The 115,343-nt window shown below is 31.4% G+C and carries 118 protein-coding genes, 1 other RNA gene and 2 riboswitches (1 of these 121 only partly in view); of the genes, 15 read left to right on the forward strand and 104 right to left on the reverse strand.

Annotated elements, in window-relative coordinates; all coding sequences use genetic code 11:
• From sucB to KA883_RS00975, 19 genes are all read right to left on the reverse strand, one after another.
• Nucleotides 1-617: the 5' portion of a dihydrolipoyllysine-residue succinyltransferase gene (gene sucB / locus KA883_RS00885; RefSeq protein ID WP_046208274.1), read on the reverse strand. It extends 661 nt beyond the left edge of the window; 617 of the gene's 1,278 nt are visible here — the first part of the coding sequence; its start codon is at nucleotides 615-617; its stop codon lies beyond the left edge, outside the window.
• Between the two features lie 13 nt (nucleotides 618-630).
• Nucleotides 631-3,435: a 2-oxoglutarate dehydrogenase E1 component gene (locus KA883_RS00890; RefSeq protein WP_046208273.1), complete on the reverse strand. Its 2,805-nt coding sequence runs from the start codon at nucleotides 3,433-3,435 to the stop codon at nucleotides 631-633.
• Nucleotides 3,436-3,619: 184 nt separating this feature from the next.
• A complete protein-coding gene (locus KA883_RS00895; RefSeq protein ID WP_046208272.1) occupies nucleotides 3,620-4,975 on the reverse strand; it encodes a HAMP domain-containing sensor histidine kinase in 1,356 nt (451 codons plus the stop codon).
• Nucleotides 4,972-5,634: a response regulator transcription factor gene (locus tag KA883_RS00900; RefSeq protein WP_046208271.1), complete on the reverse strand. Its 663-nt coding sequence runs from the start codon at nucleotides 5,632-5,634 to the stop codon at nucleotides 4,972-4,974. Before KA883_RS00900 ends, KA883_RS00895 begins: the two co-directional genes overlap by 4 nt.
• A gap of 448 nt (nucleotides 5,635-6,082) precedes the next feature.
• On the reverse strand, nucleotides 6,083-6,697 hold the full coding sequence (locus tag KA883_RS00905) for a phosphatase PAP2 family protein (RefSeq protein WP_046208270.1): 615 nt from the start codon (nucleotides 6,695-6,697) through the stop codon (nucleotides 6,083-6,085).
• A gap of 18 nt (nucleotides 6,698-6,715) precedes the next feature.
• Entirely contained in the window at nucleotides 6,716-7,789 is a 1,074-nt protein-coding gene (locus tag KA883_RS00910; protein ID WP_046208269.1) for an undecaprenyldiphospho-muramoylpentapeptide beta-N-acetylglucosaminyltransferase, read from the reverse strand.
• Nucleotides 7,790-7,799: 10 nt separating this feature from the next.
• A complete protein-coding gene (locus tag KA883_RS00915) occupies nucleotides 7,800-8,309 on the reverse strand; it encodes a GNAT family N-acetyltransferase (protein ID WP_064208958.1) in 510 nt (169 codons plus the stop codon).
• Nucleotides 8,310-8,324: 15 nt separating this feature from the next.
• Entirely contained in the window at nucleotides 8,325-9,806 is a 1,482-nt protein-coding gene (locus KA883_RS00920) for a S41 family peptidase (RefSeq protein WP_210139817.1), read from the reverse strand.
• Nucleotides 9,807-9,964: 158 nt separating this feature from the next.
• Nucleotides 9,965-10,186, reverse strand: a complete 222-nt coding sequence (locus KA883_RS00925) for a YozE family protein (RefSeq protein WP_046208266.1) — start codon at nucleotides 10,184-10,186, stop codon at nucleotides 9,965-9,967.
• Nucleotides 10,186-10,689 (reverse strand): PTS sugar transporter subunit IIA, encoded by a 504-nt coding sequence (locus KA883_RS00930; RefSeq protein ID WP_046208265.1) that lies wholly within the window; start codon nucleotides 10,687-10,689, stop codon nucleotides 10,186-10,188. The genes KA883_RS00925 and KA883_RS00930 overlap by 1 nt, the downstream gene beginning before the upstream one ends.
• 14 nt (nucleotides 10,690-10,703) lie before the next feature.
• A complete protein-coding gene (msrB, locus tag KA883_RS00935) occupies nucleotides 10,704-11,132 on the reverse strand; it encodes a peptide-methionine (R)-S-oxide reductase MsrB (RefSeq protein ID WP_046208264.1) in 429 nt (142 codons plus the stop codon).
• Nucleotides 11,125-11,652, reverse strand: coding sequence for a peptide-methionine (S)-S-oxide reductase MsrA (gene msrA / locus KA883_RS00940; RefSeq protein WP_046208263.1), 528 nt, complete (start codon nucleotides 11,650-11,652; stop codon nucleotides 11,125-11,127). Before msrA ends, msrB begins: the two co-directional genes overlap by 8 nt.
• Nucleotides 11,653-11,781: 129 nt before the next feature.
• Nucleotides 11,782-12,621, reverse strand: a complete 840-nt coding sequence (locus tag KA883_RS00945) for a DegV family protein (protein ID WP_046208262.1) — start codon at nucleotides 12,619-12,621, stop codon at nucleotides 11,782-11,784.
• Between the two features lie 9 nt (nucleotides 12,622-12,630).
• A complete protein-coding gene (locus KA883_RS00950) occupies nucleotides 12,631-13,116 on the reverse strand; it encodes a dihydrofolate reductase (RefSeq protein WP_046208261.1) in 486 nt (161 codons plus the stop codon).
• Nucleotides 13,117-13,194: 78 nt separating this feature from the next.
• Nucleotides 13,195-14,151, reverse strand: coding sequence for a thymidylate synthase (locus tag KA883_RS00955; RefSeq protein WP_046208260.1), 957 nt, complete (start codon nucleotides 14,149-14,151; stop codon nucleotides 13,195-13,197).
• A 364-nt stretch (nucleotides 14,152-14,515) separates the two neighbouring features.
• On the reverse strand, nucleotides 14,516-14,953 hold the full coding sequence (gene brxA, locus KA883_RS00960; RefSeq protein WP_046208259.1) for a bacilliredoxin BrxA: 438 nt from the start codon (nucleotides 14,951-14,953) through the stop codon (nucleotides 14,516-14,518).
• 35 nt (nucleotides 14,954-14,988) lie between these two features.
• A complete protein-coding gene (locus tag KA883_RS00965; protein ID WP_046208258.1) occupies nucleotides 14,989-16,107 on the reverse strand; it encodes a conserved virulence factor C family protein in 1,119 nt (372 codons plus the stop codon).
• A 19-nt stretch (nucleotides 16,108-16,126) separates the two neighbouring features.
• Nucleotides 16,127-16,384: a NifU N-terminal domain-containing protein gene (locus tag KA883_RS00970; protein WP_046208257.1), complete on the reverse strand. Its 258-nt coding sequence runs from the start codon at nucleotides 16,382-16,384 to the stop codon at nucleotides 16,127-16,129.
• A 16-nt stretch (nucleotides 16,385-16,400) separates the two neighbouring features.
• Complete coding sequence (locus KA883_RS00975) at nucleotides 16,401-16,595, reverse strand: zinc-finger domain-containing protein (protein ID WP_046208256.1); 195 nt, start codon at nucleotides 16,593-16,595, stop codon at nucleotides 16,401-16,403.
• Nucleotides 16,596-16,848: 253 nt separating this feature from the next.
• Between KA883_RS00975 and KA883_RS00980 the strand changes: the two genes are divergently transcribed.
• Complete coding sequence (locus KA883_RS00980) at nucleotides 16,849-17,553, forward strand: queuosine precursor transporter (RefSeq protein WP_046208255.1); 705 nt, start codon at nucleotides 16,849-16,851, stop codon at nucleotides 17,551-17,553.
• Between the two features lie 92 nt (nucleotides 17,554-17,645).
• Here KA883_RS00980 and KA883_RS00985 read toward each other — a convergent pair whose 3' ends face one another.
• Entirely contained in the window at nucleotides 17,646-18,191 is a 546-nt protein-coding gene (locus tag KA883_RS00985) for an RBBP9/YdeN family alpha/beta hydrolase (protein WP_225792173.1), read from the reverse strand.
• Nucleotides 18,192-18,361: 170 nt separating this feature from the next.
• Here KA883_RS00985 and KA883_RS00990 point away from each other — a divergent pair, with 170 nt between their 5' ends.
• A complete protein-coding gene (locus KA883_RS00990; protein ID WP_046208253.1) occupies nucleotides 18,362-18,772 on the forward strand; it encodes a ribonuclease HI family protein in 411 nt (136 codons plus the stop codon).
• 281 nt (nucleotides 18,773-19,053) lie between these two features.
• Here KA883_RS00990 and KA883_RS00995 read toward each other — a convergent pair whose 3' ends face one another.
• From KA883_RS00995 to KA883_RS01035, 9 genes are all read right to left on the reverse strand, one after another.
• A complete protein-coding gene (locus tag KA883_RS00995) occupies nucleotides 19,054-19,935 on the reverse strand; it encodes a 5'-3' exonuclease (RefSeq protein ID WP_046208252.1) in 882 nt (293 codons plus the stop codon).
• 15 nt (nucleotides 19,936-19,950) lie between these two features.
• Nucleotides 19,951-23,397 (reverse strand): dynamin family protein, encoded by a 3,447-nt coding sequence (locus KA883_RS01000; protein WP_046208251.1) that lies wholly within the window; start codon nucleotides 23,395-23,397, stop codon nucleotides 19,951-19,953.
• 231 nt (nucleotides 23,398-23,628) lie between these two features.
• Nucleotides 23,629-24,264, reverse strand: coding sequence for an SDR family oxidoreductase (locus tag KA883_RS01005; RefSeq protein WP_046208250.1), 636 nt, complete (start codon nucleotides 24,262-24,264; stop codon nucleotides 23,629-23,631).
• Between the two features lie 246 nt (nucleotides 24,265-24,510).
• Nucleotides 24,511-25,416 (reverse strand): EamA family transporter RarD, encoded by a 906-nt coding sequence (gene rarD / locus KA883_RS01010; protein ID WP_046208249.1) that lies wholly within the window; start codon nucleotides 25,414-25,416, stop codon nucleotides 24,511-24,513.
• A gap of 32 nt (nucleotides 25,417-25,448) precedes the next feature.
• Entirely contained in the window at nucleotides 25,449-26,582 is a 1,134-nt protein-coding gene (locus KA883_RS01015; protein ID WP_046208248.1) for a THUMP domain-containing class I SAM-dependent RNA methyltransferase, read from the reverse strand.
• Nucleotides 26,583-26,744: 162 nt separating this feature from the next.
• Nucleotides 26,745-27,118: RNase P RNA component class B (rnpB, locus tag KA883_RS01020), an RNA gene on the reverse strand.
• Between the two features lie 136 nt (nucleotides 27,119-27,254).
• Nucleotides 27,255-27,605 carry a cell division regulator GpsB gene (gene gpsB, locus KA883_RS01025; protein ID WP_046208247.1) on the reverse strand — a complete coding sequence of 117 codons (351 nt, stop codon included), beginning with the start codon at nucleotides 27,603-27,605 and terminating at the stop codon, nucleotides 27,255-27,257.
• A 12-nt stretch (nucleotides 27,606-27,617) separates the two neighbouring features.
• Nucleotides 27,618-28,184 (reverse strand): SLOG family protein, encoded by a 567-nt coding sequence (locus tag KA883_RS01030; protein ID WP_046208246.1) that lies wholly within the window; start codon nucleotides 28,182-28,184, stop codon nucleotides 27,618-27,620.
• Nucleotides 28,181-28,519 carry a DUF1798 family protein gene (locus KA883_RS01035; protein ID WP_046208245.1) on the reverse strand — a complete coding sequence of 113 codons (339 nt, stop codon included), beginning with the start codon at nucleotides 28,517-28,519 and terminating at the stop codon, nucleotides 28,181-28,183. Before KA883_RS01035 ends, KA883_RS01030 begins: the two co-directional genes overlap by 4 nt.
• 250 nt (nucleotides 28,520-28,769) lie before the next feature.
• Between KA883_RS01035 and recU the strand changes: the two genes are divergently transcribed.
• Nucleotides 28,770-29,396 carry a Holliday junction resolvase RecU gene (gene recU / locus KA883_RS01040; protein WP_046208244.1) on the forward strand — a complete coding sequence of 209 codons (627 nt, stop codon included), beginning with the start codon at nucleotides 28,770-28,772 and terminating at the stop codon, nucleotides 29,394-29,396.
• Complete coding sequence (locus KA883_RS01045; RefSeq protein WP_046208243.1) at nucleotides 29,393-31,603, forward strand: transglycosylase domain-containing protein; 2,211 nt, start codon at nucleotides 29,393-29,395, stop codon at nucleotides 31,601-31,603. Before recU ends, KA883_RS01045 begins: the two co-directional genes overlap by 4 nt.
• 245 nt (nucleotides 31,604-31,848) lie before the next feature.
• Here the strand turns inward: KA883_RS01045 and KA883_RS01050 are convergent, their stop codons facing one another.
• The 25 genes from KA883_RS01050 to cmk form a co-directional block, all read right to left on the reverse strand.
• Nucleotides 31,849-32,184 carry a YpoC family protein gene (locus tag KA883_RS01050; RefSeq protein WP_046208359.1) on the reverse strand — a complete coding sequence of 112 codons (336 nt, stop codon included), beginning with the start codon at nucleotides 32,182-32,184 and terminating at the stop codon, nucleotides 31,849-31,851.
• A gap of 5 nt (nucleotides 32,185-32,189) precedes the next feature.
• Nucleotides 32,190-32,849, reverse strand: a complete 660-nt coding sequence (nth, locus tag KA883_RS01055; protein ID WP_046208242.1) for an endonuclease III — start codon at nucleotides 32,847-32,849, stop codon at nucleotides 32,190-32,192.
• Entirely contained in the window at nucleotides 32,839-33,513 is a 675-nt protein-coding gene (locus KA883_RS01060; RefSeq protein WP_431011155.1) for a DnaD domain-containing protein, read from the reverse strand. The genes nth and KA883_RS01060 overlap by 11 nt, the downstream gene beginning before the upstream one ends.
• A 105-nt stretch (nucleotides 33,514-33,618) precedes the next feature.
• On the reverse strand, nucleotides 33,619-34,911 hold the full coding sequence (gene asnS / locus KA883_RS01065) for an asparagine--tRNA ligase (protein WP_046208240.1): 1,293 nt from the start codon (nucleotides 34,909-34,911) through the stop codon (nucleotides 33,619-33,621).
• Between the two features lie 74 nt (nucleotides 34,912-34,985).
• On the reverse strand, nucleotides 34,986-37,703 hold the full coding sequence (locus tag KA883_RS01070) for a helicase C-terminal domain-containing protein (RefSeq protein WP_046208239.1): 2,718 nt from the start codon (nucleotides 37,701-37,703) through the stop codon (nucleotides 34,986-34,988).
• A 25-nt stretch (nucleotides 37,704-37,728) separates the two neighbouring features.
• Nucleotides 37,729-38,700 carry a biotin--[acetyl-CoA-carboxylase] ligase gene (locus KA883_RS01075; RefSeq protein ID WP_046208238.1) on the reverse strand — a complete coding sequence of 324 codons (972 nt, stop codon included), beginning with the start codon at nucleotides 38,698-38,700 and terminating at the stop codon, nucleotides 37,729-37,731.
• On the reverse strand, nucleotides 38,684-39,892 hold the full coding sequence (locus KA883_RS01080) for a CCA tRNA nucleotidyltransferase (RefSeq protein ID WP_210139818.1): 1,209 nt from the start codon (nucleotides 39,890-39,892) through the stop codon (nucleotides 38,684-38,686). The genes KA883_RS01075 and KA883_RS01080 overlap by 17 nt, the downstream gene beginning before the upstream one ends.
• On the reverse strand, nucleotides 39,885-41,033 hold the full coding sequence (gene bshA / locus KA883_RS01085; protein ID WP_046208236.1) for an N-acetyl-alpha-D-glucosaminyl L-malate synthase BshA: 1,149 nt from the start codon (nucleotides 41,031-41,033) through the stop codon (nucleotides 39,885-39,887). The genes KA883_RS01080 and bshA overlap by 8 nt, the downstream gene beginning before the upstream one ends.
• A 32-nt stretch (nucleotides 41,034-41,065) precedes the next feature.
• On the reverse strand, nucleotides 41,066-41,383 hold the full coding sequence (locus tag KA883_RS01090; RefSeq protein WP_019468926.1) for a nucleotide pyrophosphohydrolase: 318 nt from the start codon (nucleotides 41,381-41,383) through the stop codon (nucleotides 41,066-41,068).
• Between the two features lie 331 nt (nucleotides 41,384-41,714).
• A complete protein-coding gene (locus tag KA883_RS01095; RefSeq protein ID WP_046208235.1) occupies nucleotides 41,715-42,410 on the reverse strand; it encodes a zinc metallopeptidase in 696 nt (231 codons plus the stop codon).
• 37 nt (nucleotides 42,411-42,447) lie between these two features.
• On the reverse strand, nucleotides 42,448-43,050 hold the full coding sequence (locus KA883_RS01100; protein ID WP_046208234.1) for a DUF1405 domain-containing protein: 603 nt from the start codon (nucleotides 43,048-43,050) through the stop codon (nucleotides 42,448-42,450).
• 4 nt (nucleotides 43,051-43,054) lie between these two features.
• A complete protein-coding gene (locus KA883_RS01105) occupies nucleotides 43,055-43,615 on the reverse strand; it encodes a YpiB family protein (protein WP_046208233.1) in 561 nt (186 codons plus the stop codon).
• 21 nt (nucleotides 43,616-43,636) lie between these two features.
• Nucleotides 43,637-44,884, reverse strand: coding sequence for a tetratricopeptide repeat protein (locus KA883_RS01110; RefSeq protein WP_046208232.1), 1,248 nt, complete (start codon nucleotides 44,882-44,884; stop codon nucleotides 43,637-43,639).
• Nucleotides 44,885-44,887: 3 nt separating this feature from the next.
• On the reverse strand, nucleotides 44,888-46,186 hold the full coding sequence (gene aroA, locus KA883_RS01115) for a 3-phosphoshikimate 1-carboxyvinyltransferase (RefSeq protein WP_046208231.1): 1,299 nt from the start codon (nucleotides 46,184-46,186) through the stop codon (nucleotides 44,888-44,890).
• A gap of 9 nt (nucleotides 46,187-46,195) precedes the next feature.
• Nucleotides 46,196-47,263, reverse strand: a complete 1,068-nt coding sequence (aroB, locus tag KA883_RS01120) for a 3-dehydroquinate synthase (protein ID WP_070038214.1) — start codon at nucleotides 47,261-47,263, stop codon at nucleotides 46,196-46,198.
• A 26-nt stretch (nucleotides 47,264-47,289) separates the two neighbouring features.
• Nucleotides 47,290-48,456 carry a chorismate synthase gene (gene aroC / locus KA883_RS01125; protein ID WP_046208229.1) on the reverse strand — a complete coding sequence of 389 codons (1,167 nt, stop codon included), beginning with the start codon at nucleotides 48,454-48,456 and terminating at the stop codon, nucleotides 47,290-47,292.
• 388 nt (nucleotides 48,457-48,844) lie between these two features.
• Entirely contained in the window at nucleotides 48,845-49,294 is a 450-nt protein-coding gene (gene ndk / locus KA883_RS01130) for a nucleoside-diphosphate kinase (RefSeq protein WP_046208228.1), read from the reverse strand.
• Nucleotides 49,295-49,418: 124 nt separating this feature from the next.
• The gene (locus KA883_RS01135; RefSeq protein ID WP_169926885.1) at nucleotides 49,419-50,372 is read right to left on the reverse strand and encodes a polyprenyl synthetase family protein; all 954 of its coding nucleotides are present in this window, start codon (nucleotides 50,370-50,372) and stop codon (nucleotides 49,419-49,421) included.
• Between the two features lie 26 nt (nucleotides 50,373-50,398).
• Nucleotides 50,399-51,100: a demethylmenaquinone methyltransferase gene (locus tag KA883_RS01140; protein WP_046208358.1), complete on the reverse strand. Its 702-nt coding sequence runs from the start codon at nucleotides 51,098-51,100 to the stop codon at nucleotides 50,399-50,401.
• Between the two features lie 17 nt (nucleotides 51,101-51,117).
• The gene (locus tag KA883_RS01145; RefSeq protein ID WP_046208226.1) at nucleotides 51,118-51,675 is read right to left on the reverse strand and encodes a heptaprenyl pyrophosphate synthase subunit A; all 558 of its coding nucleotides are present in this window, start codon (nucleotides 51,673-51,675) and stop codon (nucleotides 51,118-51,120) included.
• 327 nt (nucleotides 51,676-52,002) lie between these two features.
• Nucleotides 52,003-52,275, reverse strand: a complete 273-nt coding sequence (locus KA883_RS01150; RefSeq protein WP_210139819.1) for an HU family DNA-binding protein — start codon at nucleotides 52,273-52,275, stop codon at nucleotides 52,003-52,005.
• Between the two features lie 169 nt (nucleotides 52,276-52,444).
• The gene (locus tag KA883_RS01155) at nucleotides 52,445-53,443 is read right to left on the reverse strand and encodes an NAD(P)H-dependent glycerol-3-phosphate dehydrogenase (RefSeq protein WP_046208225.1); all 999 of its coding nucleotides are present in this window, start codon (nucleotides 53,441-53,443) and stop codon (nucleotides 52,445-52,447) included.
• Between the two features lie 16 nt (nucleotides 53,444-53,459).
• On the reverse strand, nucleotides 53,460-54,770 hold the full coding sequence (der, locus tag KA883_RS01160) for a ribosome biogenesis GTPase Der (protein WP_046208224.1): 1,311 nt from the start codon (nucleotides 54,768-54,770) through the stop codon (nucleotides 53,460-53,462).
• Nucleotides 54,771-54,966: 196 nt separating this feature from the next.
• Nucleotides 54,967-56,145, reverse strand: coding sequence for a 30S ribosomal protein S1 (rpsA, locus tag KA883_RS01165; protein WP_210139820.1), 1,179 nt, complete (start codon nucleotides 56,143-56,145; stop codon nucleotides 54,967-54,969).
• A gap of 297 nt (nucleotides 56,146-56,442) precedes the next feature.
• Nucleotides 56,443-57,099, reverse strand: a complete 657-nt coding sequence (gene cmk / locus KA883_RS01170) for a (d)CMP kinase (protein ID WP_046208222.1) — start codon at nucleotides 57,097-57,099, stop codon at nucleotides 56,443-56,445.
• A 78-nt stretch (nucleotides 57,100-57,177) separates the two neighbouring features.
• On the opposite strand from cmk, the gene KA883_RS01175 reads away from it, so the two are divergent.
• On the forward strand, nucleotides 57,178-58,152 hold the full coding sequence (locus tag KA883_RS01175) for an asparaginase (protein WP_046208221.1): 975 nt from the start codon (nucleotides 57,178-57,180) through the stop codon (nucleotides 58,150-58,152).
• Nucleotides 58,153-58,238: 86 nt separating this feature from the next.
• On the opposite strand, the gene ypdA is transcribed toward KA883_RS01175, so the two are convergent.
• The 4 genes from ypdA to KA883_RS01195 form a co-directional block, all read right to left on the reverse strand.
• Entirely contained in the window at nucleotides 58,239-59,225 is a 987-nt protein-coding gene (gene ypdA, locus KA883_RS01180) for a bacillithiol disulfide reductase YpdA (RefSeq protein WP_046208220.1), read from the reverse strand.
• A gap of 231 nt (nucleotides 59,226-59,456) precedes the next feature.
• Nucleotides 59,457-60,920 carry a LysM peptidoglycan-binding domain-containing protein gene (locus tag KA883_RS01185; protein WP_080937837.1) on the reverse strand — a complete coding sequence of 488 codons (1,464 nt, stop codon included), beginning with the start codon at nucleotides 60,918-60,920 and terminating at the stop codon, nucleotides 59,457-59,459.
• Nucleotides 60,921-61,067: 147 nt separating this feature from the next.
• Nucleotides 61,068-62,447: a RecQ family ATP-dependent DNA helicase gene (locus KA883_RS01190; RefSeq protein ID WP_210139821.1), complete on the reverse strand. Its 1,380-nt coding sequence runs from the start codon at nucleotides 62,445-62,447 to the stop codon at nucleotides 61,068-61,070.
• A complete protein-coding gene (locus KA883_RS01195) occupies nucleotides 62,434-63,399 on the reverse strand; it encodes a helix-turn-helix domain-containing protein (RefSeq protein ID WP_046208217.1) in 966 nt (321 codons plus the stop codon). Before KA883_RS01195 ends, KA883_RS01190 begins: the two co-directional genes overlap by 14 nt.
• Before the next feature lie 109 nt (nucleotides 63,400-63,508).
• Between KA883_RS01195 and KA883_RS01200 the strand changes: the two genes are divergently transcribed.
• Nucleotides 63,509-63,757 carry a ferredoxin gene (locus KA883_RS01200; protein ID WP_019468351.1) on the forward strand — a complete coding sequence of 83 codons (249 nt, stop codon included), beginning with the start codon at nucleotides 63,509-63,511 and terminating at the stop codon, nucleotides 63,755-63,757.
• A 484-nt stretch (nucleotides 63,758-64,241) separates the two neighbouring features.
• Here KA883_RS01200 and KA883_RS01205 read toward each other — a convergent pair whose 3' ends face one another.
• The 6 genes from KA883_RS01205 to KA883_RS01230 form a co-directional block, all read right to left on the reverse strand.
• On the reverse strand, nucleotides 64,242-64,787 hold the full coding sequence (locus tag KA883_RS01205) for an ECF transporter S component (protein WP_046208216.1): 546 nt from the start codon (nucleotides 64,785-64,787) through the stop codon (nucleotides 64,242-64,244).
• A gap of 64 nt (nucleotides 64,788-64,851) precedes the next feature.
• Nucleotides 64,852-64,988: riboswitch (FMN riboswitch) on the reverse strand.
• A gap of 216 nt (nucleotides 64,989-65,204) precedes the next feature.
• The gene (locus KA883_RS01210) at nucleotides 65,205-66,977 is read right to left on the reverse strand and encodes an ATP-binding protein (RefSeq protein ID WP_046208215.1); all 1,773 of its coding nucleotides are present in this window, start codon (nucleotides 66,975-66,977) and stop codon (nucleotides 65,205-65,207) included.
• Nucleotides 66,961-67,686, reverse strand: a complete 726-nt coding sequence (locus KA883_RS01215; RefSeq protein ID WP_046208214.1) for a response regulator transcription factor — start codon at nucleotides 67,684-67,686, stop codon at nucleotides 66,961-66,963. Before KA883_RS01215 ends, KA883_RS01210 begins: the two co-directional genes overlap by 17 nt.
• Nucleotides 67,687-67,821: 135 nt before the next feature.
• On the reverse strand, nucleotides 67,822-68,559 hold the full coding sequence (locus KA883_RS01220) for a pseudouridine synthase (RefSeq protein ID WP_046208213.1): 738 nt from the start codon (nucleotides 68,557-68,559) through the stop codon (nucleotides 67,822-67,824).
• Complete coding sequence (gene scpB / locus KA883_RS01225; protein ID WP_080937836.1) at nucleotides 68,552-69,100, reverse strand: SMC-Scp complex subunit ScpB; 549 nt, start codon at nucleotides 69,098-69,100, stop codon at nucleotides 68,552-68,554. Before scpB ends, KA883_RS01220 begins: the two co-directional genes overlap by 8 nt.
• On the reverse strand, nucleotides 69,084-69,818 hold the full coding sequence (locus KA883_RS01230; protein WP_046208212.1) for a segregation and condensation protein A: 735 nt from the start codon (nucleotides 69,816-69,818) through the stop codon (nucleotides 69,084-69,086). Before KA883_RS01230 ends, scpB begins: the two co-directional genes overlap by 17 nt.
• Nucleotides 69,819-69,909: 91 nt before the next feature.
• On the opposite strand from KA883_RS01230, the gene KA883_RS01235 reads away from it, so the two are divergent.
• Nucleotides 69,910-70,416: a DUF309 domain-containing protein gene (locus KA883_RS01235; RefSeq protein WP_046208211.1), complete on the forward strand. Its 507-nt coding sequence runs from the start codon at nucleotides 69,910-69,912 to the stop codon at nucleotides 70,414-70,416.
• A 91-nt stretch (nucleotides 70,417-70,507) separates the two neighbouring features.
• Here the strand turns inward: KA883_RS01235 and xerD are convergent, their stop codons facing one another.
• The 3 genes from xerD to KA883_RS01250 all read right to left on the reverse strand — a co-directional run bounded on the left by xerD (nucleotide 70,508) and on the right by KA883_RS01250 (nucleotide 72,525).
• Nucleotides 70,508-71,395 carry a site-specific tyrosine recombinase XerD gene (xerD, locus tag KA883_RS01240; protein ID WP_046208210.1) on the reverse strand — a complete coding sequence of 296 codons (888 nt, stop codon included), beginning with the start codon at nucleotides 71,393-71,395 and terminating at the stop codon, nucleotides 70,508-70,510.
• Nucleotides 71,396-71,431: 36 nt separating this feature from the next.
• A complete protein-coding gene (gene fur / locus KA883_RS01245) occupies nucleotides 71,432-71,878 on the reverse strand; it encodes a ferric iron uptake transcriptional regulator (RefSeq protein ID WP_019468360.1) in 447 nt (148 codons plus the stop codon).
• Nucleotides 71,879-71,982: 104 nt separating this feature from the next.
• On the reverse strand, nucleotides 71,983-72,525 hold the full coding sequence (locus KA883_RS01250) for an NUDIX hydrolase (RefSeq protein ID WP_046208209.1): 543 nt from the start codon (nucleotides 72,523-72,525) through the stop codon (nucleotides 71,983-71,985).
• Between the two features lie 194 nt (nucleotides 72,526-72,719).
• On the opposite strand from KA883_RS01250, the gene KA883_RS01255 reads away from it, so the two are divergent.
• Nucleotides 72,720-73,634, forward strand: a complete 915-nt coding sequence (locus tag KA883_RS01255; RefSeq protein WP_046208208.1) for an aldo/keto reductase — start codon at nucleotides 72,720-72,722, stop codon at nucleotides 73,632-73,634.
• Nucleotides 73,635-73,894: 260 nt separating this feature from the next.
• Here KA883_RS01255 and KA883_RS01260 read toward each other — a convergent pair whose 3' ends face one another.
• Entirely contained in the window at nucleotides 73,895-74,653 is a 759-nt protein-coding gene (locus KA883_RS01260; protein WP_046208207.1) for an SDR family NAD(P)-dependent oxidoreductase, read from the reverse strand.
• Between the two features lie 145 nt (nucleotides 74,654-74,798).
• Between KA883_RS01260 and proC the strand changes: the two genes are divergently transcribed.
• Nucleotides 74,799-75,614, forward strand: coding sequence for a pyrroline-5-carboxylate reductase (gene proC, locus KA883_RS01265; protein ID WP_046208206.1), 816 nt, complete (start codon nucleotides 74,799-74,801; stop codon nucleotides 75,612-75,614).
• Nucleotides 75,615-75,746: 132 nt separating this feature from the next.
• On the opposite strand, the gene rnz is transcribed toward proC, so the two are convergent.
• Entirely contained in the window at nucleotides 75,747-76,667 is a 921-nt protein-coding gene (gene rnz, locus KA883_RS01270) for a ribonuclease Z (RefSeq protein WP_046208205.1), read from the reverse strand.
• A 148-nt stretch (nucleotides 76,668-76,815) separates the two neighbouring features.
• Between rnz and zwf the strand changes: the two genes are divergently transcribed.
• Nucleotides 76,816-78,300 (forward strand): glucose-6-phosphate dehydrogenase, encoded by a 1,485-nt coding sequence (zwf, locus tag KA883_RS01275; protein WP_046208204.1) that lies wholly within the window; start codon nucleotides 76,816-76,818, stop codon nucleotides 78,298-78,300.
• Nucleotides 78,301-78,589: 289 nt separating this feature from the next.
• Complete coding sequence (locus KA883_RS01280) at nucleotides 78,590-79,459, forward strand: AraC family transcriptional regulator (protein WP_210139822.1); 870 nt, start codon at nucleotides 78,590-78,592, stop codon at nucleotides 79,457-79,459.
• Between the two features lie 117 nt (nucleotides 79,460-79,576).
• On the opposite strand, the gene KA883_RS01285 is transcribed toward KA883_RS01280, so the two are convergent.
• The 3 genes from KA883_RS01285 to KA883_RS01295 form a co-directional block, all read right to left on the reverse strand.
• Nucleotides 79,577-81,226 (reverse strand): glycoside hydrolase family 13 protein, encoded by a 1,650-nt coding sequence (locus tag KA883_RS01285; protein ID WP_046208202.1) that lies wholly within the window; start codon nucleotides 81,224-81,226, stop codon nucleotides 79,577-79,579.
• A gap of 554 nt (nucleotides 81,227-81,780) precedes the next feature.
• The gene (gene gndA, locus KA883_RS01290; RefSeq protein ID WP_046208201.1) at nucleotides 81,781-83,190 is read right to left on the reverse strand and encodes an NADP-dependent phosphogluconate dehydrogenase; all 1,410 of its coding nucleotides are present in this window, start codon (nucleotides 83,188-83,190) and stop codon (nucleotides 81,781-81,783) included.
• Nucleotides 83,191-83,258: 68 nt separating this feature from the next.
• Complete coding sequence (locus KA883_RS01295; RefSeq protein WP_046208200.1) at nucleotides 83,259-84,398, reverse strand: M20/M25/M40 family metallo-hydrolase; 1,140 nt, start codon at nucleotides 84,396-84,398, stop codon at nucleotides 83,259-83,261.
• Nucleotides 84,399-84,599: 201 nt separating this feature from the next.
• Here KA883_RS01295 and prli42 point away from each other — a divergent pair, with 201 nt between their 5' ends.
• The gene (gene prli42, locus KA883_RS01300; protein ID WP_150822912.1) at nucleotides 84,600-84,698 is read left to right on the forward strand and encodes a stressosome-associated protein Prli42; all 99 of its coding nucleotides are present in this window, start codon (nucleotides 84,600-84,602) and stop codon (nucleotides 84,696-84,698) included.
• Nucleotides 84,699-84,868: 170 nt separating this feature from the next.
• Here prli42 and KA883_RS01305 read toward each other — a convergent pair whose 3' ends face one another.
• The 18 genes from KA883_RS01305 to KA883_RS01390 all read right to left on the reverse strand — a co-directional run bounded on the left by KA883_RS01305 (nucleotide 84,869) and on the right by KA883_RS01390 (nucleotide 102,251).
• Nucleotides 84,869-85,864, reverse strand: coding sequence for an aromatic acid exporter family protein (locus KA883_RS01305; RefSeq protein WP_046208199.1), 996 nt, complete (start codon nucleotides 85,862-85,864; stop codon nucleotides 84,869-84,871).
• A 12-nt stretch (nucleotides 85,865-85,876) separates the two neighbouring features.
• Nucleotides 85,877-86,314 carry a bacilliredoxin BrxB gene (gene brxB, locus KA883_RS01310; protein WP_046208198.1) on the reverse strand — a complete coding sequence of 146 codons (438 nt, stop codon included), beginning with the start codon at nucleotides 86,312-86,314 and terminating at the stop codon, nucleotides 85,877-85,879.
• Nucleotides 86,315-86,529: 215 nt separating this feature from the next.
• Nucleotides 86,530-87,810: a dihydrolipoamide acetyltransferase family protein gene (locus KA883_RS01315; RefSeq protein ID WP_046208197.1), complete on the reverse strand. Its 1,281-nt coding sequence runs from the start codon at nucleotides 87,808-87,810 to the stop codon at nucleotides 86,530-86,532.
• Between the two features lie 12 nt (nucleotides 87,811-87,822).
• On the reverse strand, nucleotides 87,823-88,806 hold the full coding sequence (locus KA883_RS01320) for an alpha-ketoacid dehydrogenase subunit beta (protein ID WP_046208196.1): 984 nt from the start codon (nucleotides 88,804-88,806) through the stop codon (nucleotides 87,823-87,825).
• The gene (locus tag KA883_RS01325; protein ID WP_046208195.1) at nucleotides 88,799-89,797 is read right to left on the reverse strand and encodes a thiamine pyrophosphate-dependent dehydrogenase E1 component subunit alpha; all 999 of its coding nucleotides are present in this window, start codon (nucleotides 89,795-89,797) and stop codon (nucleotides 88,799-88,801) included. Before KA883_RS01325 ends, KA883_RS01320 begins: the two co-directional genes overlap by 8 nt.
• Before the next feature lie 16 nt (nucleotides 89,798-89,813).
• Nucleotides 89,814-91,235, reverse strand: coding sequence for a dihydrolipoyl dehydrogenase (gene lpdA, locus KA883_RS01330; protein WP_046208194.1), 1,422 nt, complete (start codon nucleotides 91,233-91,235; stop codon nucleotides 89,814-89,816).
• A gap of 493 nt (nucleotides 91,236-91,728) precedes the next feature.
• Nucleotides 91,729-92,637 (reverse strand): phosphate acyltransferase, encoded by a 909-nt coding sequence (locus tag KA883_RS01335; RefSeq protein ID WP_046208193.1) that lies wholly within the window; start codon nucleotides 92,635-92,637, stop codon nucleotides 91,729-91,731.
• Nucleotides 92,638-92,710: 73 nt separating this feature from the next.
• Complete coding sequence (gene recN, locus KA883_RS01340) at nucleotides 92,711-94,390, reverse strand: DNA repair protein RecN (RefSeq protein ID WP_073341972.1); 1,680 nt, start codon at nucleotides 94,388-94,390, stop codon at nucleotides 92,711-92,713.
• A gap of 20 nt (nucleotides 94,391-94,410) precedes the next feature.
• Entirely contained in the window at nucleotides 94,411-94,863 is a 453-nt protein-coding gene (gene ahrC, locus KA883_RS01345; RefSeq protein WP_019468379.1) for a transcriptional regulator AhrC/ArgR, read from the reverse strand.
• A gap of 319 nt (nucleotides 94,864-95,182) precedes the next feature.
• Nucleotides 95,183-96,070 (reverse strand): polyprenyl synthetase family protein, encoded by an 888-nt coding sequence (locus KA883_RS01350; protein WP_046208191.1) that lies wholly within the window; start codon nucleotides 96,068-96,070, stop codon nucleotides 95,183-95,185.
• Entirely contained in the window at nucleotides 96,057-96,302 is a 246-nt protein-coding gene (locus KA883_RS01355; RefSeq protein WP_103161483.1) for an exodeoxyribonuclease VII small subunit, read from the reverse strand. Before KA883_RS01355 ends, KA883_RS01350 begins: the two co-directional genes overlap by 14 nt.
• Complete coding sequence (gene xseA / locus KA883_RS01360) at nucleotides 96,292-97,632, reverse strand: exodeoxyribonuclease VII large subunit (RefSeq protein ID WP_046208189.1); 1,341 nt, start codon at nucleotides 97,630-97,632, stop codon at nucleotides 96,292-96,294. The genes KA883_RS01355 and xseA overlap by 11 nt, the downstream gene beginning before the upstream one ends.
• Nucleotides 97,633-97,646: 14 nt before the next feature.
• A complete protein-coding gene (gene nusB / locus KA883_RS01365; protein ID WP_046208188.1) occupies nucleotides 97,647-98,033 on the reverse strand; it encodes a transcription antitermination factor NusB in 387 nt (128 codons plus the stop codon).
• Nucleotides 98,034-98,145: 112 nt separating this feature from the next.
• Nucleotides 98,146-98,508, reverse strand: coding sequence for an Asp23/Gls24 family envelope stress response protein (locus KA883_RS01370; protein ID WP_046208187.1), 363 nt, complete (start codon nucleotides 98,506-98,508; stop codon nucleotides 98,146-98,148).
• Between the two features lie 21 nt (nucleotides 98,509-98,529).
• Nucleotides 98,530-99,879, reverse strand: coding sequence for an acetyl-CoA carboxylase biotin carboxylase subunit (gene accC / locus KA883_RS01375; protein WP_210139823.1), 1,350 nt, complete (start codon nucleotides 99,877-99,879; stop codon nucleotides 98,530-98,532).
• Nucleotides 99,879-100,352, reverse strand: a complete 474-nt coding sequence (gene accB / locus KA883_RS01380) for an acetyl-CoA carboxylase biotin carboxyl carrier protein (protein ID WP_046208185.1) — start codon at nucleotides 100,350-100,352, stop codon at nucleotides 99,879-99,881. Before accB ends, accC begins: the two co-directional genes overlap by 1 nt.
• 255 nt (nucleotides 100,353-100,607) lie before the next feature.
• Nucleotides 100,608-101,165 carry an elongation factor P gene (gene efp / locus KA883_RS01385; protein WP_046208184.1) on the reverse strand — a complete coding sequence of 186 codons (558 nt, stop codon included), beginning with the start codon at nucleotides 101,163-101,165 and terminating at the stop codon, nucleotides 100,608-100,610.
• A 27-nt stretch (nucleotides 101,166-101,192) separates the two neighbouring features.
• Nucleotides 101,193-102,251 carry a M24 family metallopeptidase gene (locus tag KA883_RS01390; protein WP_046208183.1) on the reverse strand — a complete coding sequence of 353 codons (1,059 nt, stop codon included), beginning with the start codon at nucleotides 102,249-102,251 and terminating at the stop codon, nucleotides 101,193-101,195.
• Nucleotides 102,252-102,354: 103 nt separating this feature from the next.
• Between KA883_RS01390 and KA883_RS01395 the strand changes: the two genes are divergently transcribed.
• On the forward strand, nucleotides 102,355-102,936 hold the full coding sequence (locus KA883_RS01395; protein WP_046208182.1) for a hypothetical protein: 582 nt from the start codon (nucleotides 102,355-102,357) through the stop codon (nucleotides 102,934-102,936).
• A gap of 27 nt (nucleotides 102,937-102,963) precedes the next feature.
• Nucleotides 102,964-103,179 (forward strand): SA1362 family protein, encoded by a 216-nt coding sequence (locus tag KA883_RS01400; protein ID WP_046208181.1) that lies wholly within the window; start codon nucleotides 102,964-102,966, stop codon nucleotides 103,177-103,179.
• Nucleotides 103,180-103,286: 107 nt separating this feature from the next.
• Here the strand turns inward: KA883_RS01400 and KA883_RS01405 are convergent, their stop codons facing one another.
• Nucleotides 103,287-104,117, reverse strand: coding sequence for a lipoate--protein ligase family protein (locus KA883_RS01405; RefSeq protein WP_046208180.1), 831 nt, complete (start codon nucleotides 104,115-104,117; stop codon nucleotides 103,287-103,289).
• A 172-nt stretch (nucleotides 104,118-104,289) separates the two neighbouring features.
• Between KA883_RS01405 and KA883_RS01410 the strand changes: the two genes are divergently transcribed.
• A complete protein-coding gene (locus KA883_RS01410; protein ID WP_046208179.1) occupies nucleotides 104,290-104,676 on the forward strand; it encodes a rhodanese-like domain-containing protein in 387 nt (128 codons plus the stop codon).
• Nucleotides 104,677-105,028: 352 nt separating this feature from the next.
• Here the strand turns inward: KA883_RS01410 and gcvPB are convergent, their stop codons facing one another.
• From gcvPB to KA883_RS01475, 13 genes are all read right to left on the reverse strand, one after another.
• Complete coding sequence (gene gcvPB, locus KA883_RS01415; RefSeq protein WP_046208178.1) at nucleotides 105,029-106,504, reverse strand: aminomethyl-transferring glycine dehydrogenase subunit GcvPB; 1,476 nt, start codon at nucleotides 106,502-106,504, stop codon at nucleotides 105,029-105,031.
• Nucleotides 106,491-107,843 (reverse strand): aminomethyl-transferring glycine dehydrogenase subunit GcvPA, encoded by a 1,353-nt coding sequence (gene gcvPA, locus KA883_RS01420; RefSeq protein WP_046208177.1) that lies wholly within the window; start codon nucleotides 107,841-107,843, stop codon nucleotides 106,491-106,493. The genes gcvPB and gcvPA overlap by 14 nt, the downstream gene beginning before the upstream one ends.
• Nucleotides 107,844-107,860: 17 nt before the next feature.
• The gene (gcvT, locus tag KA883_RS01425; RefSeq protein ID WP_046208176.1) at nucleotides 107,861-108,952 is read right to left on the reverse strand and encodes a glycine cleavage system aminomethyltransferase GcvT; all 1,092 of its coding nucleotides are present in this window, start codon (nucleotides 108,950-108,952) and stop codon (nucleotides 107,861-107,863) included.
• Nucleotides 108,953-109,026: 74 nt separating this feature from the next.
• Nucleotides 109,027-109,123: riboswitch (glycine riboswitch) on the reverse strand.
• The gene (locus KA883_RS01430) at nucleotides 109,110-109,634 is read right to left on the reverse strand and encodes a shikimate kinase (protein WP_046208175.1); all 525 of its coding nucleotides are present in this window, start codon (nucleotides 109,632-109,634) and stop codon (nucleotides 109,110-109,112) included. Its footprint overlaps the riboswitch before it by 14 nt.
• A 164-nt stretch (nucleotides 109,635-109,798) precedes the next feature.
• Nucleotides 109,799-110,254, reverse strand: coding sequence for a competence type IV pilus minor pilin ComGF (locus tag KA883_RS01435; RefSeq protein WP_348634414.1), 456 nt, complete (start codon nucleotides 110,252-110,254; stop codon nucleotides 109,799-109,801).
• Entirely contained in the window at nucleotides 110,220-110,513 is a 294-nt protein-coding gene (locus KA883_RS01440; RefSeq protein ID WP_210139825.1) for a hypothetical protein, read from the reverse strand. Before KA883_RS01440 ends, KA883_RS01435 begins: the two co-directional genes overlap by 35 nt.
• On the reverse strand, nucleotides 110,494-110,934 hold the full coding sequence (gene comGD / locus KA883_RS01445; protein ID WP_052722073.1) for a competence type IV pilus minor pilin ComGD: 441 nt from the start codon (nucleotides 110,932-110,934) through the stop codon (nucleotides 110,494-110,496). Before comGD ends, KA883_RS01440 begins: the two co-directional genes overlap by 20 nt.
• Entirely contained in the window at nucleotides 110,924-111,241 is a 318-nt protein-coding gene (comGC, locus tag KA883_RS01450) for a competence type IV pilus major pilin ComGC (protein ID WP_245337582.1), read from the reverse strand. The genes comGD and comGC overlap by 11 nt, the downstream gene beginning before the upstream one ends.
• A gap of 19 nt (nucleotides 111,242-111,260) precedes the next feature.
• Nucleotides 111,261-112,328, reverse strand: a complete 1,068-nt coding sequence (gene comGB, locus KA883_RS01455; protein WP_070039361.1) for a competence type IV pilus assembly protein ComGB — start codon at nucleotides 112,326-112,328, stop codon at nucleotides 111,261-111,263.
• On the reverse strand, nucleotides 112,300-113,274 hold the full coding sequence (gene comGA, locus KA883_RS01460; protein WP_210139826.1) for a competence type IV pilus ATPase ComGA: 975 nt from the start codon (nucleotides 113,272-113,274) through the stop codon (nucleotides 112,300-112,302). Before comGA ends, comGB begins: the two co-directional genes overlap by 29 nt.
• Nucleotides 113,275-113,333: 59 nt before the next feature.
• Nucleotides 113,334-113,957 (reverse strand): MBL fold metallo-hydrolase, encoded by a 624-nt coding sequence (locus KA883_RS01465; RefSeq protein WP_046208168.1) that lies wholly within the window; start codon nucleotides 113,955-113,957, stop codon nucleotides 113,334-113,336.
• Between the two features lie 2 nt (nucleotides 113,958-113,959).
• Nucleotides 113,960-114,283, reverse strand: a complete 324-nt coding sequence (locus tag KA883_RS01470; RefSeq protein ID WP_046208167.1) for an MTH1187 family thiamine-binding protein — start codon at nucleotides 114,281-114,283, stop codon at nucleotides 113,960-113,962.
• Entirely contained in the window at nucleotides 114,283-115,269 is a 987-nt protein-coding gene (locus tag KA883_RS01475; RefSeq protein WP_070039362.1) for a glucokinase, read from the reverse strand. The genes KA883_RS01470 and KA883_RS01475 overlap by 1 nt, the downstream gene beginning before the upstream one ends.
• Nucleotides 115,270-115,343: the final 74 nt, after the last annotated feature.

Raw genomic sequence — 115,343 nt, forward strand, 5'->3', positions numbered from 1 at the left:
GCTGTTTTCTTACGACGAGACATTTTTTCTCTGATAACTGGTTTTGTTGGGTTTTGTGGAGCTGCTTGTTTTTTAGGTTCTTCTTTTGATGATGATTGTGCAGCTTGTTCATTCTTATTATTTTGTGATTGATCAACATGTTCTTTTCTAACAACATCATTTGATTGCGTTGCTACTTCGGATAAGTCAATGCCTTTTTCACGTGCATATTTACGTGCAGATGGTGTCGCATTAACACGTTGTCCTTTATTTTGTGAATCGTCAGCAGTACTTTCATTATCATTTTGAGCTTCTGATTTTGGTTGCTCTGATTTTTCGTTACTATCAGCTGCTTGTGATTCAGAATTATCTTGTTTAGGTGCTTCTGAATTATTATTGCCACTTCCTTCGCCTACAACAGCGATAGATTGGCCAACTTCTACCGTATCACCTTCATTTGCAAGTAATTCTTGCAATACACCAGCTTCTTCAGAAACTACTTCGACGTTTACTTTATCTGTTTCTAATTCAAGGATAGCTTCACCTTTATCTACACTATCACCGACTTGTTTTAACCATTCTGCAATGGTACCTTCTGTAATGGATTCTGCTAATTCTGGAACTTTTACCTCTGGCATGCTTAACTTCCCCCTAGTTAAATTTTGTGCTTTGTTCGATTATCATATTTTGAACAAGTTTGTGTATTTCTCCATCACCTTCAGCAGGAGCTGAACGTTGAATACGGCCATGATAGCTTAAATCGTATTTATCTGTAGTTAATTCTTTCAGATATGGATAAACAAATGACCAAGCGCCTTGGTTCTTAGGTTCTTCTTGTACCCAAGCTACATTTTCTAAATGAGGTAATTCATTTAGTAATGTTTCAATTTCTTCAGCTGGGAATGGATATAATCTTTCCACGGCAACTAGTAAAATTGAATTATTTGGATTTTTTGCTAAATATTCTTTTAAATCAATAAACATTTTACCTGACGCTAGAATTACTTTTTTAACAGCTTCTTTATCATGTTCTTCTGGTAAAATTGGTTCGAATTTTCCAGATGTAAATTTATCAATTGGGTCAGCAACTGTTTTATTACGTAAGAGACTCTTAGGAGACATTACTACTAGTGGTCTCATTGATTGTGTACCTAAGCTAGCAGCTTGAGCTCTCAGTAAATGGAAGTAGTTACTTGAGCTTGATAAGTTTACTACTGTACTGTTATTTTCCCCAGCTAATTGTAAGAATCTTTCTAAACGTGCAGATGAATGTTCAGGCCCTTGACCTTCAAATGAATGAGGTAAGAATAGCGTTAAACCTGAACGTTCCCCCCATTTAGCTCTAGCACTAAATAAGAAGTTATCGAATATCATTTGAGCCATATTAGAAAAGTCTCCATATTGGGCTTCCCAAATTGTCATACAATCTTTATTTTGCACATTATAACCATATTCAAAACCAACAACCGCTGCTTCTGATAGTGGCGAGTTACGCACTTCAAAAGTTGCTTTTTGTCCTGGAACATTGTGAAGTGGGATATATTCTTCACCTGAATCAGGGTCATGGAGTACGGCGTGACGGTGACTGAATGTACCACGTTCACTATCTTGTCCAGTTAAGCGAATAGGCGTACCTTTTTGAGTGATTGTTGCAAATGCTAATTGTTCTGCTTGAGCCCAATCAACTAATCCATCTTCGCTCTCAAAAGGCTCTCTTCTTTTCTCTAAGACTTTATTCAATTTTTTAAGAACATTAAAGTTAGATGGATATGATAGCATTGCATCATTAATTTCTTTAAGTTGTTCATAACTTACATCCACATCGACACTTTGGAGTGGTTCGGCAAGACTATCTGGTTTTTGCATATCAGGATTATCCATCTTGTCGTTTTTATCTATTTCATCATGAGCGGCACGGAGTTCTTTTTGAACTTCATCAAAGATTTGATTCATTTGATCTTCAGAAATAATATTATCTTGAACTAATTGATGACCATAAAGTACATCAACAGGGTCATGTTTTCGAATATTATGGTATGGTAACGGATTGGTAATGGATGGTTCATCCATCTCATTGTGCCCATATCTACGATAACCAACCAAATCAATGACAACATCTTTATGGAATTCTTTTCTAAACGCCATAGCAATTTCAATTGCTTCAATAGTTGCTTCAACATTATCTGCATTAACATGCATGATAGGTACATCGTAGCCTTTTGCAACATCAGATGAATACGTTGTAGAACGACCATCTTCTGGCTCAGTTGTAAAGCCAATTCTATTATTAGTGATAATATGGAGTGTACCACCTGTTGAATAGCCGTCTAAATTTTCTAAATTCATAGCTTCGAAGTTAATACCTTGTCCTGGGTAAGCAGCATCACCATGAATCAATATCGGCATAGATTTATGGAAATCAGTATGAACTTTTCCAGGTTTGTCGGTATCATCTTGATTTGCACGTGTTTTACCTAATACAACCGGCGCAACAATTTCAAGATGACTTGGATTATTCGCAAGGGAAATGCGCTGCTCACTGCCATAAGAATTTGTAGTTTTTACACCACCGAGATGGTATTTTACATCTCCTGACCAACCTGAAGTTAATTCTAAACTACCATCTTTTGGTAGGAATTTCATTGGATCAGTGTGCATGAATTCAGAAATCATCATTTGATATGGTTTTTCTAACACATGTGTAAGTACATTTAATCTACCACGGTGGGCCATACCTATTTGTATATTTTGAATGCCTTCGTCACTAGCAAGTCTTAATGTTTGTTGTAACATTGGCACTAGTGTGTCTACACCTTCTATTGAGAAACGTTTTGCGCCCACAAAGTTTTTGTGTAAATATTTTTCGAAGCCTTCTACATGTGCTAAGTTTTTAAATAATTCAATCTTTTGATTATCGTTTAATGTTGCTTTGTATGGTGTTTCTATTCTACGTTTTAACCATACACGTTCCCTATTGTTATTGATATGTGTATATTCAAATGCAATAGGTCCTTTATAACGTTTTTCCATACGAACAATAGCTTCATAAGCATTATCGTAAATATCTTTAAAGTGTTCAGATACAATACCTGCTGAAATTGACTCTAGTGTTTCTTTATCCAAATTAAAATCTTCAATATTTAATTTTGGAACATTTTCTCTTTCAGGTTTGTTAACTGGATAAATATCTGCCAATAAATGCCCATATTGACGTATGTTATCTATGAGACGCATAACACGTTTAATCGTGCTATCAGCTTTAGTCGTATTTTGTTGACCATCAGCTGTATTTGTTGTGATGTTTGCTTCACCGTTTTTGATTGTACTAAATAGGACTTGTAAATCTTCAGGGACTGAAGCTGGATCATTCAAATATAAATCATATAGATCTAAAATGTATCCAAGATTTGCCCCGAAATTTACAGGTGCCTGGGTAACCTGACTTTCGTTGCTCATATTACACCCTCCACAAAATAGTTAAAACGCTTACAAATCAATAATAGCATTAAATAAATGCAAATTAAAGTATCAATAACTAGTTATATGAAAAAAGCAGAACCTGATTGTATTTGGCTCTGCTAATTGTATTTTCATTTTATAGCGTAACATATTTTTACTTGAATGAGTAACCTATTAAAAATCAAAATGTGATTTTAAATGTCGTGTATTTTCCTACTTCACTTTCTACATGAATTGTTCCATGATTTAATTCAATGATTTTTTTAGCTATCGATAAACCTAAACCATTGCCGCCTAACTTTCTGGAACGGGATTTATCAACTCTATAGAATCTGTCAAAAATAAAATCTATATCCTCTTTTGGAATACCTACACCATGGTCAGTGATTTCAATTGATATTTGTTTGTTCCTTAGATTTGTTTGAATTTGAATATATTTATTAACTTGATCATATTTCATGGCGTTATCAATGAAGATAATTAGTACTTGTTCAAATTGATAACGGTCTATTTTTATATTAAGCGGTTTTTGATAAGGTACAAATTCAAAAACATAATCTTGATGAAGTTGTTTTAGTGATTTAATTCTGGATGTAATCTCTTGATTAATTTCTACACTTTCGGTTTCATTTTCTTTACTATTGTTGTTATCTTTTGTTAACAATAATAATTCTTCAACTAATTTTGTAATTCTAGTCATTTCTTCTAAGGATATGTCGAGTGACTCTTCAAGAATTGCTGCATCTTTTTTGCCCCACCGCTGTATCAAATTTAAGTGACCCTGAATAATTTGTAATGGAGTTCGTAGCTCATGTGAAGCATCTTCAACAAATTGACGCTGTTGGTTAAACGATTCTTCTAATTGGAACATCATTTCATTAAAAGTGACAATTAAATTATCTGTTTCTTCATAATTAGTAACTAAGTCCACTTTTTCTTGGAAACCATCACGACGAATTTGCTGCATTTTATTAGACATTAAGATTAATGGTTTTGTAATTTGTGCAGAGAAGAAATAACTTACCATTGCAGTTATAAAAGTAGCAATCACTCCAAATATGAGTGCAATAAAATACAATGAATTGACGAGTGCATTATAATTCTCTAAAGAATGAATGATTACGCTATATCCTTTAAAATGGTGCGTATTAATCCGGTTTGTAATAATTAAATAATCGTTGTTATGGTATTTTTTTATTAAAGCCGTATCAATTTCTTTAGGTTTGAAATTAGGTGAATAAACGATATCGTTGTCATTTGAAGTCTCTATTTGTTTTTCACCATTTTTATTATAAAGAATCACTTTTTGAAAATTACCTAACGAAGCATTTAAGTCTAATGGTGTAATATCGTTTAATTGTTTAGATTCGAAAAGTTGAATGATATCCGATGAACTTCTTTCAGCTTCGCTTAGTTCGTTGTGACGTAATGCGTTACTTAGAAAGAATATGATAATTAAACTAAATATAAATATGGTTGAAAATGTAATCGTTGTTGTGATAATCATCCACTTGGTTTTTAATTTACGCTGTTTCATTTTCTAACCACATATCCCACGCCACGTACAGTTTCTATGATTTTATCTTTATTATATGGTTTAAGCTTATTTCTTAAATAGCGGATGTATACATCAACAACGTTAGTTTCAACTTCTGAATCATAACCCCACACATCTGCGATAATTTGTTCTCGCTGTAATACATGATTACGATTTTCAGCTAATAAGGTCAATAAATCATATTCTGTTTTCGTCAAATCTAAAGAATTACCATCTACAGTTACTTTAAAGCCATCTCTATCTATAATAATGCCTTGCATGTCGATGATGTTCTTTTGTGGCTGTCTACGTAACATTGCTCTTATTCTTGCTAATAATTCTTCAATATCAAAGGGTTTTACTATATAATCATCTGCCCCATAATCTAATCCAGCTACTTTATCGTAAGTGTCACTTTTTGCTGTGATAATAATTATAGGAGTGGATTTATTTTGTCTGACTTGTCTACAAATTTCTAAACCATTAATATTAGGTAGCATCAAATCTAACAAAATCAAATCGTAATCATTTGTTAAAGCTTTTTCTAACCCAGGTTTGCCATCATATTCAATATCTACTGCATAGTTTTCGTGCTCTAATTCTAACTCGATGAAACGCGCAAGATTTTGTTCATCTTCAACAATTAAAATTTTTGTCATTGCTTACACCTCAAAATATATAATATATGAAATAACAGTTTATAGAAAGTAACAGGGTATTAAAAATAAAATAAGATATTGAATATAAATAAGTATAACGATGTTGAAATAAAAAATAAGAAAATATTCGAAATCTAATTGACAATTATTCTCAGTGTTGTATAATGTAATTGAAAATGATTATCAATACTACATAGACATTCCCCCCACACATATTTGTTTTAGTAGAATTGATCATTTTCGTAAATATCCCCTTTTATATGCCCGTAAAAGACTAACGTTGTAAATCAACGTATATATAGAAACCGGTTTGCATTATGAAATCGGTTTTTATAATAATTTTTGACACAATTAAATTAAGTTTGAGATATAAGTATCTCAGATGAATTTAAAAAATGGCAATTTCTATATAAAATAGAAATTGCCATTTGTTCTATTTCGTTATTTTTTAAATTTTTAATTTGTGTCTTAATATTAATGTTGATAATACGACACAAAAAGCACCACCAATGATACCGGCAATGATATCAGTTGGATAATGAACACCAAGATATACTCTTGATGATGAAATTAAAATAATAAATAGTGCTGAAAGACCTATCATAATTCCTTTTGTTTTACCTTTCAAGACACGATTAGCAATGTAAATGGTACTGCCAAAGAAAGCGGCTGACCCCATTGCGTGTCCACTTGGAAAACTAAAACCAGAGATATCTATGAGACGTAATAGTGTAGGTCGTTCTCTGTCAAATACGTTTTTTAATAATGGGTTTAAAGTACTTGATAAACTCATTGCTATTGCAAAGAAAAGTGCCTCTATATTTAATTTTTTAAGCATTAAATAGGCGATAAGTAATAATGATAAACAAACCATTGCCCATACTTCCCCGATTTTAGTTACTCCTAAGAAAAATGTAGTAGTTATAAAACTTTCAGAAGAATATATGAATTCATAAACTTCATTGTCTATCCATTTCCCTAATCTTGATTCATGGAAGGATGCAATAATGCCAAAAATTAATGTAAAAATAATGAGTAGACTTATTCTTTTCCAACGACTCATTGCGTATCCTCCCTATTATTAGTTATTTGCATCTTTAATAATTTTATGAAATAAATCTTGGCGTGTAAAACTTTCTTTGTATGTTTGCATCTGAGTTATAATAGATTCACGGTGAGTTTCGATATCTTTTAACTGATCGATGAGTTTATCCTCGGTTAAAGTGTCTTCAGGAATTGTTCTTCCAAAACCTTTAGATTCAAAATTTTTCGCATTGTCAATTTGATCTCCTCTAGATTGGTCAAGGCCTAATGGAATTAAGAGCATTGGAATTCTTAATGCCAAGAATTCATATATAGCGTTTGAGCCAGCACGACTAATAACTGTGTCTGTTATCGCTAATAAATCAGTTAAATCGTCTTTAACAAATTCAAACTGAACGTATCCTTCTTTATTTGTCAAGGATTGATCCAGCAATCCTTTACCAGTTAAATGAATCACTTGATAATTATTTAATAATGCGTCTAAATTATCTCTAATAATATCATTTAACTTTTTACTTCCAAGGCTACCACCCATGATTAATAAAACCTTTTTATTATCTTTAAATTCTGTTAATTGATAGCCTCTATTTTTATCACCACTTTTTAAATCTTCCCGCACTGTAGCACCTACAAAATCCGCTTTTTCACTCGGCAGGTATTGTAATGTATCCTCAAAGGTTGTATAAATCTTTTTAGCAAACTTTAAAGCAATTTTATTTGCTAGTCCGGGTGTTAAATCAGATTCATGTATAATAGTTGGAATTTTTAGGGATTTAGCAGCGATAACTACAGGCACAGATACAAAACCACCTTTTGAGAATAATAGGTCAGGTTTTTCTTTTTTTAATATGCGTCTTGAATCGAAGATACCTTTTAATACTTTAAAAATATCTTTAATATTTTCAAAAGAGATGTATCGTCTTAATTTACCGCTTGAAATTTTATGATATGGGATTTCTGGTAATTGGGATTCAATCATTTCTCGTTCCATACCATTTTTGGAGCCGATATAAAATGCTTCATGTCCTTCTTCTAAAGCTGTTGGAATCAAACTTAGATTAACAGAAACATGTCCAACAGTACCGCCACCAGTAAATGCGATTTTTGTCATATTATTACCTCTATTCTTCTAATTTTTTATAATAGGCATAGAATGGTTCTCCTTTATCGAAAGGAGGATAATCAATATTTACTTCACCTAATTTGATAAAGCCAAATTTTTGGAATAATCCTTGAGCACGTTTATTCAATGCAAAAGTGTCAGTTAACATTACATGTACATTATCTCGTAAAGCAAGGTTAACAGCAAAATCAAATAATTTTGTAGCAGCACCTTTATATTCTGATGAGGCTGCCAATCTATGAATAACGTATGCATTTTTTCTATCAATTGGCCATGCCAGTTCATCATACCACTCAGATTGTTGCTGGTCGACAACTATAAAGGCAAAAATTGTATCTTTTTCTTCTAAAACAAACAATGAATCTTTACTAATATCTTCTTTGAAATGTGATTTTAATGGATATTGTTCATCCCATTGGTTGTTGTTTTCTTGTTGCATTATTGACTTTGCTTCTTCTACAATCGTTAAAATAGTTGGTAAATCTTCTACGGTACCTAATCTTATCATGCGAGGTTCACCTCTTTATTTTAATTTGTTTAATAGGGTTTGTAATACAGTATCTTCTTTATTTGCTTTATTAACTAAAGCTTGTGTGAATTTATCATTGGTTTGTTTGTTGAATTTTCCATTAACTGTTAAATTATTATCTTTTTGGAATGATTTAATAGCATCTTCTAATTCCTTATCAAAGCGTTTAGATTTATTATTAGACTGATAGTTTAATGCAGATAGACCCACTTTAATTGTTTTAACATGTTTGTCTTCATCACCCAACTGGTATGTCTGTGTATTAGGTATGACGCTTAAAGATTGATATTCAGGTTCATTAATTTTTGTATCAGGATTAATGCCTTTCCCATGAATATAACGAGATTTTGGAGTCAACCATTTCATATTCGTAAATTTTAATAGAGAACCATCATCAAATTCATGTGTGGTTTGTACTATACCTTTACCAAAAGTTTTTGAACCGTAAACTTTAGCTTTATTATAATCCATCATAGCACCAGTGAATACTTCTGACGCGCTGGCCGAACCTTTATTCACTAAAATTGAAACATCCATATCCTTAGCTTCTTTGCTTGCATCGTTTGATGTTTTTATTTGTTCTTTTTGATCTCCTTTTTCAAGTTGAACTGCGGTTTTTCCTTTATCCACGAAAATATTTAACATTTTCACAGCTTCATCAAGCAATCCACCAGGATTATTACGTAAATCTAGAACAATTTTTCGAATTCCATCTTTATGAGCTTTAATAATTAAAGATTTTAATTCACCAGAAGTACTACTTTGAAATTTATTTATTGTAAACACACCAGTATTTCCATGTTTTTCATATTCAACACTTTTAACATGTATTTTATCCCTTTTAATAGTGATGTCGTGTTCTTGGTTCGCTCTTTCAATTGTTAATGTAACTTTTGAACCTTGTTTTCCACGCACTTTTTTGACTATAGCTTCAAGTGGTTGACCTTTAATAGATTTACCATTCACCTTAGTCACTACATCTTTAGGTTGAATGCCAGCTTTTTCTGCAGGAGAGTTTTTCATAGGGCTTGTAATTTGAATTTTATCTCCCTTTTTTTGCATTTCTGCACCAATACCCACAAAATCACCTGAGACATCCTCGTTAAACGATTTAGATTCTTTTTTAGTCATATATTCCGAATATGGATCATCTAAATCTTTTACCATTCCCTTAATTGCAGATTCCGATATTTTTTCTGAATCTGTATTTTTATAATATTCCTTATTTAAAATACTATAGACATCTTCAACCTTTTTCATTTCTGTTCTTTGTTTTCCATCTAACCCACTTGTCCAGTTCATGACTGCTATGGTTGCAAAAACTGTTAAAACTGCTGTTATAAGCACAATACTTATGATTGTTAAAATGAAATTTTTCCGTTTAAAGCTCATATTTTTAGTGGAATATTTGTTATTAGCATCGTTATTTTTAGTTTCTTCGTGGTTTTCATTTTGCATGTCTGATCTTTCCGACATTTTATCACTTCCTAAATATATGTATAATTCAAATCGAAATTTTATTGATTTGAAAATAAAAGTAGCTGGGATTGAATCATTAAAGATTAATCCCAGCTCTCTATGATACTTTATTATTTTAATATACTTTACTATATTCTCTCAAATATAAACTAAGACTAAAATTTTAACCATTCAGTATATTCATCATATAAACTATCAAAAACAGACATTGAAACGGTATAACTTCCTTGCATTTCAATGTAATCTGATAGAGCATGAAAATCTTTTTCCTGTCGTGGAAAAGACAAATCATCAAAAATTTCTTCAGCTAATTCGCCTTTTTCGTCTTTTCGACCACGTGCTGTTAATGCAAATTGATAAAATGAATGATCTTTCATTAGTTCATTGTCACATCAATAATTTTAGTTTCACCTTTAGTTACTGATGTTATATCGTCGGCAATTGCCACAGATGACGTGTTATCTGAGTTTGTAACAATTATTGGAGAAATAACTGATTTAGCATTTTCTTTTATATAATCTAAATCAAAACGTAATAATGGGTCTCCCACACTAACAGTATCGCCACTTTCGACTAATACTTCGAAACCTTCTCCGTCAAGTTGTACTGTATCTAAACCAATATGAACAAGTAGTTCAAGTTCATTATCAGCTTGTAAACCAATTGCATGTTTTGTTGGGAAGATATTATCTACTTTACCATTGATTGGAGAAACAACTTCACCATCAGTTGGATTTACTCCAAATCCTTCTCCCATCATTTTTTGCGCAAACACTGGATCTGGGATATCTTCTATTTTCACATATTCTCCAGTAATAGGTGCATATACACTCGTTTCTTTGTCGACTTCTTTACCTTTACCAAATAATTTTTTAAACATGTCTTGTTCGCTCCTTATTTTTCAAAATGTGGTATTAAATCTCCGTAACCTAATTCTTCCAGTTTTTCAAATGGTATAAATTGCACGGCAGCTGAGTTAATACAATATCTTAAACCGCCACTTTCAGTTGGACCATCATTGAAAACATGTCCTAAATGGCTGTTCGCATCTTCAGAGCGTACTTCTGTGCGCACCATACCAAATGTTTTGTCAACGAGCTCTATGATTTCATCATCATCTAAAGCTTTTGAGAAACTAGGCCAACCACAGTCTGATTCAAATTTTTCTTCTGAGGTAAATAAAGGTTTACCAGAAATTTTATCAACATAAACCCCTTTTTCAAAATGATTCCAATATTCATTTTGGAAAGGAGGCTCTGTTCCATCTTCTTGAGTTACCAAGTATTCCATTTCTGTTAAATCATTTTTATTTTTCTTAATCATATTGTTTCCCCCAATGTTTTTCTATAAAACTTTTTCTGCCAGAACCACGTTGATATTGCTCATAATGCAATGGATTCTTTTTATAGTAATCTTGATGATAGGATTCAGCAGGATAAAAGTTTTTGTATGGTTTTATGGGTGTAATTACGGGTTTATTAAATATTGCCTGCTCATTTAACTCTTGAATTTTTGCTTCTGCAGCTTTTTTTTGTGCTTCATTATGATAAAAAATAGCTGGTTGATAATGTTCGCCTCTATCAAAAAATTGACCGCCATTATCAGTTGGATCAAATGTTTTAAAATAAACATCTAAAATGTTCTCGAAGGAAGTAATTTCAGAGTTATATGTGATTTGTACTGCTTCTACATGGCCGGTTTGTCCATGACTAACATCTTCATAAGAAGGGTTTTCAACATGTCCACCACTATAGCCAGAAACAACATTTTCAATGCCCGGATAAGAGGTGAACGGTTTTACCAAACACCAGAAACAACCCCCAGCTAATGTCGCATATGCCATGGTATACCTCCTTTTTTATTATCTTGTCATTAAGTTATCATTATTTTCAGTGATAAGCTATTAAATTGTTTTGAAAATTTAACAAATGAAAGAATAATTAAAACGAACCTTAATTTATTATAAATTAGTTTATGATTTTAAAACAACTAGACCTATTGCGCCTTCTCCAGTGTGTGTTGATATTATAGGTGTTGTAACATTTGTATCATATTCAGTGATATTAAATTCTTCGGTAAAATGCTTTTTAATTTTATCCACAAATTCTAAAATATTAGCGTGTGCGATACCGATAGATTTAATTTTTTTATCTCCTAAAAACGTACTGATTTCTTTTTTTAGAAATTGAATACTACCATTTTGAGTACGAGAATTATGAATGAGTTCAATTTTACCATCGTCAAGCGTCCCAATTGGCTTAATTTTCATCATATTACCAATTAATCCTTTCGTTTTACTGATTCTACCACCTTTGATTAATTGATTTAATTGGCCAATAACAACATATAATTTTATATTACTTTGTAAGTCAGTTATTTTTGAAACAATTTCTTCTGATGAAAAACCTTGGTTATTCCAATCTACAACATGTTGGACTTGATATCCTAATCCAAATGAAATAGATTTTGAATCTATGACAGTTACCGTACTATCTGTCATTTGACTTGCTTGAAGTGCGGTTTGATAAGTACCGCTAAGCCCTGATGTCATGTGGATACTAATGATTTCAGAACCATCTTTGCCTAATTCATCATATAACTCAATAAAATTACCGATAGCTGGTTGACTCGTTTTTACATCAGCATTTTCTTCTAATTTTTTTATATATGCTTCAGAGGAAATGTCGACTTGATCTACATACGACTTACCATCAATAGTTAAATTAAGTGGGATGACATGTATATCATTATCTTTTAAATAAGCATGAGATAAATCTGATGTTGAATCAGTTACAATTTTCATTTTCATTATTCTTTCCTCCTATGTTGTATCTTTACGAACTAAATGTAGAAATGTATGTGGAATCGTATTTTTTTCATCTAATGTTCCCGGAATAGAAGATTCTACTTCCCATTCTTCAAATGTATAAGGTGGAAAGAATGTATCTCCATTATATTTATCTTCAATTACTGTAATATACATATCATCGACTTTATCAATCATTTCTTCAAATAATGTTTGTCCACCAAAAATGAACACATGGCCTGGCAAATTATATATTTCGTCAATTGAATGGATAACATCTACACCGTCATGTGCGAATGATTTATTTCTTGTTAATACTACGTTTTTTCTATTAGGAAGCGGCTTTCCTATAGAATCAAATGTTGCACGGCCCATAACAAGTGTATTGCCAGTGGATAGTTTTTTTACATGCTTTAAATCATTTGGTAAATGCCATGGTAGTTGATTATTTACCCCAATAACACGTTGCTGATCGTGAGCAACAAGTATAGAAAGTGTCATAATTTCCCTCCTAATAGTAATATAATATTATCAGTAAATATATTAAATCATTATTAATACTAATCATTTTTTAAAATTTTATACAGCTATTGGTGCTTTAATTGCTGGATGTGATTCATAATTTACTATTTCTAAATCTTCATAGTTAATGTCGAAAATAGAGTTATCTGAATTTATTTTAAGTTGTGGTGGCGCATAGCTTGTACGAGACAACTGTGTTTCAATAGCTTCCATATGATTTGTATAAATATGAGCATCGCCGAATGTGTGTATAAATTCACCCACCTCTAAACCACATTCTTTAGCAATTAAATGTGTCAGCAAACTGTAACTAGCAATGTTAAATGGTACACCTAAAAAGATATCTGCACTTCTTTGGTATAATTGGCAACTTAATTTCCCATCTTGGACATAAAACTGAAACATTGTGTGACAAGGTGGTAATGCCATAGTATCGATTTCAGTTGGATTCCAAGCTGAGACAATATGGCGTCTTGAATTCGGATGATGTTTAATTTGTTCGATAACAGTTTTTAACTGATCAAAATGATTGCCATTTTTATCTTCCCAATCACGCCATTGTTTGCCATAAACATTTCCTAAATCACCATATTTTTTAGCAAAAGACGCATCATTTAAAATTAGCTCTTTAAATTTACGCATTTCCGCTTTATATTTTTTATTAAATGCCTCATCGGTTTGGGCTCTATGACCAAAGTTTGTCATGTCTGGACCTTTATAATCAACTGAGTTAATATAATTTTCAAACGCCCATTCATTCCATATATTATTATTATATTGGAGTAAATATTTAATATTTGTATCGCCTTTGATAAACCATAGTAATTCAGTTGCAATCAATTTAAATGATACTTTTTTGGTAGTTAGCAATGGAAATCCTTTTGACAAATCAAACCTTAATTGATGTCCGAATTTTGAAATAGTACCTGTATTTGTACGGTCTTCTTTTTGCTTTCCTATTTCTAATATTTCGTTACAAAGATCATGATAGGATTGATCAAATGTATTTAGCATGACGAACACACTCCTTTCAACAGTAAAGTTATTTATAGTTAATCATATTTTAAAATACCAATAATTTAAAGAAATAACCACTAGTAAAGTGAAAATATGAGTGGAATTTGAGAATAAAATATGTATTCAGTTTATGCCTTAATAATATTGGCTGGTTGTTCTAATGATTATGATAAATAATTAGAAGTATTATAAACTTTTTAAATAGTTATAATCAATAAAAGGATGACCTAGAAACTACTCAAAAAACAGTAAAAATATGCTCATTAAATTAATGCATGATAAGTATTAAGGATGTTGTACTTGTTATTAAAGCAATTTAAGGCTGAGACATTTATTTATATCTCAGCCTTGGTCTTATTGATTAATCACAATAATCATCAAATATGTCTTTAATATCCATACAAATATCTTGTATATCTCTACCTTCTATATGTTCTCTTGGCATAAAATGTTTTAATTCTTTTCCTTTAAACAATGCATACGATGGACTGGACGGTACTTGTTGAATAAAAGCGCGCATTTCTTCGGTTGCTTCTTTATCTTGACCGGCAAAAACAGTCACTTTATTTGTTGGTTTTTTTTCATTTTGTTCTGCAACAGTAACTGCAGCAGGTCTTGCCAATCCAGCAGCACAACCACAAGTTGAATTAATCACAACAAAAGTTGTTTCATCTTCAGATACATTATTCATAAAGTTATCAACATCAACAGCAGTTTCTAAACTGTTAAAGTCGTGATTTGTGAGTTCGCTGCGCATTTGTGTTGCGAGTTCATTCATATATGCTTCATAAGCATTCATTTATAACACTCCTATTTCATTTAATGATAGTTTCTTTAGCTATTATTTCGATTTGCAATTTGCTTCCAAACGGAACCTAATGCCTCATCGCCATTTTCAATTCTTGTTATAGCCATTTCGATTTGCAGCTTCACTTCATAGGCTGAATCGTCAGCATGTTCACGAAGTGAATTTAACTGCTCTGGCCCACCTTCATCAAAAATAAACATTGCTGCTCTCCATCTGACTATTTTATGTGGATCGTCTAATGCTTTTTCCATTTCTGGTAATGCTTGTTTGAAACCTAAATCGCTTAAACAATCACCAGCAGTTCTTCTTACTGCAGGGCTTTTATCGTTTAAGCCTTTATAGAGGTATGGGAGTACGATTTCATCTTCAATCATTCCAAGGAGTATAATTGCTTCACGTCTTAATGGTGTTTTCTGTTCATCACTCACGACCTCACCGAGCAACGGTAAATCTTCAATTGTAGGTGTTGGGAATGATTTTAGCATTCTTAATCGTTCTTTCCAACTTTCAGTTGCTTGATATGCTTCCAATGTTACATGTCGGTATTTAGTTTCAGGAATTGTAACGTTGGATGCTAAAGCTTCTTCAACTCGTTTTTGCAATTGATCTTTAGGATAGATTGCCGTTATTTCTTCAACGACGTCTTCCATTACCTCTGAGAGTTCGCCATAGCGTATTCCAAAATCTTCCCATTTACGTTGGAACACAACATTATCATCATCTTTCTGTGCAGCTAACATGCTATCAACATATATTTCAGGTAATTGTTTACGTTGTTCTTCTGAACTTGTCGTTAGTTTAATTTGATAAGGAATACCTTTGAATGTCAAAACCTCTGCTTTTACTTCACCAAAATGTTCATCTGGTTGTGCTTCGGAAGTTATTTCTTGTTCATCATTGAGTGTTGCTGTTACTTTTGGTAAAACATCTTCCCAATCAAATTTTGGTTTTTTATCTACAGCCAAAAAATCCATTACATGAAATATAGATTTAACACCATCAATTGCTAAAACATCATTGATAAAATCAGGTTGCCCTTCTGCGACTGATGAATAAGTATTAGACTGGTTATCTTCTCTTTTTTCACTTAGTACAATTTTCATTGTATTTGGACTTGGTGTAGGTTCAACACGTACTATTTCCATTAAGGCACCCTCCTTATGTTTATATTTCTTCTAGAGCTTTTGTGATGTTTGGTAAAAGTGTATCCCAATCTACTTCTGAATTTTTATCTACAGAAATAAAATTCATTGCTTGAAATATAGATTTAACACCTTCTACATCTAGTACTGCATTGATGAAGTCAGGTTGTCCCTCTTTAACTTTTGTATATGTGTTAGGTTTGTTATCCCCACTATCTATGTTTAAATCAATTTTCATCGTATTTGGATTTGGTGTCGTAGCTATATTTATTATTTCCATAATCGTATGCTCCTTTTTATTGTAATTCATTGCCAATTTGCTTAATTTGTTTTCCGACAGAACATTCATTAATACAAAAATGATGTGCTTGTGTTTTGCCGTTTGTCTTTTTTATATGACGTTTCAATAAACACGCTTTACAATATGTGTTCATTAATTGGTCTATGGCATCAATTGCCTCTTTTTCAGAATAGGTTAGAATACGTTTCACGCTCCTGTACTTCTAAAAATGAATTATAAGTACCCAACTAGTTAATTTATTATAAGATTTGAGACTTGTTGATATTATATCATTTGTAACAACGATTGTTTAATCATTAATATGAAATATAACATTAGTATAAATATTTAAAAAATCAGTTGAAGTTTGAACTTGCTTTTTTAATATTTTCTAGTAAAATAATGTAGTTGTTTATTTTGCGGTTTCTAAACACCCGCATTATCAAAATTTAGGAGGAATAAAATTGTTTAATGAAATATTTGGCGTTATTACTTTTTTAGTAACATTCATATTATTAGTTACTATGTATCGTTTGTTTGGTAAACATGGTTTGATTGCATGGATTGCTATTGGCACCATTATAGCTAATATCCAAGTTATTAAAACAATCGATATTTTTACTATTTCAGCAACCTTGGGAAATGTTATGTTTGCATCTATCTATTTAGCAACTGATATTTTAAATGATATTTACGGACGCAAAATAGCTAAACGTGCAGTTTGGTTAGGTTTTTGTTCGACATTGGTGATGATTATCGTGATGCAATTTTCGCTTCATTTCACGCCTTCCCCGGTAGACAATACACAAAAAGCATTAGAATCTATTTTTAATATTGTTCCAAGGATTGCTTTAGGTTCGGTTATAGCATACATTATTGGACAACATTTAGATGTATTACTTTTCTCATTAATCAAAAAAGTGTTTAGTTCAGATAGAACATTTATTATAAGAGCATATGGTAGTACTATTTTAAGTAATATCGTGGATACGGCGTTATTTGTCATCATTGCTTTTTTAGGTGCAATGCCAAATGAAGCGGTATTTGAAATCTTTATTACAACGTATTTATTAAAAATTGTTTCTACTATCTTTAATGTTCCTTTTGGTTATTGGGCAAAATCAATGTACCGAAAAGGCAAAATACAAAAATTAGATGAAGGTTATTAATGACATGTTTTAATATAACTGACGAAAAGCCCGTAAATGATTAACAGATAAGTTCATTTACGGGCTTATTTATTTCTGGTGATTTAATATAATTATAATATTTCAATTATCTTTTCTTTTAAGAACTTGAATGTGTGATACCCTTCAGTTTCTAAGAAGTGGCCGTTATGATTTATATAATGTGTTTTGACATTTAATTGTTTTGATAATCTATCTGTAGCGTCTATATTCACTACTGGATCATTTAAAGCACCAATTGTAATAATGTGTTGCGCACATAATTTATCGAGTTTTATACGTGTGTTATCTATATATTGATTTAATTCGGGTATGTTCGATAACTTTTCGTTAAAACCTGAAACTAGAAAAAGGCCTTTTATTTTTGAATGAGGCTTAACAGAAGTTAAATAATGTAATATTGATATGACTCCCAAACTATGTGCAACGATAATAGTTTCTGAATTCAATTTACTTTGAATAATATCATCTATTGCTTGACACCATGAATCAAGTTCAGGATGATCAGAATTTGGTAAGTGTATAATTTCAACATTATAACCATATGCCTCTATTTGTGAGGCTAACCATTGAAACCAATGGCTTTTTGTACTAGCTTGATAGCCATGTATAATAAACATATTTTTCAATTAGATCATCCTTTATTAAATTAATGTTGTGCTTTTTTAACGACGGTACTAGCTTACGTTATATTGATGTATTTTTCCAAGAAAAATGCATCTACATGATTATACTTATTTATGTTCTTTTGATAATATAAAATTAACTTATTAAATTTGAAGGTGAATTTATGGCGAAAATATATTTTGATGCTGCTACAGCAGGCAATCCTGGTCAAAGCGCATGTTCTATCGTTATCATTACTGAGCAAGAACGATTGCATTATGACTGTGATTTAGGAATCTTAGACAATCATAGTGCAGAATGGGCAGCTTTCGTATTTGCATTGGAATGTGCAAAACACCACGGGATTACTACAGCACTCGTATACACTGATTCGAAATTAATAGAAGATAGTATGAACAAAGGACAAGTAAAAAATAAGCAGTTTATAAATTACTTGCTCAAAATAAAATCATTAGAGTCATATTTTGATTTATTGTTTGTTAAATGGGTTCCAAGGAATCAAAATAAAGAAGCAAATCATCATGCCAAAAATGCCTTATATAAAATTACTAAAACAAGAGCAAAAAAGCGTTAAATCAAAACAGTATCTTAACAATTCAAAGTCAGTAGGATATTTGAAAACTTATTATGACGAAAATCAGAAATAGTCCCTTTCTATAGTGAGAAACTTTTAATAGATGATTCTAAACACATTTTTTGAATTTAAACCTTTATTTTAAAATATATGAGTGTGACTACAGGATAGAAGGATATCATTTTTATCTCGTTAAACATGTACGATGAAAAGGATTAGACAATAATTATAAAGGACTCGTACGTATTTATTTGAATACGTATGAGCCCTTTATTTTTTATTTAACTAAAATGTGTAGCTAAGTATTTTCCTGATACATAGAGTTCATGTTCTTTACAAATATTTAGTATTTCAGCTAAATCCGTCCCAAACTTCATGTCGTTTAATAAATCAGAAGTATTAATAGGTACTTCTGTATGAATTTTAGCTAGTGATTTAGAAAGTTTCAAATTGTATAAATTATCTTCTATTTTATGTCTTTGACCAGGTGTCAATTCGTTTAAAGCGTCAATCACTGCTTCAACAGAACCATGATTTTGAATAAGTTTTATAGCAGTTTTTTCACCAATTCCTTTAACACCAGGATAACCATCAGCACTATCTCCCATAAATGCTTTAACATCTATTAATTGTAGCGGATTTAATCCATATTCATTTTGAAATCTGTCTAATGTATAGCGGTTGTATAAGTTAAATCCTTTTTTAGTTAACCAAATTTCAACATTAGGATTAATACATTGTAGAATATCTTTGTCACCAGTGATTACAAAAATTTGATTTTGTTGTGAATATTGATGTGCCAAAGTGCCTATTACATCATCTGCTTCATAATTTTGGACACCAATATTTACAAATCCAAATTGGTTTGATATTTCTTTAACATAATCAAATTGTGGTATCAATTCTTCTGGTGGTGCGGGTCGATTTTGTTTATATCCGTCAAACATTTCATTTCGAAATGTAGATTTACCCATATCCCAACACACAGCCACATGTGAAGGTTGTATTTCGTTTATCGCAGTAAATACATGACGAACAAACCCTTGAACACCGTTTGTAGGAATACCTGATGAATTTCTCATGAATTGTTTGTGTAGGCTAGTTGCGTAAAAATGACGAAACAGCAGAGCCATACCGTCTATTAATAATATCTTTTTGGACATCGTAAGTACCTCTTTCTAAATTAACAACTGAGCTTTTAATTCGCTATTTGTTTCTTGGAGTTGTTTTATTAAAGAATGATCCATTTCAAATGCTAAGAGTTGTTTAATTTGTGTGCGTATATCTTTTTCATACTGATTGAATTTTATTTCTGCATCATTATTCAAATTATTCACGATTTCAATTAATGCTTTTCTTAATTCAGCTATACAAGGTTTAAGTTGTACGAGCGTGTTTTGAGTTATTGTGGTTTGAACTTCATTTTGCATTTTTGGCTGCAAGATGTTCTTTTTCGTTAATGATTTAGGCAAAGCGGAAAGCATTTGACTTAAATCAATTTTTAAATAAGGATCGTCTAGTTCTATATTATTCTTATTAAATTCAGGTTCAATGAAAATGTGTAATTGCTCTAATTTTTGTTTTAAAGGAGCAATTTCTTCATGTATTTGTTGAATGAAATACTTTTTAACACGTTCCACTAGTAAGGATTGTTCTAAATACAATCTTTGATGAATTTGATCTAAGTATTGCTTTGTGGAATGACGTTTTGCTTCGTTAAAGTTGTTGCTCTGTGTCATTTGCCCATTATAAATTGATTTAACTTCATCTAACAACTGAATTTTCAAACGTTCATTGAGGTGATAAATTTGATCTTCAACTTCATTTGAAGCACGCTGCACGGCAATTTGTAATATATTATTATTCAGTAATATTTGATTATGATACTGCTCGAGTTTGTTTTTACGTTGCTTAATTTTAGATTGATTATGCTGTGCGTCTTCTATCATTTGGTCAAATGCTTCTGAAATATTGGTTAATTGTTTCGTCATTTGTTGTTGCAATATATCTTTAGACTCAACTTGAGTAAAATAGTTTATACTATTTTTTAGTTTATCAATTCCTAAGTCTCCTGTTTTTAAAGCTTCTCGACTCGAAACTGCAAAAATGTCCGAATTCATATTTACTTGGTTAAGTGCATCACTTACATAATTTATGACTGCATTTAAGTCTTCTTCAGTTTCAGCTAAATCAGTTGCATTTATGACCATTTTAAATGCTTGATTTTCACTTAATTGGTTCATTTCTTTCATATGTTCTATAAAGCGTTTGTCATTATCTGTGAATGAATGATTAAAATAACTTACATAAAGTATTAAATCTGAAGAAGTTAAAATCTTTTCTGTTTCATTTGTATGACGTTGATTATTGGAATGTAACCCAAGTGAATCTACGATAACTTTATCTTTCAACCAATCGATAGGTAATTTCAAATGAACTGTATTTACAAAGGTTGCATATTCGTCTTCTGCACTCCATTTTTTTATTTCATCCCGTGCAATGGTATGTGTTAAACCTTGTTCTAGCATTTCTTGATACATCGCATAATGTTTCTCAATCGCATTGATAAATGCTAATTTGTTTTTTTCTAAAGATGCTGTTAGTTTTTTTGTGTTTTGATTTAAAAATGCCTCAATTGAATCAAAAGTTTTATTTTCCAATTCAAATAATTGGTTTAACTCTTCTAAGATTTGCTCAGGTGATTTAAGTGTAATTTGACTTTCTTCACCGTATGTCAGTTCTGTCATTGCTGCTGTTGTAGGATTTGGTGAACTAACAAGATATGCATCGCCTAGTAGTGCGTTGATTAAACTACTTTTTCCAGCACTGAACGTCCCGAAAACACCTATTTTAATGATTTTATGATCTAGGCGTTTCAGTGTATCGTTGATATCTTGTTTTGTTTGTTCGAATAATGGAATATCTTTTATCAAGTTTAATGAATTTTTTATATCTTGAATTGAAGTATCCGTTGTTTTTGTTTTAGTGGTATTAGAACGATTCTGTTTTTGAACTTCTGAATGCTCTGGTTTAGCTTGATATGTGATTTCTTCTCTATCTATTAATTTATCTAGTGAATCATCAATATGAATGTAGTAGTGTCTATAATTTTGTGTTTCAAGTGATTCTCTTAGATTACGCAACTCCATAAATTTAACATAATCATTGTAATCTTCTACTTCTTCTGTGCCAATGTCGTTTGCTTGAGAATGGCTGATTGCTTTCTCAAATAATGGTTCAGTTTCTTTAATAATAAATTGTTTAATAGATTTCATTAAGTCATCTGAAAATGTTAAAACATATTGATTACTAATAGATATTTGCATTTGATACAAATCATCTATGAGATTTGGAGGCATTTGATAGTGTTGGTTTAAAATCGCATCATTTACTTCGGATGAGTTAATAAATCGCGTTAAAAATGACATATCTTCTCTCAAAGGTTGGCGTATTTCTTGATTTACTTTTTCTTGTAATTGCTCAAGTAATTCTTGAAGTCTAATTTGTTGCGTTTCTAATGTTTTTTTCTTTTTATTGAATATGCCGCCTACTTTAAAGTCTTTAGTTTTGCTCTCTAAATAAGTTCTTATTTTTTCTCTAGTATCGTGCGTCATAACATATGCATTGTCGAGAATCGCTTTACGCTTTTGTTTTAAGAAATCATACAATTGATCAGGGTTATTAAGTAACTTCGCTTCTTCACTTACTTGTTGATGTTGTTGAAAGTTTAAATATGCTTGGTCAAAGTCTTCTTCAAATATATCTAGCTCATTTAGAATCGTTTGAATTTCATGTTGTATAAAAGATAGTTGTTCGTCTGTAATAAAATTCACAGTACGCTCCACATAATCCGCCATTGATTCTCTATGTTGATCTTTATCGATGAGATAATCTGAAAGTGCTTGAATTTGGTTGTGTTCATGTTCAAATTTAGAAACATAAAATATTTGATCTAATTTGATTTCCCATTCAGCAATTGATTTTTCAACGCGTTGTTTAAATGTGTCGAATGGAATTTCCGATTCATGATGTTTATCTATTTGGTTGATAACAAAAACGACCGGAACACCAGCATAGTTCAGCTGTTTCATAAATTGAAAATTCATTGCAGATTGAACATGGTTATAGTCTACTGTGTAAAATAAAACATTACTTGTATACATAAATTCTTCAGTACTAGATTGGTGTGTTGATACATTTGAATCAACGCCTGGTGTATCTTGAAGTGTGAACCCTTTATTAAATTTATCAGAAGGAAATTTAATTTCTACAGATTCAACGTCAATATTTTCACGATTCATTTGTTTAACTTCATCGTAGTTTGTTAATAAAGTATATTTTTGGTTGTTCAAATTAGCTATAATACCTGGTTCATCTGATACAGAGACAATTGCTGTGTTACTGGTTGTGGGCACTGGTGAACTTGGTAGTATGCTTTCTTCTAGTAGCATATTGATAAGTGTGGATTTGCCTGCTGAAAAATGGCCGACAAAAGTAGCAGTATACTGTTCTAAAAATATTTTTTTAATGACTTGATTTATAATATGAATCAATCTATGATTGTTTGATTTTTCAACCTCTTTTTTTAATTTATATAGTATATCGAGTTGCTTCGTTTTAGACATGTTATGTATCCCCTTTATTACTTATATGTAATTAATTTCTATTGTATAACAAATTAATGTGCGTCTAAAGTAAGTTAGCAAAATTAAATTGTATTTAGCAATGTTTTATAAGTAGAAATGTAAAAAGTATTTTCCGCTTATTGAATGTGACTTAATTTAAAATTAAAAATACCACCTTAACTGGTGGTATTCGCAATCATTAATAAATTAGTCGATTTTACAATTTTATTTTTATTTCCATCTTGGTTTATTAAAATCAGTATTAGGTTTGTTAATACCAATGTTTTCTTTTAAATACAGTTCAGGGTTTTTGGCAATTTGGACTGCAACAGCAGCAACACTTTTTCTGGAAACTTCTGTTCCCTTAAATAATTCATTTTTATGAGTAATCTCATAATCAATTTCGTTAATATCTGATAACCATGCAGGTCTTAAAATAGTATAATCGAGGTTTGAACTTTCAATGATATCAGCTGCTTGTTTATAAATAGGTAAGTGATTATGGATTTGTTTATTTACCCATTCACCAAATTTACCTGGTACCTCATTGTAAATACCAAGAGCCGCTACAAATATTAAACGATCAACGTGATTTTGTTCCATAGCTTTAACAATAGTACTTGCTTCTTTATCTAATTCACCAGAAAGGCTAGCAAATACAATATCTACATCTTCCATTGCACTGTTAACATCCTCGAAGTTTGTAGCATCTCCTTCACGTACACGGATGCGATCTGATGCATAATCAGGTAATCTGTTAGCGTCTCTTAAAAATAATCTCAGCGTATATGAGGTGTTTTCTAAAAAAGAATTAATAGCTGCTTTAGAAATAGCTCCATTTGCCCCTAATATTAATACTCTCGTCATATAATCACTCCATTATAATATATGATTAAAAATAATAGTGTATATAATAAATTTTCGATTGGTTCACTTTTTATCTAATTTTACAATACTACAAATGCATAATTTATACTAATGATATATTTGCGACATTGAATATAATAAAATGACCGATTTGATATGTAAACATGTTTTGAACAATTTCAAAACATAATAAAAATCGTAAAGATAACTTATATAAAGTTACCTTTACGGAATTGAAAATATCGTTTAGTGAATAACAGGGTTATTATTCTTTTTAATTTTTACATATTGTGAAATACTATAAATTACAATGCCAACCCAAATAAAAATAAATGTAATAAATTGATCGATGCTAAAAGGTTCTTTGAATAAGAAAATACCTAATACAAACATAATTGTCGGTCCGATATATTGTATAAAACCAGTCAGTGATAGCGGAATTCTACGGGCGCCAGCTGAGAATAGTATAAGTGGAATTGCCGTTACAGCTCCTGAGAAGATTAACCAGAAAGATGAGGTATTATAGCCAAACGTTAAACTACCTTGTTGCCATATGTACCATAGGTATATAATGCCTGCTGGTGCAGTAACAATGCATTCTATTGTAATACTACTGATTGCATCAATCGGTACGATTTTTTTAATCAATCCGTAAATACCAAATGAACATGCTAGTAGTAACGAAATACTAGGGAATACACCGACTCTTATAGTCATATACAAAACACCGATAACTGCAAATCCAATGGCAATCCATTCTAATTTATTAAATCGCTCTTTAAGAAAAATTAACGCTAATAGAATACTTACGAGTGGATTAATGTAGTAGCCTAAACTGGATTGCAATACGTGGCCATTCGTAACAGCCCATATAAAAGTGCCCCAATTAATTGTTATTACATAACCAGCAGCTATGATAGCAATGAGTTGTATAGGATTTGCTATGAGCTGTTGTAAATCACGTTTAAATGGTGCTGTATTGTTAGTGACGACTACCACTATTAACATAAATATCATTGAAAGTATAATTCTAAAAGCTAATATTTCAAAAGCACCAATATCTTCTATTAAATCCCAATATATAGGTAAAATCCCCCATAAAATATATGCACCAAAAGCAAAAAATATGCCTTTTTTAAACTCGTTATTCATTTGTCACACCTCTTTCTGATTGCTCATGCAGTCTATTTTTTAGGATTTTTACTCCCCCAGTACTGATAGTAAGTACACTCTATATAACCATTAAATAACTTTCGTCTTTTGGTTGCTTTTTGATTAACTAAAAATTCAAATTCATTATTACTTGTTAAAATATAAGTTGATAAGTAAGGATGCTCCTGCATTAATTGGCCGATATAACGATACATTTCTTCCACTTCTGCTCTATCGCCAATGCGTTCACCATAAGGTGGATTGCCAATCAATGCAACTGGTTCTGCCGACTCAATTGATAAAGTGTTAACATCTTGAACTTTAAAGTTAATAATGTCTGATAAGCCAACCTCTTCAGCATTTCTACGTGCTATTTCTATCATTTCTGGGTCAATATCTGATGCATATATCTTTAAAGGTCTATCATAATTAGCTTGTTGATCAGCTTCATCTCTCAATTCATCGTATAATCTATCAGGCATAATATCCCATGTTTCTGAAACGAAATCTCGATTAAAACCGGGTGCAATATTTTGAGCAATTAAACATGCCTCAATCGCAATCGTTCCAGAACCACAAAATGGATCAATCAATGGTGTATCACCTGTCCAATTTGCTAATTTAATTAAACTAGCAGCAAGTGTTTCCTTTATAGGTGCTTCACCTTGAGCTAGTCTATAACCACGTTTGTTAAGTCCTGATCCAGAAGTATCTATTGTCAGTAGTGCTTTATCCTTTAATAGAGATACTTCCACTGGATATTTAGCTCCCGATTCATCTAGCCACCCTTTTTCTTTATAAGCAGATTTTAAACGCTCTACTATTGCTTTTTTAACGATTGCTTGGCAATCTGGCACACTATACAAAGTAGATTTTACACTACGACCTTGTACTGGAAAGTTTCCTTCTTTTTCGATGATTGTTTCCCAAGGGAGTTCTTTTGTCTTTTCAAATAATTCATCAAATGTTGTTGCATTAAATTGTCCAACAACAATCTTTATTCTATCAGCAGTTCTTAACCATAAATTACATTTAACTATTGCTGCTTCATCACCTTCGAAAAAGATTTTGCCGTTTTCTACTGTTGTTGTATAACCAAGTTCTTGAATTTCCTTAGAAACAACTGCTTCTAACCCCATTGGGCACACAGCTAATAATTGATACATTGTTTTGCTCCTTTTTTAAGTAGATTTAATTTTATTTTATCAAAAGTTATTTTAAATAGATATGACCTTACTTCTGTTCTGGATTATATTAAGGCTTTATGTTAAATTTAAACATTAAAAAAGCTCTCCTAATTGGGAGAGCTTGGGGTCTAGTAATGATGTTTCTATAAGCCATGTTTTGTACCTTTGTACTGCCAACGTGTACTAGTTACACTCGTACGCTGGTGGTAACCATCTGTCTACATACTTTTAAAGTATGCCTTATTTATACGTTGAATTCCGTTAAATAAGTGCTCCTACCTAATTTGGATTGCTCACTCGAGGGGTTTACCGCGTTCCACCTTTTATATTTCTATAAAAGCTACGTCACTGTGGCACTTTCAAACTATTTTAACCGTATCTAAAGACTTAGGTTATTTCGTTGCCGTCAACTTAATGCCTTGACTTATTGTTTCATCAAGCACGAACACTACAATCATCTCAGATTGTGTGAGCATGGACTTTCCTCTATATCGCTATAGCGATTACCCAAAACACCATCTTTAAGAGTATATCATTTTTCAAAGATCAGAACAAATAAAAATAAGATAAGTTTTGAGAAAAACAAAACTTATCTTTATGTACGCAATTATAACTACTTGGACATCGCATTTGTTATGATTGCTTGTTTTATTATTTACCAAAAACTGCTTTTTCTAAGTTTGAAATTCTTTTTAGTATATCGACGTTGTTATTATTAGTAGCATTGCTTGCAGCATTCCCATTTGCTGAAAAGTTTTTGTTTTCTTGTGGTCTTGAAGTAGCCACACGCAATCTCAATTCTTCTAGTTCTTTTTTTAGTTTATTGTTTTCTTCGGAAAGTTTAACAACTTCATTATCTAAATCTGCCATCTTTTGATAATCTGCTATGATGTCGTCTAAGAAAGCATCCACTTCTTCCCTTCTATAACCACGTGTCATAGTTTTTTCAAAATCTTTTTCATAAATATCTTTAGCTGATAGTTTTAATGAAACATCTGACATATTTTTTCCACCTCATTCGAAACTTTGTTCTTGAGACCACTGTAAATCGTTGATAAATTCTGTTAATTCATCAAACGAAACAATGTCACAAGTATAATTTGTTTTTTCCATAAAATCAACTAACATTTGCTTAAAGTATTTTGGACTAGCTTCTTGTTCTTCATCATATATTAGTAATGTTTGATCTGTATGGTCGAGCATAAATTGATCTGTTTGTTTAAATTGGTGTGGTCCCACATATGATGTATGAAATACACTATCTACAAAATCAGCATGCTGTACAATGTGATTATATTTTGCTTGATTCTGTTCATTCCATCTATCTGTGTGGCCATAAAATGGTGTAACGACACCAAGTTTAAGATCAGGATACGTTTCTTTTAAATCAATTACTACTTCAGCAGTCCATAATTCTATACCCATCTGTCCTTGTATTAATACCCATTCAAGTCCTTCTTCAATCAATGATTTTAATTTATGTGCTATAAATTTTTTTAAATATGAAACTTCAGGTGCGTCATCTTTAAAGATATTAAGTTCAAATGACTTGTAGCCAGTCACATAAATTGTCTTTATCATAATTTAGCATCACTTCTTTGTATATAACTTAAATCGTATTGTACTGCCTTGACTTTTTCAGTAAATAATTTCCGGCTAGTCCTTTTAAAATGACATTCAACGGACAGTGATTCAATATTTGAAATAAGTAAATCAAATTTTTTCTTATTCATATAGGATAATCTTAGTATTTTAGGTTCGAAGGTGCTAAACGTTTCTAACAGATTATCTATGTAACTCGTAAATGGAACAACATCTTTGTAAAAGTCATAATCTATATCTTTCGATTTGACTGTTTCGTATCTATTTTGCATATTTTGTACATCATTTAAGAGTTGGGTAATTAATTGTTGCATGAAGTTTCCTCCTACATATTAAATTTACCATAAATGAATTTGATAGTCATTTGAGAAACAACGAACTTACATTTATGTCATATTATAGGCTTATTTATAGGGAAATATTGTTTAATTGAGAAAAGCACGTTAAAATAAATATTGATGTATGTACAGATACATTGCTTTATATTTCATAGTTTGGAAAAAATGACTGTTTTCATGTATAATGGAAAAAGTTTTTGAAACCAAATTAAAGTGGTGAAAAACAATGAATTATCCAAATGGGAAACCATTTTACGGAAATAAGTCTCAAGTCGGACGAACTTATAAGGATGATAAGAGTAAAATAAATTATGGTGGCAGAGGTATGTCACTTGAGAGCGATATTGAATTATCTAATACGCACTATTTGAAACTTGGGCAAGCTGTTATACATAAAAAGCCCACCCCTGTTCAAATAGTTAATGTTCATTATCCTATGAGAAGTAAGGCGGTAATTAATGAGGCTTATTTCCGAACGCCTTCGACTACTGATTACAATGGTATTTATAAAGGGCACTATTTAGATTTTGAAGCGAAAGAAACTAAAAATAAAACTTCATTTCCATTGAATAATATGCATGAGCACCAAGTGATACACATGGATGCTTGTTATGATCAAGGAGGTATTGTTTTTTTATTAATTCGCTTTAAATTATTAGATGAAGTTTATTTATTGCCTTATTGCAAATTTAAATATTATTGGCATCGGTACAAAAAAGAAATTAAAAAGTCGATTACGGTTGAAGAAATTAGAAAAAATGGTTACTATATTCCTTATCAGTATCAACCAAGATTGAATTACCTCAAAGCAGTTGATAAGTTGATATTAGATGAAAGTGAGGACCGCGTATGACGGAGAAAAAAAGGACTTCTGATTCAAAAAAGAATGATAAGTCCGGAGAAAAAAAGAATAGGAATATAAAAAGAACGATTATTAAGATAATCGGATTTCTCATCATAGCCTTCATTGTTCTAGCATTAATTGGTATTTTGTTATTTGCATATTATGCTTGGAAAGCACCAGCATTTACAGAATCAAAATTACAAGATCCAATTCCTGCTAAAATATATGATAAAGATGGCGATTTGATTAAAACGATTGATAATGGGCAAAGACGTGAACATGTTGATTTAGATGAAGTACCTAAAAACATGAAAGCAGCTGTCTTGGCTACAGAAGATAATCGTTTCTATGACCATGGTGCACTTGACTATAAACGTTTGTTTGGTGCAGTGGCTAAAAACTTTACGGGAGGATTTGGTTCACAAGGTGCATCGACATTGACTCAACAGGTAGTTAAACGTTCATTCTTAACGGATCAAAAATCAATTGCCCGTAAAGCACAAGAAGCTTACCTATCATATAGACTTGAACAAGAATATAGTAAAGATGAAATATTTGAGATGTATTTAAATAAAATTTACTATTCTGACAGTGTTTATGGTGTGAAGGCTGCAGCTAAATATTATTTTGATAAAGATTTAAAAGATTTAAATTTAGCTGAATCGGCTTATCTTGCTGGTTTACCACAAGTTCCGAATACTTATAATATCTATGATCATCCAAAAGAAGCAGAATCACGTAAAGATACTGTTTTATACTTAATGGAATATCATAATCGTATTACTAAGAAGCAAAAAGAAGAAGCACAAAATACATCATTAGAAGATAATTTAGTAAAACGTGATTCGGAAGAACGTCAAGTTAGTGATAAAAGTTCAAATCCTGAATACGATTCTTATGTTAACTTCGTAAAATCTGAATTAATGAATAATAAAGCATTCAAAGGTAAAGATTTAGGAGAAGTTCTTAACAGTGGTGTTAAAATCTACACAAATATGGACAAAGACGTACAACAAACACTTCAAGATCGTGTAGATAATGGTGGTTACTATAAAAACGAAGACCAACAAGTTGGTGCTTCTATCGTAGACAGTGAATCTGGCGGATTAGTGGCAATATCAGGCGGTAGAAACTATAAAGATATTGTTGATAGAAACTTAGCTACAGATGCACACCCTACTGGTTCATCATTAAAACCATTCTTAGCTTATGGCCCTGCTATAGAAAATATGAATTGGGCTACGAACCATGCAATTCAGGATGAAGAAGCATATCAAGTAGATGGTGTTACCTTTAGAAACTATGATACTAAAGGTCACGGCGAGGTTAAATTGTATGACGCTTTACGTCAAAGTTTCAACATTCCAGCATTAAAAGCATGGCAATCTTCAAAAGAGAACGCTGGAAATGACGCACCAAAAGATTTCGCAAATAAAGTAGGTTTGGAATATGAAGGAGATATTGGACCTTCTGAAGTATTAGGTGGTTCATCATCAGAATTCTCACCTACTCAATTAGCATCTGCTTTTGCATCAATTGCAAATGGTGGCGAATATAATAATGCGCATTCTATTAAAAAAGTAGAAAAAGAAGATGGGGAAACAATTAATTACGATCACACAAGTAAGAAAGCAATGAAAGATTCCACTTCTTATATGCTTGCAGAAGTACTTAAAGGTACATTTGAAGCATATGGTTCTGCATATGGCCACGGTATATCTGGTGTAAATGTTGCAGCCAAAACTGGTACAGGTACTTATGGTGATCAAACTTACCAACAATATGGTTTACCTGACGATGCTGCAAAAGATGTATGGATGAATGGTTTCACGCCAAAATACAGCATGTCTGTGTGGATGGGCTTCAAAGAAGTTAAACAAGGCGGTGTAAATTCATTTGTTGGTCATGACGAACAAGAATATCCGCAATATTTATTCGAGGATGTAATGAGTAATATCTCACCAAGAGACGGCAAGGACTTTAGTAAACCTGACTCAGTAAATGGTGATAGTAAAGACAGCCTATCTGTTGCAGGACATCCTGATGACAACACAACAAGTAATAAGCCTCGAGGACAAGGTGGAAGCAGCAGCAGTAGTAGTAATAATAATAGCGGTGGTAGCAATAATAACAACAACAATAACAATAATGCATCATCAGCTAACTCGAACAGTAATAATGCAAATAATTCTACTGGCTTATCAAGAGCACAATAGTGTCCAAATAAATTTTTGAACAAGTAACTAAGTGCTTAATAAACACTTGATTATCATTATTCTTTACTAACAAATAAACGCCAATTTCTATTGAAATATTATAGAAATTGGCGTTTTCTTTATTTTATAGAGTTTTCGTAACTAATTGAAGATTGATGGCTTTGTATGAGTGAGCAACTGACTATCAAGTATTGAGCTTTCGCTCATGCATAAGTCCCACTAACCCAACAAGTTGGGAAGTGGTTTTAAGGATTACCTTTGTTTTTTCTACGTATTTGATAGGATGCATTCATTTTTATTAATTCTGATTTGACTGTCTTCATTTGACTATAACCCATAAAATGGTATTTACGGGCAAGCATATATTGATAACGCTCTTTAAAATTCATTGGTACAACTGGATAATCGTTTAATTGTTCAAAATCAATCGTATGAATGTGATTGATTTGTTTAAAAAAAGACTCAATCATATCAAAGTATTTATCAATTAATACCTTGGCTTCATAAGAATTTAATTTCTTCTGTTTAGAAAATAAATCTATTTGTTCTTCTAATTGTTTAAACGCTTCTTTTGAAATCAATTGTGTCACACTTCTTTCAAACTGGCTTTATATCTTTTTTGCCCTTCTCTACATTCATTAAATAAGGGGCATATATCACATTTAGGGCTACGTGCTAAACAGTGATAGCGTCCGAAGAAAATAAGTTGATGATGTGTTTTATTCCAACGTTCTCTAGGTACGACTTTACACAATTTATCTTCTACTTGTCTAACATTATCTTTCCACCTACAAATGCCTAAACGTTTAGCTACACGTTCTACATGAGTATCTACTGCAAGTGAAGGCTCATTAAAAGCAACACTCATCACTACGTTTGCTGTTTTACGCCCCACTCCAGCTAGACTTTCAAGTTCGGCATGTGTTTGCGGAATCACCCCGTCGAATTTATTTAGTAATGACGCACATAATTTTTGAATGTTTTTAGCTTTATTTCTGTATAAACCAATGGTACGCAGATCATTTTCTAATTCTGATATATCTACATTTAGATAGTCTTCAGGTGTTTTGTATTTTTTGAAAAGCTCTCTAGTGAGTTTATTTACAGAAACATCTGTTGTTTGTGCTGATAATAGTACCGCAATTGTTAGTTCAAATGGGTTATCATGTACGAGTTCGCATTCAGCGTTTGGGAACATATTAGCAATGACATCGATCATTTCTAAAGCTTTTTTATTACTTATCATCTTGATTCTCCTCATTTAGCCAATCAAATTTAGGCACTTTTTTAACAGTGTGTTTCATTTTAGGTTGGTTAAACTGTTGACTTATTTTTTTGGAATCCTCAATGGTTTTTACATTATTTTTTTTCCAATTTAATAAAATTCGATCAATGTATTTAAAACTCATTTTGTTCTGACTTTGCGCTTCATCTAATGCTGCTTGAATCACACTTAAGTCGTGTTTATCTATGTCTAACCATTGGTTTAATGTTTCGATTTCATACGGTGATAATGGTCTACCAAAAGCTTGCTCAATCTGTTGGAAAAGTTTATTGAATTCAAGTTCAACTTGTTTTTGGTTACTATTATTATTAACGTGTTGCATAATATCATTTAGTTTATGATAGAACTGATCGAGATTCATATATTCAGTGAATTTACCTTCTTCGTCTTTGTTAACATTTAACTCTAATAAATCACGTTGAATAAGATTTTGTATAATAGCAGTAATTTCTCTAGAATCTAGTGATGTGCCTTTTTGTAAAGATTCAATGGATGGTTGTTTATTGGTCGTTTCCGACGCGTAAATTAATTTTATTAAGATAACTAATTCACGCTCATTGATACCTAATTCATTATAATAATCTAGTAATTCTTTACGAATTACAACAGGTCTAGTTTTAAGCATATCTATATTCAAAAGCACCCCTCCTTATCATGTGTAAATATTATAAAAAAGTCCAGCCGTAAAATAGACTGGACGTAGTTTAGGTAGTTTCTTGTATTGATAATATTATGGATATAGTCGATTTAATAAACGAGGGAATGGTGCAGTTTCACGAACATGCTCTACACCTGATAGCCATGCGACTGTTCTTTCTAGACCTAAACCGAATCCACTGTGAGGTACACTACCATAACGACGTAAATCTAAATAGTAACTATAACTTTCAGGGTCTAATTCAAATTCATCGATACGTTGTTCTAATAATGCAAGGTCATTGATACGTTCAGAACCACCGATTATTTCTCCATATCCTTCGGGTGCTATTAAATCTGCACACAACACTGTATCCTCATTATCTGGATTTGGTTGCATATAGAAAGGTTTGATTTTTGTTGGATAATTTGTAATAAATACAGGTAAATCGTAATGATTTGCAATTGCAGTTTCATGAGGCGCACCAAAGTCTTCTCCCCATTCGATATCATCAAAGCCTTGTTCTTTCAAGAATTCAACTGCATCATCATATGTGATACGTGGGAAAGGCGTTGTAACTTTTTCAAGCTTTTCAGTGTCACGTTCTAAAATATTTAATTCTAATTTGCAATTTTCTAGTACTGATTTAACAACATGTGTCACATATTGTTCTTGAATTTCTAGGCTTTCGTTATGATCGCAAAACGCTTTTTCAGCCTCTATCATCCAAAATTCAATTAAATGACGGCGTGTTTTAGATTTTTCTGCACGGAATGTAGGTCCAAATGAAAATACTTTACCATGAGCCATTGCAGCTGCTTCTAAATAGAGTTGACCACTTTGAGATAAAAAAGCATCTTGATCAAAATATTTAGTATGGAATAGTTCACTTGTACCTTCTGGTGCACTAGCTGTTAAAATAGGTGGATCTATTTTGGTAAACCCAGTATTATTAAAGAATTCATATGTTGCACGAATAATTTCGTTTCTTATTTTCATAACTGCATGTTGTTTTTTTGAACGTAACCAAAGGTGACGATGATCCATTAAGAATTCTGTACCATGGTTTTTCGGTGTGATTGGGTAATCATGAGCTTCTGCAATGATTTCAATAGATTTTACTTGCATTTCATAACCTAAATCAGAGCGATTATCTTCTGAAATAACGCCAGTAATATATAATGAAGTTTCTTGCGTAATATCTTTAGCTAACTGAAAAGTATCTTCATCTACATCAGCTTTTACTACGACGCCTTGCATAAAGCCAGTACCATCTCTTAACTGCAAGAATGCAATTTTACCACTTGAACGTTTATTCGTTAACCAAGCACCTATCGTTACTTCTTGGTTAATGTAATGTTTTGCTTCTTTTATCGTTGTTTTCATAACCAAACTCCTAATATTTTTGTAGTCTTCTTTTATTAATCCTTATACATTTTAACAAAATCAAGGTACAACTTCTAGTTGCGCGTGTTACTTTTATGATGTATTGTCTCTTTTTTTATTTTTTTAAGTAAGCTTGAAAATTGTTTTATATCGCCTTTCTTTTGACGATAATTTTCTAATGATTGTTCAAAGAATTGTTTGTAATTACTTTTAATTAAACGATCATCAAATGATACGATGATACCTTTATCTTGCTCACTTCTAATAAGTCTGCCTAGTCCTTGCCTGAAACGAGTAACAGCATCAGGTAAAACGAAATCTTTAAATGTGGAAGTGAATTCAGATTCCATTAACCAATATTTCGTATTGTTATGATTCATAAAAGGTAATTTTGTAATCATTACACACTTGATACCATTTGATTGGAAATCAAAACCTTCAAAGAATGTGCTAGTCCCTAATAGGATGGCTTTAGAAAAACTATTAAATTGCTGTACAATTTTATAGTTTTGATTTTGTTGTTGTGTGAGTATTACGTAATCCTCAAACTCAGGTAATTCATTCAAGAGTTCTTGTACCATATGCATCATCTTATAACTAGTGAATAGAATTAAACATTTTGATTCAATAACTGTTGTATATTCTATAACATAATTGACAATAGAGCTCACATAGTCATCAATATTTTTATAATTATATGAAGCGACATCATTTGGTATAAATACAGTTGTCTGGTTTGAAGATACTGTTGCAGTATCAAGCTCATAAGTATTAAATATGATGTCCTTATTAAACCATTGCTTGAAATTTTCAAATGAGTGATTAAAAGTTAAGGTACCTGAAATAAATGTAAGTGCATTAAATTTATCTAACACTTGTTTTGTTAATATTTCTTTCACATCATAATCTTTTACATTTAATTTGATTGTAGATTTTTGGTTAATGTTTTTAATGGATAAATAACTAGTATGATTATTTTTTAAACTAGTTTCAATTGCTCTAAATTTATCATTAATATAAAGTAATTGTTTTCTTACTGTTTTAATTGTTTTATGGCTCATGCCGTTAAAGAATTCTAAGGTCATATTTAATTTATGAATGATGGCATGCAAATCATTTAAAATAGGTGTTACATCAAAATGATATACAAAATGAACTTTATGCACTTCATCATCATGTATTTCTGATTGTTGGATGCTATTAAACATCGTACTAAACAATTGTTCGTTTAAATCATGTATTTCATTGATATTTGTTTTAAGGCCAAAAACATCGATTGGTGGTATATCTAATTTTTCAAGTATACGTTGTTGTTCTAAATGGTCGATAGCGGCAAGTAGTTTATCGTTTTCAGTTTTACCAATTAGGCCTAATTGGTATTTGACATCAGAATAGCTTAATTCATTCGTAACTTGGTTTAATGCGTAATCAGGTAACCTATGGGCTTCGTCAATGATACAATCATCAAATAATTGATAAATTGTATTGTCATGTGAAGCATGTATTAAATGAGCGTGATTTGTTATACCAATTTGTATATTTTTTGCGTTGCGCTTAATAAAATTAAAATAATTAATGTCATTACGCACTGGAACATAAGTTTCTAACTTTTGTTCATAATACATTTTTTGTCCGCCTTTTAAATCTAACTCTTGTATATCTCCAGTATGTGTTTCTGTAATCCAGATCAATAATTGCATTTTCAAAATGCTAACTTCGTAATTATTAGATTCATCTTTTAAGATTTGACTGATTAATCCTAACGAAATATAATCTCGTTTACTTTTGATTAAAGATGCATTTATTTTAAAATTCAATGCTGATTTTAATGCAGGTATATCTTTTTCCAACAACTGATTTTGTAATAATTTTGTATTTGTAGAAATCATTACATGTTTTCCTGTTTGTATGTTATACATTAGTGAAGCTAATAAATATGAAAATGATTTACCACTCCCTAACGGCGCTTCAATCATAGCTTTCTCGCTATGCATCAACTGTTCTAATATAATTTCAGCTAAATATAATTGTTGGGGTCTATATGTTAAATTTAATTTTTCAGTAATGTCTGTATAAAGATTTTTTAAAGTTCCGTCAAAGTTTACCGTGGGCGCTTTAAAATCTCTTTGCTTTTTATAAATAATCTGTTCAAATTGTTCGAAATCTTCACTTAGTTGTTCATGGTTATGGTTTCGAGCCATTTCAAAAAGAATATCATGTAAATCATATTTTAAATTTTTACTTAAATAATAAAGTTGTTTTAAAGTATCTAAATGTAGTGCTTCGAATTTATTGAAAGCAAGTATCATAAGTTGTGCAGTCGTTGCAGCATCTTCATCCGCACGGTGGGCATTATTTAACGTAATACCATGTGCTTCTGCTAATTCACTTAATTGATAACTTTTATCTGTTGGGAAAGCAACTTTAAACAATTCTAATGTATCTAATACTTTTTTGGGTCTATATCTGATATTACATTTTTTAAATGATTTTTTTATGAAATTTAAATCAAAAGTTACATTATGTGCGACAAAGATACAGCCTTCAAGTTGTTTGTATATATCGTCAGCAATTTCATGGAAATATGGTGATTGCTTTAGCATTTCATCTTCAATTGAGGTTAATGCTTGAATAAAAGGAGGAATTTCTAAATCTGTTTTTACCATAGAGTGATAGGTGCCAATTATTTTATTATCGCGGACGAAAGTAATACCAATTTGAATAATTTCATCGTAGTCTAATTGGTTGCCTGTTGTTTCTAAATCAACAACAGCGTAGCAAGGCTGTGTCATTTTCATTCCTCCTTTTCTTATAAATTTATAGTTCTATATCTGCACTCATGAGTTTGTGTTGTTTCTGTTGCTCATCAATGACAATTAGATAACCATGCTCATCAATATCTATAGCTTCACCTTGAAATTGTTGACCATTTTCAGTGAATTTTAAAGTTCTATTCCAAATATTTGAAGCTTCAATGTATTCATGTCGTATCGTGGAAAATGGCTGGCTTAAAAATTGATGGTAACGTTTTTCAATCTGATTTATTAATTGCTCTAATAAATGATAACGATGTATTTTTTGGTTAGCATGTATTCTCAAGCTCGTGGCCTTTGATTGCAACTCACCATGAAAATCTTCAGGCAAGTGATTCATATTTATGCCAATACCGCATATCACCGCTTCTATACCATCACTATTAGCTACCATTTCAGTCAAAAATCCACAAGCTTTTTTTCCATCAATATAGATATCGTTTGGCCATTTAATCGTTACTTTCTCATTACTAAATTGTTGCATTGTATCTCTGATACCTAATGCTATAAACAAGTTAAACTTTGTTATCATTTCAAATGGGACATTTGGACGTAACACAAGAGACATCCATAATCCTTTGCCACGTGATGAATCCCATGGTCTATTGAAGCGCCCTTTTCCTTTCGTTTGCTCATCACTTAAAATTAAAAAGGTGTTTGAGTTTCCAACTAATTTTTGTTTGGCGAGTAACTGTGTGGAATCAACTTGCGCTTTGACCTCTACATGGTCAAACATTTTTTGTTCATCGATTAAAGGTTCTACAATCCCACTATACCATTTATCAGGTAGTTCAATTAAGCGATGTCCTTTATGGTTAATTGATTCAATTTCACACCCTTCTTGCTTAAGTTGATCAATTACTTTTTTGACTGCTGTTCGAGAAATTGAAAGATGTTCTGCAATAAACTGTCCAGAAATATATTCTGACTGGTTTGTATATAAGATTTGAATAACATCTTTACTGTATTTCGACATGTGACTTCACCCACCTAATGATTTCTGGTTTAATATTTTGAACATCTCTATTGATAATAGCAATCTCAATATCTCTCAATAGTGTTTTTAGCCAAGGACCGCTTTGCTTATTAACTGCCTCAAGGATATCTTTACCATTAATATCAATATCCTTTCTTGAGTGAATAGGTAACTTTTTAGATTCTTCTTTTACAGATTGTATATTTATAATAAGCGGTGAAAAAGAAGGTAAATGGTTTTTAATATGTAAATCAATGAAATTTAATATTAATAGTATATCTTGTTCACCATAATCATAAAGAAGTATTTTAAAGTCTGATTTAGATTTAATATTGGGTAATTGATTAAGTAGCCGTTCTAATTTACCTATATACTTTTTTTCATTATTACTAATTTTTAAATCATTAAGCGCACCATTTACTAAAGGTTGTTGTGCTTTCAATAAAGCTACAAATAAAGTGAACGGAATGGCTTCATCTAAAATAAAATCATTTAGTTTATAATGTTTGAAAAAAGAAATGTAATTAAATGCATTCAAGTACTGTAAGTTTTCAAAACTATGGGCTACATACTTACCAGAAGTGAGTTTTTTTAGTTCAACCACAATTCGTTCAATTGATAAATATTTAATATCATGGATATGTGATTTCATACCATAAAAAGTTTCATTTTCTAATGCAAATCCTAATTGTGCTTGAAAACGTAGACCTCGAATAATCCTTAACGCGTCTTCATTAAAACGTTCATGCGCATTGCCTACGGTTCTAATTATGTGATTTTCAATATCTTGTTGACCATTGAAGTAGTCGTGTATATGAAAATCGGCGTCCATAGCTATTGCATTCATTGTGAAATCACGTCTTTTAACATCCTCATATAATTCACGCACAAAAAAGACTTCGTTAGGTCTTCGATGATCATCATAATCACCTTCTGCACGAAATGTTGTTACTTCATAGTGTTCATCATTATAGACAACATTGACTGTGCCATGTTCTCTACCTATAGGAATTGTCTTTTCGAAAATAGCTTCTACTTCTTCAGGCGTCGCACTCGTAGTAATATCAATATCGTGTATTGTTTTATGCATTAGATAATCTCTCACAGAACCCCCAACAAAAAATGCTTGGTAATGGTTAGATTGTAAAGTTTTTAATATTGGCTTTGCTTGTTCGAATAATGTTTTAGTCATGATTACCCTCTAACATTTTTTTATAATAATATTCATATTGGTCTGCAATTAAATCTGAAGAAAAACGTTCAGCAACATCATCCAGCATTTGCTGCTGCATTTTTTTATAAAGTTCATCATTTGTCAACAATTGTAACGCATACGTACTGGCTGTATCACTATCACCAATATTTACTATAAAACCTGTTTCGTTATGTTTAATTACTTCTTTGATACCTCCAGCAGTAGAGCCAATTGGAAGTACACCTGATTTCATTGCTTCTAGCAATGTGAGACCAAAGCTTTCCTTCTCACTTAATAATAATACTAAATCTGATATTTGATAAAATTCACTCACCCAATTTTGTTTACCTAAAAATAACACAGCATGTTCAATGTCTAATTCACGTGCTTTTGCTTTCATATCCATTAATTGAGGTCCATCACCTAATAAAATAAGTTTTGATGGCAATTTTTGGTGTATCTTTGCGAAAGTTTCAATGACTGTATCAATTCGTTTGACTGCTCTAAAATTAGAAACGTGAATAATCACTTTTTCTTCAGGTTCTATCCCGTAACAAGCTTTTAATTTGATATCAGATTCAGTTGGCATTGAATGTTTTGTAGGGAATTCATTTTCTCTAACGAAATTATAAATTGGAATGATTGTTTTATCTGTTTCAATAATATCAGTCGTTTGTTCTGCAAGTGATTTACTGACACTTGTGACTACATCGCTACCTTCTATACCAAATTTAATCGCATTTTTTAATGAGTGATCATATCCCAATACTGTAATATCAGTGCCATGTAAGGTAGTCATTATTTTAATGTCTTTACCAGACATGTGTTTTGCTAAGATACCACAAACAGCATGCGGTACGGCATAATGCATATGTAATAAATCTAGGTCATACTCATTGATTACTTCAGCAATCTTGGTACTTAAGGTAATATCGTAAGGTGCATATTGGAATACAGCATATTGATTCACTTCAACTTGATGAAATGTAATATTAGGTAAAGGTTTTCTAATTCTAAAAGGTATATTCGATGTTATAAAATGGATATCATGTCCTCTTTCTGCTAATTTGATTCCCAATTCAGTGGCGATAATTCCAGAACCACCCATAGAAGGGTAACATGTAATTCCTATTTTCATAGGTGGCACATCCTTTCTTAAACAATATCAATCTATTTTCTTTCAAAACGATTTTTATCTCGTGTATTAAACTTATCCATTGTTTCGTTAAAACTTTCAGTCATATCTATATCTAAGGAATTAGCTATACATAGTAACACGAATAAATTATCTCCAAGTTCTGCCTTTACCGTGTTTGCAGCTTCACTATCTTTTTTCTTTTTTTCTCCATAAAAATGATTGATTTCTCTTGATAACTCTCCTACTTCTTCTGATAACCTTGCGAGATTTGCTAGAGGTGAAAAGTAGCCAGTTTTAAATTGATTTATATAGTCATCTACTTCTATTTGCATGTCTTTCATCGATTTCATGATAAACGCCTCTCATTCTATCAGTTTCTTTTATAGTATAGACTAATTCTATGATTCATGCATTATTCCTGCAACCTTTATACACTATTCAATATGAATTAAGTAGTTAAATTAAATGATAATATGATATGCTGAGGTATAACAATAATAGATGTAAAGAAAGTCACCATTTAAAATCTATATTTAAAAAAATAATAATTGTATACATAAAAAAAGAGATTGGGCAAAATGATTGCCTCAACCTCTTATCCTAATTTTATCAACCTAAGCGTTGTGAAACAGTGAAATAAATTTAAATAATTTATATTTCAGTCTCATTTGCATGGATAAATTATTCACTTGATCTAGCGATTAAAATGAAACGTGCAAGTTCTGCTAATGCTACAGCAGTGGATGCAACGTAAGTCATTGCAGCAGCTGATAATACTTTTTTTGCATGGCGATATTCTTTTTCATTAACAATATCTAAGCTTTTAATTTGTTTCATTGCTCTACTACTAGCATCAAATTCGACTGGCAAGGTAACAATTGAGAACAATACTGCGAATGACATTAATGCAATTCCTATCCAAAGTGCAGTTGAACCCAATGTACTCTGTAAACTCGTTAAAACAATACCAGCAAACACTGCCATGTAACCTAAAGAACTACCAATATTTGCTAAAGGTACTAATGAAGTTCTAAATCTTAAGAAGAAATATCCTTGGGCATGCTGTATAGCATGTCCTACTTCATGGGCTGCAATTGCTGTACCAGCAACTGAAGGTCTATTGAAGTTTGCTGGTGATAAGACAAGAACTTTTTTACTAGGATCATAGTGATCTGTTAGAAATCCTTTACCTTCGACAACATCTACATCATAAATTCCATTTGAATGGAGTATTTCAAGCGCTACTTCACGCCCTGTTTTCCCACTAGTTGATCTCACTTGAGAATACTTTTCATAGTTAGATTTAACCTTGTGTTGTGCCCATAGAGGCAGAACCATTAAAATAACAAAGTATATAATCATATAAATAAAAGACAAAAATCCTCACTCCTTTATAAACATTTTACTGTGGACGTTAATAATGGTCAAATATTTTATCTTTTTTAAATAGAGTTAAACTTAAATATAAAACTAAAGGTATAACGCTTAACCAGAATGATAAGTATGCAATTGCTTCAATGTGACTTGCAATAAAATCATAAAAAGGATATTGCATAAATACATAATCGATAATGTCATTATGAAACACCCATATCATCGCTACGAAAAAGGCAGAAATCGTCACTTTAAATCTTGGATAAAAAATAAAACCTTCAATTGCCATAATGCCGTGAGAAAGTATCAACATACAACCTGTAATTGTAATCATATCGTATTGAATAAAAAGAATGATATTCATAATTACAGCCCATACTCCATACTTGATTAATGTGACAAAAGCGAGTGCTTCGATGATTGGTAAGTTCTTGTTAACAATCAACCCTAGAATAGCAATACATAAAAATAATGATGCAGTTGGGCTATCAGGTACAAATGGTATAAATTGCCAAGGTGTAGCACTCATTTGTGAACCGTACCAAATATACCCGTAAACTGTGCCTAATAAATTACATATTAATAAGAAATACAGCATACCTTTATTAAAAATGATAAGTTGCCATAGTGAGTAAATGTTCATATAGTCAATCCTTCGATAATGTATTAAGATTCCTCAACTTAAATGTATTTAGGATTTGAGATAATTGATAAAATAAAGCTCTATCCTGAAGTTGCAGACTTAAGTCAATATTGTCTTGTAAATATTTGATAATAGATGATTCACTTTTTTTTGATAATGGCAAACCATATATATCTTGAATATATACGGCATAATATGGAGAGTGAAGTAATTGTGTTAACAATAAATCGTCTAATTTCGTATCTCTAGAATCTTCTTTATTTAAATATAATTTGATATCAAAAAAGATATTTTGATTTGCGATATAGTCAAATATTTTTTCATTATTAATATATTGTTGATCCTCTACTATAAGTTTTATGGCGATGTTGTCTGTATTCACAGTTGCAATTTCTAAAGTGTTATGACTGGGAATTTGCTCATCTACAAAGTATATTTTTTGTAAAAGTTCAGGTGAGGATTTTATCAAATTTAATACCCATACACTAATTCGAGATTTAAAACGATACTGAAATAATACGTATTCTATAAAACTTGCTTTTAATTGTTGTAAGGTATCAGTCAATATACTCACCTTCTTTACTTTTTAGAATGATTGCAATCTTTCAGCTTCATCATGCCAAGTTTCGTTCGATGGGTCTATTTCTAGCAATTGCTTTAAGATTTGTTGTGCTTGTTCTATATAACCTATTTCAACTAAATAGAAATAATAATCACTTAAAAATGCTGATTGCGTTCTCATGGTTGGATAGGCTAATTCAAAGAAATGTTGTGCTTCTTTATCTCGCTCTTCTTGACCTAAAGCATGCGCTACATGCCACATAAATACGGGATCTAAATCTTCTTCATCTACATATTGTAATAAGCTAATAATTGAATCGTAATCTTCTTCTTGTCTAAAGAAATCACTCAAGATTAAAAGTGGTTCTTGATAAGCATTATCTACGTCTAAGGCTTGTAGTAACAATTGTACACCTTCATTAGCATCTCCGTGTTCTATTTGAATACTACCTGTTGATACCATTAATTCTTTATAAAATTGACTCAAGCGCAACCCTTCTTTACCAATTTCAATGGCATCTGCATGATTATGCTCGTTTTCATATAATTGTTGTAGATAAAAGTAGCCCTGTAGGAAGTCTGGATCTTTTGATAATAGTGTTTGCACTAATTTGATAGCTTCCTGTGTTAAGTCATTTTTTTCATAAGCAATGGCTTTTTTGAAGTATATTTCTGAATCCATTTCATCTTCGCTGATTTCATTAAACATTGTGATGGCATCACTATAATTTCCACTTTGTAAGCTACAATCAGCTAAACGTGAGAATAAATTAACATTATTGATTTGATATTCTCCCGTTTCTAATACCGTTTCATATTCCGAAGAAGCACGTAAATATTGACCATCAAAATAAAGTAATTCTGCCAATGCGAAATGTATGATTGGGTCGTTTGGTTCAATATCAATAGCTTCTACTAATTTATCTATAGCCACTTCAAGCATATTTAATTGTTGGTATAAATCTGCTTCTAGCATCAAACGTTCTGTAGATAGTTCAACAGTGCTTAAATATTCTAATGCTTCATCCGTTTGATCTTCCGCAATCAGTCCTTCAATGAAATAAATTAACAGTTCACTTTCATCTGGGTATTTGTGATAAAGTGTACGAAATACTTCAAGACCTTGTGGCATTAGTCCATAGTTATATAATGTTTCACCGAGTATAAAGAGCGCATCATCTTTTGGAGAACTTAGCGCGTCATTTACCCGTGTATCTAAGTTATCTAGTTTTTGTAAGTTGATATCATCTATAAGTTTATAGATATCTTCCATACTTTATCCCTCTTTTTCTAATTGATTAAATTTAGCTAAGAAACCTGGGAAGGAAACATTGACTGCATCAAATTGATCAATCGTTAATGTATCACTAGTTAGTAAAGAAGTTACAGCAAGCATCATACCAATGCGGTGATCAGTAAAGCTATCCACTGTGGCAGTTTGTTCCAATCTTGATGGATGGATAATCATGCCGTCACTTGTTGGTTGTAAGGTGAAACCTAATAAATTCAACATGTTTGCCGTAGTGTCAATACGATTGGTTTCTTTGACCTTTAATTCTTCCGCCTCTTTTATAATACTTGTTCCATTTGCTTGAGTACAAAGTAAGGCGATAACTGGTAATTCATCAATCGCTCTTGGTACCAATTCACCTTCAATATGAATAGGTTTCATATTTGGTGTATATTGTACGCGTATTGAAGCGGTAGGTTCTGAACCATTAGTTTGATTGAATAAAGTTATATTTCCATCCATTTGTGTCACGATATCTATGATACCTGAACGTGTTGGATTTATGCCAACATTGTGAATTGTAATATCACTTCCTGGAGTTATCAACCCTGCAACAATGAAATATGCAGCTGAGGAAATGTCCCCAGGTACGTGAAAATCAGTGGCAGTAATATGTTCAATACTATTTTCAGGTAATTGAATCATTTTATCATTGTAAGTAATCGGAATTTGATAATGTTCAAACATTGTTTCTGTATGATTGCGCGTTATACCTATTTCAGAAATCGTTGTTTTTTCGTTTGCAAACAAGCTTGCAAATAATATTGCACTTTTAACTTGAGCACTTGCGACTTCCATTTGGTATGATATGCCTTTAATTTGAGCAGGTTTGATGATTAAAGGCGTAAAGTTATGATTCACACCTGAAATATCTGCATTCATTAACGTTAGAGGTTTCATAATTCGATCCATCGGTCTTTTACCAATAGAAGCATCACCAGAAAGGACTGCTTCAATGCCTAGTCCGCATAATAATCCAGCAACTAAACGTGTCGTCGTTCCAGAATTGCCAGTATAGAGTACTTGATGTGGTGTTTGGAAAAATTTATATCCAGGTGAGTTTATTTCAATTTTATCTTCTAAAATTTCTATTTCGACACCAAGTAGACGGAAAATTTCTACTGTACGAATACAATCTTCACCAAGTAAGGGTTTATATATCGTTGACCTACCTGATGCTAATGAGCTTAAAATAATCGCTCTATGTGTCATTGACTTATCTCCTGGAACTTCTATTTCTCCAATCAGAGGACCATTTATATCAATTGTTTTACTATTAACCAATTATGCCACCTACTTTTTAAAATATGTTTGTAATGTTGTGAAACTCTCTACTAAAGTGGATTTATCGACATGTTTAACCACGGGATTTCCTATGCCTTCTAATAAAACCATCTGTACGCCTTGTTGGTCATTCTTCTTATCTCTTAACATTAATTCATAAAGTGAATCGAATTTGAAGGTATTGATGATATTTAATGGATAATCTAGAGAACTTAAATAATTGACGTAATGTAAAATATCAAATTTTTGGTTTAAAATATGGTTCGATACGATGAATTGAAAAAGAATGCCAATCATCACGGCATGACCGTGTGGTATTTTAAATGTGTATTCAACGGCATGACCAAAAGTATGTCCTAAATTTAAAAATTTACGAACGTTTGATTCTTTTTCATCTTTTACAATAATATTTAACTTTGTCTCTATGCCTTTATAAATATAATATTCCATTTCATCTAAAGACGCTAACGTTGTCTTATCATAAAAATGTGATTCAATATTACGTACTGCATCGGCATCAGTTAACAATGCATGCTTATATACTTCAGCGTAACCACTCAATATTTCTGTATAAGGAAGCGTTGAGAGAAAATTCAAATCATAGATAACCGCAGTTGGTCTATAAAATGCACCAATTAAATTTTTACCGTGTTTTGAATTGATTCCCACTTTACCACCAACACTAGAATCATGTGCTAATATCGTCGTAGGTACTTGGATAAAATCAACGCCTCTCAATAGGGTAGCAGCTAAAAATCCAGCGAAATCACCGGTAGCGCCACCACCTACTGCAATGATGCAAGTATTTCTAGTCAAATTTTTGCTCAATAATGTTTCTATAGTCTCTGCATAATAATCTAAAGATTTTGTAGACTCACCTGACGGTACAACCAACATGTGAGCATCGTATTCAGATGTAATAAATTCTAATGTATCATCCCATTTTTGAGCAATTGTATTATCTACGACTAGTACAATATCTTTGTAATTTTCAATGTAATGACGTAAATGTTTTAGCGCGTTATGTTCTATGATAATAGGATAATTATTAGTCTCATACGTAGTTTGTAATTTCATCGATATCACCTGGCTAATCTTATAATTTAGTATTCAATATTCAACAAGCGGCGTTCTTCAATTTGTGATTTTAATTGCTCGATATGATTACATTGGAATTCTTCTAATAATGCTTTTGCAAGTTCAAAAGCAACGACATTTTCTACTACAACACTTGCAGCTGGAACGGCACAACTATCAGAGCGTTCAACAGAAGCTTTAAAAGATTCTTTAGTATTAATATCTACTGAATTTAGTGGTTTGTATAATGTTGGAATTGGTTTCATAACACCATTGACAACAATAGGCATTCCGTTAGACATACCACCTTCAAATCCACCTAAATGATTTGATCCTCTGTAATAACCATTGTTTGTATCATAAAGTATTTCATCTTGTATTTCACTGCCAGGTTTTTCGGCTGCTTTAAATCCTTCTCCAAAACTGACACCTTTAAAAGCATTAATACTTACAACCCCTTGAGCAATTCTACCATCTAATTTACGGTCATAATGTACATAACTGCCGATACCAATTGGCACTCCTTCAATAATAGTTTGTACAACACCGCCAATAGTATCTCCTGCCTTTTTGGCGTCATCAATTTTATCTCTCATTTGTTGCGCAATATCATCATTAATCACACGGACATCATTTTTATCAATATTAGATTTGATTGTTTCAAGGTCATAAGCTAAATCATCTTTAATACCACCAATTTCCATAACTCTACTATAAAAATGAATATCGAGTTGCTTTAGTAATATTTTCGATACAGCACCTACAGCCACTCGCGCAGCAGTTTCTCTAGCAGATGAACGCTCTAATACATTTCTTAAGTCTCGATGATTATATTTCATACCGCCGATTAAATCGGCATGACCTGGACGTGGTTTTGTAATTACGCGCTTCATGTTTTCTTGATCTTCATCACTAATAGGATCAGCGCCCATGATTTTTCTCCAATGTTTAAAATCATCATTTGTGACAATAAGCGTGATTGGACTACCAAGCGTATATCCGTTACGTACCCCAGATACAATTTCAACACTGTCTTTTTCAATTTGCATGCGTCTGCCTCTACCGTATCCACCTTGACGTTTAAACATTTCTTCATTTATATCGGCAGCATGAATTTCTAAATTTGCTGGCACACCTTCAATAATTACTGTTAGTTGTGGACCATGTGATTCTCCTGAAGTTAAATATCTCATTATTTACCCACTCCGTTCTTTAGTACTTTAAATGATTATATGTTCCTTATCTTATCATATTCAATTGTTCAAATTAACAGAAAAATTTCAAATAACTAAACTTTATAAGATTTCCTTACATACAACTATAACATCTGTTTAAAATTCAGTAATAACTTAAGATATTAAACGACTTCACTTTAGAATGCAATTGCAGCTTTTATACATAAAAAACACCTTCGCATAAATTCATTTTATTATGAATTTAACGAAAGTGTTTTGATTTTACGGATACGACCATGAATCGTATTTTTACTATTATTTTTTATCTTTATTGTTGAGCGTATTAAATAATTAAGTTAATAACGCATATCATCTTACATGTAATGGTGTATCGATTCAACGATGATTATTCGTATAACCATGCTTCACGTGATTCTGTAAAATCACTTAATTCTTCTTCATTAAACCAAAGATTGATTTCTTTATTAGCAGATTCAACTGAATCTGAACCATGAATAATGTTTCTACCTACAGTTAAACCAAAGTCTCCTCTGATTGTACCAGGTGTAGCTTCTGATGGATTTGTTGATCCAATAATGTGACGCGCAATATGTACTGCATCTTCACCTTCTACAACCATTGCAAATACAGGTGCAGAAGTAATAAAGTCGATTAAATTGCCATAGAATGGTTTATCCGTATGTTCAGCATAATGTTCTTCTGCAAGCGATTTAGGTACTGTCATTAGTTTAGCACCTACAAGTTTTAGTCCTTTACGTTCAATACGTGAAACGATTTCACCTATCAAATTACGTTGAACCGCGTCCGGTTTAATCATTAAAAATGTTCTTTCCATTGTGTGTTTATCCCCCTGTTAGTGATGTAAGTTTTATAAAAATACAAAACAAAATATTATAATGTCTTGAAGCACATTATAATATTAACAGTTAATTTAAGCGCTTTCAATGCTTTTCACACAATTATACGTTTCTTTTCCCTACTTTTTTAATAATTTTTTTAAATATTGGTTTAGCATCATCTTTTTCTAATTGATCAATAAGATGAAGCGCTTTGTCTAAATATCTATCGCTAATTGCTTGTGATTGTTTTATGACATCAGAATGTTTAACAGTTTGTATACATTTATCAAATAAGGATTGATCACTGTTTGGGCCAAGTTGTTCTATTTGTGATTTAAACTCAGGATTTTTACGCATTTCTAACAATACTGGTAACGTTAAATGGCCGTTCATTAAATCACTGCCCACTGGTTTTCCTAATTTCTTTTCAGTACTAGTAAAATCTAGAATATCGTCAACGATTTGAAAACTCATACCAATATAATGACCAATCATTTTCAAATTACGAACCGTTTTGGTATCAGCATGTGAAGCAATTGCTCCAACTTCTGTTGATAATTGTATAAGCAATGCAGTTTTACGTTTGATTCTTCTTAAATAATTAGTAATTGTTTGATGTGCATTGAATTGATCTTGAAACTGGTACAATTCACCCATGCATACTTCGACAATTGCACTAGATATCACTTTATGTACTCGGTTATCCTCAATATTTGAAATATGTTCTAAACCGACAGCTAATAGAAAATTACCTGTGAGAATTGCAGTGTCTTGATCCCATTTTTTGGCAATCGTTAAACTACCGCGACGTTTATCACTTTTGTCAATAACATCATCATGTACTAAAGTAGCCATATGGATTAATTCGAGTGCTACAGCAACACGATAGACATCTTCATTAATTTCTTCGCCAAATTGACTACTTAATATTACAAAGGCAGGTCTTACTCGTTTTCCGCCTGATGAAAATAAATGATAAGAAGCATCTTCTAAGATTTGATCCTTACTTATTAATGCTTCTTCCAATCGCTGTTCAATTATTTTAATTTCATTGTTCATATTTAACTTTGACACAGTCATCACCTTTGGTTGTTTCATTTTTATTTATAGCCTAGGTGCATCGCTGCAACGCCACCAGTGAAGCTACGTACCTTAATATTACTAAATCCTGCTTGTGAAAATAAACGTTTTAATTTTTCTTTGTCTGGAAAATCAAAAGTAGATTGCTGTAACCATTCATATTCATCTTTCGATTTCGCAAATATTTTACCAAATATAGGCATTACAAATTTAAAGTATAATTTATAACATTGTTTAAATATTGGAGCAGTTGGTTGACTTGTTTCTAAGCAAACAACCATCCCACCAGGTTTTAAAACTCGATTTAGTTCTTTAAGCGTTGCAAGGTAATCAGGTACATTACGTAAACCAAAGCCAATTGTGACATAATCAAATTCATTATCCTCGAATGGTAAATGCATTGCATCACCATGAATGAGTTGGATATTTTGCATGTCCGCTGTTTTCTTTTTACCTACTTCAAGCATGTTTTCACTAAAATCTACACCTAATACTTCACCAGAAGGACCGACTGCTTTGCTTAAAGAAATGGTCCAGTCTGCCGTTCCGCAACAAACATCTAATGCTTTGCTACCATCTTTAACATTCATTTCTTTCATAACGCGTTTTCTCCATGTCTTGTGTTGTTCAAAGCTGATGATGTTGTTTAGGCGATCATATTTTCCAGAAATATTTTGAAAAACGTTATGTACTTGTTCTTTTTTTGCTTTATTATCTGCCATCATTGATTACCTCTTTTTTAATTAATTTCTAATTTAATTTCTTCTAAAAATGTATTTAGTTCATCTTTCGAATATTTTTTTAAATACGAAGGATGATTTTCTAATAAGTTTGTTAATAATTTTTGATTGATATCTGTTGTTTCTATGTTTGGTACGTATCGATTGATAGTAATAAGTGGAAATTTATTTTCGATTTTTAAAATAAAATGACCGATTTCTTCTTTGGGAATCACTCCGTTATGGATGGAGGATTTCATTTCATTAATTTCAACAATCGCTGAACTAATTTGCTTTTGAAAAATTGGATCATGTAACTTCGCTAATAATGTATAAAAGTGAGCGCTTAGTAAATCACCAATCAAAATGGCTTTCTTAGAGGATAAATTTTTGGAAACCTCATCTAAATGACGCATCGCAGTATCTATAGTGAGGCAAGCTAATTTAGCATCTTCAGGTATATCATAAGAATCAAGGATTTTTGCTAATACTTCATTTATATAAATAGCGTCATAATGATGTATACCTTTCAAGCGTTGGGTAATTTGTTTTTCAAAAATACTTAATGTCGTTTCCATGTTCACACCTCACGTTATTATCAATATACATATTAACATTATATAGGGAAAATTAAAATCAACGGTTTTCAAAGTGATAAATATATACGTTTTATGTATTTTGTGAATAGTAAAAATTATAAAAATAAATGAATTATGTTTGTTTATTATCTTTGTAAAAACTAAAATGATGTTTGATCACTTTAAAAATCTCTTAATATCATATCATCATATCGAATGATACCATATTAAGAGACTTAGTTTACAATCTATTTTTATTTGTATTTAAAAGTTTTTACCAAAAGAAAAAAAGCCCCTGTAACAAGGGCTTCACTTTTAAGTAAAGAATTATTTAACTGCATCTTTTAAAGCTTTACCAGCTTTGAATGCTGGAACTTTGCTTGCAGGGATATCAATTTCTTTACCAGTTTGTGGATTACGTCCTTTACGAGCAGCACGTTCACGTACTTCGAAATTACCGAATCCAATTAATTGTACTTTTTCACCTTTAGAAAGTGATGTTTGAATTGATTCGAATACTGCATCTACAGCTAAACCAGCTTCTTTTTTAGTTAAATCAGCTTGTTCTGCAACAGCATTGATTAAATCTGTTTTGGTCATTATGAATTCACCTCCCCTAGGGTTTATAATGATAACTTAATATCATTATGGTATGACTTTAACACAACGAATACTGCAACTGCAATGATTTATGTGTAAAAAACGTTGAATTAATAGGATTTTAATATCAAATTGTTATATATTTGCAAAAAAGTGTAATAGTTCTATCTTATTCGGCCTTTTTGCCCCGTCCCATTAAGTCTTTGACGCTTTCATCAACAGGTTGATTTTCAAACAAAACTCTATATAATGCAGTTGTAATTGGCATATCAATATGATGTTCTTTAGCTAAATTATAAACTGATTTTGTAGTATATACACCTTCAACCACCATATTCATTTCTTCTAATGCTTTTTCTAGTGATTTACCTTCACCTAATTTATACCCTAATGTATAATTTCTAGAATGAGTAGACGTGCACGTTACAATTAAATCGCCAATACCACCTAAACCTAAAAAGGTCAGTGGATCTGCGCCTAATTTTTCACCAAGTCGACTTATTTCAGCTAAACCTCTAGTCATTAATGCCGCTTTGGCATTGTCTCCGAAGCCCATGCCTGAAATTACACCGCTTGCAACAGCTATAATATTTTTTAATGCGCCACCCAATTCTACGCCTACTAAATCGTCATTCGTATAAACTCTTAAATAATCATTCATAAATAAATCTTGAGCTAGTTTACTCACTTCTGGTGATTTAGAAGAAGCAGCCACTGTAGTTGGTTGTTTGATAACAACCTCTTCAGCATGGCTTGGACCTGATAGTACACCAATACCTGCATTATGTTCAGAGCTAATTGAGTCTTCTAACATTTCAGAGACGCGTTTATAAGTATCGTTTTCTATTCCTTTAGCAACATGGATAAAAGTTTTTTTCGATGTTAAGTGTGAATCAATTTCACTTGCAACTTCCCTCATCGCTTTTGTAGGTAAAGTCATGAGATATACATCTGAATGCGCTATTGCTTTATGAATATCTGTTGTTGCGTTAATTGATAATTCAAGTTGTGCATTTTTAAGATATTTAGTGTTTGTATGAAATTCATTTATTTCATTAACAGTCTTTTCATTTTTTCCCCACATTAATACTTGATGCCCGTTTTCAGCTAAGACATTTGCTAATGCCGTACCGAAACTCCCAGTACCAAAGACAGCTATATTAGACATGTAACCCCTCCATTTATTAATTTCTTCTTCTAGTTATGATGTGTACAGGTGTACCTTCAAATCCAAAGGCAGCTCTGATTTGATTTTCAAGATAACGTTTATAAGAAAAATGCATTAATTCTACGTCATTTACAAACACAACAAATGTTGGAGGTTCTATTGCAACTTGTGTAGCATAAAATACGTTTAATCGACGACCTTTATCTGTTGGTGTAGGATTCATAGAAATTGCATCTGTAATTACTTCATTTAATGTTGAACTTTGAACACGTTTTTTATGGTTTTCACTCGCTTCCAAAATATACGGGAATAGCGTAGATAATCTTTTTTGTTCTTTTGCTGAAACAAAAGCGATTTGTGCGTAATCTAAAAATTGAAATTCTTTGCGTACTTCGTCCTTGAATTTCTTCATAGTATTTGTTTCTTTATCTACAGCATCCCATTTATTGACAACGATAACAATCGCTTTTCCTTCTTCGTGCGCATAGCCAGCAACACGCTTGTCTTGTTCTATGATACCTTGTTCAGCATCGATAACTACTAAAACAACGTTTGATCGCTCTATCGCTTTAAGTGCACGTAAAACTGAGTACTTTTCTGTATTTTCATATACTTTACCTTTTTTACGCATACCAGCAGTATCTATGAGCACATAATCTTGATCGTCATAGCTATATTCAGTATCAACAGCGTCTCGAGTTGTTCCAGCAACATTGGATACTATGACTCGATTTTCACCTAAAATCGCGTTAACTAAGCTCGACTTACCTACGTTAGGGCGACCAATAATTGATAAACGAATTGTATCCTCGTCATATGGATCGGGCTCTTCTTCTTTGAAATTTTTAACTACTTCATCTAATAAATCACCTAATCCTAAACCATGTGAACCAGATATTGGATACGGATCTCCAAAACCTAGTGAATAAAAATCATAAATTTCATTTCGCATTTCAGGATTATCAACTTTATTCACTGCCAATACAACGGGCTTTTTAGATTTGTATAGCATTTGAGCTACCATTTCATCACTTTGTGTTAAACCTTCTCTAACATTTACCATAAAAATAATGACATCAGCTTCATCTATGGCAATTTCTGCTTGCGCTCTAATCTGTGTTTGGAATGGTGCATCACCTATTTCAATACCTCCAGTATCAATGATATTGAAATCATGAGTTAACCATTCGCCTGATGAATAAATTCTGTCACGAGTCACACCTGGTGTATCTTCAACAATTGAGACACGTTCACCTACGACTCTGTTAAAAATTGTAGACTTTCCAACATTGGGTCTTCCTACAATAGCAACTATAGGTTTAGTCATAACTAACTTCCTCTCTTTTTTAATCTCTATAATTCTATCATACGGGGTAAGTATTTCAAAAGAAATTATTAATGAATCAATTTAAATGACTTTCATGAAATACAATTAATTTATTGATTGATATGTATACTAAAAAAATAAATCTTGCCCTAACGTAAAAATAGGACAAGATTTATTTTTAGTCTTATGATAATTATTAAAACTTAATATCTTTAAGTTTATCTCCGAAAACATCACCTAGTGTTGGATTGTCTTCGTCTTCATTATTATCTAAATATGATTGTGTTGTTTCACTATCACTTTCAACAACATTTTCGTCAGGTAATGTTGCTTTAATAGAAAGTGAAATACGTTCATTGTCAATATCGACACTGAGTATTTTAACACTGACAACTTGTCCTGGTTCTAATACTTCACCAGGTGTACCGATGTGAGAATGACTGATTTCTGAAATATGAACTAAACCTTGCACACCAGGTTTGATTTCAACAAAGGCACCAAAGCTTGTAAGTCTGACAACTTTACCTTCGATTTCTTCACCTTCATTGACTTCTCCTCTTAACGATTCAAACGGGCTTGGTAATGTATCTTTAATTGATAATGAAATACGTTCAGAATCTTTATCAACAGATTTTACTTTCACTTTGACTTGATCACCAATTGAAACAACATCTTCTGGTGATTTAACATGCTCATGTGATAGTTCGGAAACATGTACAAGTCCATCTACACCACCAATATCGATAAACGCACCAAAGTTTGTTAAGCGTGCAACTTTACCTTCTATGACATCGCCTTCATTAAGATTATTGAGTAAGTCATCTTTTTTCTCAGCATTTTCTAATGCTTCTACAGCTTTACGACTAAGAATGACGCGATTATTTGCTGGATCTAGTTCTTCAACTTTTAATTTTAGAACTTGTCCTTCAAAATGAGAGAAATCTTCGATGAAATCAGTTGAAATTAATGAAGCTGGTACAAATCCTCTTTGAACAACATCTACTACTAAACCACCTTTTACAACTTCAGTGACTTTAGCCTCGATGATTTCATCATTATCTAATTTTTCTTGTAAAAATTCATATGATTTTTCAGTTTCTAATTGACGTTTTGATAAGATATAAGCACCTGTCTCATTTTCTTCGTCATATTCCACTTTTGTGACATATGCACCGATTTCGTCACCAACTTTAACAGCATCACTAGGATTATCAATATGATGTGTTGAAAGTTGACTTATAGGGATAATACCGTTAAATTTACCTCCATTAACATGTACAATTACTTGTTTATCTTCAATTTCTTGAATTTCACCAGTAACTCTATCCCCTTCTTTAATTTCGTTAATCATTGATTCATTGAATTCTTCAGTCATCTTGTCTGCCTCCTTATTACACTACATATTTATAACATCTTATAATTTGACAGAATTGTCAAGGAATTCCACTTTATAGTGAATACTCTTATTCTATACATTTAAAAATATTAATTGATACTTAACATGTAGATAATAGTTTTAATATCAATAGCAATTTACATTGACTTATATGTAGTACAAGTTTTAAAAACCTACTACGATAATATACCCTGATTTTGATATTTTATAACTTTTTTACACAATTTTAACAAAAGGACTACAAAAAAAATCAATAGATAATATGATTTTATGAATTTAGATATCTTCTACTAATTTCAAAATTTTATCAGTAACTTCTTCGATACTCATACCGGTAGTATCAATAGTTATTGCATCATCTGCTTTTTTCAAAGGAGATATTTCTCTATTCATATCATAGTGATCGCGTTCGGCTATTTCTTTTTTTAATTGTTCTACTGTTGATTGTATATCTCTTAGTTCGTTATCTTTTTGACGACGTAAAGCACGTTCTTCAACAGATGCAATCATATATATTTTTAAATCAGCATCTGGCAACACAACCGTACCAATGTCTCTACCATCCATTACAATGCCTTTTTGCTGTGCCAACTCTTGTTGCTTTTCAACGGCAAATGAGCGCACTGATTCTTTTGAAGATACATAAGAAACATGATTTGTCACATCATTTTCTCTTAAATAATCTGTCACATCTTGATTGTCTAAAATGACTCTTTGTCCTTTTTCTTCGTCATAAGTTAATGAAAGTTCAGTTGATTCGACAAGTTCAGAAAAATTTTCTGTTTTATTTAATTGTAAATATTTATAGGTTATAGCACGATACATTGCACCAGTATCTACATACACCATAGATAACTTGGCTGCCACAAGTTTTGCTATTGTACTCTTACCTGCAGCTGCAGGTCCATCAAGTGCGATATTTATTGGTTTCATTTTAGTAACCCTTCCTTGTTGTTTTATAAATAATATTTTATCATAAATATGTATTTTATAAATAGGAGGAATGCACACATGAAAAAACTTCTTGTCATACATACTGGCGGCACGATTAGCATGTCACAAGATGAATCGAACAAAGTTGTTACAAATAAAAACAATCCAATTTCTAATCATCAAAATATTATTAATCAATATGCTGATGTAACTGAAATAACACCTTTTAATGTACCATCTCCACACATGAATATTGCGTATGTGGAAACTTTAAAACAAATTATAAATCAATCTGAGGATCAAGATGATTATGATGGTTATGTGATTACACATGGTACTGATACACTAGAGGAAACAGCTTATTTATTAGATTTAACAATAGACACCTCAAAACCAATTGTAATCACTGGTGCGATGCGTTCTTCCAATGAAATTGGTGCAGATGGTTTATATAATTTTTTATCAGCAATTAGAGTTGCAATTAGTGATGAATCATTAAATATGGGTGTTATGGTCGTCTTTAACGACGAGATTCATACAGCTAGAAATGTAACGAAAACGCACACTTCTAATACGAATACATTTCAAAGTCCAAATCATGGTCCCTTAGGTGTGATAACAAAACAAAGTGTACAGTTTCATCATAAACCATTTGGGCATTTAGTATTGACTGATATCAATCAATCTTTAAATATCCCACTCGTGAAAGCGTATATGGGAATGAATAGCGATGTTTTGGCTTTTTACAGTGAAAAACAAGTTGATGGGATTATAATAGAAGCGCTAGGTCAAGGCAATTTGCCGCCTACATGTTTAGAAGGGTTGAATCAATGTTTAAATAACAATATTCCAGTTATACTTGTATCTAGATCTTTTAATGGTATTGTCGGCCCTATTTATGCTTATGAAGGTGGCGGTGCAACATTAGAACAAAAAGGAGTTATTTTCTCTAATGGATTAAATGGACAAAAAGCGAGACTGAAATTATTAATCGGCTTAAGTAATCATTTAACTAAAGCACAATTAAAAAAGTATTTTGAAGCTCAGTTATAAAAAAAGAGTTGTGATAAGTAATGTTTTATCTTAAGAATATTGAAAGTATTCTCAAATAATAATCACTTATCCAGCTCTTTTTTATATTATGATTCTAAAGGCGTTTGCTTTTTAGATAAAATATTTTGAGTGATAATGCCACCATGATACTTACCATTTTCAATAAAAATCGTATTTGCATCATTACCTGCAGCAATCACACCAGCAATATAACAATTTTCTACATTTGTTTCGTAAGTTTCTTTGTTATGAACTGGTGCTGTCCCAAATTCATTTTCATTGATTCCAATTCCAATTGATTCTAAGAAATTATAGTCCGGATGATAACCAATCATTGCAAAAATGTAATCGTTAGGAATCTCAATTACTTCTCCATCTTGCTCATAAATAACACTATCTTCAGTAATTTTTGTGACTTCAGCGTTAAAGGCCATGTTTATTTTTTCGTGTTTCACTAATGACTCAAAATTAGGTAAAATCCATGGTTTAACTGCTTTTGGATAGTCAGAACCACGATAGATAACTGTGACATGTGCACCAGCCTTTTCTAATTCCAATGCTGCATCAACTGCTGAGTTTTTTCCACCAATGATGACAACATTTTGATCGAAATAAGGGTGTGCTTCTTTAAAATAATGTTTTACTTTTGGTAATTCTGCACCTTCTACTTCTAAAGTATTGTGTTGACCATAATAACCAGTAGCTACGGTTAGAAATCGACACTGATAAACATCTTTCGTAGTAGTGAGTGTAAAACGATTATTAATTTTTTTAACAGTAAGGACTTCTTCGAAAGCATTGATACGCAGTTGATGATGTTTAACAACTTCTCTATAATACACTAATGCTTGATTACGACGTGGTTTGCTTTCTTCGACAATAAATGGAATGTCGCCAATACTTAATTTATCACTTGAAGAAAAGAATGTTTGATGTGTCGGATAGTTATAAATAGCGTCCACAACATTTCCTTTTTCAATTACTAAAGTATCAATCCCTTTTTTCTTTTGTTCAATAGCGGCACTTAACCCACATGGTCCACCGCCGATGATTATACTTTCTACTGTTTGCATAGTATTTGTCCTCCTTTAACCACCCATTTATTATACCAGTAGATTTAAAAAAACCAAGTGATAGATTTTGAAAATTTTTTTACAAAAATGACTAATTCATATAAAAGCTCCCTACAAAGTTTACTTTTTTAAATGTCTACTTTGTAGGGAGCATATCATGTTATGGATTAGTCCTTTTTTAGGAACAGGCTCGATAATCAAGCTTCATTTTATTTGTTAAAGATGAATGTTTTATTGAGGAATAACTAATTGTTGTCCGTTATGAATATCATTACCTTGTAATCCATTTGCTTTTCTGATTTTTTCTACATTTTCAGGAGATCCGCTTCCATAGTATTGGATGGCTATTCTGTAAAGATTTTGACCATTTACAGTATGTGTTTGTTGTCCTGAATTGTTGTTTGAAGCTTGGTTGTTTTGTTGATTGTTTTGGCTGTTAGTAGCTTGACCTTGGTTTGCTGAATCATTACCTTGATTCGTAGCTTGATTATTTTGTTGTGATTGATCATTTTGACTGTTCTGTGCATTTTGATCACTTTGGTTATTTTGATCAGATTCAGTAGCTTGATTTTGATCGCTAGTAGCTGCATCGTCAGAATTAGAATCGCTTTGGTTTGAATTATCATTACTATCTGATTCAGCGTTATCGTCATTATTTGTATTTGCTTTATCACTATCATCGTCTTTGTTTTTGTCTGAATCTTTCTTGCTGTCCTTGTCTGAATCTGAGTCAGATTTTTTATCTTTGTTGTCCGCTACCTTTTTATCGTCGTTATTACTACTATCATCATTGTTGCCAGTTAATGCCATACCACCAAAAATTCCGATTGCTGCTAAAATTAAAATTGCTGCTACGATTGGTAATATTTTTCCAAATAATCCGCCTTTTTTCTTGTTATTGTTGTTATCATCATTTGGATCGTTGTTGTGATCACCGTTACCATTATTTCCACCGGAGCCATTTCCATTCGAATGCGCAGCACTTGCTCCAGCGGCACCTGCACCAGCTGCGGCTGCTCCACCAGCTACGGCAGCGCCTTTTTTCTTGTTGTCTTTTGAATCATTACTTTTTTCAGAATTAGCTTCTTCAGTATGTTGATTTTTATTATTAGCACCTACGCCTGTAGCAGCATCACTTTTTTCGTTATCGTCTGAGGCTGCATTGTTATCTTTAGCATGATCAGAATTATCTTTCTTGTCATGGTGTTTTTTTGCGGCATATGCACCTGCACCAGCTGCGGCTGCTCCGCCAGCTACGGCAGCGCCTTTTTTCTTATCATTTTTATCTTCAGATTGGTTACCTTTAGAAATGTCGTGATCTTTTTCACTTCTATTTTGATTAATATTGTTATTTTCTGAAGGGTCTTGATTTTTATTGGTTTCATCCGCAACCGTCTTGGATGATGAATGTGTTTCCTGTTGTTGCTTACTGTCTTGTTGACTTGATGTATCATTTTTCTCATCAACAGTTGATTCATTTCCTTCATTTTGATGTGTTGCCGTATCTCTTCTACGTTGTCTTCTTTGGGCATTTCTTGGAGGGAATTGTTCGTCTTGTTTATCAGAAACTTCCTCTTTTACATTGTCAACGGAATCGTTAACAGAATCCTTTACATCATCTCGATGTTCTTTTGGATCAATAGATTGACGATTTTTCTCAAAATCATCTTTGAAATTATTATTAGACAAATTCATCATCCTTCCATCATTTAATTTTAGTATATACTGTTTTACCCTAAAAGCCAGTATATATGTATTAATTTTATATGAAAAACAAATAAAAATTTAGCGTATATCTAGTATTATAGCTTGATTGAAAAAGTGAAGTAAAGTATTTATCTTTTATTTGAATATATTTCGTAATTTTTCTTTAAAATCCATTTTTCTTTTTACTTTTTTTCTATTAATAATATTAATTGGTTTTAATTCTGTGTCATTATCACAGCACTGTGTTGGTTTTGTTGATAGATTTTCACCGAAAAACTCTACCATATATGACCTACGACATTGGTCTAAATTTTTATAACCTAACATTCGATAATAACCGCGTTGTTTTCTTTCAAATGCTGTTTTGAAAATAGTACGCAATTGTTCAATTTTAAAATTACTACTTAGAACCTCTAATATTTCATTTTTTTCAGGTGGTAAAAACATACCTAATTCAAATGTATTCACATCTTCTTCAGTAATTATATCTGCAAACAATAACGTTTCTAATAGATAACTATCATCTGGTTGGTAAAGACTGATTGCTTGGCTAGAGTAGCCATCACGTCCTGCACGACCAATTTCTTGCATATAACTTGATGGACTTGTGGCTAGATGAAAATGTATGATGGTTCGTATATCTTTTTTATTTATCCCCATTCCAAAAGCAATTGTTGCAACAATAATTGGTATTTCATTATTTATAAATTGATGCTGTACAGTATGTCTTTCCTGATAGGTTAAGTCACCATGGTATATCCCAGTTAAAAAACCATATTGATAAATTGCCTTTGCTAAAGTTAGGCACATTTTTTTTGATGAAACATAGATAATAGTGGGACCAGATTGTTCTAACGTTGGAAGTAACCATTTTAACTTTTCATGATCATTTTCGAAATTTATGTGTGATAATGTAATATTTTCTCTATTCGTAGTTGTTTTCACAACAGTAAATGTTTTATTTAGCATGTGATTTAAATCATATGTTAAATAAGGTGGTGCTGTGGCAGTCAAAGCAAGTATATTGGCTTTAGGAAAATAATTGATGATTTTCCCTACAAGTGCATAGTGTGGTCTGAAATCATAACCCCATTCAGATAAGCAGTGGGCTTCATCTAAAACGATTAAACCTAAATCTAGATGTTGTATAAGTTTAAAATTATGTGGTTGCAACAAAAATTCGGGACTTAAAAATATAAAACGACTATGCTTTAAGTATTGTAAATTTTGTTTTTTTTCATTTTCATCTAATCCGGAATGGATGCATGAAACGTAATGCTCGCCTTGTAGTTTTAATTGCATAACTTGATCATCCATTAAGGATATTAACGGTGAGATGATAAGGGTGGGCTTTTGTTTGATATAGGTTGGTAATTGATAACATAAACTTTTTCCACTACCAGTCGGCAATATACCCAAAGTATTTTCATCATTTAATACATGCTCTATAATTTCCTGTTGTCCAGGCTTAAATGAATCAAAACCAAACCATTTTTTTAATTCATGATGTAACATTTAAATCACCTCTTTCAACACCGATGATTAATAGTTTAATTTCAAAGTAATTTAATTTTGGAAATTTCTCTTTGTAATTTCTTAATCTTTCGCTGCGATTTTCTACATAGTAACTTAGAAACTGTGAATATGAATTATCATTTATAAATACATCGTATTGTGAAAGATACCCTTTTATAAATAATTCTAGAATATGATCTTCAATTGTGTTTGATTTTACATTTTGTGTCTTAGCTAATTCGTTAAAGCTGAGACCTTTTTTAATACCTATGTAAGTTTCCTCTGTTTTAAAAAGCAACGTAGGTAAAATAATTAATTGATTTAAAATAGGATATTTAATCGCATTTTCCAATTCAAACATCATGATTACTAATTCATTTATTTCTAGTTCGAACAATTGTTGTTGCGAAATATTTTCTATTAAGCTGACTTGTTGTCTTGTATACATACTTTCTTTATAACCTTGTAAATAATAGTGCAAATACGTTTTACTATTTTTTTCAGAAATTGAAGAGAAAAGAAGATTTAATTCTTCATTTAATTTGCAAGATATATTCTTATTTTTAGCACTGTTATATACTTTTTTAACTCTATGTTGAATTGTATTGTTGTGTGTAATAGGCACAAAATGTAATGAATCATGTGAAATATTCGAAATTGTTTGGGTTAATAATTGAAGTGCCTTAAAGGTGTTTAATAAACTATCATATGTATACCTTGGATGTGTACGAATTAATCGCGTACCATCAACATCCTGTTGTCCATTTTGAATATATCCAACAAATGATGGATATTTTAAGTTTGGTAAGCTATGATACAATGATAATAGTTGTTGACTACAGGCGTCAAAAAAGGTTTGATGGGATTTTTTGCCTGTGATAATATTATATATGCTTTTTTCTGTTTTGTAATTATGTGCTTGCATTCGTGTAAAGCGAATTAAATTATACATGTGTGCTCCCTCATTTTATAAAACAAAAACATTTGATAAAATTTTAAACAGTAACTACAATACTAATTGTGTTATTAGTGTAGCATGTTTGTTAAAGGAGGCGAAGAGTTTGGCTAAATATACAATTGTTGATATGGATACATGCATTGCATGTGGTGCTTGCGGTGCTGCTGCTCCTGATATATATGATTACGACGATGAAGGTATCGCATACGTTATACTAGATGATAACCAAGGTACTGCGGAAGTACCAGAAGAATTATATGAAGACATGGAAGATGCTTTAGAAGGTTGTCCTACAGATTCTATTAAAATTGAAGAGGAATCTTTTGACGGAGACCCTCTAAAATTTGAATAATAAAATTAATCAAATAGATATTCATTTTTGCATGAAATGAATTTATAAAGGCTCAGTATATTCATTGTTTTAATGAAAAAGCTGAGCTCTTATTTTATGAAAAATAATCATTTATTAATTGTAGTATGAAAATAAAGCAAGTTGAAATATAGCATGTAAATCTCACAATCAAAATAAATGACTAATCCATATGAAATAGCTTGGTCATTTTAAATTTTAAAATTCGACAAATTCGACCAGGTTGTTCACTCGTCTGGAGATATGACTCGATTCTATAATCTTGTGCTTATATCATTCCATTAAGTGTTAACAAGTTAAAAAACTATTTTAAAAGATGCGTTTAAGTACAAAAATAATGATAAGCAACTTCACTTTCAACTTTAGCAAAAGTTTTCAATAATAAAAGAAGCTGAGANNTCTCAGCTTCTTTTATTATTGCGTGTCCATTTTTTCATATTCGTGGTATAAGCTAATTAATTAAAAATTATCTAAGTAAAATCTTTTTTAAACGTTTGAATAATAACATAAATATTAAAGAAATTATTATACCTTTTACTATATTAAAAGGTATAACACCTGAAACTATCACAATTTTTATATTTTCAACTACATTTGATAAATTCATAATCATCCCATAAAGTGGCAATAAAACAAAATAATTTAAAATACTTAGAACAATCGTCATAACAATCGTCGCTATTGTAAATCCAATGATTTGTGTTTTGACTGTATGATTATTTTTAATTATATAAAAGGCACTTAAAATAAAACTAGCGCCAGCTAAGAAATTAGCAATTGGTCCAACTGGATCCCCTATATTAAATAAGAAATTAAGTAAATTTTTTATAAATAATATAATAATACCAGCTACTGGCCCTAAACTAAAAGTTGCTAATAGAGCTGGGATATCACTAAAGTCTAATGTTAAATATGGTGGTAAAAATGGGATTGGAAATTTGATAAACATCAAAATAAATGACACCGCACTTAACATACTTATCGTAATAAGTCGCTTGGTTTGTTGTTGCATATTCAATTATCTCCTTCCATTCATCTTACTTAGAAAAGGAGGATTTAATTGCACAACAAAAACCCTCCATCTTCTCCCATCCAGACTATACTGTCGGCTCTAGAATTACACTAGATCAGCCATTTATCTTTTTAATAGATAAATGGGTCGCAGGCTTCAATTACTGCCGGTTGGGAATTACACCCTACCCCGAAGATGAATTTCTTAAATTTTATAAATATATCATAGCCTATTACTCAGATAAAAACAATAGACCTGCTTATGCTAAGTAAATTACATAATTTATGAAAAAGACGAGATTGAAAATCAATAGTAATGTATTGACTCTCAATCTCGTCATTTATAGAACACACATGCTTGATTTACATTAAGATTATAAATTAAATTACATTTCACTTTCTATGATTACTTTAATAGTCATGTATCTTCACGTTCTTCTGTTGGTTTTGGTAATTTAATTATAAATGTTGTGCCTTTGCCAAGCTCACTTTTAACGTCTATCGTACCTCCATGTTCATCAATAATCATGCGACAGATAAACAGACCTAACCCAGTACCTTGTTTACCTCGTTTACGAGCAGTGTCGACTTTATAGAAACGATCAAATACTTGTTGTAAATGTTCTGGAGCAATACCAGATCCTGTGTCTGAAATGTATAAAATATTTTCATTTTCTGACTCTCCATAACTAATCGATATTAAATCACCAGGTTCTGTATATCTAGTAGCATTATCTATAAGATTAGTTAAAACCTGTTCAATTCTATCGGTGTCGAAATACCATAATTGATTGTGTGTATTTGGATTTAAATTCATCGTTAACTTTAAGTCATTTGCTTGTTTCTGGTATTTTTGTTGCATTCTATTAAGCAATGGATCAATTGGCTGTTTCACTTTCTCTACAGTTAGCCCTTCAGCATCCATACGTGCAACATTGAGCAACTCATTTACTAATCGATTTAAACGTTTTGTTTCATCAAGGACAATAGACAATGATTCATGTATTTCGTCTGGCTCTGTTACAATACCATCCACTATCGACTCTGTATATCCTTGTAGCAAAGAAATAGGTGTACGCAATTCATGTGATACATTAGCAATAAAATCTTTTTTCATTTGATCAATATTATGTTCATTGGTCATGTCACGAATAATAGCTACAATACCACTTCTGCCATCAGGCTGAATTTGTTCAATATAACTTGTAATAATGACAAAATAGCGTGTGCTAATTTCATATTCTTCGAATTGTGTTTTTTTGGATTTAAATGTTAATTCATTTTGACGATCAAGCTTGTCTAAATCGTGTGCATCCAATATTTTCAAAATATTTTGTGCCATCTTGTTTGATATAATTATTTCTTGTTTATCATTAAAACCTAGAACACCTTCAACCATAGAGTTTATTAAACTATCTCTGATATTTTTTGATGAGGATAATGCGTCGATGTGTTGTTGTATTTCCGAACTCATCGTGTTAAAAGCACGTGATAACTCACCAATTTCATCTCGAGAATTAACAGGAACTACTTGTGTATAGTCTCCTTTAGAAACTTTTAATGCTTGAGTCCTTAAATTTCTTAGTGGTTTTGTAATTCGAGATGATAAGAAAAAGGCAAACACAGTAGTAATAGATAAAAAGATTATAGCAATAATTAAAATAATGACTGTAATCACATTATTGGTATCTTCTATCGTTTTCAAATCTTGATAGATAAAAACACCACTATATTTACTATTATGTGCACTCGATTCTAAATTTTTTGATGGATAACCTATTAAAACATAAGTTTTTTGCTGTTTATTTATATCTATTGTCACGTGCTCAGATATCTGCTTTCCTTTATCGAACACTTTTTCGTAGTTTTTATTACTTTTTATTTCTTTGAACATCTTTTCTTTTGTCTCATCATTATTGACGCTATCCATGTGTTTATGATTCATGATAATAAGCCCCACTGGACCCTCGATAAGAGACTTACTATGCTTTATGGCAGTCGTTTTATCTTCTGAATGCTCAACTAAATGACTGATTCTTTTAGCATCTTCAAGTAATGAATCTTCTGTTTCTTGCGTAAAGTAAGATTGTATAAACGTTATAAGTGCTGCACTTAATAAAATTAAAACTGTCGTTACTATAAAAATTATAGTTAACCACAGTTTTACTACTACATTATTGAGGCGGTTCATTTTCAGATTTAACCTCGAATTTATAGCCAACGCCCCAAACTGTTTGAATCATTTGGGCAGCTTCATCAGAAACGCGATTTAATTTCTCTCTTAAACGTTTTACATGTGTATCAACAGTACGCAAATCTCCATAAAATTCATAATGCCATACTTCTTTTAATAGTTGCTCACGATCAAAGACTTTGTTTGGCGTTTTTGCTAAAAAGATTAAAAGTTCATATTCTTTTGGCGTTAAGTTTACTTGGTTGCCATCAGCTAGCACCCGATGAGCATCATTATCAATCACAAGATGTTCAAATTCTATTAAATCTCGTGCATGTGGTTCACTTTGTTCTGTATGTGCAACTTGAGTTCGTCTTAATAGCGCTTTGACACGTAAGACCACTTCACGTGGTGAAAATGGTTTTACAATATAATCATCTGCACCGGATTCGAAACCTTCTACGCGGTTTGTTTCTTCTCCTTTAGCAGTTAACATAATAATTGGTGTTTCTTTCTGTTCTCTGAGTCTAGCTGCTACAGTAATGCCATCCATTTCTGGCAACATTAAATCTAACAAGATACATGCATAATCATGTTCCATTGCCATTTTGTATGCTTCTTGTCCATCTCTAGCTTCATGAGTTTCAAAAGATTCTCTTTCTAAGTACAATTTTAATAATCGTCTGATTCTATCTTCATCATCAACGATAAGTATTTCGTTTGACATAGGTTCGTACCCTCCCACACTGCTAACTTCAATTTCAACCATATTATATCATAGGTTGAGCTATAAAAGTGTTTATGAATGAAAAGTTTGTGAAAAAATTATCAATATCAGGATTTTGTTAAAGGAATGTCATAATTATTGTCCGTGTTCTGCAATTTGACGTAATATTTTTACTTCATGCGGTGTAAGTACTCGGCCTTCGCCAGCATTGAGTCCTTTCAAATTTAACGGTCCAAATTCTATGCGTTGTAATTTTGATACTTGATGCCCAAAATATTCAAACATGCGTCTAACTTGTCTATTGCGACCTTCAGTTATTGTAATTTCTACAAGTGTCGTATTTTTATCTTTATCTTGGTTTTTAACTTTAACTGTCGCAGGTTGCGTTTGCCCATCTTCTAAATTAATGCCTTGTTCTAATGCTTTAACTTCTTCACGCATGAGATACCCTTTTAATTTAACAACATATTTCTTTTTGATTTTATAACGTGGATGTGTCATTAAGTTAGTGAATTCACCATCATTGGTAAGTAAAAGTAGCCCTGATGTATCATAATCTAAGCGTCCTACAGGGTATATTCTTGTCTTAATTTGTTTGAAATAATCAGTAACGACCTTTCTACCTTTGTCATCAGAAACGCTAGTGATAACTTGTGAAGGTTTATAGAAAAGAATATATAGTTTGTCTTCTTGTTCTAATTTAATGCCTTCAACTTCTACTGTATCCGTTGGTTTTACTTTAGTACCTAATTCTGTTTTGATTTCACCGTTTACTTTCACTTTACCTTCTGTAATTAATGTTTCCGCTTTACGTCTTGAAGTATAGCCACTATTTGCGATACGTTTTTGTAATCTTTCTGTTTCTTTATTCATTTTTTTCTCCTTTTTGATTTACTAAATTACTGAAGAAGGCTTCTATTTCCTCATCTTCTTCATCCGTAGTTGGTAAATCATCTAATTGTTCAATACCAAATACATTTAAGAATAGTTCTGTTGTATATAATTGTTGGCTTCTAGAATCTTCCTCATCTTTGGCTTCAATTAAACCTCGTGCTATCAAGGTTTTGACGGCTCCGTCCGAATTTATACCTCTAATCAATTCAATATCACTACGAGATAATGGCTGATTGTATGCGATTATCGATAAAGCTTCCATAGCTGCTTGTGATAATTTCATTTTTGATTTTTGTTCAATTAACTTCTCAATAAATTCTGACGCATCTTTTTTGGTGGTTAAGACATAATTTTTACCATAATGTTGGATCTCTAAGCCACAAGCGTCATATTCATTGATTAATGTATGAAAACGATGTTGGTCAATGTCTAAAATTTCTAGTATTTGCTTTTCTTCAAGTCCTTCATCACCTGCAGTATAAAGTAATGCTTCTAGGATTCCTTTATCGTTCAATGCCATAATTAACTCCTCTTAAAATATTAATATCGTCAAAACTTTTTTGTTGTTCAATATTTACTATTCCAGATTTCGACATTTCTAGTATGGCGAGGAAATGAGTGACTACCATTTCCAGTGGTTCAGTAAAATTAAATAAACTAAAAAAGTTGAATGATTCATGTTTTTGCAAACGTTGAGTTACTTGTGTAGTAGCTTCTTGTATTGTGAACGTTTCTTTTCGAATATCAACGGTTTTGGGTGTTTGGTATTCCACACGATTTTTCACTTTTTGATAAGCAATGATGAGTTCTGTTAAATCAATCGTATTATTAGGGTCCCAAGTTTCATTTGACTCTAAATGTGTTAAATCCGTTGGGTGTTTAGAATAATACTTCTCTCTTTCTGCTCTTTTTTCGTTTAATAGCACTGTATATTCTTTATAGTTTTGATATTCAATTAATCGCTCAACCAAATTTTCACGTGGGTCATCTTCTAAATCGTCAACTTCATCTGAATGAGGCAAAAGCATTTTGCTTTTTATCATTAGTAATTCTGATGCCATAACTAAATATTCACTTGCCACATTAATTTCTAATTGACTCATCGCATGAATATATTGCATATACTGTTCTGTTAAAGATTTCATTGGTATATCATAAATATCAATTTCAAATTTTTGAATAAGATGCAATAATAAATCTAAAGGACCATTAAAGGCATCGAGTTTTACTTCATACATTTTATCTACCTCATATTAGCAAGTTAAGTGCGTAATTCACTAAAATATTATAGCATGTTTAATACAAACATTTAAAATCGGAGCGATAAACATGTTAAAAATTGCACTTCAAGATTTTTATTTCCAATTCCATACAAAGCAACATTACTTTCTTTGTCACGATATTTTAGAAGACGCTTGGAAAACAAACCCAAATTACAATAAAGGAGATGCTGTTGTAAGTCTTATATTGACTGCAACTGGCGCTTATCATTACCGTAGACATAATTATGTAGGTGCCTATAAATCGTTTGGTAAGTCATTAAAAGTAATAGAAAAGTACGACTCAGCAATTAATATTGGACTCGATATAGAAGCGTATAAAGCGCTATTAGTCGAATTAATTAATGCTACAAAGAAGGAGAAATCTTTCGAGCCTATTCATCTCCCATTAACTGCGACAATGGAGCAAGTTATATTACAACAATACCCGCATTATGCGATGACATATTATAAAATTGAAGATGATTATATCATTGACCACCATTTAAAAAGAGACAGAACTGAAGTCGAAGCAGCAAGAAAACGCGCTCTACAAGCTCGAAACAAATGGATATAAGCATTAATCTTATATGAATATATTTATTTAAATAATGTAACTACAATAAAAAACACAGTCTAGTTATTCAATAGAATAAACCAGGCTGTGTTTATGCTCTTGGATGAAATTCATTATACATTTTACGAATTTGTGATTTTGAAACATGTGTATACAATTGTGTTGTAGATATGTCAGAATGGCCGAGCATTTCTTGTACTGCACGTAAATCTGCTCCATTTTCGAGTAAATGTGTGGCAAATGAATGTCTTAATGTATGTGGTGTTAAAGTTTTTAGTATATTTGCTTTGATACCATTTTGTTTAATCATCTTCCATATGGCTTGTCTTGATAAAGGTTTACCGTGCATATTTAAAAAGAGTGTGTCAGTTACCGTGTTTTTTAATAATTGTGGTCTTACTGTTTCCAAATAAGTATTTAAGTATTCAATCACAGTATCTCCTAATGGCACAATTCTTTCTTTATTTCCCTTACCAAAAACACGTATAAAGCCCATAATCAAATTAACATCTTCTAACTCTATTTGAATCAGTTCTGACACACGCATGCCAGTGGCATAAAGTAATTCTAACATCGTGCGATCTCTATATCCGTTATTTTTGGATAAATCAGGTGTTTCTAATAGTCTAAGTACTTCATCTATTTCTAAAACATCTGGTAATTTACGATCATATTTCGGCGTTTCTATTAATACTGTTGGATCTTTAGCTGCATATTTTTCTCTTAATGCAAACTGATGAAAACTGCGGATAGTGGAAATGAAGCGTGCTAACGATTTTGAAGATGTGCCTTCATCATGTAAGTGACCCAAACATTCTTGAATAAGTTGTCTATCTACAAAATCAATATGACTAATTTTGTGTAATGTTAAAAATTCATCATATTTTTTTAAATCTCTTCGATATGCACCAATTGTATTTACACTTAATCCTTTTTCTAATTGTATAAATTTCAAATATTCATCTATAATATTTTTCACTGTACTACCTCTGTTTCTGAAATAGTATTTTTTAAATTATTTTCCTTTTGCTTGGCACGATGCACAAATACCATGGAATGTTAAACGATGGTCTAATATTTTAAATTCAAATTCATTTTCTACTCTTTCCTCTACGCGAGGTAATAAGTCTTCTTCGATTTCTTCTACTTTACCACATTCCATACACACAAGATGGTGGTGAAAATGTTTTGCTCCTTCTTTTCTTAAATCGAATCGTGCAACACCATCGCCAAAGTTTATTTTATCCACTACCTTTAATTCTGCTAGCAATTCTAATGTACGATAGACAGTTGCAAGTCCTATTTCAGGTGCTTTGTCTTTAACTTTTAAATAAACATCTTCAGCACTTAAATGATCTTTTTCATTTTCAATTAAAACTCTCAATGTTGCCTCACGTTGTGGCGTCAATTTATAAGATGATTGCTGTAATTGTTGCTTCACGCGATTTAATCGTTCTTCCACGGAAGCCTCACTCCCCTACTAATAATTATAATCATTTTAATTTAGTTATGATATATATATTTAAAATACCAATAATTGATAAAATTCGCAAGTATTCTCGCCTCTTATTTATAATGATTATAATTAAGTAGTAAATGTTGTAAAGCAATAATGGTTTTTGCATCTTCCAATTCTTTATTATCTAATAATGTTTTAATTTCATTTATATCAAAATATGCTATTTCTAAAAATTCATCTTCATCTAAATGCATTTCACCTTTTGTTAAATTTTTTGCCATATAAATTGATATTTTTTCGTTTGAGAAACCAGGTGAACCATACATTTCAGTAATATGTTCTAATTCATCTGCAATATAACCAGTTTCTTCCTCAAGTTCACGCTTAGCTGCGGATATACGTTCTTCGTCTTTTTCTAATTTACCTGCTGGTATTTCTAATAGTGGTTTTTCGCAAGCTTTACGAAATTGTTTCACTAATATCACTTTATTATCAGGTGTAATTGGACAAACAGCGACAGCACCGTTGTGGTATATTAATTCACGTTTAGAAGTTTGTCCATCGGGTAGTTCAACATCGTGGACTTCTAAATCTATGATTGCTCCTTTATAAATAGAAGCGCTATGCAATGTCTTTTCAAATAGGTTCATAAATAATCACTGTCCTTTTAATTGATTTAAGATATTGTTAAGATGTACTCATTAGTTAGTTATTATGGGAATAGCGAATGAACACATATTGAGTTTGATTTTTGTTTTGTATAGAATAGTTAATATTGAAAAAATCCAACTTACTTTATTACGTCTACGCCCTATTATCCAAGTGTATCGAAAGGAGATAAAACATGCAAAAAAATGTTTTGAAAAGCGGTATAGAAATTTCAGAGTTAGGTTTAGGCTGTATGAGTCTTGGGACAAATAAAAAGCAAGCAGAGCCTATCATAGAACGTGCAATTGAACATGGTATCACTTATTTTGATACAGCTGATATGTATGACAAAGGTGTAAATGAGACAATCGTTGGTGAGACTTTAAAGAAATACCAAAATAGAGATGATATAATCATTGGCACAAAAGTAGGAAATCGTTTAACGGAAGATGGGTCTACAACATGGGATCCTTCTAAATCTTATATTAAAGAAGCAGTGAAAGGCTCATTGAAAAGACTTGGTTTAGATCATTTAGATTTATATCAGCTACATGGTGGTACAATTGATGATCCTATAGATGAAACGATTAGCGCTTTCGATGAATTAAAGAAAGAAGGTATTATCCGTGCTTACGGTATCTCCTCAATAAGACCTAACGTAATCGATTACTATTTAAAACATAGCGATATCGAAACGCTAATGTCTCAATTTAATTTAATTGATAACAGACCGGAACAACTTTTAGATGATGTACATGCTAAAAAAGTTAAAGTATTAGCTCGCGGTCCAGTGTTTAAAGGATTATTAACTGCTAAAAGTAATAATGTGTTAGATTCAAAATTCAGTGAAGGTATTTTTGACTATACTTATCAAGAACTCGGCGAAACAATTGCATCCATAAAAGAAATAGAAAGTAATTTAACTGCACTTACGTTTAATTATTTAACGTCTCATGATGCTTTAGGTTCCATCATTGTTGGTGCAAGTAGTACAGATCAACTTGATGAAAATGTAAAAAATTATCAACGTTCAAAAGACATAAGTTTAGAAGCTTTAAAAGCAGCACAAGAGCGCGTGAAAAATTTAGAGTATACCCAACATTTAAAATAAATCTCTTTTACTTGTTTCCAATATGTATGTATGCGAAAAATTGAAAATCTTAAAGTTTTAATTGTATAAACGAGATTGTTTCTAAGACCGAAAGCTAAAAAATAAATAACTTCAATCAAAGCCAAAACGTCAATTTCTATTGTGATTTTATAGAAATTGACGTTTTTATATTAAAAGCTTAATTATCCGTAACAACATTATTGCTATCTTCTATTTTAATGCTATTGTCAAAATGACAATTTCTCATTTTTGAAGTAGCGTTACCTTTTGTTTTTAAATAATGAAGTGAGGTTTTTTTCTATAAAGCGTGGCATTAATTGATAAATTTTTAGTAAATTATGCATCCATCTAGGTTGATTAATTTCTAATTTTTGCCTAATTATACCTTCGATAATTTGGTTTGCTAGTTTTTCGGGATCAAGCATTATATCTCTGTATTTTTTAGCAAATTTCATTGATGGATCTGCTTTTTCATGGAATGGCGTCGCTATTGGCCCTGTATTAACTGTCATAATATGATAATTTGGTTTTTCAATGCGCAGTGCATTTAATAATTGATTGAAAGCCGCTTTACTTGCACCATAATGTGCAGCATAACCTTGGCTTATAAAGGCAGCTTGACTACCTATACCAACGATAATTGGATTTTTAGAGAAAGCCGGTTGTACAACTTTCATTAATAGATTAAAATGCAATACATTCAACTTATATGTTTCAAACATTTCAACAGATGTATGGTCTTCAATGGATTTAAAATACCCAAGACCAGAACAATAGATGAGTCCATCAATCGTTTGATGTTGAAAGTAATTTTTTAAATCCATGATTTCCTGTTGTGATTGTAAATCACATTTAATGATATTAAGATGTTCTGTGTTATATTGTGTTTTAAATTGTTTTAATTTCTCTGGATTTCGTGCAAGTACCGTAACATGTACTTTTTTAGTTAATAATGTTTTTAATATGGCTTTTCCTAATCCACTTGTACCACCTGTTAATATAAAATGTTTACCTATCATAGTAAATTCTCCTAGCTTTAAATTCATAGTTTAAGTATATGAGTGTAAATGATATTTTACTATAGATCTTTAAAAATTCTTAGCCATAATTTAAAACTATGTTAGTATGGAAACATAAAAAGCAAAGAGGAAGTGAAGTCTTCACATGAAACTAGTATTTTATGGTGCCGGAAATATGGCGCATGCAATTTTTACAGGTATCGTTAGTTCAAAAGTGATTGATTCTAAAAATATTTATTTGACGAATCGTTCGAATGAAGTTGCATTAAAAGAATATGCTGACGAATTAGGTGTGAACTATAGCTATGATGATGCGGCATTGTTAAAAGATGCAGATTATGTATTCTTAGGAACGAAACCATATGATTTTGATGAGTTAGCAGATCGTATCAAACCATATATTGCAGAAAAGAATAAATTTATTTCTATTATGGCTGGTTTACCGATAAGCTATATTCGTGAAAAATTGGCTTCTAATAATCCAATTGCGCGTATCATGCCAAACACAAATGCACATGTCGGACATTCAGTTACTGGCATTAGCTTTTCCAATAATTTTGGAGCTAAATCAAAAGAAGAAGTTGATAGTTTAATAAATGCATTTGGTTCTGCAATAGAAGTTTCAGAAGATAATTTACATCAGGTAACAGCGATTACTGGAAGCGGTCCAGCATTTTTATACCATGTCTTTGAGCAATATGTTACAGCAGGTACACGTTTAGGTTTAGAAAAGTCACAAGTAGAAGAATCGATTCGGAATTTAATTATAGGAACGAGTAAAATGATAGAACGTTCAGAACTGAGTATGGAACAGTTAAGAAAAAATATCACTTCTAAAGGTGGTACAACACAAGCAGGACTTAATGCACTTGCAGATCATGATATAGAGGCTATATTCGAAGATTGTTTACGTTCTGCAGTTAATAGAAGTATTGAATTATCCAACCAAGACAATGATTAATATCTTTTAAAAAAATTAAATTATTATAGATAAGTGGGACAGTAATCTAAATTGTAAAATACTTCCAAAGTTTATTATTAAGACTCGTTTTGGAATACATCAATTTTTAGATAACTGCCCCACTTTTCATTTTTAAAATTGCCAAGCATCAAAGTCATTAACAAAATTAAATGGTGGTGTATCACTTAAAAGTTTAAGTGATTTACTAATTTCACATACTTCTTCTTTAGTATAACGATTACTGATATGTGTGATTAAACTGTAGTCGACATTGGCTTCTCTTATCAATTCAAAAACATCATCAATATGACTATGGTGATAACTATTAGCCAATGATTTATCTCCTTCTATATATGTACTTTCATGTACCATGATATTTGCATCACGTGCAATTAATAATTCGTTTTTACAAGGCATAGTGTCTCCAAATATTGCTACTACTGGACCTTTAACTGCGTCGTCTTTAAAGTCCTTGGAGTTGTAGATTTCACCTTTATATTCAAATGTTTCATTGTTTTTTACATCTTGATATTTAGGGCCGGGTTCTAATCCGATGCTTCTAAGTGCTTCAACATTTATTTTACCAGATTTATATGGTGCTTCCACTCTATATCCAAATGAAGGAATACCATGATTTAACATATGTGCTTCAACATTAAATCCATTGTGTTGATAGGACAATTGTTCCTCAATCTCAATATAGGTAATAGGATAATTTAATTTTGATTCTGATAAAGTTAAAGTTGTTTCTATATATGATTTAATACCTTTGGGACCAATAATCGTAAGCGGTTTATCTTCACCTCCTTGGAAAGATCGGCTTGTTAGCAAGCCAGGTAAGCCAAATATATGATCTCCGTGCATATGCGTGATAAAAATGTGATCAACTTTACCTAATTTAATTGAATGATGTAATATTTGATGCTGTGTGCCCTCACCAACATCAAAAAGCCATATGCTGTTAGAGTATGGTTCCAAATTTAATGCAATCGCTTGCGTATTTCTTTCTTTAGTTGGCAGACCAGCACTTGTCCCAAAAAACGTAATTTCCATGCATATGCCTCCTCTTCTTGTTCATATTTTATCATATAAAAGTATTAAAAATATAATAAAATATGATATTACAAGCAAAATTGTGGGAAGATACTGGTATATTGGTCTATAATAAATACAGATTTAATAAAGAATTGAGGTTTTGATCTTGAATACTAGAAATAAAGATATCCCATGCTTAATTACTATTTTTGGAGCAACTGGTGATCTTAGTCACAGAAAATTATTTCCATCATTATTCCATTTATACCAACAAGAAAATTTGAATGAGCACATTGCAATCGTTGGAATTGGTAGAAGAGATTTAACAAACGATGATTTCCGTAGTCAAGTGAAGTCGTCAATTCAAGAACATGTTAAAGATACTAAACACTTAGATAAATTTATGGAACACGTATTTTATCATAAACACGATGTAAGTGATGAAGCGAGTTATCAATCACTATTAGAATTCAGTAATAAATTAGATCATGATTTCCAATTGCAAGGTAATAGACTCTTTTATTTAGCTATGGCTCCAAATTTCTTTGGTGTTATATCTGACTATTTAAAATCTTCTGGATTAACAGATACAACAGGTTTTAAACGCCTAGTAATTGAAAAACCATTCGGCTCAGATTTAGAATCTGCCGAAAAATTAAATGAACAATTACGTCGTTCATTTAAAGAAGAAGAAATATACCGTATCGATCATTATCTAGGCAAAGATATGGTTCAAAATATTGAGGTATTACGTTTTGCCAACGCAATGTTCGAACCATTGTGGAATAACAAATACATTTCTAACATTCAAGTTACTTCATCGGAAGTGCTTGGTGTTGAAGACAGAGGTGGCTACTACGAATCTAGCGGCGCATTAAAAGATATGGTTCAAAACCATATGTTACAAATGGTTGCCTTACTCGCAATGGAAGCACCTATTAGTTTAAATAGTGAAGATATCAGAGCAGAAAAAGTTAAAGCTTTAAAATCTTTACGTAAATTAGAACCAGAAGAAGTTCGGCAAAATTTTGTTCGTGGTCAATATGATGAAGGTGTCATTGAAGGTCAGCAAGTAAAACGTTATAGAGATGAAGATCGTGTAGCAGAAAATTCTACCACACCAACTTTTGTTTCAGGTAAACTAACGATTGATAATTTTAGATGGGCTGGTGTACCGTTCTATATAAGAACTGGTAAACGAATGAAAAGTAAAACGATTCAAGTAGTTGTCGAATTCAAAGAAGTTCCAATGAACCTATACTATAAAACAGATAAAAAATTAGATTCCAACCTCCTAGTTATTAACATACAACCAAATGAGGGTGTCTCCTTACACTTAAATGCTAAAAAGAATGTACAAGGCATTGAAACTGAGCCAGTACAATTATCGTACGCAATGAGCGCGCAAGATAAAATGAATACGGTTGATGCTTATGAAAATTTATTATTTGACTGTTTAAATGGAGATGCAACTAACTTTACACATTGGGAAGAATTAAAATCAACTTGGAAATTCGTTGATGCAATTCAAGAAGAATGGAACCAAAATGAACCTGAATTCCCTAATTATACAGCTGGAACAAATGGTCCATTAGCAAGTGATTTACTATTAAGTAGAGATGGTTTCCACTGGTGGGACGATATTCATTAGTTAACATGTAACTTTTTAAAAAATAAGGCAATGATACAAGTTTCTATTTGTGCTTGTGTTGTTGCTTTTTTATTATACCCTATTTGTGTTATGATTTAGACTATTGATTAAACTATGAATATACAATTTTAGATTGTTTACATTTTACCCTATTTAATATTTTTGAGATGTAAGTCATATAAAAATGATGTAAAATAGAACTAATCAACAATGATTCATAACATAGTGTATAGAAAAGTAACGAGGTACATATTTAATTGTATTTAGTTATAATTTAGGAGTGAAAGTTTTGGACGTTATCAAGCAAATCCAACAGGCAATTGTATATATTGAAGATCATTTGCTAGAACCTTTACATTTGCAAGCACTTAGTGATTACGTTGGTCTTTCACCATTTCATATTGATCAATCATTTAAAATGATTGTAGGTCAATCGCCAACAGAATATGCAAGGTCAAGAAGATTGACTTTAGCTGCTCAAGACATTTTAAGTGGTTCAGCTCGCTTGGTAGATGTTGCAAAAAAGTATAGCTATAAAGATGCTAATGATTTTGCTAATGATTTTAGTGATTTTCATGGTGTTTCTCCTATTCAAGTCAATACAAAACGAGACGATTTAAAAATGCAACCAAGACTTTATATTAAACTTACTACTACAGAACGTGCGCCTTATACGTATAGTTTAGAAGATACACAAGGCTTATCTTTAGTGGGTTATGCTAAATTTTTGAATTCAGACGAGATTGACAACCCATTTAAAGTGCCTGATTTTTTAGAAGATTTATTAATTGACGATAAAGTTAAGGAATTACAACGATATAATGATACGAGTCCACATGAGTTATTTGTGGTTAATTGTCCACTTGATCATGGTATGGAAATTTTTGTTGGCGTGCCAAGTGAAAGATACCCAGCTCACCTTGAAAGTCGTTACTTACCTGAAAGACAATATGCTAAATTTAATTTGCAAGGTGAGATGGATTATGTCGTCAATGAAGCTTGGTATTATATTGAGACTAGCCTGCAGATGACTTTACCCTATGAACATAATAGTTTGTACGTTGAAGTTTATCCATTTGATATTTCATTCGATGATCCATTCACTAAAGTTCAATTATGGATGCCTGTTGATCAAGAGCAATATGACATACTTGAATAACAATACACAAAAATGCTTAAATAACAAAAAGCGAGTAAGCAAACTTATTATTAATTGAGTTGCTTACTCGCTATTTTGTGTTTGTAATACTATTTAATGTGGTAAATCGAAAATGTTTTATAATTTAATTACAAATGCTTCGTATGGTTGGATATTTTCAAAATCAATAGTATTGTTTTTATAGTTGTGTAGTAAGATATTTTCTTCTATCACATTCATATCAAAGTATAATTTAGCTTCTTGATTTGTTAAATTACCAACAATTAGTACACTTTGACCATCTAATTCTCGTGTATATGCAAATACTTGACTATTTTCTGAATCAACCAGATTAAACGTTCCATATGTAAAAATATCTTGAGATTTTTTTAATTTTATTAAAGCTTTATAGAAATTTAATATTGAATTTGGGTCTTGTTGTTGTTGTGCAACATTAATCGTTTTATAGTTTGGATTTACAGGGAACCAAGGCGTTACGTCTGAAAATCCTGCAAAGTTAGAACTATTCCATTGCATAGGCGTTCGTGAATTATCTCTATTTTCTTTTTTATGTTTATCTAAAAGTTTGGATACGTCGCCACCCTGCTGTTTGACAATTTGGTATTCATTGACTACTGCAACATCATTAAAAGTTTTAATATCATCAAATGGATAATTGGTCATACCAATTTCTTGACCTTGATAGATAAAGGGTGTACCTTGTTGTAAAAAATAAACGACTGCATGACTTGTAGCAGATTCAAACCAATAATGCGAATCATCTCCCCAAGTTGATACACGTCTTGGCTGATCATGATTTTCAATAAATAATGCATTCCAACCAACATTTTCAAGTTTTTTTTGCCATTCATTTAACACATTTTTATAGGCATTGACATCAAATTTAACATCACCTGAATTCCATAAACTTAAATGTTCGAATTGAAAAATCATATTGAACTTACCAGTTGACTCACCTACCCATGGTTCAGCATTATCTGGACTGACGCCGTTTGCTTCCCCTACAGTCATAATATCATAATGATTTAAAGATTTATCCTTCATTTCTTGTAACCAAGTTTGTATGCCAGGTTGATTCATATCCACTTCAAATGCTGGCGCATAATCTTTTCCTTCTGGTAGTTTTAAGTCACCAGCTTCAAATGTTTTTTTAATATGTGTTATTGCATCTACTCTAAAACCATCTATACCTTTATTAAACCACCAATTCATCATTTCAAAAATAGCATTTCTCACTTCTTTATTTTCCCAGTTTAAATCTGGTTGTTTTTTACTGAATAAATGAAAATAATATTGACCTGTATGTTCATCAAATTCCCATGTAGATCCATTAAATATACTTTCCCAATTATTTGGCTCTGAACCATCTGGTTTCGGATCTCTCCAGATATACCAGTCACGTTTAGGATTATCTTTACTTGATTTTGATTCTATAAACCACTGATGTTCATCTGATGTATGGTTTACGACTAAATCTAATATTAATTTCATATCTCTTTGATGTACTTCATATAGTAATTGATCAAAATCTTCCATAGTACCAAACTCATCCATAATATCTTTATAGTCGCTAATGTCATAACCATTATCATCATTTGGAGATTTATACATTGGGCTAAGCCAAATAACATCGATGCCTAAATCATCTAAGTAATCTAATTTTTCTATCACACCTTTTAAATCTCCGATACCATCGTTATTTGTATCATTAAAGCTTCTTGGATAAACCTGGTAAGCGATTGCTTCTTTCCACCATTCCCTGTTCATATAAATCCCCCTTCAAAAGTATTGAATTCGTTAAATCCGTTCATTATTAATATTTGAAGTGTTACCTATAAGTTGTATTGTCATAAAATATTTGCATGACAAGCAGTAGCGAATATTTCATTGTTATAGGTTAATACAATATTAAATATAAAAGAATTAATTACATATATTATTAGGTTAATTAATGTATGTATAAAAGTCAAAAGTTTAGCGTAATCGCTTCCAAATGAAACAGGTATGATATAAAAAAGATATTTAGTTTATACATATAGATTTCATTTTTAAAAATCAGCTAAACAATAACTTTATTTTTAAATTCGATTGAATAAGTAATTTTATTTATAGAAAAAACACTTCCGTATAAATTCATTTTATATTATGAATTTAGCGAAAGTGTTTATATTATAATTATGAACTTCACTATTTGAGGCCAATCCATCGTTAATTTTAATGACAATTAACAAGCTTTAGCTAGAATTACTTATGTTTTTGGTAATTTTTCAGTTCCATCTGAGATAATTATATTAGAACATGAATGTTATAAAACATCTAAATTATTCATCAATCCACTGTGTATGGAAAATACCAGAACGGTCTTTACGCTCATATGTGTGTGCACCAAAATAATCGCGTTGTGCTTGTATTAAGTTAGCTGGTAAATTTTCTGAACGATAACTGTCATAATAGTTAATACTTGCAGAAAAACCAGGTGTTGGTACGCCATTTTGTACGCCTGTTGCTACAACGTCACGTAAAGCATCTTGATAATTTGTAACGATGTCTTTGAAATAAGGATCTAATAGTAAGTTTTGTAATTCACTATCATTATCATACGCTTCTTTAATTTTTTGTAAGAATTGCGCACGGATTATACAACCTTCACGCCAGATCATAGCAAGCTCACCTAATTGAAGATTCCATGCATGGTCTTCACTAGCTTTTCTCATTTGAGCAAAACCTTGCGCGTAAGAACAGATTTTACTCATATAAAGTGCTTTGCGGATTTTTTCAAGGAATGCTTCTTTATCACCCTCAAATTTAGCACTAGGTCCATTTAATTGTTTAGAAGCATTTACACGTTCTTCTTTAATTGAAGAAATAAAACGAGCAAATACAGATTCAGTGATTATTGTTAAAGGTATTCCTAGTTCTAAAGCATTGATAGATGTCCATTTACCAGTACCTTTTTGGCCGGCTGTATCTAGTATTTGTTCAACTAATGGTCCATTTGTTTCATCATCTAATTTATTGAAAATATCACCAGTTATTTCTATTAAATAACTTGATAATTCCCCAGCATTCCAATCCTTAAATGTTTGAGCGATATCTTCATGTGACATACCTAGTAAGTCTTTCATCATTGCATAACTTTCTGCAATTAACTGCATGTCAGCATATTCTATACCATTATGGACCATTTTAACGTAATGTCCGGCACCATTTGGTCCGATATAGGCTACACATGGTGCGCCGTCTTTTGCTTTTGCTGATATAGCTTCTAATATATGACTCACTTTATTAAAAGCTGCTTCTTGTCCACCAGGCATAAGTGAAGGTCCTGTTAATGCACCAACTTCACCACCAGATACACCCATACCAATGAAATTAACACCACTTTCAGCGAGTGCTTTGTTTCGTCTGATTGTATCTTGATAATTAGTATTTCCACCATCAATTAAAATATCATCATCATCTAATAATGGTAAAAGCGTATCAATTGTTGCATCTGTAGCTGTTCCTGCTTTTACCATTAGTAGTATTTTACGGGGTTTTTCTAAGGAATTTACAAATTCTTCCATTGAATATGTTGGATGTATGTTTTTTCCTTCAGATTCTTTTACCATTTCATCTGTTTTTTCTGAAGAACGGTTAAAAACTGATACGCTGTATCCACGTGATTCAATATTCCAAGCAAGGTTTTTACCCATTACGGCTAAACCTACTACACCTATTTGTTGTGTCATTTAACTAACCTCTCTTATTAAAGTTTTCTAGTATATTGTATCACAAAGGTATCTTTATATTCACTTAATCAGTTTATAGATTGTTTAATAAGCACGTCGTTAATACTTAAAAGTTGACTAGCTAACTGATTTAAAGATTCAATTGAAATTCTTTCTTCTGTAGTGTGAATGTTTTCATAACCTACACCTAAAATGACTGTAGGTATTCCAAGTTGATTTATTATATTACCATCTGATCCACCACCAGCAATAACAGTATTTGCTTCTAAACCTAAAGCTAAAGCGCTAGATTTTGCTATAGAAGTTACCGCTGCATCATCAGAAATTTTAAATCCTGGATAACTTTTGATGATTTCTACTTCGGCATGACAATGATACCTTTTTGCTGTTGCTTCAAAAATAGATTTCATATGATTGACTTGTCTGACGATACTTTCTTCTGAATGTGAACGTGCTTCTGCATTTAATGTTACTTTTTCTGCCACAATATTGGTAGCAGAACCACCTTCAAAACGACCAATATTTGCAGTGGTATAGTCATCTATTCGACCTAAGTTCATTTCACTAATTGCTTTTGCAGCTACATTGATTGCGCTTATACCATAGTTAGGTGTGCTGGCGTGCGCTGTTTTTCCAAATATAGTCGCATTCAGTTTCATTTGAGTTGGCGCACCAACTACTGTTGTGCCAACTGGAACACTTGCATCAATTGCAAAACCATAACTCGCATCTAGTAAAGTTTTATCTATTGCTTTCGCCCCCTCTAAGCCAATTTCTTCACCAACAGTCAAAATAAATTGAATTTGACCATGAGGCAAATGTTGTTCATTAATAACATGGATAAATTCTATAATAGCTGCTAAGCCAGCCTTATCATCTGCACCTAAAATCGTAGTTCCATCTGAGTATATGTACCCATCATCTTTTACAGTTGGTGTGATTTTTTGACCTGGTACAACTGTATCCATATGACTTGTGAAATATATTTTTTCAAGATGTTCATAATTGGGCGTTGCCTTTAAGGTGCAAATTAAATTATTCGCACCTAAAGTATCATTTTCAATACTGACTTTATCTTCATAGATATCTATATTTTGCTGTTCCATTATTTTTTTAAGATGGTATTGGATATCCTGTTCATTGCCACTTTCAGAATCAATTTGAACGAGTTCTAAAAATGTCTCTAATAGACGTTGTTTATTTATCATATAAATCCCCTTTTCTATAATCACAATTTATTTTAGTTTACATAAGTTTAAAGCTTAGCAAAACAAATATGTTTATACGTATTCGTCTAGTTATGTTATAATATACATTGATAAAATAGTAGTGACTTGAAATATTGTGGATGAGTCACAGTACAATATTGCTTTTTAAAACGCATTTGATATATTTTGGAGGAATTAAGTTTGAATAACAATAAAGTGCTTAGATTTATAATTGTAGTTATGTTGATAGCAGTCGTACTTGCATTAATCTTGACGAGTATAGTTCCTTTAACAAATTAAAAAATGAAAATAAATATTAATTAAAATTGTGTCATGTATCATTTAGCGATGTAAATTATATTGCTTTATGGTACATTTTTTGTGCTTTTTTACATTAAAATGACCTAGGTAAAAGAAAGTGAGTGCGCCATTTCTTTTACCTAGGTTAAGGTGATTATTATTTATGCATATTATGAAAAAATTGTTGATTTTGTATCTTTATGTAATTTTAAGGATCCGAATTGTGATTTAACTTCTAAATATTCTTCTAATTCATTGAGTAATTGTTTAATGCTTGCTCTAGTTCTGAAAGAAGCATGTGAGTTTGGTAACTCTAATTGATCTAATTCTAATTTGATTTCATAAAGAGAATGCAAGCGTAAGGCAGTATAATCATTGCTATTTACGTTTTGAGCTACCTCTAAAAACAAACTGCTGATTTTATCTAATAACGTGTCTTTTGTTTCAATGTTTTGTATCATTTTAGACATTCTTTCTAATAATTCTAACTGAGCTTCTCTCATATCAAAATAATGATAGTAAGAATTTTCATTACGTACAAAATGATTTTTAACATCTCTAAATGCAATTGATTTTGCTTTTTGTATCGTAAGTTGTAATTGATTGAATGACATATCTAAAGAAGGGTTAGGTGCTTTGCAAGTAGTACTGAATGTTTCAAAGATTTTTGTGAATTGATTTTCTATTTCCTCTTTATATTGTTTTAGTTTAAAGTCTAAACTAGGCATGATTAAATTCATTAAAAATGCAATACCAAGACCAACGATTAACAATAAAATTTCATTGATAAACAAGTGTATGTCAATGACTTTAGCATTAAATACATGCAGCAAAATAACACAACTTGTAACTACTCCCTCTTGTACTTTAAAAACAACAGTGAGCGGTATAAATAAAAGTACGATCACACCTAAAATAATCGCGCTTTGACCAAAATAACTGAAAGCTATTGAGCCAATCACAAGGATTAATATACAAGAAACAAATCTAGATATTATCGCTTGTAGTGAATGCACTTTTGTATGTTTAATACAAAGCACCACTAAAATGGCACTAGAAGCAAAATTATCTAACCCCATTAATTTAGCAATGATAATTCCTAGTGCCATACCTACAGCAGTTTTAATTGTTCTAAATCCGATTCGATATGGATTTAATCGCATCATCGATGTTAACCTCTATCTTTCATCACAATAAGTATCAAATAAATTTTGTAATTGATTAATAACATCCATCACATCGTGGCCTTCGATTTGATGGCGTTCTATCATTTGTGTGATTTCACCATTTTTTATTAATGCAAATGATGGGCTTGATGGTGCATATCCTTTAAAATAATCTCTTGCTTGTTGAGTTGCTTCTTTATCTTGTCCAGCAAACACTGTTACAAGTCTGTCTGGTAATTTATCATAATGTAATGCATGCGTAGCTGCTGGTCTAGCAATACCACCGGCACAACCACAAACTGAGTTAACCATTACTAGTGATGTGCCTTCTTGATTTAAGACTTTATCAACTTCATCAGCTGTCGTTAATTGTTCATAACCTGCTTCTTCGATTTCATTTCTTGCTTGGCTTACTACATCATTCATATATAAATCAAAATTTAAATCCATATTCAAATCACCTTTCGTTATCAATTTATTAATTTCATTTTACTAATATATAGACAATAGTTCAACATGTGTGTTTAATCTGACAACAAGTTCGTTAATCATGGAACCTTCAATAATAAAGTTTTTAAAATAAAAAAGTTAGAAATCAAAATAATGAAATTTGATTTCTAACTTACTATTTATCACATTTAATAGTATTTACCGATATTACAAAACTAATAAATACTTGTGTTTTCTATAGAATATTGCTCGATTCTCGTTTTGACGAAATTCATAAATCTACCTGCTTGCAAGCCATCTAATATACGATGGTCGATAGAAATACATAAATTAACCATATGTCTAATTGCAATCATATCATCAATAACGACAGGTTTTTTGATAATAGATTCAATTTGAAGTATTGCTGCTTCAGGGTGATTGATAATTCCCATAGATGATACTGAACCAAATGTACCAGTATTATTGACTGTAAAAGTACCACCTTGCATATCTTCAGATCTTAATTTTTTATTACGTGCTTTTTGAGCTAAATCATTAATTTCTCTAGCAATGCCTTTTAAAGATTTTTCATCAGCATTTTTGATTACTGGAACATATAATTTCTCTTCATCAGCTACTGCAATTGAAATATTAACATCTTTATGCATTACTATTTCAGAATTTTGCCAGCTGCTATTTAGTAAAGGATATGCTTTTAAGCCTTCTGCTACTGCTTTTACAAAGAATGCAAAATAAGTAAGGTTATAACCTTCATTTTCTTTAAAACTATTTTTATGATAATTTCTTGTTTTAACTAGATTTGTAGCATCTGCCTCTACCATCATCCAAGCATGTGGGATTTCATTAACACTGTTGACCATATTTTCAGCAATTTGCTTACGAACGCCATTTACTGGTATTGCTGAACCCGGAGAGGGTTCATTATATTGCACTTGCTTATTGACTTTAGGTGAGTCTTTAGGCGCGATGATTTCTGAACCTAATTTATGGGTACCTTCTTTGATTGCTTTCTCTATGTCCTTTTTAGTTACTCTTCCTTCAAAGCCAGTTCCTTTAACTTGTGAAAGGTCAATTTGATGTTCAGACGCTAGTTTAAATACTACAGGTGAAAAACGTCCATTATTTTGAGGGCGCTGATCAGCTGCAGCGTTTTCGCTATTGTTTACATTTGAGTTACTCCCTTGAGTTTGTGATGTTTCTTTTACATCTTCAGGTTGGTCATTTGTAGCACCGTTATCGGTATTTTCATCTGATACATCTTCTTCAGTATCTAAGTAACAAATTACTTCACCTACTTCAACTGTTGTACCTTCCTCCACAATAATTTCACGGATTGTACCTGCAAATGATGATGGCACTTCTGCTGTAACTTTATCAGTTATGACTTCACAAAGTGGGTCATATTCTTCTATTTTATCGCCTACTGAAACAAGCCATTGTTCAATTGTTCCTTCATGTACACTTTCACCGAGTTTAGGCATTTTAATTTCCATGGTTGTGCCTCCTTAAAATTCTGCGAGTTCACGCATTTTGTTTTTTATTTTTTCTGGATTTATCATAAACTCATCTTCAAGCGTCGGTGCAAATGGCATTGATGGAACATCTGGCCCGGCAAGTCTCATAATCGGTGCATCAAGGTCAAATAAACAGTTTTCTGAAATAATAGCGGCTACTTCAGAAATAATACTTCCTTCTAAATTATCCTCAGTAACTAATAATATTTTACCTGTTTGTTTCGCGCGTTCAATAATTGTATCTTTATCTAATGGATACACGGTACGTAAATCTACAACTTCAACATTGATGCCTTCTTCCATTAACATATCAGCAGCTTGTATACAATAATTGACACATAAGCCATAGGTAAATACTGTAATGTCATCTCCTTCACGTTTTACATCAGCTTTACCAATTGGCACCGTATAATATGACTCAGGTACTTCTTCTTTTAATAAACGATATGCTTTTTTATGTTCAAAGTATAGGACTGGGTCATTAGATTCGATTGAAGCAAGTAATAGCCCCTTTGCATCATAAGGTGAAGAAGGTATGACTATTGTTAGACCAGGTGTTGATGCAAAAATAGATTCTACACTTTGAGAATGGTATAAAGCGCCATGAATTCCACCGCCAAATGGAGAACGAATGGTTAATGGACAGTGCCAATCATTATTTGAGCGATATCTCATCTTAGCAGCTTCACTCATAATTTGGTTGGTAGCAGGTAAAATGTATTCTGCAAATTGTATTTCTGCCACTGGTCTTTTACCCATCATTGCTGCTCCTATACCAGTTCCCACAATGTTAGATTCAGCTAATGGCGTGTCTAACACACGTGCTTCCCCATATTTTTGTTGTAATCCTAGAGTAACACCAAAGACGCCACCTTTTTTACCTACATCTTCACCCAATACAAAAACATCATTGTCTTTTTCCATTGCTTGGTCTAGACCTTGATGAATCGCTTCTAAATAAGATAATTTAGCCATTATTTAAGCTCCCTTCTTCGTAGACATGTGTGTAAGTTTCTTCTGGTGATGGATAAGGTGCTTTTTCAGCTTCTTTTGTAGCTTGATTAACAATTTCTTTATGTTCTTTTTCTATTTCATCCAACCACTGTTCATCAATAATTCCTTCTTCTAATAAGAAAGATTTGAATTTTTGATTACAATCCAATGATTTTAATCCTTCACGTTCTTCTTGTGAACGATATTTATCATCATCATCAGAAGAATGCGCAGTCAAACGTGTACACATCGCTTCAATTAAAGTTGAACCTTCGCCACTCAATGCACGCTCACGAGCCTCTTTCATAACTTTATATACTGCAATAGGATCATTGCCATCTACTTGTTCACCATGTATACCATATCCAATAGCACGATCAGATAATTTTTCAGCACCATATTGCAATGAGTCAGGTACAGAAATAGCATATTTATTATTTTCTATAACGCAAATAAAAGGTAATTTATGTACACCAGCGAAGTTTAAACCTTCATGGAAATCTCCTTGGTTAGAACTTCCTTCACCTACAGTAGTTATTGCAATATTTTGTTTACTGTCCATTTTTAAAGCTAGTGCAGCACCAACTGCATGTAATATTTGTGTAGCAACTGGTGAACCTTGAGATAGAATTCCTTTTTCTTTTTTACTAAAATGAGATGGCATTTGTTTGCCGCCAGAACTGATATCATCACGTTTACCAAAAGCAGCTAACATTGAATCAAGTGGCGTCATACCTAAATATGTAACAAGTGCAAGATCTCTATAATAAGGTGATGAAATATCCCCTTCTTGCATTGCGAATGCCATACCTATTTGTGTAGCTTCTTGTCCCTGACAGCTTATTACAAAAGGTATTTTACCTGCACGATTAAGTAGCCACATGCGCTCATCAATTTTTCGGCCTAAATCCATCCATTTATACATAGATTTTAATTCAGAAGTATCAAGACCTACTGATTTATAATCAAACATTTTGTATCCTCCTTAATTAAACGTGAATCGATCTATTTTCGACTTTTAATCCTAATTCCATCAGCACTTCTGAAAGTGACGGATGTGCATGTGTAGTTAACCCTAATTCCAATGTTGAACCATTCATAAATTGAAATAATGATAATTCATTAATGAGATCAGTTACGTGGGGGCCAATCATATTTATACCTAGGACGTTATCGTTTTCTTGATCAATTACAATTTCACAAAAACCATTCAAATTTTTTGTATTTTCAATGACTGCTTTTCCAATTGCCTTAAATGGAACTTTAAATGTTTTTGTTTTGAATCCTTCCTCATTCGCTAATTCTTTATTTTGACCAATACTTGCAACTTCTGGTTGTGTATAGACACATTTTGGCATTTTATTATAGTCTACTGAGATTGGTGTAGCATCAAACATATGCTCAATGGCTGTTATGCCTTCTTTAGATCCAACATGTGCGAGTTGTAATTTACCTATACAATCTCCAGCAGCATAGATATGTTTGTCTTCTGTTTGTTGATATTCATTTACGACTATATGGTCTTTATCCGTCAGTTTTATTTTTGTGTTGTTTAATCCAATATCTGTTGTATTTGGTTTACGACCTATGGCTACTAATAATTTATCAAAAACGAATAATTCTTCCTCGATTTGAATTTCAATACTGTTATCTTTAGTAGAAACATGTTCTTCAGATAGTTGGACATCTACATAAAAATTAACGCCACGTTGTTCTAAATCATTTTGCAACGCTTTTGCTATTGATTTACTTTCAGTAGGCAAAATACGTGGTCCTGCTTCGATAACAGAAACTTCTACACCTAAGTCCACCATTAAAGATGCAAATTCTAAACCAATTACTCCGCCTCCTATGATAGCAAGTGTTTGCGGTAATTTATCTAACTTCAAAATATCATCACTAGATAACACAGTGTTGCCATCAAAAGATAAAAAAGGCAAGGGCATTGGAGATGATCCTGTACAAATTAATACATTATTATTTGGAATTAATTCTGATTCACCATCATCATATTCTACTGAAATAGTGCCACTTTGAGGTGAGAAAATAGATGGACCTAATATTCGTCCGATACCATTAAACACATCTATTTTATTATGTTTCATAAGTTGTTCAACACCGTTAAACATTTGTTGGACTACTTCATTTTTACGCGTTTGCATTCTTGAAAAATTTAACTTAAATGCATCAATATCTACACCAAATTCACTTGAATTTGTAACTGTTCTTAATACTTCAGCGGATTTTAAGAGCGCTTTTGTTGGTATACATCCTTTATGTAGGCAAGTACCTCCTAAAAGTGACTTTTCTACAAGCGCAACTTTTTTACCTAATTGAGATGCTCTTATTGCTGATACATACCCAGCTGTTCCTCCACCTAAAATTACTAGATCATATTTTTCATCTGCCATATTTTTGCTCCTAACTGCAATCTTAGTATTATGTCAAAAATCATATTTAAACATTAAATTCGTATAGTATTTAAAATTCAATCTATAGTTTACAGTTTAATATTTATTTGAAAGAACATTGATAAAAGAATTGTATAGCAAGTTTAAAGTATTTAACAAACTGAATTGTTTAATGTTAATTAATTTAAACATACGAATAAAATCACCTTTGAATTTTAAAAGTGATTTCAATACAAATTTTTGAAATTTACTAAAATAACTTCATTTCATTAATTTTTAAAAACGAATACTTTCAGTAAAATGTTTAAATAATGAAATATGAATAGATACTATTATTACAATAAGTCTTATATAGAAAATCGTTACTTACTTTACATAAACAAGTGCAACAGCATTTAAATTTTCTATTAATTGATATCCTTTACTATCTTACATCAAAATTCAGTATTATAAAATTAATAACCTAAATAATAGTGTAAAAATTCAAATTTATTTAGTGGGTAAATTTATTTTGTGTTTTCAAAGCAAGTAATAAGGAGTTTAACTTATTTTGCTTACTTTCTGCCCTTGACGTGAAAACAATTGGGAATTTTGCGCCGAGTAACAAACTGGAAACAGAAGCATTTCCAAAATGAGTTAAAGATTTTAATAATGCACTCCCAACATCTATATTTGAAACGATAAGTGCATCAACATCACCAGCAATACTAGATGTGTAATTTTTTTCAATCGCTCTTTTTTTACTGATTGCATAATCAAATAGAATTGGTCCATCTACTTTTACATATACATCCGAAGTTCGATTGAAAATATTTTTTAATTTTTCAGCATCAATAGATGATGGTATCTTTTTAGACGCATATTCGACTGCAGATAATAATCCAATATTAAATTTATCGTAACCTAATGTATTACTAAATGTAGTTAGATTTTTAATGATTTGCTTTTTTTCTTCTATCGTAGGTGCCACATTATATGCTACATCACTAATCATTAAAGTTTTATGGTAATTAGGTATACTAAAACACGCAACATGGTTTAAAAACCCATATTGGTCTATAAAATTTTTATTGCTTAAAATAAAAGAAATCATTGATGTGGCTTTCATTTTTCCTTTCATTAAAACAGTCACTTTGCCCTGCGATAAATCTTCTGCGCATTGCTTAAGTAATTGATAATCACTTGAAAATGTTAGCACATGAATCCTATTTAGGATTTGAGGTTCTAAATCAAAAGAACGAATGATTTCCGTAGTGTCTTGGGTATCATAAATAAAAATGTCTATGTTAGTTAATTTTAAAGCCTTAACTAGTACTGATATCATTTTTTCGTCATTTGCATATAAAACGGCTACATTTCCATTCATTGTTTCACATGGTTCAACTAAATGTTGGAATCGCATAAAATCAACATCCTTCACTGATTATTTATCTAACCCAGCTAGCACTTGTATTAACAATAGTGAATATAGATTTTTATTTTAAATTGTGGTTCTGCTCTATCATTTCTTTCGCATTTTGTCTGGTTAATTCTGTCACAGTAGCACCAGAAATCATTCTTGCTACTTCATCAATACGTTCTTCTCCAGTCAATTCTTTAACTTGTGTTGTTGTTCGTTCATCATTAGAATTTTTACTAATAAATAAATGGTGGTCACTCATGGACGCAACTTGTGGTAGATGTGATATACATATCACTTGTATGTGTTCAGCCAATCCTTTCATTTTCTCTGCCATCTTTTGAGCAGCTTTACCAGATACACCAGAATCTACTTCATCAAATAAAATTGCTGTCTGGCCTCTTGTTTTTACAAAGATAGTTTTTAGCGCCAACATAATTCTTGATAATTCTCCTCCAGAAGCAATCTTATTTAAGCTCTTTAAAGGTTCGCCTTTATTTGGACTGATTAAAAATTCCACAAATTCTATTCCTTCTCGGTTCGGTTTATCTAAAGGTTTAAATGAAATTTCTAAATTAGCATCGTTCATCTGAAGATTTTGAATTTCATCTACAATATGATTACGCAAAGATTGTGCAACATTTCTTCTTTCTTGCGATAACTTTTCTCCTAGTTCCATAACATTTTTATATAAATCATCGATTTCTTGACGTAATTGAGCAGTACTTTCTTCATAATTTTCAATCTTATTAATTTCGTCAGCCATTTTATCTTGATACATAATTAGTTCATTAATATCTTTACCATATTTACGTTTCAAACTATTTAATAAATTCATTCTAGATTCTAATTCATTTAAATATTGTTCATCAAATTCTGTATTCGTTAAATCATCGTACAATTGATGTTTAGCATCCTCAAGCGTGTAATAAAATTGGTCGACATCTTCTTTTAGTTCATCATATTTATCAGGTAAAATTTCACTAATTGATTGTAACTGATTACTCAATTCGTATAAACGATCTGTAATAGCATGCTCATCTGTCAACGTGACGTGTGCATTGTTTAAGGCTAAACTGAGACTTTCTGAATTTTGAATACGTTTGATATCGCTCTCAAGTTGAGGGACTTCGTTTTCAATAAGATTCGCTTCTTGTAATTCTTCATATTGAAATTTTAACAAGTCTAACCGTTGTAATAACGCTTGATCGGCTGACTCTAAATCTGCTAATTCTTTTTTCTTAGCGCTGTATTTATCAAAAGTATCAACATACGATTCAAGCAGTGATTTATATGTATTTTCGGCATAATTATCTAATAAATGTAAATGATATTTTTGCTTTAATAATGTTTGTGTTTCATGTTGCCCATGTATATCTAATAATTCTTGCATTATTTTTCTCAAATCTTGTAAAGTAACTGTTTGATTATTAACTCTACAAATACTCTTACCTGAGCTAAATATTTCCCTTTTTACTAATAAAAAGTCTTCATCGATATCGATAGATAAATCATGAAGTATTGAAATGGCTTCTTTACTATTATCTATATCAAAAATTCCTTCAATAACAGCTTTTTTTTCACCATGTCTCACATAGTTTGATGAAGCACGCATACCAATTAATTGACCAATCGCGTCTATAATAATTGATTTACCAGCACCTGTTTCGCCACTCAAAACAGTTAAGCCATCACCAAAGTTTACTTCTAATTCATCTATAATAGCGAATTGTTTAATTGATAAGGTTTGTAGCATTTATAATCACTTCCTTATACTTATAATAAATTAAAGATACGTGTTTTAATTTTTTCGCTGGCTGATTCATCTCTGCATATAATTAAACATGTATCATCACCACAAATTGTGCCCAACACTTCATCCCAGTCTATTTGATCTAAAATTGCCCCAATTGATTGAGCGTTACCAGGTAAGGTCTTAAGTACTAAAAGGTTTCCAGTACCATCAATATTTACAAATGAATCCATTAAATAACGACCAAGTTTTTCTAAAGGATGATATTTTCTGTCATTAGGTAAACTATAAACATATTGACCAGAAGGTGTAGGGACCTTTATTAACTGTAATTCTTTAATGTCGCGAGAAACAGTTGCTTGGGTAACATTTAACTCATATTCATTTAAACGCTTTACCAGTTCATCTTGGGTTTCAATTTTTTCATTAGATATAATTTCTCTTATTTTAATATGTCTTACTGATTTTTTTGCCATGTATAGCACCTCTGTAAACGAATATTTATACAATGATTTTAACACATGGACAATGATACTACTACTAAAGTTAATTTAACAGAAATACTTTTATTGACTGTTGTGTATACTGACTGTCTATTTTCGAAGTGAATTAAAAATAAGCCATAATTAAATTTTGAATCACTTATACCGATACTATTTTAGTAACAAATGAATATTTATTTATAAAATTATAAATTTTTATAAATAAAAAATCACGCTACGAAAAGTAGCATGATTTAGCATAATTTAATGGTAGAAATTTTATAAAATCTGTAAAAACAGAATCTACGTCTGATTATGATTCTCTATAATTGAATAATTCTACGATATATTTTAGATTACTTGTGTCATATTGTTCAGGTAAACGAGCTAAACACGCATATGCAGATTCAGTATGTGATTTTAGCTTATCTTCTGCCCCGTTTTGACCTAATAATGAGACGTAAGTGCTTTTATCATTTTCAAGATCACTACCTGTAGATTTACCTAGTTTCGCTTCGTCTCCATAAATGTCTAATAAATCATCTTTTATTTGGAACATTAATCCTAAATGTTCACTAAATTTTTCTAATAAATTAGCTACACTTGGTTCAGCCTCGGCAATATCAACAGCTGCCATTACTGCAAATTTTAATAGCGCACCTGTCTTAGCTTGATGGATATGTTCTAAAGTATTTAGGTCTACCGCAGATCCTTCACCTTCACTTTGCATATCGAGTGTTTGACCACCTACCATACCTAAATGTCCACTTGCAGATGATAAGCGTTTAATCAGTTTTATTTTGGTATTATCTTTCAGCTTGTCGTCGTTAATAATGATATCAAATGCTTTAGTGAGTAATGCATCACCAGCTAGTATTGCTTTCCATTCACCGTAGACTTTATGATTTGTCAATTTACCTCTTCGATAATCATCATCATCCATTGCAGGCAAATCATCATGAATAAGAGAATACGTATGTACCATTTCTAACCCAAGTGCTGAAGCGTAACCAAGTTTATAATCCGATGCTAGCATTTCCAATGTTAATAAAAGTAAAACAGGTCTAATTCGTTTGCCGCCTGCTTCTAACGAATATCTCATGCTATGTTCTAAATCTGTATTCAGTGATGAATTCGGAATTGAATTTTGTAATAATTCATTAATTTCGTCAGTTAAATTGTCTATTTTATGATTCATCATGATTTTCTTCCTTTTCAGTTTCTTCATCGCCTTCAACATTTTCTTCAGACATCAATTCGTTCACTTTTTTTTCAGCATTTTTCAATGTTTCATCACAATTTGCTGATAATGTCATACCTCTTTGGTATAAGTTTAAAGATTCTTCTAAAGAAACATTTTCATTATCTAGTTTTTGAACTATACTTTCTAATTCTTTCATCATTTCTTCAAAACTTTGTGATTTATTCGTCATCATTACACCTTACTTTCATAACTTGTGCATCAACAGAACCGTCTTTCATCGTTAATACAATATTATCATTTTCAGCTAAATCGCTAGTACTAGTAACTATTTTATCTTGCTTGTTCACAATTGTATAACCACGTAACATTGTATTGGTTGGACTAAGATTATTCAAATTCTCTATTTTATTAGTTAAATTATTTCTTTGTTTTACAATAAGATGATTCATTAATTTTACAAGATTCGTTTGTTTTTGATTGATAGTTGCTTGTTCTCTCTGAATATTTTGTTTGAAATGTTTTAAGTTGAAACTTTGTTTTATTAACTCTAGCTTTTGCTTATGTTGATTAACTTTAAAAGTAATAGCTAAATTAAGCTGTTTTTCTAAGTCATCCCGTTTTTGAATCTGTTGATCATATAACAAGGTTGGTGTTTTAAATTTGTAATATGAAGCAACGTGTTCTAAATACTGCTTTTGATGTTGAATCTGTTGTTTCATAAACCTGGTTAAAGAAAGTTTTTGTTGTTGAATATATTGCCTCAATTCATATTGATCAGGTGTTGCCATCACTGCTGCTTGTGTAGGTGTAGCAGCACGTGCATCTGCTACAAAATCACTAAGCGTAAAGTCTGTTTCGTGGCCTACTGCTGATATGATTGGCGTTTCACACGCATAAATCGCTTTGACAACATCTTCTTCGTTGAAGTTCCATAAATCTTCTATAGAACCACCACCACGACCAATGATTATAGTATCTACATTTAAATCATCAGCTTGTTTTATTTTTTCAATGATATCATACTTAGCCTGCTCACCTTGTACTAAAGTGTTGATTTGTATTTGTTCAACTAAAGGATATCGACTATTAATAGTAGTATGGATATCTCTAATCGCTGCACCCGTGCCTGCAGTCAGCACAGCGATTTTTTTAGGAAACTTAGGAATAATCTTTTTATGGTTTTGATCAAAATAACCATCTTTAGTTAATTTCTTTTTTAACTGTTCTAATTTTTGATATAAATTACCAATACCATCTATATGCATTTTATTAACATAAATTTGATAATTACCACGTCTTTCATATACAGAAACACGTGCTTCTAACAAAACTTCATCACCCTCTTTAGGTTCGAAGTCAATTTTTGAAGCATTTCCTTTAAACATCATTGCACTGATGACACTATTTTTATCTTTAACATTAAAATAGAGATGACCACTACTATGTTTTTTAAAGTTAGAAAGTTCACCTTTAAGCAAGACAGTCTGTAAGTGCGGATCTTGATCAAATTTATATTTAATATATTTAGTTAAAGCTGAAACGCTTAAATAATCTGACATATTATATCACTCTTTTACTCAATATTACTCAACACACCATTGATAAACTTATAATGTTCATCATCACTGAATTGTTTTGCTAATTCAACCGCTTCATTGATAATTACTTTTTGTGGCGTTTCACTATTTAGTAATTCATAAGTTGACATTCTTAAAATAATTCGGTCAGATTTCAATAATCTATCTATTGTCCAATCTTTTAAATGTGGTGCAATTTTATTATCTAATACAGATTCATGATCTTTTACGCCTGTAACTAGCCAATTAATAAAATCAAACTCTAAATCAGGATTATCATCTTTAATAAAACTAATTGCTTCATCAATCGTTAAATCACTATTTTTCATTTCTAATTGAAATAGTGTTTGAAAGGCTTGTGTTCTTGATTCTTTTCGACTCATTATAAACTCCTTTTAGCATTGTACGCTTTATGACTAATATAAAATAGAATTTTGTTAATCTCTTGATTATAGAACTCAGTTTTATGACCGCATTAAAGTCAAAGTGCTATATTTAATTTGTAGATACGATATGTGTAATGTGAACATTAATTTGACTTGGTATGATCGTTGTCATCGTAGATATTGAATTGTATATGGCATTTTGTATTTTTCTTGCTGTTTCTGAGATATTAATATCATATGAAAATGAGCAATATACATCAATATGAATACCATCATCTTTAGTATCTACTTTAATACCACGTGCCAATTGTTTTTTTGTAATTTTCTCAACACTTAAGTCCTTTATTTCTTTAAAGTGACCTTCTAAGCCTTTTACTTCTGAGGTTGCTATACTTGCAATAACAGTCAAAACCTCAGGTGCAATTTCTATTTTTCCTAAATTGGAATGTGATGATTCTGTTACTTTGACCATTTCACAAACCTCCTATTTAGTTTATTCATCCATTATGTTATAAGTTTCTAAGAAATTAGTATTAAATTCACCACTTCTAAATATATCGTTATTTAGTAGGCGAATATGAAATGGAATTGTAGTGTCAATGCCTAATACTAAATATTCACCTAACGCTCTCAATCCTGTCATAATTGCTTCATCTCTTGATGGTTCATGAACAATTAATTTTGCTACCATAGAATCATAGTATGGAGGGATTGTATAATTAGTATAACATGCTGATTCAATTCTTACGCCAAAACCACCCGGTGCTAGATATTGTGTGATTTTACCTGGTGAAGGCATAAAGTTTTTATAAGGATTTTCAGCGTTAATTCTAAATTCAATTGCATGTCCTTTGATTTCAATATCTTTTTGTGTGAATGGTAACTTTTCACCCATCGCTACTTTAAGTTGTAGTTTTACTAAATCAATACCAGTTACCATTTCTGTAACTGGATGTTCTACCTGAATACGTGTATTCATTTCCATAAAATAAAATTCATGCGTGTTCAAATCATAAATAAATTCAATTGTTCCAGCGTTTTCATAATTTACAGCTTTTGCTGCTCTTACTGCTGCATTACCCATTTCTTGCCGTTTAGCATCGTTTAAGATTGGTGACGGTGCTTCTTCTACAAGTTTTTGCATACGTCTTTGTATGGTACAATCACGCTCACCTAGATGGATGACATTACCATAACTGTCTCCAATTACTTGTATTTCGATATGTCTAAAGTTTTCAATAAATTTTTCAAGATATAATCCATTGTTACCAAAAGCAGTTGCTGCTTCTTGTTGAGTCATTTTGAAGCCAGTTTCCAATTCTTTTTCATCACGTGCAACACGTATACCTTTGCCACCACCGCCTGCAGTAGCTTTGATAATGACTGGATATCCTATATCTTTTGCAATTTTCTTCGCTTCTTTAATATCTTTAACTAACCCTTCACTTCCAGGAACTACAGGAACCTCAGCGCGTTTCATTTCTTCTTTAGCGACATCTTTGATACCCATTTTTTGTATGGACTCATAACTTGGGCCAATAAATTTAAGTTGACATGCTTCACAAAGTTCAGCAAAATCACCGTTTTCTGCTAGAAAACCATATCCAGGGTGAACCCCATCACATCCTGTTGAAGTCGCGATAGATAAAATATTAGGGATATTTAGGTAAGAATCTTTAGATTGAGTGGGACCGACACAATATGCTTCATCAGCAATTTGAGTATGTAATGCGTCTTTGTCTCCTTCAGAATATATTGCCACAGTTTGTAAACCTAAATCGTGACAGGCTCGAATAATTCTTACAGCAATTTCCCCTCTATTTGCAATTAAAATTTTATTCATTATTTCACCTTAAATAACGGTTGGCCATACTCTACCATTTGACCGTCTTCTACTAGTATTTCAGTAATTTCCCCTGTGACTTCTGCTTGTATTTCATTAAATAATTTCATAGCTTCCAAAATACATACTGTTGATTCGTTTGAAACAGAATCTCCTATTTGAACATATGGACTTTCCTCTGGTGAAGGTGATTTATAAAATGTGCCAACCATTGGTGCATTGATTGTTTTTAAATTGTCATTTTCTTGGGAAGCACTTGTATCATCAGAACTTTGTGTATCAAGTTGATTTGAAACAGCTGGTTGTTGTGGTGCAATCTGTTGCATCGGTTGTTGTGAAACTTGAGGTGTGATAATCTCAGTTTCTTTTTCTTTTTTTAAGTTAACTATATTCCCTTTATCTTCTATATTTATTTCAGTCAAGCTAGATTGATCAAGAATTTCAATTAATTCTTTAATTTCTTTAAAATTCATAAATACTGACTCCTTCAGATTGTTTTCATTTACCTAGTTTATTTTACTTTAGTGAAATGTTCAATTCAAGCATATACATATTTTCTATTATAACTCATTAACTTTTATAGTTAATCAATAATTAACTATAGTTTTGTGTCAAAACGGTTTTCCGTCTTTACGCAAATAATAAAAGCCCTTCCATTTAAAGTAAGTGGAAAGGCTTCTAAAATAATTTGCAAATGCTGTCATCAAGTGGTGAGTGTCACTGATGAATTAAGCTCTTGACACGTAACTTCCATCGCTTGTGTTAATTACTAAAGTATCTCCTTCATTAACAAATAATGGTACATTTAGTGTATAACCTGTTTCAACAGTCGCAGATTTTGTTGCACCAGTAGCAGTATCACCTTTAATACCTGGTTCTGTTTCTGTTACTGTAAGCTCAACGTTTTTTGGCAATTCAATACCTAAAGTTTCATTTTCATAACTTTGAATTTGAACTTCCATATTTGCTTTTAAGAAATTTAATTCATGTTCTAAGTAATCAGCAGGTAATTCAATTTGATCAAATGTTTGGTTATCCATGAAAACGTGTGTATCACCATCGGCGTATAAATATTGCATGCGACGATTTTCAATCATAGCAGTTTCAACTTTTTCTCCGCCTCTAAATGTCTTCTCTTGGATCGCACCTGTTCTTAAGTTACGTAATTTTGAACGTACAAATGCAGCACCTTTTCCTGGTTTTACGTGTTGGAAATCTAAAACTTTCCAAATACCATTATCTACAGAAATTGTTAAACCTGTTTTAAAATCATTAACCGAAATCATTCAGTTTCCTCCTTAATATAAGGTCTTCTATAAAATAATAAGGTCTTTAGACGATTTAGTAAAGCGTTCGCAACCATTTTCGGTAATTAATATATCATCTTCAATACGTACGCCACCAATTCCATCTAAATATATACCGGGTTCAATTGTAACACAATTATTTAATTCTAATGGAGATTCAGATTTTTTAGATAAATTTGGACCTTCATGTACGTCTAATCCTATACCATGCCCTAATGAATGGCCAAAAGCCTCACCGTATCCTTTTTCGGTAATATAATCTCTTGCTACTGCATCAAGTTCTCTACCAGTCATTCCTTGTTTAGCTGCTTCAATTCCTTTTAAATTTGCTTGTAATACAATGTTATATATTTCTTTTAATTGGGCATCTGGTTCGCCAATAGCAAAAGTACGGGTAATATCTGAGGCATATCCATTGTAATAAGCTCCATAATCCAAGGTAATTAATTCTCCTTGATTGATGACTTTATCACTTGCTACACCATGTGGAAGTGCTCCTCTCACTCCAGAAGCAACAATAGTATTAAAAGATGGTCCTTCTGAACCTAATTCGAGCATTTTACTTTCTAATTTTGCTTTTAACTCAAGTTCTGTCATTCCAGCTTTAGCAACTGTTAAAATATACTCATAAGCATCATCAACAATTTGAGCAGCTTTTTGAATATTTGCTATTTCTTGTTCATCCTTGACTTCTCTTATTCTCTCAATTAAACCAGAAATACTTATTAAACTGATATATGATTTACTTAATTGTAAATAAGTATCATAGCTTACTAAATTACCTTCAAAGCCAACATTTTGCACATTTAAGTCTTCTAGTGTGGATTTTATAGATTCTATCAGTTGTCCCTGTTGCTTAATCACTTTAAAACCAGCAGCTTGATCAGTTGCTTGCTCTATGTATCTAAAATCAGTAAGCAATAGTTTTTCGCTATTTGTAATAATCAATGCACCACTGGTTCCAGTAAATCCAGATAAGTATCTTCTATTATAATCAGATAAAACGATAATTGCTTCCAAATGTTTTGTCTTTAGAGCAGATTTTAACTTTTCAATTCTATTCAACAGTAATCACCCTATTCAATAAATTTGTACATTTCCAATATATACATTAAAATGATAGCATAATTAGTGTACAAATTTATAGTTTTTGAATTAGGAGAGAGTTATGAAGAAAAAATTATTCGCTATTTTATGCGCTTCGTGTTTACTCGCCGGATGTGGAAGCCAAAATTTAGGCCCATTAGAAGAGAAAACAACAAAATTACGTGACGAAAATCATAAATTAAAAAGTGATATACAAGACTTAAAACTTGAAATAAAAGAAGAAAAAACAAATATTACTGCATTAGAAAAAGATAAAAATAATATCAAGAATGCGAAAAGTAATAAAAAGAAATTAAATCATATTAAGGCGTCTTCTGAATATTATCAAGATGTCGCAAAAGCAATTGGTGATTATAATGATATTGAAGACGAAGTCTCAAAAAATAAGCAGAGCGAAAAAGTTCAAAATAAATTAACCGATATTACTAATAAAATTGATAGTGCATTTACTACATATAAAAGTAAAATTGATAAAGATAAAATGAATGACGAAGATAAGAAGAAACATAAAAATATTACTAAATTAAACAAGTCATTAGATTCTGCCATGAGTGATATAAGGGATGGTTATAACGAGAAAGATAAGAAAAAACTTAATAAAGGGCAAACTACTTTATCAAAAGTGAGCATAAGCAATGAGTAATGTGACATATAAATAGGAGTGTGTATTTTGAAACAAGCAATATTTTATATCGTAATCGCAATTGCATTAGTTGGTTTAATACTTAACTTAGATGCGTTCTTATTTAGTTTTGTAAGAATGGCTATCAGTTTAGCAATTTTTGCAGGTATCATTTATTTAATTTATTATTTTTTCTTTTTAACAGAAGATCAAAGAAAGTATAAACGTGCCCAAAGAAAATATAGAAAAAGGCATAAAAAATAATAAAAATTAGGTTCTGAATATTTAACATTATTGAATAAATTAAAGCATTTACCCAACAATTAAATTCAAAAATTGTTGGGTAAATGCTTTTTTTATAGCGAATTTAATTATTTTCTATAAGTCCATTCTGATGATTGGTACTTATTAATTAATGCGTCAACTTCTGCGTTTTGCTGAGCAGTCAATTCTAAAGGTTTTAAATTGATATTTAATCCTTTTTTGAATCCACTTTCGAATGCTTGTTCCATTTCATCTAAAGTGATGTAGCGATCAGATATATCATTAATTGCTACTGCTTTATCAACAAAAGCTTGCTTCATTTTCTCTTTCAAACGATCATTTTTAAATATGAACATATCAAATAAATCATCAATATCTATATCTTGTAACAATGAACCATGCTGCAGAATCACACCCTTTTGTCTCATTTGGGCACTACCTGCAATTTTGCGTCCTTCTACGACTAATTCATACCAACTGGAAGCATCAAAACAAACCGCACTTCTTGGTTGTTTTAATTTAGACCGTTCTTCTTTAGTTCGTGGGATAGCAAATGAAGCATTAAAACCTAATGTTTTGAATCCTTCAAGTAGCCCTTCAGAAATGACCCTATATGCTTCTGTAACTGTTTTGGGCATGTTTGGATGTGATTCCGGTACAATAACACTATAAGTTAATTCTTTGTCATGCAAGACACCTCTGCCACCTGTTTGTCTTCTAACAAGGCCATAACCTTTATCTTTCACCTTGTCTATATCAATTTCTTTCGTTAATCTTTGAAAGTAACCAACTGAAAGTGTAGCTGGATCCCATGTATAAAATCTAATTACTGGATCAATTTCACCTCTAGATACAAAATTTAATAACGCTTCATCCATTGCCATATTATAAAATGGATCATTACTACCTGTATTGATAAAATGCCATGTTTCAGTCACAATCAAAACTCCATTCATTAAAATTAAATTGTGATAACATCTAATTTGTGTTATCGTTTTCAATAATTGTACAAAAATGTCAGTTTACGTAATTATCATGATAAAAATATTTTGATAATTTGTGCTAACAGTTTTATAATATATAATATCGGTTAATTAGGGAGGATGCAAGATGAGTAATTTTTGGTTTATAGCTTTAGCAATTTTAATAATAATCATCGCATATATGTTGTTCAATAGATATTTGAACAAAAAAGCGGTAACAGAATTAAACCAAAATGAATTCCATAATGGTTTGCGAAAAGCTCAAGTGATTGATGTAAGAGAAAAAGTAGATTATGATTATGGTCATATTAATGGTGCCCGTAACATCCCAATCACAATGTTTAAGCAAAGATATCAAGGCTTGAGAACAGATCAACCTATCTATCTTTGTGATGCGAATGGTATTGCCAGTTATCGTGCCGCTAGAATCTTAAAAAAGAATGGTTATAAAGATATATTCATGCTTAAAGGCGGATATAAAAAATGGACTGGTAAAATCAAATCAAAAAAATAAATGAATAAGTTAACATTTTAAAATTGGGCTGTTAGTTAAATAACTAGTAGCTCAATTTTTTATATAATTAAAAAATTTAAATTTATGATTTGCTAAATATTATAAATAACCTGTTTTGAATGAATTTAAATACATGGTGAAAGGCAGTGATTTTATAATATTTCCAAGTAAATTCACACAATTAACTTCATAAGATTTATAGAGAATAAAGGGCCAATCCATTTTAATACGGATTAGCCCTTTGTTCTCTATATGAGGTTTATATCAAGTTAATAATTTTTAATTGAATTGAATGCTTCACACATAATTTGATTATCAATTCAAAAAATCCTTTAACATGTCATTTTAAAAATTATTTTTCTGATCTTAAATGCTCAAATTTTAATACTGGTTGACGAGCAGCTTTTGTTTCGTCTAATCGATCAATAATCGTTGTATGAGGTGCTTCTAAAACTTTATCGGGATTTTCTTTTGCTTCATTCGCAATTTCGATCATTGTGTCACAGAAATAATCTAAAGTTTCTTTAGATTCTGTTTCAGTAGGTTCAATCATCATACCCTCTTCTACATTTAATGGGAAATAGATAGTAGGTGGGTGTACACCAAAGTCAAGTAAACGTTTAGCCATATCTAGTGTTCGTACACCATATTCTTTTTGTTTTGAGCCACTTAAAACAAATTCATGTTTACAATATTGTTCATAAGGAATTTCAAAATGTTCTTTTAATCTTGCTTTAATATAGTTTGCATTTAGTACTGCTGCTTCTGAAACTTCTTCAAGTCCTTTATTACCCATAGTTCTAATATATGTGTATGCTCTTAAATAAATACCGAAGTTACCATAAAATGGTTTGACACGTCCGATTGAATGCTCGATATTATTATCGTATTTATACACATCATTTTCTTTAATTACCATTGGTTTTGGTAAGAAACTTGCAAGTTCTTTTTTAACACCAACTGGTCCTGAACCAGGTCCGCCACCACCATGCGGTCCAGTAAATGTCTTGTGTAAATTTAAATGAACAGCATCAAAGCCCATGTCTCCAGGTCTAACTTTGTCCATGATTGCATTTAAGTTGGCACCATCATAATACAATAATCCACCAGCTTCGTGTACAATATTGCGAATATCCATGATGTTTTGTTCAAAAATACCTAGTGTATTTGGATTCGTAAGCATAATTGCAGCTGTGTTTTCGTTGACAAGGCGTTTTAAATCTTCTATATCAACTTCTCCACGTTCATTTGACTTCACTGTAACAGCTTTAAATCCAGCAAATGCCGCTGAAGCAGGGTTTGTACCATGTGCAGAATCAGGAACGATGACTTCGTTACGATGTCCTTCACCATTTTTTTCATGATAAGCTTTAAAAATCATCAGTGCTGTCCATTCTCCATGTGCACCAGCTGCTGGTTGTAAAGTGACTTCATCCATACCAGTTATCTCTTTGAGTTCTTCTTGTAAGCTATGAATAATTTCTAGCGAACCTTGTACTTGAGATTCATCTTGTAGTGGATGTGATTCAGCAAAACCAGGTATTCTAGCTATTTTTTCATTTACTTTTGGATTATATTTCATGGTACATGAACCTAATGGATAAAATCCTGAATCAACACCAAAGTTTTTATTTGATAATTCTGTATAATGACGCACTAAATCTAGTTCTGCCACTTCGGGAAATTCAGCTTTGTTTTTTCTAATAAATTTGTCATCTAATAGCTTGTTAACTGCTCCATTATCAATTTCTTTTTTAGGTAAAGAATACGCGTAACGACCTTCTTTAGAACGTTCAAAAATTAATGGACTAGATTTACTTACTGCCATTTATTTCACCTGCTTTCTTAACAAATGTATCAATTTCATCTTTAGTTCGTAATTCTGTAACTGCAATTAACATATGATTGTCGAAGTTTTCTCCTATTTCACTTAAATCAAATCCGCCTATTATGTCTTCTTGAATTAAAGCATCGTTTACATCTTTAACTGGTTTATCGAATTTTACTACAAATTCATTAAATGATGTGCCATTGCTAACTTCAAATCCTTGTTGCTTAAATTGTTCTTTAGCATAGTTTGCATTCTCAAAATTTTGAACTGCAATGTCGTAAATACCTTGTTTTCCTAAAGCAGACATACAAATTGATGAAGCCAATGCATTTAATGCTTGGTTTGAACATATATTTGATGTTGCTTTATCACGTCTAATATGTTGTTCACGTGCTTGAAGTGTCAACACAAAACCACGGTTTCCATCTTGGTCTTCGGTTTGTCCAACAAGTCTACCAGGTGTTTTTCTCATGAGTTTTTTAGTAGTAGCAAAGAAGCCACAATGTGGACCGCCAAACTGTGTTGGAATACCAAATGGTTGTGTATCTCCAACTACAATATCTGCACCAAAACTACCTGGTGGTGTCAATAACCCTAGTGCGATTGGGTTTGTATAAACAATAAATAATGCTTTTTTATCTTCGATATATGACTGTATTTTCTCTAAATCTTCAATTGAACCATAAAAGTTTGGATATTGGACTGCAACTGCAGCAGTATCATCATCAATAGCATTTTCAAGTTTTTCTAAATCTGTAATTGTGCCATCTAAATCAACTTCAACAACTTCAAATTCTTCACGTGTTTTTACATATGTGTGTAAGACTTGTAATGCTTGATAATGCATGCCTTTTGAAACGACAATTTTATTTTTACGCGTTTGATTAAATGCTAAAATGCAAGCCTCTGCAAAACTTGTCATACCATCGTACATAGATGAGTTTGCAATATCCATATCTGTTAATTCACAAATTAAAGTTTGAAATTCAAAGATAGCTTGTAATTCACCTTGTGAAATTTCAGGTTGATAAGGTGTATATGCAGTATAAAATTCAGAACGCGAAATCATTGCATCTACTACTGCTGGGGCATAATGATCATAAACGCCTGCACCTAAAAACGAAGTATGTGTTTCTTTAGTAATGTTCTTACTAGCAATTTTATTAAGTCTTTTTGTTAATGTGGTTTCAGATTCAGCATCGGGAATAGCTAACTCTCTATTTAATAAAATATCTTTTGGAACATCTCCAAATAATTCGCTGATTGATTCAGCACCAATTGTCTCTAGCATTTCATTTTTATCTTGATCTGTTAATGGAATATAACGATGACTCACGGTAACACCCCTTTAAATTATTTACTGATTTGATTTTTCTTCACAATTTTTGCTTTTGCTTGTCTTTTTCTAATTTGAATAATAATCTCTTTGCCCATTTCAAATGCATCTCTATCAATTATAGCTAAACCAATTGATTTACCAGTTAATGGAGATTGTGTGCCTGAAGTAACTTCTCCAATTTCATTTCCATCGATATCATAAACAGTGTAACCTGTTCTTGGAATTCCTTTATCAATCATTTCTATGCCAACTGTTCTTCTTTTAGAACCGTTTTCTTTTTGATCTTTCAACACTTTTTTACCTATAAAATCGGCATCAATTAATGGTTTAGCAGCAAATGCAATTCCACCTTCATATGGTGTAATTGATTCACTTAAGTCTTGTCCATGAAGTGGTAAACCAGCTTCTAATCTTAATGTATCTCTTGCACCAAGACCACAAGGTTCTACGTCAAATTCTAATATTGAATCCCATAAAAATGGTGTATCATCTGATTTACAATAAATTTCAAATCCATCTTCACCTGTGTAACCAGATTGGGATAATATTACGTTTTTACCAAAGAATTCAACATCTTGTAAGAATTCAAAAGGAGATATTTCTGATATATTCTGTTTCACATGCTTTTGAACAAAATCACGTGCATTTGGACCTTGTATAGCTAATTGGCCATAATCTGTTGATACATTTAAGACTTCAGCATCAAAATTTTCAGATTGTTTTTTCATCCATTCAAAGTCTTTATCTGTGTTTCCAGCATTTACGACTAATAAATATGCTTTTTCACTGAGTTTATAGGTGATTAAATCATCGATGATACCGCCTTGCTCGTTACACAATGCTGTATATTGCGCCTTTGTTGTGTCTAAATTGTCAGTGTCATTTGAAAGCAAGTATTGTACTAATTGATCTGCTTCAGAACCTTTTATTAAAATTTCACCCATGTGACTTACATCAAATAAGCCCATATTAGTTCTTACAGCATTATGTTCTTCTTTAATACTTGAAAATTGAACTGGCATAGCCCAACCACCAAATTCAACAATTTTTGCACCGAGATCCACAAAGTTTTGATAAAGTGGTGTGCGTTTTAATTCATTTACCATTGCTAAACCCCCTATTAATATATTAAAAAAAGACAGAGTAGACTAAGCCTACCCTGTCAATAAATCCAGGAATGCGTCTCAGTATTATCCTTTTGCCTGAGAGTTTCGTTAAACTTGCACCTTCGGCGATGGTTATATAAATGATTAACCATTCTCTCTAATACTGGTCATTCGCTTTCATCGTTTCCAATATTTTTTTATATGTAACTGGAAGCGACTTATTACTATTCACTTTGATGAATGCGATTTCATTATATCTTGAAACTCTAGTTGAATACAAGCTTTTTAATTTAAAAAACGGTTTATTATTCGCATTGGGTCTATTACTATCATTTTTAATTCTATCGTATAGAATTTCTATGTCGCAATCTAACCATATAACATGTTTTTGTTCTTTTAATAAGTTAAATGCATCATTGCCTTCGATGATACCCCCGCCTGTAGCAATGACGTCAAATTGGTTCGCACATTTTTTTAAATACTTAAACTCTAAATTGCGAAATCCTTTTTCACCTAATTGTTCAAAAATTTCTGGTATTGTTTTTCCTTCTTGTTGCACTATAAATTCATCTAAATCTACAAAACTTAATTGATTGTTTTGTGCAATATATTTTCCTAATGTTGTTTTTCCTGTCCCCATAAAACCTATTAAAATCAGTGGTGTGTTAATTTTATTTTTCAAAAATATCTTCCTTTTGTAATTGTAATTTAATTTGTTTATCATAATATGATTCAATGTTATCAAGCGTTTTTATTTGAAGATTAAATTGAGAAGTATATTTTGCTATTAGTGATAAATATAGCATATAAATAACCATCACAAAAGGGTATATATATCCTTTCATATTAGAATTGAACTGCCTTTTCAAAGGAACCCCCTGTATAATACATTTTCAATTTTAATTTTAAATGCTTATTTTTTAGTAATATAAATTGCGCATTTTTTACATTGTTTAATAAGGTAATGTTTCCTGTGTTATTTACAGTTTTAATAATCTTATTATTTTTAAACTCGTACCTTATAATATTTTTCCTTATGTTAAATTTTAAAATACGGCCGCTTTTATCAATTTCAAGTGCTTTTGAATTGTTTTGTAACATTGCTTCAGTTATGTCTCTTGAAAAAAATTCTATATCAATTGATGATTCTAAATTAGATTGATTCTTTGTTGGAACGATTGATTTATATAATAGAGATAGCATAGTAAATATTAATATAGTTATAAATAATGTAAATAATACTTCGATGTAAGTAAAGCTGGAATATTTACTTGTGAAAACATTTTTCATTATTATTATCATTTGTTTTTATGCATAAATTAGAATTAGTTAATTTTATTTTATAACCGTCAATATTTACGCCGTTTATTAAACGCTCACTATCATTATATTTCAAAGCTAATAATATGATTCTTTTCATACTTATGTTTTCAATTTTATCATTAAAAGTATGATTTAGTTCTAAAACCATAGGCAAAAATACACTACACATTATAAGCATGCAAGTAAAAGCGATATATGCATCCATAAGTATACTACCGTTAATGTTTAATTTTTTCATATCTTAATCTTCCTTTTTCAATATGAAATATTAGTTTGAAAATTTCATTATCAACTGAAAGTAAGACACTACCAAATTTATTTATATTACCTTTATTGTTAAATGTTAAATATTTTATATTACTTTTAGGATGTACAAATGTATTTGGTGGAAATAGTATATCTTTGTTTTCAATTGACTGTTCTCTAACTATAATTTTATTTGAATAGTCGTTAAATATAAGTGTTATAGACTTATCATCTTTTATTGCTTTAGATTTTAAATAATTGAGTTGAGTGATTAAATTATTCATAAAATTATTGTTCGCATTATTTTTTTTATCATTAATAGGTATATGATTGACTTGAACAATTAATAAGATACTAATAATAGCCATAACCATTAACATCTCGATATATGTAAATGCTTTACTAGTTTGCAATTAATTCACCATTGTTAATTGTGATAGTAGCACCTGATTTACAATTTTTTTGGTTTTCTTTAATATAGCCATCCGCAATCAATTCATCTATAGATTGTGGTTTTTTATTATGTTTTAAAGTATATGCTTCAACTTGACTTTCAATCATTTTTATTTGGGCATCACAACCTGTACTTTGAATATGTGAAGATTGTTTTGCAATATTGGGTATAATCAATATCAGTAATAAACTGATAATTAAAAGTACGAGGAGCATCTCAATTAAAGTAAAAGCACGTTTATTAAAAAATTGTTTTATTTTATTCATTAAAAGCCTCCAAATCTTATTATTTAATCGTTTGCATTAGATCAAACATAGGTAACATAATCACTAAATATAACGCAATGATTAAGATGCCTAGCATTAAAAATATAGTTGGTTGTATAAATTTAATTAATCGTTGCAGATAGCGTTCAATTTTTGTAAATATAATTTCACTATATAATTTTAATTCTATGTCTAGCTTTCCTATCTTTTCGCCTTCCTCAATAAAGTTAATCAAGCCTTCTTCAAAACAGGAAATCTTTTTTAATATTTCACTTAACTTATAGCCATTTTGTGTACCTGTTGCCAATTTTCTAGCAAGATAAATTAAATATGAGTCATTTTTTTGTTTAGAATAAATATCAACGATTGATTGTAAGTTCACACCATTCTTATAAAACAATGCAAATTCAGTAGAAAGTCTATAAGTTTTATAAAATTTGAAAAAAGTACGTAAAATCGGGATTTTTAATATAATTTTGTACTTTAAGTTAATGGGTAGTTTTTTTGTAGATATATAAAATAAGTAAGAAAAAATTAAGAAGATAAATAAAATAATAAAAAGTGTTCTAGGTAAATATATTAATAAAGATGATAAAATTAATTGTGTTTTTGAAATTTCAACATCAAAGCTATTATAGAGAGATTGAAATTCAGGTATAATAGTATGATTTAAAATGATTAACATACCTATAAAAATTGTAATTAATAGCAAAGGGTATTGAAGTGTTTTTAGTAGTTGTAGCTTTGCTTTGTTATTTCGAATTAAATAGTCTTGGGCATGTGGTAATGTTGATGTGAGTTCACTGAATAACTCTGAAAAATATATTAGCATGATAATAATTTTGGGATATTTTAGTAACAATAATATTTCGTAACATTGTGCGCCTTGATCTAGACGAGTATTAATCTGAGTCACTATTTTTGGTGCTTTTATTGTTAAGTGTTGTAGTAAAAATTTAAATGATGCTGATAATGTGAATCCATGCTGAAGTAAATCATGTAATCTTTGAAGTAATTCAATTTGGTTTTTTTCACTGATAATCATAAATCGAGGTGAACTAAAGATATCTATTAAGTGTTTCTTCACAAATTTCCCCTTCTTTTGCCATTTCATTCAATTTATACGACAAATTTTTGAATGTGCTTGGAAGTGTAAGTTGATTTTCAAAATAAAATGCTATATCTTCTCGAGTTAATTGTTCATAAATTAAAGAACGTTCATCTTTTGAGGTGTTTACTAATCTCTGATTGATAATACTTAATACCGTCTGTCGTAGTTCTTGAATACTTATACCCATTTCTAATAATCTACTCAATGCGCCCTTACAATTATTTGAATGTATCGTTGAAAGTACTAAGTGACCACTTAAACTTGCATGAATAACTTGTTTAGCAATCATAGCATCCCTGATTTCACCAATAAGTATAATATCTGGATCACATCTTAAAATCGCCTTGAATGAATTAGCATAATTAATCCCTGCTTTTTCATTAATAGAAACTTGTGTTATACCTTCAACCAAACGTTCTACAGGGTCTTCTACAGTAATTATATTAACATTTAATTTTTCCTTTGCGTGCACTATCAGTTGATACATTAGCGTACTTTTGCCAGACCCAGTAGGTCCATTAAACAGTATTAAACCTTGTTTTTTATGGACTAGTTTAAATAATTGATTTATACTAAGTGCTTTTGCTGAACTTTGAAAATATTGAGGTATAATTCTCACTACGCAACTTTCAAATCCAAGAGATAAAGGTAAAGTTGAAACTCTTAAATAGTATAATTGTTTAAGTTTGTAAGCGTATCTTCCACTTTGTGCGGTGCTGTGTGTTGATACATCTAAACCTGCTTGATATTTCATATATGTGAGCAACTTCCTATAAATATTGACTTCTATCGTTTCTATAGTGTTTAAATATTCTTTTTTTCTAAATTTAATGTATACCTTTTTGTGGTTTGGAATAAAGTGTACATCTGATACATTTTCCTTAATTGCTTTATCAATGATATTTTTAAAGAGTAACTTCAAAAAAACACCTCCTACAATAATACACGTAGGAGGTGTTAATATTACTTTATGAAATAAAACTAACCATGCAAATATGGATTAAGTTGTTCGTCTTCTATCGTTGTATATGGCCCATGTCCTGGGAATAATGGTAAGTCATCCTCTAATTTGAACAATTTATCTAATATAGAGTCAACCAAAGTTTCATAATCGCCTTTATATAAGTCAGTTCTTCCTATACCTTGATAAAACAAAGTATCTCCAACTACAGCAAAATCATCAAATATAAAAGATAAACTACCAGGGGAATGTCCAGGTGTATGAAGTACTTTAAATTTAAAGCCCTCAATTTCCATAGAGCCTTCATCAATTTTTTGTGGTGATACATGACTAATGACAGGTGTTAATCCATATTGTTTAAACTTTTGTGAACCATTTTTTTCTGTATTAGTTAAAAAATCGAACTCACTAGGATGCATATAAACAGGCACATTAAATTTATCAACGATTTGATCTAAAGCCCCGATATGGTCAAAATGTGCATGTGTTAATAATACTGCAATGACAGGTTTATTAATTTGATTTAATTTTTTTATAATTAATTCATAATCAGCCGCTGGATCTACTAAAATCACATTCTTATCATTTTCAATAAAATAAGTATTCGTTTTAACTAAGCCCAATGCTAAACTAGATATTTGCATTGTTAGTGACCTCCACTATCTAAATGATTTTCAACAGATTTTAGTTTGTCATTCATTTTTCGAGATTTGTCTCTTCGATCGTCAATTCTTATATTAGTACAAACTCTATCAATACCTTTATCAAATGGTAATTCATGGATTGCTTGAACAACTTCAAATAAATCTTGTAAATCTCCCTCAATCAAAGTATTCATTGGTGTCAATTGATAATCAATTTTACCTTGTGCTTTAAATTCTTTTAATTTTGTTTGTATCTCAGCAATATACTTACTAACACTTGGTCCTTCCGTACCCACAGGTATAACTACCACATCTACTATAGCCATTATTTCACACCTTCCTTTTCAATTATATAAGTATAAATTAAACCAGCAGCACCAGTAATGCCCGCATCATTGCCTAGTTTAGCTTGAACGATTTCTGTACCTTGTTGTGCTGGTGTAAAAGTTAGATTATGGTACTCTGTTTTTATATTTTCTATTAATATTAAACCAGCAGTTGACATTCCTCCGCCTAAAACAATATATTTAGGATTACTTGTTACGCTGATAATACTGCACAAATATGCAATATAATTAGCCACGCGTTCTGTAATAAAGATACAGAATTGATCTCCAGCTTTTGCCGCATCAAATACTGCTTTCGCGGTAACTTCATTATCTTTTATTAATTGAAGTATCGAAGATTTAAACGTTAATTTAGGGTAATAAAAATTCACTAAATTGACAACGCCGGTCGCAGAAGCAACGGTTTCAATACAACCTGATTTCCCGCAATTACATTTAAAGCGTTGGTCATGGTCAACTCTAAAATGACCAATTTCAGCACCAGAGCCATTATGACCATGTACAATCTCTCCATTAGAAATAATACCGCCTCCAAGGCCAGTGCCTAATGTAATTGCAACCACATCGTCTGCGCCATGTCCTGCCCCTTTATGCTTTTCACCTAATGCTGCAACATTGGCATCGTTATCAACATAAACTGGACAGTCTACAAATTGTTGGAAAATTTCTCTGACATTAACTGTTTCTTTCCAATATAAGTTAACGGCACCATTCACTTCACCTGTTTCAAAATTCACTGGTCCTGGTATACCTATACCAACACCTAAAACATCTGAAAAAACAAATTCTGAATTATCAACATGTTCAACGAAAGATTCATAAACATTTTTCAAAAGTGCATAACCTGTAACATCTGACGTATCAGTTTTTATAGACCATTTTTCAATTCGTTCTAATTGTTCGTCGAATATACCTAGCTTACAAGTTGTACCACCAATATCTGCTGCTAAGATAATTTTTTTCATGTATTTTATTCATCCTTCTCTTATTTTTAAGGAATGCTAAATTGAATCCTTGTTTCGTCAATAGACGATTTTAA

This window comes from Staphylococcus sp. GDY8P54P (assembly GCF_017892645.1).
GTDB lineage: Bacteria > Bacillota > Bacilli > Staphylococcales > Staphylococcaceae > Staphylococcus > Staphylococcus ureilyticus.

Excerpts from the sequence above, each read along its gene's own strand:
- KA883_RS00890 (WP_046208273.1), bottom strand. The coding sequence starts at position 3,435 with ATGAGCAACGAAAGTCAGGTTACCCAGGCACCTGTAAATTTCGGGGCA.
- KA883_RS00895 (WP_046208272.1), bottom strand. The coding sequence starts at position 4,975 with ATGAAACAGCGTAAATTAAAAACCAAGTGGATGATTATCACAACAACG.
- KA883_RS00900 (WP_046208271.1), bottom strand. The coding sequence starts at position 5,634 with ATGACAAAAATTTTAATTGTTGAAGATGAACAAAATCTTGCGCGTTTC.
- KA883_RS00905 (WP_046208270.1), bottom strand. The coding sequence starts at position 6,697 with ATGAGTCGTTGGAAAAGAATAAGTCTACTCATTATTTTTACATTAATT.
- KA883_RS00910 (WP_046208269.1), bottom strand. The coding sequence starts at position 7,789 with ATGACAAAAATCGCATTTACTGGTGGCGGTACTGTTGGACATGTTTCT.
- KA883_RS00915 (WP_064208958.1), bottom strand. The coding sequence starts at position 8,309 with ATGATAAGATTAGGTACCGTAGAAGATTTACCAACTATTTTAACGATT.
- KA883_RS00920 (WP_210139817.1), bottom strand. The coding sequence starts at position 9,806 with ATGTCGGAAAGATCAGACATGCAAAATGAAAACCACGAAGAAACTAAA.
- KA883_RS00925 (WP_046208266.1), bottom strand. The coding sequence starts at position 10,186 with ATGAAAGATCATTCATTTTATCAATTTGCATTAACAGCACGTGGTCGA.
- KA883_RS00930 (WP_046208265.1), bottom strand. The coding sequence starts at position 10,689 with ATGTTTAAAAAATTATTTGGTAAAGGTAAAGAAGTCGACAAAGAAACG.
- msrB (WP_046208264.1), bottom strand. The coding sequence starts at position 11,132 with ATGATTAAGAAAAATAAAAATGATTTAACAGAAATGGAATACTTGGTA.
- msrA (WP_046208263.1), bottom strand. The coding sequence starts at position 11,652 with ATGGCATATGCGACATTAGCTGGGGGTTGTTTCTGGTGTTTGGTAAAA.
- KA883_RS00950 (WP_046208261.1), bottom strand. The coding sequence starts at position 13,116 with ATGACACTTTCTATACTTGTTGCTCACGATCAGCAACGTGTTATTGGG.
- KA883_RS00955 (WP_046208260.1), bottom strand. The coding sequence starts at position 14,151 with ATGCTAAATACATTTGATCAATCCTATCATGATCTTTGTAACGAAATA.
- brxA (WP_046208259.1), bottom strand. The coding sequence starts at position 14,953 with ATGAATGCTTATGAAGCATATATGAATGAACTCGCAACACAAATGCGC.
- KA883_RS00965 (WP_046208258.1), bottom strand. The coding sequence starts at position 16,107 with ATGGAAATAGTACGTGTTGAACCTACACCAAGTCCAAATACAATGAAA.
- KA883_RS00970 (WP_046208257.1), bottom strand. The coding sequence starts at position 16,384 with ATGGAAATAATAAATATAGCTACGACACCAAATCCAAATACGATGAAA.
- KA883_RS00985 (WP_225792173.1), bottom strand. The coding sequence starts at position 18,191 with ATGTTTATTATACATGGCTATCAAGCTAGTACAAAAAGCCATTGGTTT.
- KA883_RS00990 (WP_046208253.1), top strand. The coding sequence starts at position 18,362 with ATGGCGAAAATATATTTTGATGCTGCTACAGCAGGCAATCCTGGTCAA.
- KA883_RS00995 (WP_046208252.1), bottom strand. The coding sequence starts at position 19,935 with ATGTCCAAAAAGATATTATTAATAGACGGTATGGCTCTGCTGTTTCGT.
- KA883_RS01000 (WP_046208251.1), bottom strand. The coding sequence starts at position 23,397 with ATGTCTAAAACGAAGCAACTCGATATACTATATAAATTAAAAAAAGAG.
- KA883_RS01005 (WP_046208250.1), bottom strand. The coding sequence starts at position 24,264 with ATGACGAGAGTATTAATATTAGGGGCAAATGGAGCTATTTCTAAAGCA.
- rarD (WP_046208249.1), bottom strand. The coding sequence starts at position 25,416 with ATGAATAACGAGTTTAAAAAAGGCATATTTTTTGCTTTTGGTGCATAT.
- KA883_RS01015 (WP_046208248.1), bottom strand. The coding sequence starts at position 26,582 with ATGTATCAATTATTAGCTGTGTGCCCAATGGGGTTAGAAGCAGTTGTT.
- gpsB (WP_046208247.1), bottom strand. The coding sequence starts at position 27,605 with ATGTCAGATGTTTCATTAAAACTATCAGCTAAAGATATTTATGAAAAA.
- KA883_RS01030 (WP_046208246.1), bottom strand. The coding sequence starts at position 28,184 with ATGATAAAGACAATTTATGTGACTGGCTACAAGTCATTTGAACTTAAT.
- KA883_RS01035 (WP_046208245.1), bottom strand. The coding sequence starts at position 28,519 with ATGCAACAATTAATTACCCAACTCTTAAATGATGTACAAAATATGCAA.
- recU (WP_046208244.1), top strand. The coding sequence starts at position 28,770 with ATGAATTATCCAAATGGGAAACCATTTTACGGAAATAAGTCTCAAGTC.
- KA883_RS01045 (WP_046208243.1), top strand. The coding sequence starts at position 29,393 with ATGACGGAGAAAAAAAGGACTTCTGATTCAAAAAAGAATGATAAGTCC.
- nth (WP_046208242.1), bottom strand. The coding sequence starts at position 32,849 with ATGATAAGTAATAAAAAAGCTTTAGAAATGATCGATGTCATTGCTAAT.
- KA883_RS01060 (WP_431011155.1), bottom strand. The coding sequence starts at position 33,513 with ATGCTTAAAACTAGACCTGTTGTAATTCGTAAAGAATTACTAGATTAT.
- asnS (WP_046208240.1), bottom strand. The coding sequence starts at position 34,911 with ATGAAAACAACGATAAAAGAAGCAAAACATTACATTAACCAAGAAGTA.
- KA883_RS01070 (WP_046208239.1), bottom strand. The coding sequence starts at position 37,703 with ATGACACAGCCTTGCTACGCTGTTGTTGATTTAGAAACAACAGGCAAC.
- KA883_RS01075 (WP_046208238.1), bottom strand. The coding sequence starts at position 38,700 with ATGTCGAAATACAGTAAAGATGTTATTCAAATCTTATATACAAACCAG.
- KA883_RS01080 (WP_210139818.1), bottom strand. The coding sequence starts at position 39,892 with ATGACTAAAACATTATTCGAACAAGCAAAGCCAATATTAAAAACTTTA.
- bshA (WP_046208236.1), bottom strand. The coding sequence starts at position 41,033 with ATGAAAATAGGAATTACATGTTACCCTTCTATGGGTGGTTCTGGAATT.
- KA883_RS01090 (WP_019468926.1), bottom strand. The coding sequence starts at position 41,383 with ATGAAATCGATGAAAGACATGCAAATAGAAGTAGATGACTATATAAAT.
- KA883_RS01100 (WP_046208234.1), bottom strand. The coding sequence starts at position 43,050 with ATGAACATTTACTCACTATGGCAACTTATCATTTTTAATAAAGGTATG.
- KA883_RS01110 (WP_046208232.1), bottom strand. The coding sequence starts at position 44,884 with ATGGAAGATATCTATAAACTTATAGATGATATCAACTTACAAAAACTA.
- aroB (WP_070038214.1), bottom strand. The coding sequence starts at position 47,263 with ATGAAATTACAAACTACGTATGAGACTAATAATTATCCTATTATCATA.
- aroC (WP_046208229.1), bottom strand. The coding sequence starts at position 48,456 with ATGAGATATTTAACTTCAGGAGAATCACATGGTCCACAACTAACAGTA.
- ndk (WP_046208228.1), bottom strand. The coding sequence starts at position 49,294 with ATGGAAAGAACATTTTTAATGATTAAACCGGACGCGGTTCAACGTAAT.
- KA883_RS01140 (WP_046208358.1), bottom strand. The coding sequence starts at position 51,100 with ATGGCAGATAATAAAGCAAAAAAAGAACAAGTACATAACGTTTTTCAA.
- KA883_RS01145 (WP_046208226.1), bottom strand. The coding sequence starts at position 51,675 with ATGGAAACGACATTAAGTATTTTTGAAAAACAAATTACCCAACGCTTG.
- KA883_RS01150 (WP_210139819.1), bottom strand. The coding sequence starts at position 52,275 with ATGACCAAAACAGATTTAATCAATGCTGTTGCAGAACAAGCTGATTTA.
- KA883_RS01155 (WP_046208225.1), bottom strand. The coding sequence starts at position 53,443 with ATGTCTAATATAGCTGTCTTTGGTACTGGGAGTTTCGGTACGGCATTA.
- der (WP_046208224.1), bottom strand. The coding sequence starts at position 54,770 with ATGACTAAACCTATAGTTGCTATTGTAGGAAGACCCAATGTTGGAAAG.
- rpsA (WP_210139820.1), bottom strand. The coding sequence starts at position 56,145 with ATGACTGAAGAATTCAATGAATCAATGATTAACGAAATTAAAGAAGGG.
- cmk (WP_046208222.1), bottom strand. The coding sequence starts at position 57,099 with ATGAAACCAATAAATATCGCACTTGATGGACCTGCAGCTGCAGGTAAG.
- KA883_RS01175 (WP_046208221.1), top strand. The coding sequence starts at position 57,178 with ATGAAAAAACTTCTTGTCATACATACTGGCGGCACGATTAGCATGTCA.
- ypdA (WP_046208220.1), bottom strand. The coding sequence starts at position 59,225 with ATGCAAACAGTAGAAAGTATAATCATCGGCGGTGGACCATGTGGGTTA.
- KA883_RS01185 (WP_080937837.1), bottom strand. The coding sequence starts at position 60,920 with ATGAATTTGTCTAATAATAATTTCAAAGATGATTTTGAGAAAAATCGT.
- KA883_RS01190 (WP_210139821.1), bottom strand. The coding sequence starts at position 62,447 with ATGTTACATCATGAATTAAAAAAATGGTTTGGTTTTGATTCATTTAAG.
- KA883_RS01195 (WP_046208217.1), bottom strand. The coding sequence starts at position 63,399 with ATGTATAATTTAATTCGCTTTACACGAATGCAAGCACATAATTACAAA.
- KA883_RS01205 (WP_046208216.1), bottom strand. The coding sequence starts at position 64,787 with ATGCAACAACAAACCAAGCGACTTATTACGATAAGTATGTTAAGTGCG.
- KA883_RS01210 (WP_046208215.1), bottom strand. The coding sequence starts at position 66,977 with ATGAACCGCCTCAATAATGTAGTAGTAAAACTGTGGTTAACTATAATT.
- KA883_RS01215 (WP_046208214.1), bottom strand. The coding sequence starts at position 67,686 with ATGTCAAACGAAATACTTATCGTTGATGATGAAGATAGAATCAGACGA.
- KA883_RS01220 (WP_046208213.1), bottom strand. The coding sequence starts at position 68,559 with ATGAATAAAGAAACAGAAAGATTACAAAAACGTATCGCAAATAGTGGC.
- scpB (WP_080937836.1), bottom strand. The coding sequence starts at position 69,100 with ATGGCATTGAACGATAAAGGAATCCTAGAAGCATTACTTTATACTGCA.
- KA883_RS01230 (WP_046208212.1), bottom strand. The coding sequence starts at position 69,818 with ATGTATGAAGTAAAACTCGATGCCTTTAATGGTCCTTTAGATTTATTA.
- KA883_RS01235 (WP_046208211.1), top strand. The coding sequence starts at position 69,910 with ATGTTAAAAATTGCACTTCAAGATTTTTATTTCCAATTCCATACAAAG.
- KA883_RS01250 (WP_046208209.1), bottom strand. The coding sequence starts at position 72,525 with ATGAACCTATTTGAAAAGACATTGCATAGCGCTTCTATTTATAAAGGA.
- KA883_RS01255 (WP_046208208.1), top strand. The coding sequence starts at position 72,720 with ATGCAAAAAAATGTTTTGAAAAGCGGTATAGAAATTTCAGAGTTAGGT.
- KA883_RS01260 (WP_046208207.1), bottom strand. The coding sequence starts at position 74,653 with ATGATAGGTAAACATTTTATATTAACAGGTGGTACAAGTGGATTAGGA.
- proC (WP_046208206.1), top strand. The coding sequence starts at position 74,799 with ATGAAACTAGTATTTTATGGTGCCGGAAATATGGCGCATGCAATTTTT.
- rnz (WP_046208205.1), bottom strand. The coding sequence starts at position 76,667 with ATGGAAATTACGTTTTTTGGGACAAGTGCTGGTCTGCCAACTAAAGAA.
- KA883_RS01285 (WP_046208202.1), bottom strand. The coding sequence starts at position 81,226 with ATGAACAGGGAATGGTGGAAAGAAGCAATCGCTTACCAGGTTTATCCA.
- gndA (WP_046208201.1), bottom strand. The coding sequence starts at position 83,190 with ATGACACAACAAATAGGTGTAGTAGGTTTAGCCGTAATGGGTAAAAAC.
- KA883_RS01295 (WP_046208200.1), bottom strand. The coding sequence starts at position 84,398 with ATGATAAATAAACAACGTCTATTAGAGACATTTTTAGAACTCGTTCAA.
- KA883_RS01305 (WP_046208199.1), bottom strand. The coding sequence starts at position 85,864 with ATGATGCGATTAAATCCATATCGAATCGGATTTAGAACAATTAAAACT.
- brxB (WP_046208198.1), bottom strand. The coding sequence starts at position 86,314 with ATGGATTTAAATTTTGATTTATATATGAATGATGTAGTAAGCCAAGCA.
- KA883_RS01315 (WP_046208197.1), bottom strand. The coding sequence starts at position 87,810 with ATGGAAATTAAAATGCCTAAACTCGGTGAAAGTGTACATGAAGGAACA.
- KA883_RS01320 (WP_046208196.1), bottom strand. The coding sequence starts at position 88,806 with ATGGCTAAATTATCTTATTTAGAAGCGATTCATCAAGGTCTAGACCAA.
- KA883_RS01325 (WP_046208195.1), bottom strand. The coding sequence starts at position 89,797 with ATGTTTGATTATAAATCAGTAGGTCTTGATACTTCTGAATTAAAATCT.
- lpdA (WP_046208194.1), bottom strand. The coding sequence starts at position 91,235 with ATGGCAGATGAAAAATATGATCTAGTAATTTTAGGTGGAGGAACAGCT.
- KA883_RS01335 (WP_046208193.1), bottom strand. The coding sequence starts at position 92,637 with ATGCGATTCCAACATTTAGTTGAACCATGTGAAACAATGAATGGAAAT.
- recN (WP_073341972.1), bottom strand. The coding sequence starts at position 94,390 with ATGCTACAAACCTTATCAATTAAACAATTCGCTATTATAGATGAATTA.
- ahrC (WP_019468379.1), bottom strand. The coding sequence starts at position 94,863 with ATGGCAAAAAAATCAGTAAGACATATTAAAATAAGAGAAATTATATCT.
- KA883_RS01350 (WP_046208191.1), bottom strand. The coding sequence starts at position 96,070 with ATGATGAATCATAAAATAGACAATTTAACTGACGAAATTAATGAATTA.
- KA883_RS01355 (WP_103161483.1), bottom strand. The coding sequence starts at position 96,302 with ATGACGAATAAATCACAAAGTTTTGAAGAAATGATGAAAGAATTAGAA.
- xseA (WP_046208189.1), bottom strand. The coding sequence starts at position 97,632 with ATGTCAGATTATTTAAGCGTTTCAGCTTTAACTAAATATATTAAATAT.
- nusB (WP_046208188.1), bottom strand. The coding sequence starts at position 98,033 with ATGAGTCGAAAAGAATCAAGAACACAAGCCTTTCAAACACTATTTCAA.
- KA883_RS01370 (WP_046208187.1), bottom strand. The coding sequence starts at position 98,508 with ATGGTCAAAGTAACAGAATCATCACATTCCAATTTAGGAAAAATAGAA.
- accC (WP_210139823.1), bottom strand. The coding sequence starts at position 99,879 with ATGAATAAAATTTTAATTGCAAATAGAGGGGAAATTGCTGTAAGAATT.
- accB (WP_046208185.1), bottom strand. The coding sequence starts at position 100,352 with ATGAATTTTAAAGAAATTAAAGAATTAATTGAAATTCTTGATCAATCT.
- efp (WP_046208184.1), bottom strand. The coding sequence starts at position 101,165 with ATGATTTCGGTTAATGATTTTAAAACAGGTTTAACAATTTCTGTAGAT.
- KA883_RS01395 (WP_046208182.1), top strand. The coding sequence starts at position 102,355 with ATGAAGAAAAAATTATTCGCTATTTTATGCGCTTCGTGTTTACTCGCC.
- KA883_RS01410 (WP_046208179.1), top strand. The coding sequence starts at position 104,290 with ATGAGTAATTTTTGGTTTATAGCTTTAGCAATTTTAATAATAATCATC.
- gcvPB (WP_046208178.1), bottom strand. The coding sequence starts at position 106,504 with ATGGCAGTAAGTAAATCTAGTCCATTAATTTTTGAACGTTCTAAAGAA.
- gcvT (WP_046208176.1), bottom strand. The coding sequence starts at position 108,952 with ATGGTAAATGAATTAAAACGCACACCACTTTATCAAAACTTTGTGGAT.
- KA883_RS01435 (WP_348634414.1), bottom strand. The coding sequence starts at position 110,254 with ATGATAATAATAATGAAAAATGTTTTCACAAGTAAATATTCCAGCTTT.
- KA883_RS01440 (WP_210139825.1), bottom strand. The coding sequence starts at position 110,513 with ATGAAAAAATTAAACATTAACGGTAGTATACTTATGGATGCATATATC.
- comGC (WP_245337582.1), bottom strand. The coding sequence starts at position 111,241 with ATGAATAAAATAAAACAATTTTTTAATAAACGTGCTTTTACTTTAATT.
- KA883_RS01465 (WP_046208168.1), bottom strand. The coding sequence starts at position 113,957 with ATGCAAATATCTAGTTTAGCATTGGGCTTAGTTAAAACGAATACTTAT.
- KA883_RS01470 (WP_046208167.1), bottom strand. The coding sequence starts at position 114,283 with ATGGCTATAGTAGATGTGGTAGTTATACCTGTGGGTACGGAAGGACCA.
- KA883_RS01475 (WP_070039362.1), bottom strand. The coding sequence starts at position 115,269 with ATGAAAAAAATTATCTTAGCAGCAGATATTGGTGGTACAACTTGTAAG.